Annotated in this window: 107 protein-coding genes, 1 tRNA gene and 8 pseudogenes (2 of these 116 running past the window's edge); 77 read left to right on the forward strand and 39 right to left on the reverse strand. The window is 68.8% G+C overall.

Going from position 1 to position 112,732, the window contains the following annotated elements; translation table 11 throughout:
- The 4 genes from L2X99_RS14835 to L2X99_RS14850 form a co-directional block, all read left to right on the forward strand.
- Positions 1–431: the 3' end of a glycoside hydrolase family 13 protein gene (locus L2X99_RS14835; RefSeq protein WP_236126073.1), read on the forward strand. The gene continues 1,243 nt to the left of window position 1, outside the view; only the last 431 of its 1,674 coding nucleotides appear in the window; its start codon lies beyond the left edge, outside the window; it ends in the stop codon at positions 429–431.
- A 178-nt stretch (positions 432–609) separates the two neighbouring features.
- Positions 610–1,587: a metal ABC transporter solute-binding protein, Zn/Mn family gene (locus L2X99_RS14840; RefSeq protein WP_236126072.1), complete on the forward strand. Its 978-nt coding sequence runs from the start codon at positions 610–612 to the stop codon at positions 1,585–1,587.
- Positions 1,584–2,483: a metal ABC transporter ATP-binding protein gene (locus tag L2X99_RS14845; RefSeq protein ID WP_442923453.1), complete on the forward strand. Its 900-nt coding sequence runs from the start codon at positions 1,584–1,586 to the stop codon at positions 2,481–2,483. Before L2X99_RS14840 ends, L2X99_RS14845 begins: the two co-directional genes overlap by 4 nt.
- A gap of 127 nt (positions 2,484–2,610) precedes the next feature.
- Positions 2,611–3,471: a metal ABC transporter permease gene (locus L2X99_RS14850; RefSeq protein WP_236126071.1), complete on the forward strand. Its 861-nt coding sequence runs from the start codon at positions 2,611–2,613 to the stop codon at positions 3,469–3,471.
- Between the two features lie 4 nt (positions 3,472–3,475).
- Here L2X99_RS14850 and L2X99_RS14855 read toward each other — a convergent pair whose 3' ends face one another.
- Complete coding sequence (locus L2X99_RS14855; protein ID WP_268928578.1) at positions 3,476–4,195, reverse strand: DUF899 family protein; 720 nt, start codon at positions 4,193–4,195, stop codon at positions 3,476–3,478.
- On the opposite strand from L2X99_RS14855, the gene L2X99_RS14860 reads away from it, so the two are divergent.
- The 4 genes from L2X99_RS14860 (at position 4,196) to L2X99_RS14875 (ending at position 8,699) form a co-directional block, all read left to right on the forward strand.
- Entirely contained in the window at positions 4,196–4,837 is a 642-nt protein-coding gene (locus L2X99_RS14860) for a TetR/AcrR family transcriptional regulator (protein ID WP_236126069.1), read from the forward strand.
- Between the two features lie 148 nt (positions 4,838–4,985).
- Entirely contained in the window at positions 4,986–5,390 is a 405-nt protein-coding gene (locus tag L2X99_RS14865; protein WP_236126068.1) for a Fur family transcriptional regulator, read from the forward strand.
- 34 nt (positions 5,391–5,424) lie between these two features.
- On the forward strand, positions 5,425–8,028 hold the full coding sequence (locus tag L2X99_RS14870; protein WP_236126067.1) for an Ig-like domain-containing protein: 2,604 nt from the start codon (positions 5,425–5,427) through the stop codon (positions 8,026–8,028).
- Complete coding sequence (locus L2X99_RS14875; RefSeq protein WP_236126811.1) at positions 8,025–8,699, forward strand: DNA-3-methyladenine glycosylase; 675 nt, start codon at positions 8,025–8,027, stop codon at positions 8,697–8,699. The genes L2X99_RS14870 and L2X99_RS14875 overlap by 4 nt, the downstream gene beginning before the upstream one ends.
- Positions 8,700–8,837: 138 nt before the next feature.
- Here L2X99_RS14875 and L2X99_RS14880 read toward each other — a convergent pair whose 3' ends face one another.
- Both L2X99_RS14880 and L2X99_RS14885 read right to left on the reverse strand, forming a co-directional pair.
- Positions 8,838–9,839: a LacI family DNA-binding transcriptional regulator gene (locus L2X99_RS14880; protein WP_236126066.1), complete on the reverse strand. Its 1,002-nt coding sequence runs from the start codon at positions 9,837–9,839 to the stop codon at positions 8,838–8,840.
- On the reverse strand, positions 9,829–11,040 hold the full coding sequence (locus L2X99_RS14885; protein ID WP_236135329.1) for a Gfo/Idh/MocA family protein: 1,212 nt from the start codon (positions 11,038–11,040) through the stop codon (positions 9,829–9,831). Before L2X99_RS14885 ends, L2X99_RS14880 begins: the two co-directional genes overlap by 11 nt.
- A 145-nt stretch (positions 11,041–11,185) precedes the next feature.
- On the opposite strand from L2X99_RS14885, the gene L2X99_RS14890 reads away from it, so the two are divergent.
- The 10 genes and pseudogenes from L2X99_RS14890 to L2X99_RS14935 all read left to right on the forward strand — a co-directional run bounded on the left by L2X99_RS14890 (position 11,186) and on the right by L2X99_RS14935 (position 19,053).
- Positions 11,186–12,445 carry an ABC transporter substrate-binding protein gene (locus L2X99_RS14890; protein WP_236126065.1) on the forward strand — a complete coding sequence of 420 codons (1,260 nt, stop codon included), beginning with the start codon at positions 11,186–11,188 and terminating at the stop codon, positions 12,443–12,445.
- Positions 12,445–13,374, forward strand: coding sequence for a carbohydrate ABC transporter permease (locus tag L2X99_RS14895; protein ID WP_236135330.1), 930 nt, complete (start codon positions 12,445–12,447; stop codon positions 13,372–13,374). Before L2X99_RS14890 ends, L2X99_RS14895 begins: the two co-directional genes overlap by 1 nt.
- Before the next feature lie 8 nt (positions 13,375–13,382).
- Positions 13,383–14,222 (forward strand): carbohydrate ABC transporter permease, encoded by an 840-nt coding sequence (locus L2X99_RS14900; protein ID WP_236135331.1) that lies wholly within the window; start codon positions 13,383–13,385, stop codon positions 14,220–14,222.
- A 131-nt stretch (positions 14,223–14,353) separates the two neighbouring features.
- Positions 14,354–14,590, forward strand: coding sequence for a 50S ribosomal protein L28 (gene rpmB / locus L2X99_RS14905; protein ID WP_116243601.1), 237 nt, complete (start codon positions 14,354–14,356; stop codon positions 14,588–14,590).
- Positions 14,590–14,760, forward strand: coding sequence for a 50S ribosomal protein L33 (rpmG, locus tag L2X99_RS14910; RefSeq protein ID WP_046014935.1), 171 nt, complete (start codon positions 14,590–14,592; stop codon positions 14,758–14,760). Before rpmB ends, rpmG begins: the two co-directional genes overlap by 1 nt.
- A gap of 3 nt (positions 14,761–14,763) precedes the next feature.
- A pseudogene (locus L2X99_RS14915) lies at positions 14,764–14,928 on the forward strand (30S ribosomal protein S14); the annotation flags it as partial.
- Positions 14,907–15,068, forward strand: a pseudogene (locus tag L2X99_RS18680) (30S ribosomal protein S14); the annotation flags it as partial. The pseudogenes L2X99_RS14915 and L2X99_RS18680, both read left to right, overlap by 22 nt.
- 632 nt (positions 15,069–15,700) lie before the next feature.
- Positions 15,701–16,366, forward strand: a complete 666-nt coding sequence (locus L2X99_RS14925) for an endonuclease domain-containing protein (protein ID WP_236126062.1) — start codon at positions 15,701–15,703, stop codon at positions 16,364–16,366.
- A 313-nt stretch (positions 16,367–16,679) separates the two neighbouring features.
- Positions 16,680–16,967: an HU family DNA-binding protein gene (locus tag L2X99_RS14930; RefSeq protein ID WP_236126061.1), complete on the forward strand. Its 288-nt coding sequence runs from the start codon at positions 16,680–16,682 to the stop codon at positions 16,965–16,967.
- Positions 16,968–17,076: 109 nt separating this feature from the next.
- Complete coding sequence (locus tag L2X99_RS14935; protein WP_236126060.1) at positions 17,077–19,053, forward strand: cytochrome c oxidase assembly protein; 1,977 nt, start codon at positions 17,077–17,079, stop codon at positions 19,051–19,053.
- Between the two features lie 28 nt (positions 19,054–19,081).
- On the opposite strand, the gene L2X99_RS14940 is transcribed toward L2X99_RS14935, so the two are convergent.
- Positions 19,082–19,444 carry a hypothetical protein gene (locus L2X99_RS14940; protein ID WP_236126059.1) on the reverse strand — a complete coding sequence of 121 codons (363 nt, stop codon included), beginning with the start codon at positions 19,442–19,444 and terminating at the stop codon, positions 19,082–19,084.
- A gap of 101 nt (positions 19,445–19,545) precedes the next feature.
- Here L2X99_RS14940 and L2X99_RS14945 point away from each other — a divergent pair, with 101 nt between their 5' ends.
- The 5 genes and pseudogenes from L2X99_RS14945 (at position 19,546) to L2X99_RS14965 (ending at position 23,907) form a co-directional block, all read left to right on the forward strand.
- Entirely contained in the window at positions 19,546–19,806 is a 261-nt protein-coding gene (locus tag L2X99_RS14945) for a hypothetical protein (protein WP_236126058.1), read from the forward strand.
- Between the two features lie 11 nt (positions 19,807–19,817).
- Entirely contained in the window at positions 19,818–20,216 is a 399-nt protein-coding gene (locus L2X99_RS14950; RefSeq protein ID WP_236126057.1) for a hypothetical protein, read from the forward strand.
- 17 nt (positions 20,217–20,233) lie between these two features.
- Positions 20,234–21,677, forward strand: a pseudogene (locus L2X99_RS14955) (ATP-dependent DNA helicase).
- Between the two features lie 31 nt (positions 21,678–21,708).
- The gene (locus L2X99_RS14960; protein WP_236126056.1) at positions 21,709–23,025 is read left to right on the forward strand and encodes a serine hydrolase domain-containing protein; all 1,317 of its coding nucleotides are present in this window, start codon (positions 21,709–21,711) and stop codon (positions 23,023–23,025) included.
- 9 nt (positions 23,026–23,034) lie between these two features.
- A complete protein-coding gene (locus L2X99_RS14965) occupies positions 23,035–23,907 on the forward strand; it encodes an EamA family transporter (RefSeq protein WP_236126055.1) in 873 nt (290 codons plus the stop codon).
- Positions 23,908–23,916: 9 nt separating this feature from the next.
- On the opposite strand, the gene L2X99_RS14970 is transcribed toward L2X99_RS14965, so the two are convergent.
- Entirely contained in the window at positions 23,917–24,978 is a 1,062-nt protein-coding gene (locus tag L2X99_RS14970) for a YeiH family protein (RefSeq protein ID WP_236126054.1), read from the reverse strand.
- 83 nt (positions 24,979–25,061) lie between these two features.
- On the opposite strand from L2X99_RS14970, the gene L2X99_RS14975 reads away from it, so the two are divergent.
- The 13 genes and pseudogenes from L2X99_RS14975 (at position 25,062) to L2X99_RS15035 (ending at position 38,477) form a co-directional block, all read left to right on the forward strand.
- Positions 25,062–25,982 (forward strand): LysR family transcriptional regulator, encoded by a 921-nt coding sequence (locus tag L2X99_RS14975; RefSeq protein WP_236135332.1) that lies wholly within the window; start codon positions 25,062–25,064, stop codon positions 25,980–25,982.
- A gap of 190 nt (positions 25,983–26,172) precedes the next feature.
- Positions 26,173–26,853, forward strand: a complete 681-nt coding sequence (locus L2X99_RS14980) for a sirohydrochlorin chelatase (RefSeq protein WP_236126052.1) — start codon at positions 26,173–26,175, stop codon at positions 26,851–26,853.
- Positions 26,854–27,009: 156 nt separating this feature from the next.
- On the forward strand, positions 27,010–28,728 hold the full coding sequence (locus L2X99_RS14985) for a nitrite/sulfite reductase (RefSeq protein ID WP_236135333.1): 1,719 nt from the start codon (positions 27,010–27,012) through the stop codon (positions 28,726–28,728).
- Entirely contained in the window at positions 28,725–29,468 is a 744-nt protein-coding gene (locus tag L2X99_RS14990; RefSeq protein ID WP_236135334.1) for a phosphoadenylyl-sulfate reductase, read from the forward strand. Before L2X99_RS14985 ends, L2X99_RS14990 begins: the two co-directional genes overlap by 4 nt.
- Positions 29,469–29,580: 112 nt before the next feature.
- A pseudogene (cysD, locus tag L2X99_RS14995) lies at positions 29,581–30,480 on the forward strand (sulfate adenylyltransferase subunit CysD); the annotation flags it as partial.
- A 69-nt stretch (positions 30,481–30,549) separates the two neighbouring features.
- Complete coding sequence (locus L2X99_RS15000; protein WP_236126809.1) at positions 30,550–31,884, forward strand: sulfate adenylyltransferase subunit 1; 1,335 nt, start codon at positions 30,550–30,552, stop codon at positions 31,882–31,884.
- 64 nt (positions 31,885–31,948) lie between these two features.
- Positions 31,949–33,016 carry an ABC transporter substrate-binding protein gene (locus L2X99_RS15005; protein WP_442923454.1) on the forward strand — a complete coding sequence of 356 codons (1,068 nt, stop codon included), beginning with the start codon at positions 31,949–31,951 and terminating at the stop codon, positions 33,014–33,016.
- 116 nt (positions 33,017–33,132) lie between these two features.
- Complete coding sequence (locus L2X99_RS15010; protein WP_442923455.1) at positions 33,133–33,936, forward strand: ABC transporter ATP-binding protein; 804 nt, start codon at positions 33,133–33,135, stop codon at positions 33,934–33,936.
- Entirely contained in the window at positions 33,926–34,852 is a 927-nt protein-coding gene (locus tag L2X99_RS15015; protein WP_236126051.1) for an ABC transporter permease, read from the forward strand. The genes L2X99_RS15010 and L2X99_RS15015 overlap by 11 nt, the downstream gene beginning before the upstream one ends.
- A complete protein-coding gene (gene cobA / locus L2X99_RS15020; RefSeq protein ID WP_442923456.1) occupies positions 34,849–35,634 on the forward strand; it encodes a uroporphyrinogen-III C-methyltransferase in 786 nt (261 codons plus the stop codon). The genes L2X99_RS15015 and cobA overlap by 4 nt, the downstream gene beginning before the upstream one ends.
- A gap of 74 nt (positions 35,635–35,708) precedes the next feature.
- Positions 35,709–37,196, forward strand: coding sequence for an FAD-dependent oxidoreductase (locus L2X99_RS15025; protein WP_236126050.1), 1,488 nt, complete (start codon positions 35,709–35,711; stop codon positions 37,194–37,196).
- Positions 37,193–37,558, forward strand: a complete 366-nt coding sequence (fdxA, locus tag L2X99_RS15030) for a ferredoxin (RefSeq protein WP_236126049.1) — start codon at positions 37,193–37,195, stop codon at positions 37,556–37,558. Before L2X99_RS15025 ends, fdxA begins: the two co-directional genes overlap by 4 nt.
- Positions 37,551–38,477, forward strand: a complete 927-nt coding sequence (locus L2X99_RS15035) for an NAD(P)/FAD-dependent oxidoreductase (protein WP_236126048.1) — start codon at positions 37,551–37,553, stop codon at positions 38,475–38,477. Before fdxA ends, L2X99_RS15035 begins: the two co-directional genes overlap by 8 nt.
- A gap of 41 nt (positions 38,478–38,518) precedes the next feature.
- Here L2X99_RS15035 and L2X99_RS15040 read toward each other — a convergent pair whose 3' ends face one another.
- Positions 38,519–39,142 (reverse strand): TetR/AcrR family transcriptional regulator, encoded by a 624-nt coding sequence (locus tag L2X99_RS15040; RefSeq protein WP_236126047.1) that lies wholly within the window; start codon positions 39,140–39,142, stop codon positions 38,519–38,521.
- A 102-nt stretch (positions 39,143–39,244) separates the two neighbouring features.
- Here L2X99_RS15040 and L2X99_RS15045 point away from each other — a divergent pair, with 102 nt between their 5' ends.
- Complete coding sequence (locus L2X99_RS15045; RefSeq protein ID WP_236126046.1) at positions 39,245–39,787, forward strand: dihydrofolate reductase family protein; 543 nt, start codon at positions 39,245–39,247, stop codon at positions 39,785–39,787.
- A 102-nt stretch (positions 39,788–39,889) separates the two neighbouring features.
- Positions 39,890–40,285: a VOC family protein gene (locus L2X99_RS15050; protein ID WP_236126045.1), complete on the forward strand. Its 396-nt coding sequence runs from the start codon at positions 39,890–39,892 to the stop codon at positions 40,283–40,285.
- 15 nt (positions 40,286–40,300) lie between these two features.
- On the opposite strand, the gene L2X99_RS15055 is transcribed toward L2X99_RS15050, so the two are convergent.
- The 6 genes from L2X99_RS15055 to L2X99_RS15080 all read right to left on the reverse strand — a co-directional run bounded on the left by L2X99_RS15055 (position 40,301) and on the right by L2X99_RS15080 (position 46,234).
- Complete coding sequence (locus L2X99_RS15055) at positions 40,301–40,681, reverse strand: hypothetical protein (RefSeq protein ID WP_236135335.1); 381 nt, start codon at positions 40,679–40,681, stop codon at positions 40,301–40,303.
- 247 nt (positions 40,682–40,928) lie between these two features.
- On the reverse strand, positions 40,929–43,313 hold the full coding sequence (gene ppsA / locus L2X99_RS15060; RefSeq protein ID WP_236135336.1) for a phosphoenolpyruvate synthase: 2,385 nt from the start codon (positions 43,311–43,313) through the stop codon (positions 40,929–40,931).
- A 26-nt stretch (positions 43,314–43,339) separates the two neighbouring features.
- Complete coding sequence (locus L2X99_RS15065; protein WP_236135337.1) at positions 43,340–44,182, reverse strand: pyruvate, water dikinase regulatory protein; 843 nt, start codon at positions 44,180–44,182, stop codon at positions 43,340–43,342.
- A gap of 126 nt (positions 44,183–44,308) precedes the next feature.
- Positions 44,309–45,169 (reverse strand): SDR family oxidoreductase, encoded by an 861-nt coding sequence (locus tag L2X99_RS15070; RefSeq protein ID WP_236126043.1) that lies wholly within the window; start codon positions 45,167–45,169, stop codon positions 44,309–44,311.
- On the reverse strand, positions 45,166–45,597 hold the full coding sequence (locus tag L2X99_RS15075; protein ID WP_236126042.1) for a MarR family winged helix-turn-helix transcriptional regulator: 432 nt from the start codon (positions 45,595–45,597) through the stop codon (positions 45,166–45,168). Before L2X99_RS15075 ends, L2X99_RS15070 begins: the two co-directional genes overlap by 4 nt.
- 1 nt (position 45,598) lies before the next feature.
- A complete protein-coding gene (locus L2X99_RS15080) occupies positions 45,599–46,234 on the reverse strand; it encodes an NAD(P)-dependent oxidoreductase (protein ID WP_236135338.1) in 636 nt (211 codons plus the stop codon).
- A 139-nt stretch (positions 46,235–46,373) separates the two neighbouring features.
- On the opposite strand from L2X99_RS15080, the gene L2X99_RS15085 reads away from it, so the two are divergent.
- The gene (locus tag L2X99_RS15085; protein WP_236135339.1) at positions 46,374–47,315 is read left to right on the forward strand and encodes a diacylglycerol/lipid kinase family protein; all 942 of its coding nucleotides are present in this window, start codon (positions 46,374–46,376) and stop codon (positions 47,313–47,315) included.
- A gap of 42 nt (positions 47,316–47,357) precedes the next feature.
- Here L2X99_RS15085 and L2X99_RS15090 read toward each other — a convergent pair whose 3' ends face one another.
- The 5 genes from L2X99_RS15090 to L2X99_RS15110 all read right to left on the reverse strand — a co-directional run bounded on the left by L2X99_RS15090 (position 47,358) and on the right by L2X99_RS15110 (position 50,013).
- On the reverse strand, positions 47,358–47,948 hold the full coding sequence (locus L2X99_RS15090) for a copper resistance CopC family protein (protein WP_236126038.1): 591 nt from the start codon (positions 47,946–47,948) through the stop codon (positions 47,358–47,360).
- Complete coding sequence (locus L2X99_RS15095) at positions 47,945–48,667, reverse strand: YcnI family copper-binding membrane protein (protein ID WP_236126037.1); 723 nt, start codon at positions 48,665–48,667, stop codon at positions 47,945–47,947. Before L2X99_RS15095 ends, L2X99_RS15090 begins: the two co-directional genes overlap by 4 nt.
- A 67-nt stretch (positions 48,668–48,734) precedes the next feature.
- Complete coding sequence (locus L2X99_RS15100; protein WP_236126036.1) at positions 48,735–49,316, reverse strand: hypothetical protein; 582 nt, start codon at positions 49,314–49,316, stop codon at positions 48,735–48,737.
- Between the two features lie 188 nt (positions 49,317–49,504).
- The gene (locus L2X99_RS15105; protein WP_236126035.1) at positions 49,505–49,723 is read right to left on the reverse strand and encodes a hypothetical protein; all 219 of its coding nucleotides are present in this window, start codon (positions 49,721–49,723) and stop codon (positions 49,505–49,507) included.
- A gap of 216 nt (positions 49,724–49,939) precedes the next feature.
- A tRNA-Gly gene (locus L2X99_RS15110) sits at positions 49,940–50,013 on the reverse strand.
- 278 nt (positions 50,014–50,291) lie between these two features.
- Between L2X99_RS15110 and L2X99_RS15115 the strand changes: the two genes are divergently transcribed.
- The 5 genes from L2X99_RS15115 to dcd all read left to right on the forward strand — a co-directional run bounded on the left by L2X99_RS15115 (position 50,292) and on the right by dcd (position 54,944).
- Positions 50,292–51,203, forward strand: coding sequence for an ABC transporter ATP-binding protein (locus tag L2X99_RS15115; RefSeq protein ID WP_236126034.1), 912 nt, complete (start codon positions 50,292–50,294; stop codon positions 51,201–51,203).
- Positions 51,200–52,015, forward strand: a complete 816-nt coding sequence (locus tag L2X99_RS15120) for an ABC transporter permease subunit (RefSeq protein WP_236126033.1) — start codon at positions 51,200–51,202, stop codon at positions 52,013–52,015. Before L2X99_RS15115 ends, L2X99_RS15120 begins: the two co-directional genes overlap by 4 nt.
- A gap of 40 nt (positions 52,016–52,055) precedes the next feature.
- Positions 52,056–53,393 carry a sensor histidine kinase gene (locus tag L2X99_RS15125; protein WP_236126032.1) on the forward strand — a complete coding sequence of 446 codons (1,338 nt, stop codon included), beginning with the start codon at positions 52,056–52,058 and terminating at the stop codon, positions 53,391–53,393.
- A complete protein-coding gene (locus tag L2X99_RS15130) occupies positions 53,390–54,043 on the forward strand; it encodes a response regulator transcription factor (RefSeq protein WP_236126031.1) in 654 nt (217 codons plus the stop codon). The genes L2X99_RS15125 and L2X99_RS15130 overlap by 4 nt, the downstream gene beginning before the upstream one ends.
- 295 nt (positions 54,044–54,338) lie before the next feature.
- A complete protein-coding gene (gene dcd / locus L2X99_RS15135; RefSeq protein WP_236126030.1) occupies positions 54,339–54,944 on the forward strand; it encodes a dCTP deaminase in 606 nt (201 codons plus the stop codon).
- A gap of 276 nt (positions 54,945–55,220) precedes the next feature.
- On the opposite strand, the gene L2X99_RS15140 is transcribed toward dcd, so the two are convergent.
- Positions 55,221–55,832 (reverse strand): MarR family winged helix-turn-helix transcriptional regulator, encoded by a 612-nt coding sequence (locus L2X99_RS15140; protein ID WP_236126029.1) that lies wholly within the window; start codon positions 55,830–55,832, stop codon positions 55,221–55,223.
- An 87-nt stretch (positions 55,833–55,919) separates the two neighbouring features.
- On the opposite strand from L2X99_RS15140, the gene L2X99_RS15145 reads away from it, so the two are divergent.
- Together L2X99_RS15145 and L2X99_RS15150 are read left to right on the forward strand one after the other, a co-directional pair.
- Positions 55,920–56,462: a MarR family winged helix-turn-helix transcriptional regulator gene (locus L2X99_RS15145; RefSeq protein WP_236126028.1), complete on the forward strand. Its 543-nt coding sequence runs from the start codon at positions 55,920–55,922 to the stop codon at positions 56,460–56,462.
- 136 nt (positions 56,463–56,598) lie between these two features.
- Positions 56,599–57,822, forward strand: coding sequence for an MFS transporter (locus L2X99_RS15150; RefSeq protein ID WP_236135340.1), 1,224 nt, complete (start codon positions 56,599–56,601; stop codon positions 57,820–57,822).
- Positions 57,823–57,865: 43 nt separating this feature from the next.
- On the opposite strand, the gene L2X99_RS15155 is transcribed toward L2X99_RS15150, so the two are convergent.
- The gene (locus L2X99_RS15155) at positions 57,866–58,771 is read right to left on the reverse strand and encodes an AraC family transcriptional regulator (protein ID WP_236126026.1); all 906 of its coding nucleotides are present in this window, start codon (positions 58,769–58,771) and stop codon (positions 57,866–57,868) included.
- Between the two features lie 132 nt (positions 58,772–58,903).
- Here L2X99_RS15155 and L2X99_RS15160 point away from each other — a divergent pair, with 132 nt between their 5' ends.
- Positions 58,904–60,031 carry an acyltransferase family protein gene (locus tag L2X99_RS15160; RefSeq protein ID WP_236135341.1) on the forward strand — a complete coding sequence of 376 codons (1,128 nt, stop codon included), beginning with the start codon at positions 58,904–58,906 and terminating at the stop codon, positions 60,029–60,031.
- Between the two features lie 27 nt (positions 60,032–60,058).
- Here the strand turns inward: L2X99_RS15160 and L2X99_RS15165 are convergent, their stop codons facing one another.
- Positions 60,059–61,426, reverse strand: coding sequence for a bifunctional cytidylyltransferase/SDR family oxidoreductase (locus L2X99_RS15165; protein WP_236135342.1), 1,368 nt, complete (start codon positions 61,424–61,426; stop codon positions 60,059–60,061).
- A gap of 121 nt (positions 61,427–61,547) precedes the next feature.
- Here L2X99_RS15165 and L2X99_RS15170 point away from each other — a divergent pair, with 121 nt between their 5' ends.
- Positions 61,548–63,284: a glycosyltransferase family A protein gene (locus tag L2X99_RS15170; RefSeq protein WP_236135343.1), complete on the forward strand. Its 1,737-nt coding sequence runs from the start codon at positions 61,548–61,550 to the stop codon at positions 63,282–63,284.
- Positions 63,285–63,360: 76 nt separating this feature from the next.
- Here the strand turns inward: L2X99_RS15170 and L2X99_RS15175 are convergent, their stop codons facing one another.
- The 4 genes from L2X99_RS15175 to L2X99_RS18425 are packed head-to-tail and all read right to left on the reverse strand — an operon-like array spanning position 63,361 to position 69,872.
- Complete coding sequence (locus L2X99_RS15175) at positions 63,361–65,991, reverse strand: bifunctional glycosyltransferase/CDP-glycerol:glycerophosphate glycerophosphotransferase (RefSeq protein WP_236135344.1); 2,631 nt, start codon at positions 65,989–65,991, stop codon at positions 63,361–63,363.
- 5 nt (positions 65,992–65,996) lie between these two features.
- Positions 65,997–67,181 (reverse strand): CDP-glycerol glycerophosphotransferase family protein, encoded by a 1,185-nt coding sequence (locus L2X99_RS15180; RefSeq protein ID WP_236135345.1) that lies wholly within the window; start codon positions 67,179–67,181, stop codon positions 65,997–65,999.
- Entirely contained in the window at positions 67,178–68,350 is a 1,173-nt protein-coding gene (locus L2X99_RS15185) for a CDP-glycerol glycerophosphotransferase family protein (protein WP_236135346.1), read from the reverse strand. Before L2X99_RS15185 ends, L2X99_RS15180 begins: the two co-directional genes overlap by 4 nt.
- 19 nt (positions 68,351–68,369) lie before the next feature.
- A complete protein-coding gene (locus tag L2X99_RS18425) occupies positions 68,370–69,872 on the reverse strand; it encodes an MFS transporter (protein ID WP_442923457.1) in 1,503 nt (500 codons plus the stop codon).
- 148 nt (positions 69,873–70,020) lie between these two features.
- Between L2X99_RS18425 and L2X99_RS15195 the strand changes: the two genes are divergently transcribed.
- Positions 70,021–70,488, forward strand: a complete 468-nt coding sequence (locus L2X99_RS15195; RefSeq protein ID WP_236126021.1) for a DUF3817 domain-containing protein — start codon at positions 70,021–70,023, stop codon at positions 70,486–70,488.
- A gap of 87 nt (positions 70,489–70,575) precedes the next feature.
- On the opposite strand, the gene L2X99_RS18000 is transcribed toward L2X99_RS15195, so the two are convergent.
- The gene (locus L2X99_RS18000; RefSeq protein WP_268928580.1) at positions 70,576–70,968 is read right to left on the reverse strand and encodes a methyltransferase domain-containing protein; all 393 of its coding nucleotides are present in this window, start codon (positions 70,966–70,968) and stop codon (positions 70,576–70,578) included.
- On the reverse strand, positions 70,965–71,195 hold the full coding sequence (locus L2X99_RS18005; RefSeq protein ID WP_268928526.1) for a class I SAM-dependent methyltransferase: 231 nt from the start codon (positions 71,193–71,195) through the stop codon (positions 70,965–70,967). The genes L2X99_RS18000 and L2X99_RS18005 overlap by 4 nt, the downstream gene beginning before the upstream one ends.
- A gap of 219 nt (positions 71,196–71,414) precedes the next feature.
- On the opposite strand from L2X99_RS18005, the gene L2X99_RS15205 reads away from it, so the two are divergent.
- Both L2X99_RS15205 and L2X99_RS15210 read left to right on the forward strand, forming a co-directional pair.
- The gene (locus L2X99_RS15205; protein WP_236135347.1) at positions 71,415–72,167 is read left to right on the forward strand and encodes a hypothetical protein; all 753 of its coding nucleotides are present in this window, start codon (positions 71,415–71,417) and stop codon (positions 72,165–72,167) included.
- A complete protein-coding gene (locus L2X99_RS15210; protein WP_236135348.1) occupies positions 72,110–72,859 on the forward strand; it encodes an HNH endonuclease signature motif containing protein in 750 nt (249 codons plus the stop codon). The genes L2X99_RS15205 and L2X99_RS15210 overlap by 58 nt, the downstream gene beginning before the upstream one ends.
- Positions 72,860–72,870: 11 nt before the next feature.
- Here L2X99_RS15210 and L2X99_RS15215 read toward each other — a convergent pair whose 3' ends face one another.
- Positions 72,871–73,377, reverse strand: a complete 507-nt coding sequence (locus tag L2X99_RS15215; RefSeq protein ID WP_236126019.1) for a hypothetical protein — start codon at positions 73,375–73,377, stop codon at positions 72,871–72,873.
- Positions 73,378–73,587: 210 nt separating this feature from the next.
- Here L2X99_RS15215 and dnaK point away from each other — a divergent pair.
- The 4 genes and pseudogenes from dnaK (at position 73,588) to L2X99_RS15235 (ending at position 77,580) form a co-directional block, all read left to right on the forward strand.
- A pseudogene (dnaK, locus tag L2X99_RS15220) lies at positions 73,588–75,448 on the forward strand (molecular chaperone DnaK).
- 2 nt (positions 75,449–75,450) lie between these two features.
- Positions 75,451–76,041, forward strand: a complete 591-nt coding sequence (locus tag L2X99_RS15225; protein WP_236126017.1) for a nucleotide exchange factor GrpE — start codon at positions 75,451–75,453, stop codon at positions 76,039–76,041.
- A gap of 12 nt (positions 76,042–76,053) precedes the next feature.
- Positions 76,054–77,034 (forward strand): DnaJ C-terminal domain-containing protein, encoded by a 981-nt coding sequence (locus tag L2X99_RS15230; RefSeq protein ID WP_236135350.1) that lies wholly within the window; start codon positions 76,054–76,056, stop codon positions 77,032–77,034.
- A gap of 105 nt (positions 77,035–77,139) precedes the next feature.
- Entirely contained in the window at positions 77,140–77,580 is a 441-nt protein-coding gene (locus L2X99_RS15235; RefSeq protein WP_236126016.1) for a heat shock protein transcriptional repressor HspR, read from the forward strand.
- Between the two features lie 4 nt (positions 77,581–77,584).
- Here L2X99_RS15235 and mgtE read toward each other — a convergent pair whose 3' ends face one another.
- Positions 77,585–78,682: a magnesium transporter gene (mgtE, locus tag L2X99_RS15240; RefSeq protein ID WP_236126015.1), complete on the reverse strand. Its 1,098-nt coding sequence runs from the start codon at positions 78,680–78,682 to the stop codon at positions 77,585–77,587.
- On the reverse strand, positions 78,679–78,942 hold the full coding sequence (locus tag L2X99_RS15245; protein ID WP_236126014.1) for a hypothetical protein: 264 nt from the start codon (positions 78,940–78,942) through the stop codon (positions 78,679–78,681). Before L2X99_RS15245 ends, mgtE begins: the two co-directional genes overlap by 4 nt.
- A gap of 115 nt (positions 78,943–79,057) precedes the next feature.
- Here L2X99_RS15245 and L2X99_RS15250 point away from each other — a divergent pair, with 115 nt between their 5' ends.
- The 7 genes from L2X99_RS15250 (at position 79,058) to L2X99_RS15270 (ending at position 83,987) form a co-directional block, all read left to right on the forward strand.
- Positions 79,058–79,825 (forward strand): GntR family transcriptional regulator, encoded by a 768-nt coding sequence (locus L2X99_RS15250; protein WP_236126013.1) that lies wholly within the window; start codon positions 79,058–79,060, stop codon positions 79,823–79,825.
- Positions 79,826–79,929: 104 nt separating this feature from the next.
- Complete coding sequence (locus tag L2X99_RS18010; protein ID WP_268928527.1) at positions 79,930–80,064, forward strand: hypothetical protein; 135 nt, start codon at positions 79,930–79,932, stop codon at positions 80,062–80,064.
- Between the two features lie 86 nt (positions 80,065–80,150).
- The gene (locus tag L2X99_RS18685; protein ID WP_236126012.1) at positions 80,151–80,597 is read left to right on the forward strand and encodes a tripartite tricarboxylate transporter substrate-binding protein; all 447 of its coding nucleotides are present in this window, start codon (positions 80,151–80,153) and stop codon (positions 80,595–80,597) included.
- Positions 80,492–80,893 (forward strand): tripartite tricarboxylate transporter substrate-binding protein, encoded by a 402-nt coding sequence (locus L2X99_RS18690; RefSeq protein WP_236126011.1) that lies wholly within the window; start codon positions 80,492–80,494, stop codon positions 80,891–80,893. Before L2X99_RS18685 ends, L2X99_RS18690 begins: the two co-directional genes overlap by 106 nt.
- Before the next feature lie 54 nt (positions 80,894–80,947).
- Positions 80,948–81,475, forward strand: coding sequence for a tripartite tricarboxylate transporter TctB family protein (locus L2X99_RS15260; RefSeq protein WP_236135351.1), 528 nt, complete (start codon positions 80,948–80,950; stop codon positions 81,473–81,475).
- Positions 81,472–83,121 (forward strand): tripartite tricarboxylate transporter permease, encoded by a 1,650-nt coding sequence (locus tag L2X99_RS15265; RefSeq protein ID WP_236126009.1) that lies wholly within the window; start codon positions 81,472–81,474, stop codon positions 83,119–83,121. The genes L2X99_RS15260 and L2X99_RS15265 overlap by 4 nt, the downstream gene beginning before the upstream one ends.
- On the forward strand, positions 83,118–83,987 hold the full coding sequence (locus L2X99_RS15270) for a dihydrodipicolinate synthase family protein (protein WP_236135352.1): 870 nt from the start codon (positions 83,118–83,120) through the stop codon (positions 83,985–83,987). Before L2X99_RS15265 ends, L2X99_RS15270 begins: the two co-directional genes overlap by 4 nt.
- A 108-nt stretch (positions 83,988–84,095) precedes the next feature.
- Here L2X99_RS15270 and L2X99_RS15275 read toward each other — a convergent pair whose 3' ends face one another.
- Positions 84,096–84,902 (reverse strand): hypothetical protein, encoded by an 807-nt coding sequence (locus tag L2X99_RS15275; RefSeq protein WP_236126007.1) that lies wholly within the window; start codon positions 84,900–84,902, stop codon positions 84,096–84,098.
- Positions 84,903–85,290: 388 nt separating this feature from the next.
- On the opposite strand from L2X99_RS15275, the gene L2X99_RS15280 reads away from it, so the two are divergent.
- The 5 genes and pseudogenes from L2X99_RS15280 to L2X99_RS15300 all read left to right on the forward strand — a co-directional run bounded on the left by L2X99_RS15280 (position 85,291) and on the right by L2X99_RS15300 (position 90,532).
- Entirely contained in the window at positions 85,291–86,664 is a 1,374-nt protein-coding gene (locus L2X99_RS15280; RefSeq protein WP_236126006.1) for an ABC transporter substrate-binding protein, read from the forward strand.
- 73 nt (positions 86,665–86,737) lie between these two features.
- Positions 86,738–87,664, forward strand: a complete 927-nt coding sequence (locus tag L2X99_RS15285) for a carbohydrate ABC transporter permease (protein ID WP_236126005.1) — start codon at positions 86,738–86,740, stop codon at positions 87,662–87,664.
- Positions 87,664–88,560: a carbohydrate ABC transporter permease gene (locus tag L2X99_RS15290; protein WP_236126004.1), complete on the forward strand. Its 897-nt coding sequence runs from the start codon at positions 87,664–87,666 to the stop codon at positions 88,558–88,560. The genes L2X99_RS15285 and L2X99_RS15290 overlap by 1 nt, the downstream gene beginning before the upstream one ends.
- Positions 88,561–88,631: 71 nt before the next feature.
- Positions 88,632–89,907, forward strand: a pseudogene (locus L2X99_RS15295) (extracellular solute-binding protein).
- 13 nt (positions 89,908–89,920) lie between these two features.
- Positions 89,921–90,532: an AAA family ATPase gene (locus tag L2X99_RS15300; protein WP_236126002.1), complete on the forward strand. Its 612-nt coding sequence runs from the start codon at positions 89,921–89,923 to the stop codon at positions 90,530–90,532.
- Here the strand turns inward: L2X99_RS15300 and L2X99_RS15305 are convergent.
- Positions 90,529–92,568 (reverse strand): HelD family protein, encoded by a 2,040-nt coding sequence (locus tag L2X99_RS15305; RefSeq protein ID WP_236135353.1) that lies wholly within the window; start codon positions 92,566–92,568, stop codon positions 90,529–90,531. The two genes, L2X99_RS15300 and L2X99_RS15305, sit on opposite strands and share 4 nt — an antisense overlap.
- A gap of 188 nt (positions 92,569–92,756) precedes the next feature.
- On the opposite strand from L2X99_RS15305, the gene L2X99_RS15310 reads away from it, so the two are divergent.
- A complete protein-coding gene (locus L2X99_RS15310) occupies positions 92,757–93,275 on the forward strand; it encodes an AAA family ATPase (protein ID WP_236126000.1) in 519 nt (172 codons plus the stop codon).
- A 253-nt stretch (positions 93,276–93,528) separates the two neighbouring features.
- Positions 93,529–94,977: an HNH endonuclease signature motif containing protein gene (locus tag L2X99_RS15315; protein WP_236125999.1), complete on the forward strand. Its 1,449-nt coding sequence runs from the start codon at positions 93,529–93,531 to the stop codon at positions 94,975–94,977.
- 411 nt (positions 94,978–95,388) lie between these two features.
- On the opposite strand, the gene L2X99_RS15320 is transcribed toward L2X99_RS15315, so the two are convergent.
- Genes L2X99_RS15320 through L2X99_RS15340 form a run of 5 tightly spaced genes read right to left on the reverse strand, consistent with a single transcriptional unit; the run spans position 95,389 to position 101,522 of the window.
- Positions 95,389–96,924, reverse strand: coding sequence for a DUF4185 domain-containing protein (locus tag L2X99_RS15320; RefSeq protein ID WP_236125998.1), 1,536 nt, complete (start codon positions 96,922–96,924; stop codon positions 95,389–95,391).
- A gap of 34 nt (positions 96,925–96,958) precedes the next feature.
- A complete protein-coding gene (locus L2X99_RS15325) occupies positions 96,959–98,539 on the reverse strand; it encodes a DUF4185 domain-containing protein (protein ID WP_236135354.1) in 1,581 nt (526 codons plus the stop codon).
- Positions 98,532–99,659 carry a DUF4185 domain-containing protein gene (locus tag L2X99_RS15330; protein ID WP_236125996.1) on the reverse strand — a complete coding sequence of 376 codons (1,128 nt, stop codon included), beginning with the start codon at positions 99,657–99,659 and terminating at the stop codon, positions 98,532–98,534. The genes L2X99_RS15325 and L2X99_RS15330 overlap by 8 nt, the downstream gene beginning before the upstream one ends.
- 1 nt (position 99,660) lies before the next feature.
- Positions 99,661–100,404, reverse strand: a complete 744-nt coding sequence (locus L2X99_RS15335; protein ID WP_236125995.1) for an SDR family oxidoreductase — start codon at positions 100,402–100,404, stop codon at positions 99,661–99,663.
- On the reverse strand, positions 100,401–101,522 hold the full coding sequence (locus L2X99_RS15340; protein WP_236135355.1) for a glycoside hydrolase family 172 protein: 1,122 nt from the start codon (positions 101,520–101,522) through the stop codon (positions 100,401–100,403). The genes L2X99_RS15335 and L2X99_RS15340 overlap by 4 nt, the downstream gene beginning before the upstream one ends.
- 83 nt (positions 101,523–101,605) lie before the next feature.
- Here L2X99_RS15340 and L2X99_RS15345 point away from each other — a divergent pair.
- Positions 101,606–101,686, forward strand: a pseudogene (locus tag L2X99_RS15345) (hypothetical protein); the annotation flags it as partial.
- A 55-nt stretch (positions 101,687–101,741) separates the two neighbouring features.
- Positions 101,742–102,611, forward strand: coding sequence for a LacI family DNA-binding transcriptional regulator (locus tag L2X99_RS15350; protein ID WP_236135356.1), 870 nt, complete (start codon positions 101,742–101,744; stop codon positions 102,609–102,611).
- Positions 102,612–102,617: 6 nt separating this feature from the next.
- Here L2X99_RS15350 and L2X99_RS15355 read toward each other — a convergent pair whose 3' ends face one another.
- Complete coding sequence (locus L2X99_RS15355) at positions 102,618–102,890, reverse strand: DUF2730 domain-containing protein (protein WP_236125992.1); 273 nt, start codon at positions 102,888–102,890, stop codon at positions 102,618–102,620.
- A 185-nt stretch (positions 102,891–103,075) separates the two neighbouring features.
- On the opposite strand from L2X99_RS15355, the pseudogene L2X99_RS18020 reads away from it, so the two are divergent.
- From L2X99_RS18020 to L2X99_RS15375, 4 genes and pseudogenes are all read left to right on the forward strand, one after another.
- Positions 103,076–103,420, forward strand: a pseudogene (locus L2X99_RS18020) (FGGY family carbohydrate kinase); the annotation flags it as partial.
- Between the two features lie 110 nt (positions 103,421–103,530).
- Positions 103,531–104,580: an FGGY-family carbohydrate kinase gene (locus tag L2X99_RS15365; RefSeq protein WP_268928528.1), complete on the forward strand. Its 1,050-nt coding sequence runs from the start codon at positions 103,531–103,533 to the stop codon at positions 104,578–104,580.
- Positions 104,577–107,159 (forward strand): GH116 family glycosyl-hydrolase, encoded by a 2,583-nt coding sequence (locus L2X99_RS15370; protein ID WP_236135357.1) that lies wholly within the window; start codon positions 104,577–104,579, stop codon positions 107,157–107,159. Before L2X99_RS15365 ends, L2X99_RS15370 begins: the two co-directional genes overlap by 4 nt.
- Positions 107,160–107,182: 23 nt before the next feature.
- Entirely contained in the window at positions 107,183–108,814 is a 1,632-nt protein-coding gene (locus L2X99_RS15375; RefSeq protein ID WP_236125989.1) for a fucose isomerase, read from the forward strand.
- Positions 108,815–108,841: 27 nt separating this feature from the next.
- Here L2X99_RS15375 and L2X99_RS15380 read toward each other — a convergent pair whose 3' ends face one another.
- Complete coding sequence (locus L2X99_RS15380) at positions 108,842–110,188, reverse strand: DUF2252 domain-containing protein (protein ID WP_236125988.1); 1,347 nt, start codon at positions 110,186–110,188, stop codon at positions 108,842–108,844.
- A gap of 150 nt (positions 110,189–110,338) precedes the next feature.
- Between L2X99_RS15380 and L2X99_RS15385 the strand changes: the two genes are divergently transcribed.
- The gene (locus L2X99_RS15385) at positions 110,339–111,427 is read left to right on the forward strand and encodes a DUF998 domain-containing protein (RefSeq protein WP_236135358.1); all 1,089 of its coding nucleotides are present in this window, start codon (positions 110,339–110,341) and stop codon (positions 111,425–111,427) included.
- Positions 111,424–112,476: an AI-2E family transporter gene (locus L2X99_RS15390; protein ID WP_236135359.1), complete on the forward strand. Its 1,053-nt coding sequence runs from the start codon at positions 111,424–111,426 to the stop codon at positions 112,474–112,476. The genes L2X99_RS15385 and L2X99_RS15390 overlap by 4 nt, the downstream gene beginning before the upstream one ends.
- Positions 112,477–112,564: 88 nt before the next feature.
- Here the strand turns inward: L2X99_RS15390 and L2X99_RS15395 are convergent, their stop codons facing one another.
- Positions 112,565–112,732: the 3' portion of a TetR/AcrR family transcriptional regulator gene (locus L2X99_RS15395; RefSeq protein ID WP_236125985.1), read on the reverse strand. 402 nt of this gene lie beyond the right edge of the window; only the last 168 of its 570 coding nucleotides appear in the window; its start codon lies beyond the right edge, outside the window; its stop codon occupies positions 112,565–112,567.

Genomic DNA, 112,732 nt, shown 5'->3' on the forward strand with positions numbered 1-112,732 from the left:
AGGATCCGGCGTTCTTCCGCGGCGGCGAGTTCGACGGACTCGGGCGGGACGGATGTCGCGTGCCGCTGCCGTGGACGGCATCCGGATCCTCGTTCGGGTTCGGATCCGCCGGCGCGCACCTCCCGCAGCCGGACTGGTTCTCGGCGTACGCCGTGGATGCCGAGGCGGCCGACCCCGCGTCGACGCTGAACCTGTACCGCGAGGCGCTGCGGCTGAGGCACGAGCTGCAGACCAGGGAGAGCCTGGAGTGGATCGAGACAGGCCGCACCGACGTGCTGCACTTCGTCCGGCCGAACGGCTGGCAGGTGCTGACGAACTTCGGAACCGAGCCGTACCCGCTCGACGGCGAGGTCGTACTGGCCAGCGGACCCGTCACGCCCGGCATCCTGCCGGCGGAGACCACGGTCTGGCTCGCTCCCACCGGTCGTTGAGCGAGCGGTGGTCGTTGAGCGAGCGGAGCGAGACGAAACGCAGACGAAACGCAGAGACGAAACGTCGTGAACTGCACGGCGGACCTCACCGCGTTTCGTCTCGCTCGTTCCTCGCTCGCTCAACGACCCCGCAGGGTCGCTTTTGAGAATGATTCTCATATCCGTTAGTGTCGTACTCATGAAGAAGACGGCATGGGTTCTGGCGGCGGCGACGACGATCGGCGCGCTCGCGCTCAGCGGATGCTCCGCATCACCCGCATCCGACGACGACCGCGTGCAGGTCGTCGCATCGACCAACGTCTATGGCGACATCGCCGCCAGCATCGGCGGCGACCGGGTCGACGTCACGAGCATCATCGACGACGCCGCGAAGGACCCGCACTCCTACGAGGCATCCGCGCGCGACATGCTGCAGGTCAGCCACGCCGACCTGGTCATCGAGAACGGCGGGGGCTACGACGCCTTCATGGAGGCGCTGCGCGCCGACTCGGATGCCGAGGTGATCACGGCCGTCGAGTTCTCGCATGACTTCCCCGGTGCCGACGAGGCGGAGCACGACCATGAGCACGAGGGCGAAGACGCGCACGAGCACGCGGATGAGGACGGGCACGAGGGCCACGACCACATCGAGGGGTTCAACGAGCACGTCTGGTTCGATGTGCACACCATGATCCACGTGGCCGAGCAGATCTCCGACGACCTCACCGAGCTCGATCCCGACGGCAGCGCCGAGTACGAGGCCGGGGCGAAGAAGCTCATCGCTGAGCTCGAGGGCTTCGAGAAGCAGCTCGGTGTCCTGCACGAGAAGAACGAGGGGCGGCCGATCTTCATGACCGAGCCGCTGCCCGGCTACCTCGCGGCAGCAGTCGGGCTGGACGACGTCACGCCCGACGGGTTCGCCGAGGCCGTCGAGGAGGGCAATGACGTCGCGCCCGCGACACTGCTCGCCGCGGTGAAGGCGATCCGGGCCGGCGACGTCGACGCGGTGCTCACCACCGTGCAGACCGGGGGAGGCGAGACCGCCGAGGTCACGCGGGTGGCCGAGGAGAACGGAGTGCCGGTCGTGCCCTTCAGTGAACTCCTGGTCAAGGATCAGTCGTACGCTGAATGGATGCACGACGCGATCCAGAGCCTCTCCGAAGCCCTCGAGCGGTGAGCGGCGCTCCGCAGGGGGCCCAGGGCCGCGCTCGGCGGCGGGTGCCGGGAACCAGCACCGGTCTCCCGCCGATACTCGAGATCCGCGGTGCCGCGCTGCGTCGTGAGGATCGCGAGCTGTGGTCGGGACTCGATCTCGACGTGCACCCCGGTGAGCTCATCGCGGTGCTCGGTCCGTCGGGGTCGGGCAAGACCACGCTGCTCCGGGCGATCCTCGGGCTGCAGCCGCTCTCGGCGGGCGACATCCGCTTCGAGGGCGAGGCGATCCGCACCGGCAACAAGCGCGTCGGCTACATCCCGCAGCAGCATCCGTTCCCGGCCGACACGTCCATGCGCGCCCGCGACCTCGTCGCACTGGGCGTGCACGGCACGCGCTTCGGCCTGCCGGTCCCGCGCCGCGGCGACCGCGAGCGAGTCGACGAACTCCTCGACTCCGTGGGGGCGACATCGTTCGCCGAGCGTCCGGTAGGACTGCTCTCCGGAGGGGAGCAGCAGCGGCTGCGCGTCGGGCAGGCGCTCGCCGACGATCCGGCGCTGCTGCTCTGCGACGAGCCGCTGTCGAACCTCGACCTGGCCAACCAGCGCGCGGTGATCGACATCATCGATCACCAGCGCCGCGAGAAGGATGCCGCCGTGCTGCTGGTCACGCACGACATCAACCCGCTGCTGGGCAGAGTCGACCGCATCCTCTACATCGCCTCCGGACGGTTCGTGCTGGGGCGCGCGCAGGAGGTGCTGCGCAGCGACGTGCTCACCGACCTGTACGGCACTGCCGTCTTCGTGCTGCGCGCCGGCGACCGTCTGGTGGTCGTGGGTGCACCGGACGCCGAGACGCGGCATGAGCACGAGCACGATCACGAGCACGAGGTCGGCGACGTGCCGGGAGGTTTCGCATGATCCGTGCGTCGATCAGCGTGCGCGTCGCGCGGACTTGTGCGCTTCGCGCGGACGCATCCGCGAGTCGGATCCGAACGAAGCGCACAAGTCCGCGGTGGGCGCTGGGCGCGCGACGAGAGGATGCCGCATGATCCCCCTCGCGCTCGACTGGAGCGACATCTTCTCGTTCCAGGACTACGGCGAACTGGTCGCCCTGCTGTCGAACTCGATCATCGCCGGGGCCGTGCTCGGCCTGGTCGGCGGCCTCATCGGCGTGTTCGTCATGCAGCGCGATCTCGCGTTCGCGGTGCACGGCATCAGCGAGCTGTCCTTCGCCGGTGCCGCCGCGGCGCTGCTGTTCGGCGGCAGCGTGGTGGTGGGGTCGATCGGCGGAGCGCTGCTCGCCGCGATCGTGATCGGCGTGCTCGGCAGTCGTGCGCGCGAGCGCAACTCCCTCGTGGGCGTCCTGATGCCGTTCGGCCTCGGCCTCGGCATCCTGTTCCTGTCGCTCTACGACGGCCGCAGCGCCAACCGGTTCTCGCTGCTGACCGGGCAGATCGTCGCGGTGTCGAACCCCGACCTCGGTTGGCTCGTCGGCATCAGCGTCGTGGTGCTGGCGGGGCTCCTGCTGATGTGGTGGCCGCTGCGCTTCGATTCGCTCGACCCCGTGTCGGCTGCCGCGCGCGGCGTTCCGACTCGTGCCGTGAGCCTGCTGTTCATGGTGCTGCTCGGACTGATCGTGGCGGTGAGCGTGCACATCATCGGCGCGCTTCTGGTGATGGCGCTGCTGGTGACTCCCGCTGCCGCGGCGATGCGCGTCAGCGCGGGTCCGGTCGCGGTGCCGCTGCTGGCCGCGCTGTTCGGGTTCGTGGCCGCCGTCGGCGGCATCCTGCTGGCCCTCGCCGGCACCCTGCCGGTGAGTCCCTACATCACGACGATCTCGTTCCTCATCTACCTCGGATGCTGGGCCGCGCAGCGCATCCGCAGACGGGTGCGTCGTACGGTCTGATCCGTCAGGCGGCGGGGTCGCCGTAGCGCTCCGCGATCTCCTTCGAGGTCGGCCAGCCCTCGTAGGTCGGGTGCTGGGGCCATCCCTCGGGGACGTCCTGCCACTCCTCCTGCCGGCCGTACGGCAGGACGTCGGCGATGGCGAAGGTGAGCAGGAACTGCTCGGCACCGCGGCCGGTGGTGTGCCAGGTGCGGTAGACGTCGTCGCCGTCACGGAGGAACACGTTGTAGGCGAATCCCTCGCCGGGGCCGGCGTCCACATCGGCGCCGAAGGAGCTGCCGGCCGACGAGTACCAGGTCATCTGATTGCCGACGCGCTTCTTGTACGCGAGGATCTCGTCCATCGGACCGTTGGTCACGATGACGAATCGCACGTCCAGCGGCTCCACGATGTCGGGCCGGCCGAACTGCGCGGTGCCCCCGGTGCATCCGGAGCACTGCCAGGTGGCGCCGTCGGTCCACATGTGGTTGTACACGACGAGCTGGCTGTGCCCGTCGAAGACGTCGGCGAGGGTGACGGTGGAGCCGTCCTCTGCGGTCAGGTGGTACTCCGGCATCTTGACGGCGGGCAGTCGTCGGCGTGCGGCGGCGATCGCGTCGAGCTCGCGGGTGACTGCCTTCTCGCGCACGCGCAGTTCGGCCAGCGCCTCGCGCCAGGTCTGCTCATCGACGACGGGGGAAGGGCGGTCATGATCACTCCTCTGTTCACAGCGTTCACTTCTGATATGTTCACACCGTATACATCGACCTGGCGGGAGGGCAAGGGCGTGGCCTATCATCACGGCGACCTCGCAGCAGCGCTGGTCGAGGCCGGCCTCGACGTCACCCGGGAGGGCGGCTTCGACGCGCTCTCGATCCGAGAGGTCACCCGCCGCATCGGCGTCTCGCCGAACGCCGCCTACCGGCACTACCCGAGCCTCGCCGCGCTGCGCGAGGCCGTCGCGGCAGCGATCCTCGAGCAGGTGGCTGCGTCGATGTCGGCCGGCACGGCATCCGATCCGGCAGCGCGCCTGCGCACGATCGGCCTCGCCTACATCGACTTCGCCCTGCGGGAGCCCGGCTGGTTCTCGGTCGCCTTCTTCGGCGGTCGCACCCTCGGTCCGGCGGACATCGCGACGACGCCCGCGTTCCGCGCGCTCGAGTCGGCGCTCGGGGGCATGATCGCACGGGGGTCGCTGACGGCGGATGCCGCACCCGCTGCGGCCTGGTCATGCTGGGCGACCGTGCACGGCTTCGCCGAACTCTGCCTGCACGGGCCGCTCGCCGCGATGCCCTCATCCGAGCAGCGGAGCCTCGCGGCATCCGCCGTGGATGCGATCGTCGCAGGCATCCGCCCCGCCGAACACGCGCCGGATGCCGCCGGCTGAGCCACCCGCCTGCGACTGAACCACGCGCGGACGTCGATACGAGGTGCACTCGTCGGCAGGTGGTGCACTCGGCGATTCGCAGCCGGGCCGCAGCGGGTGCGGTCGGCCATCCCAGCCGCCGCACACCGGCGCGGCATAGACTCTGAGCATGGCTCAGCGGAACACCTGGCAGCGCGAACGCGTGCGCGACGCGCTCGGCGACACGCAGGGTTTCGTGAGCGCGCAGACTCTGCACGCCGCGCTGCGCGATGCCAACACCGGCATCGGACTCGCGACCGTGTACCGGGCGCTCGCGGGTCTCGCGGCATCCGGCGAGGCCGACTCGCTGCAGAGCCCTGAGGGTGAGGCGCTCTACCGGGCCTGCACCACGCAGGGGCACCACCACCATCTGATCTGCCGTTCCTGCGGACTCACCGTCGAGATCGAGGCCAAGGACGTCGAGCAGTGGGCACAGCGCACTGCTGCGCAGAACGGCTTCCGCGACGCCGAGCACGTCGTCGACATCTTCGGACTGTGCGCCGACTGCACCGCCCGTCAGGACGCGGGCGAGTGACGGCCCGGATGACGGCAGGCACGGAGACCGTCGCGTGAGTGGCGACGGCGGCGCGCCCCTGACCCGTGCGCAGTTGCGCGCGCAGCGTGAGGCTGCGGATCGTGAAGCCGCAGAGCGCGCGGGAGCGGAGCGTGAAGCTGCGGAACGCGCCGCGGCGGAGCGTCTGGCCGTGGAGCGCGAGGCGGCCGAGCGGGAAGCGGTACGACGTGAAGCCGCGGAGCGTCAGGCGGCTGAACAGGAAGCGGCGGAGCGAGAGGCGACGGAGCGCGATGCCGCGCAGCGCGAGGCCGCGCACACTGCGGCCTCTGCTCCGGCGTCCGGCCCGGTGCAGAAACCTCGTCCGGTCCCTGCGCCGGATGCCGGTGCACCGGCGCCCGTCCGCCGCGGACCCATCCGTCCCGAGATCATGGGGCGTCCGGCGCAACGCGACGAACCGGAGTGGCCGGAGTTCGACCTGCCGGCTCCATCGTCCGACCGCTCGCCGGCGCGCACCTTCGGCCTGCCCGCCCGCCGCGGGTCTGCGCTGCGCCCCGGGACGGCGGGCCGCGAACCCATCCGTCCCGAGATCATGGGGCCGGAGCCGGAGGCATCCGAGACGGAGGTATCCGAGAACGAGGTCATCGCGTCCGAAACGGCCGAGCACGACTCCGTCCCACCTGAGGCCGCCGAACTCGAGGTGGCCGAGGAGGCCGAGGCGCCCGAGGATGCTGCGTCTGCAGCCGAGTCCGCCGCGAAGCCGCGTTGGTGGCGTGGCTCGAAGTCGCAGGCTGCGGCGGAGGCCGAGTCCGGGGCAGCCGTGACCGAGAGCTTCGCGTCCGACGCTGTCGAGGCGCCCCTGGAGGCCGCGTCGACGGCTGAGCCCGCACGGGGCGCGCGATGGTGGCGGAGCTCCAGGTTGCAGGCTCCGACAGAGGCGGCGTCCGATCCCGCTCCGGGTCCGCGTCGTTCGCCGAACCCGGCCCCCGACCCGCAGGCCGAGGCGCGGTCCGATGCATCGCCTCCCGGTCCGCGCCGGTCTCCGACGCCCGATCCCGCTCCGCTTCGTTCGCCGAGTCCGGCCGCCGACTCGACGTCTGCCGCGCGGTCCGAGGCATCCGTCTCCGGCCGCCGCCGATCCTCGACTCCCGACTCCGTGCCGGGGCCCCGCCGGTCGCAGAATCCGGATCCGTCCGCCGACGACACGGTTCCGCCCGTCCCCACTCCGACGACTCCGGTCTCCCGGCTCGAGCCGATCCCGTGGGAGCCGGCCGCTCCGCCGGCATCCGACGGGTCCGCGTACCGGCGCCGCCGCCGGCTCATCATCGTGCTGGCCGCGATCGTCGCGGTGCTGGTCATCGCCGGCGCCGTCTTCGCGTTCGTGTTCTCGCAGTCGCTGCGCGTGATGGGCGTGGACGTCGATCCGGCCCGCGCCATCGAGGCCTCCGGGACGACCCTCACCTTCGACACCAACCACGACCTCGCCGCCGTCGAGGCGTCGCAGGTCGCGGTCGAGCCCGCCGTGCCGTTCACCGTACATGTCGACGGCAGCAGCCTCGGCATCCGATTCACCGACGCGCTCGACGACAAGACCGAGTACAGCGTCACCGTGCAGGATGCCGCGGCCAAGGGCGGAAGCCCGACGGCAGACCTCTCCACCACCTTCACCACGCCCGAGTCGCAGATCTTCCTGCTGCAGCGCAGCGACAAGAACGACAAGATCTTCCGGTCCGACCTGTCCGGCGAGAACGGCGTGCCGGTCTTCACCAGCTCGAAGATCGTCGACTTCCGGGCCACTCCCGATGCTCTGGCCGTCGTCGTCGAGGACGACGACGGTTCACGACTGATCGTCATGGACCGCAAGGGCGAGAAGCAGCGCGACCTGAAGCTGCCCGGCGACGGATTCATCACCAGCCTGCAGGTCTCCGACCGCGGTGGACTCGTCGGATACACCTACTCCGACGCCGACGTGACCGAGACGAGCGGCCGGGCGAGCGTGCTGGTCACGCAGCCGCTCGACGGCTCGAGCGGGCCGTCGGTCGTGCAGGTGGACGGCGAGGACGCCGGCGTCTCGGACTGGGAGTTCGTGCCGGACTCCTCGAAGGTGCTGTTCGTCGACTTCTCCAACGCGCTCACCCTCGACGACCGGCGGGGGGATGCCGGTTCGAAGGACTTCGGGCTCGTGGCCGAGCTGCTCGGGACGACGCGCGACACGGCGATCATCGAGCGCACCGAGGGGACGTTCGTCGAGCTCTCGCTCGAGGACGGCACCGAGGCGCCGCTGCCGGCCACGGACCCCGACTACGGCCTGCCCTCCGAGATCGTGCCGTTCAACGGCGGCACCCTGCAGCACATCGTGCAGCGGAACGACTCCGGTGCCCCCACCGGTCAGGCGGTCATCCGTGTCGACCGCGAAGGTGCGGCGACGCCCGTGCTCGAGGTCGGCGACGACTCCGCGATCATGCAGATGTGCGCATCGCCGAGCGGGCAGTACGCCGCCGTCACGGTCGCCCCCGACATCGCCGACAATCCCTACGACGATCTGCTGCTGCCGCTGCCGACGACGCTGCACACGACGCTTCTCGACCTGCGCACGGGCGATCAGCTGGTGACCCTGTCGGGCTTCGATGTGTCGTGGTGCGGAAGCGCCCCGCAGCCATGACGTCGCTGCGTCCCGCGACCCGTGCCGACCTCATCGGACTCCCGGCCGACGTGGCGCCGCTCCTGCTCGGCGCCGAGCTGATCACCGCCGTGGACGGCGACGAGAAGGTGCGGCTGCGGATCACCGAGGTCGAGGCCTACCACGGCAAGGGCACGGGTCCGGTGCCCGACCCCGGGTCGCACGCCCGGATGGGCCCGACCGCGCGCAACGCCACGATGTGGGGCGAGCCGGGGCACCTGTACGTGTATCTCAGCCACGGCATCCACTCCTGCGTCAATGTGGTGTGCGGGCCGGAGGGTGAGGCGGGCGGTGTGCTGCTGCGCGCCGGCGAGATCGTCGGCGGAGCGGATGCCGCAGCCGCACGATCCGGTCGCACCGGACGCGACCTCGCCCGCGGACCCGGCCGCCTCGGTCAGGCGATCGGCCTGCGGCATGCTCTGCATGACGGGATCGACGCGATCACCGGCATCCCGCAGAACGGCGCGACCGCCGTGCTGCTGCTGGGCGAGCCGCTCGAGGAGATCGCCGCCGGTCCGCGCGTCGGCGTCGCGGGGCTGGCGGGAACGGATGCCTACCCGTGGCGCTTCTGGGTTCCCGGCGACCGCACGGTGTCGCCGTTCCGCTGGGGCCGTGGCGCCGCAGAGGCCGCCGCAGCACGCGCAGGCCGTTGAGCGAGGGAGCTTGCGACCGAGACGAAACGCTTCCACGTCCGCTCGGCGCGTTTCGTCTCTGCGTTTCGACTCGCCTCCGGCTCGCTCAATGACCGCCTCCGTCGCTCGCTCAACGATCGGGGGAGGGGCGAGCAGCAGCTACTCGCAGCCGCAGGAGCGGCGCACGACCAGCGTGGTCGGGAACGCACGGTACCCGGGTGCCGCGTCGCCGGCCTGCAGCAGGCGGATCGCCTCCTGCGCCATCTCGGCCATCGGCTGCGCTGTCGTGGTCAACGGCGGCCAGGCGTACTCGGCTGCGGCGGTGCCGTCGAAGCTGGCGACCGCGACATCCTCCGGCACGCGGAGTCCGCGTGCGTGCAGTGCGGCCATGAGGCCGACGGCAACCTGGTCGGATGCCGCGAAAGCGGCGCGTGGCCGTTCCGCGGCATCCGCCAGTTCGATCCCCGCCTGATAACCGCCCTCGTATGAGAACGGCGCGTGGATCCGGGCCCCCAGCGGAAGACCAGCGGCCGTGAGCGCGTCTCCCCAGCCGCGCTCACGGTCGTCGAAGATGCTCGCGCTCCCGATGAACGCGATGCTGTGGTAGCCGTGCCCCACGAGATGCTCCACGGCCTGCCGTGCCCCGTCGCGGAAGTCCGCGCCGAGGGCGGGCACCCCGACGGCGCCCGCATACTGGTTGATCAGCACCACCGGGATGCCGAGGTTCTCGACCAGCGCCTGTTCGGCGGCGGTCAGCAGGTCGGCGATGATCAGTCCGCCGATCTGGCGTGCGGTGAGATCCTGGATCTGGTCGGCCGCCGTGGTGTGCTCGCGATCGGTGTTCACGATCAGCAGCGAACGCCCCTGCAGGGCGGCCGCCTCACCGAGTGCGTGGCACAGCTGCGCGAAGAACGGGTTGCGGCTGTCGACCACGAGCATGCCGAACATGTCGGACGAGCCCTTCGACAGCGCACGCGCGGCCGCGTTCGGCCGGTAGCCGAGCACCTTCACGGCGTCGAGCACGCGTTCCCTGGTGAGCGGCGCGACCGACTTCGGACCGTCGTTGAGCACGTAGCTCACCACGGCGGTGCTGACACCGGCGTAGCGGGCGACGTCCGCGCGCGTCACCGTCCGCGCGCGGCTGGTGTGCTCATCCGACATCGGAGGCTCCCGGGGCGTCACCCAGGTCGGGGATCGTCAGGCGCTCGCCGCCGCGTCGGGCCGACTCGTGCGCGATGACGCCGGGCAGCGTGAACCGCGCGGCCTGCCAGGCGTTCACCGGCGGCAGCGTGCCGTCGACGACCGCACGGACGAAGTCGTCCACCAGGAAGTGGTGGCTGCCCTCATGCCCGTTGTGCAGTGAGCGGATCTCGGCCGGGATGCGTTCCCGGTCGTGCACGGCGGCATAGCCCGAGACGAACGCGTCGCGCAGCGCGGGTGCGACGTGCGCGAGCGACGGGTCGTCGGGGGAGAGGGATGCGTGGGTGTCGATCTGTGCGGAGATGTCCTCCACACCCTCCCTGGTCTGCCACACCGTGGTCAGCGCGAGCTGCTCGAAGGAGCCCTCGGTGCCGAACCAGCGGAATCGCGATTCGCGCAGATGCGACGGGTACCCCACCCGGCGGAACTCGTTGATGCGCATCGACCCCCCGGCGGCGAGCTCGAACAGCGCCGTCGCGTTGGAGAAGTCGTTGTCGAACCGGCTGACGTCGCGGTCGAACACCCCGTCGCCGCGATCGTCCCGCACGCCGACGGCCGAGACCGCGGTGGCGTGCGTGGGCCAGGCGCCGAGGACACCGCCGATCGAGTGCGTGGGATACAGCAGCGGCGGATAGCTGGCGGTGGTCTTCCAGTCCTCGCCACCGGAGTACTGGTACGCCTCGTAGAACCCGAGGTCCATGTCGTGCACGTAGTCGCCCTCGCCGTAGAACAGCCGGCCGAAGGCGCCGTCGGCGAGCTTCTTGCGGGCGAACACCGTCGCCGGGTTGTAGTAGCTGGTCTCGCCCATCATGTAGGTGAGCCCGGTCTCGCGGACCGTGTCGATGATCGCGGCGATCTCCTCGGCGGAGATCGCCATGGGCACGGCGGAGTAGACGTGCTTTCCTGCACGCAGCGCCTTGACGACGAGCGGGCCGTGCGTCCAGCGCTGCGTGAAGATCGCGACCGCGTCGACGGGCGAGGCCAGCATCTCGTCGAAGTCGGTGAAGGTGCCGGCGAATCCTGCGGTGCGCACGAGCTCTTCTGCGCGCGCGGGGATCAGATCGGTGACGTAGACGGCCGAGACATCGGGGTGGTGATGGAAGAGCGTGGCGAACTGGCCCGAGAACTGGCCAGCACCGACGATGCCCAGGGAGAACGACATGGATCGAATTCTGACACCGCATATCTACGCGTGTCAACCGAGTCTGTTGCCCGGAATCCTGCGGAATGCAGGAGAAGCACTGCCTCTTGCGCTTTCGCTGTCTACGCGGGTAACCTCACCAGCATCCGAACAGTGAGGAAGAACGATGAAGTCCACCCTTGCGGGCGTCGCGGCTCTCGCCGCCATCGCCCTTGTTCTGACCGGATGCTCCGGTGACGGCGGATCGGGAGACTCCGGCGACTCCGGGGGTTCCGCCAAGCTCGAGATGCAGACCAACTTCGGCGCGACCGACCCGTCGCTCAAGGTGCTCACCGAGATCACCGAGAAGTTCGAGGCCGATCATCCGGACGTGAAGATCGAGCTGGTGCCGTCCACCGACACCTACGAGGCCGACATGAAGGTGCGCCTCGCCTCCGGCGACGTCCCCGACATCTGGGCCACGCACGGATGGTCGCTGCTGCGGTACAGCCAGTTCCTCGAGCCGCTCGACACGCAGCCCTGGGCGAAGAACTTCAATGAGGCCCTCGCGCCGGCGATGCAGAACGACAAGGGGCAGTTCTTCGCGCTGCCGATCGACACCGACGTCGCGGGCATCATGTACAACCGCGACGTGCTGAAGGCGAACGGCATCGACCCGGCGTCGTTGAAGAGCTGGGATGACTTCGACGGCGCGCTCAAGACGCTGAAGGATGCCGGGATCGTCCCGATCTCGTCGTCGGGCAAGGACAGCTGGTTCGCCGGCAACATCACCGACTTCATCGGCTCGGGCGACTTCACCGAGAAGCAGTTCGACGGCTTCAAGGACGGCACCTTCGACGATGCGGGGTACACCGACATCCTCGACAGCGTCGCCGGCTGGCAGAAGGCGGGCTACTTCAACCCCGACTACTCGGCCGCCACGACCGACGACCTCGGCCGCGCTCTCGCCGAGGGCAAGACCGGCTTCGTCTTCGTGCAGAACTACCTCGCCGCCACCGCGCTCGGGTTCAACCCGAAGGCGAACATCGGCTACATGCCGATCCCGTCGAAGGCGGGCGAGCCGTTCCTGGTCGGCGGTGAGGGTCGCGCCTACGGCGTCGCCAAGGACGGGGCGCACAAGCAGCAGGCGCTGGACTACCTCGCCTTCCTCGCCGAGCCCGAGAACGAGTCCAAGCTCGCCAGTTCGATCGGCGGCATCCCGGGTCTGACCGACGCGACCAGCGACCTCGGCATTCTCACCGAGAGCTACGAGACCTTCGTGAAGCCCGGTGACTACCCGCTGATGCCCTACTTCGACCGGGTGTACCTGCCGAACGGCATCTGGGACACCATGGTCACCACGACGGACGGCGTGATCACCGGCCAGATGACGCCGGAGGACGCCACCAAGCAGATGAAGTCGACGTACGACTCGCTGCAGAAGTGATGACTGCCACCGCCTCTGTGACGGTGCGTAGACGCAAGCGGGGAGCCGGGGGGACTCCCCGCTTCGCGGGGCGCGGGCTCAACCTGCTGTACCTGCCCGCCGTCGCGGTGCTCGGCGTGTTCATGCTGTGGCCGTTGGTGAACGGCGTCATCCTGTCGCTCACGAACTGGGACGGATACAGTCCGGAGCGCTCGTTCGTGGGCGTGGCGAACTACCTGCGTCTGCTCCAGGACGAGAACTTCCGCACCGCGCTGTGGAACACGGTGATCTACGGCGTCGGGTCGACCGTGCTGCAGCAGATCATCGGTCTCGGCCTGGCGCTCGCGCTGGACCGGGCGATCCGCGGTCGCAACATCGCGAGGGCCATCATCTATCTGCCCGTCCTGGTCTCGCCGGTGGTCATGGGCACGATGTACTACCTGTTCTTCTCGTACAACTCGGGAGGGTTGAACGACCTCGTCATAGCGCTGGGAGGGGAGCGCACGGCCTGGCTGGCCGATCCCGGCCGGGCCGTGCTGCTCATCGTCATCGTCAACTCGCTGCAGTTCGTCGGCATCTCGATGGTGATCTACCTGGCAGGGCTGCAGTCCATCCCGACGATGTACTTCGAGGCGGCCACCCTCGACGGGGCATCCGCCTGGCAGTCGTTCCGGCACGTCACCGCGCCGATGCTGCAGCCCGCGTTCGCGACCAGCATCGTGCTGAACCTCATCGGCGGCCTGAAGCTCTTCGACGTCATCCAGGTGCTCACCGGTGGCGGCCCCGGGTACTCGACCAACTCGGTGTCGACGCTGATCGCGAAGATGTACTTCGACAACCAGAGCGCCGGGTACGCGTCGGCGATGGGGGTCGCCCTGTTCCTGCTCATCGCGGTGTTCACCCTGGTGCTGAACACGGTGCTCAACCGCAAGCGGCTGGAGCAGTTGTGAACGGGCGGATGTCGTGGGGAGCGCGGCTGGCGATCGGCATCGGGTTGCTGCTGGCCGTGCTGCTGCAGCTGCTGCCGTTCTACATCACCGTCACCTCGTCGTTGAAGGCGAAGAGCGACCTGTCGTCGCAGTGGGTGTTCCCGATCGGCGACTGGTACCTGCAGAACTTCCAGGTCGCCGTGCAGCAGGGGCACATCCTGCGCGCGATCGGCAACAGCGCCCTGGTCACCGTGGTGTCGACGGTGCTGGTGTGCGTCATCGGTGCGCTCGCCGCATATCCGCTCGCACGCCGAGCGACGGTCGGCAACCGCCTCGTGCTGGCCGGCATCGTCGGGCTGATCATGGTGCCGCCGCTGTCGATCCTGGTGCCGCTGTACTCGATGCTCGTCCAGATGAAGGGCGTCAACACCTACTGGGGCACGATCCTGGTGATGACCGCCCTGCAGCTGCCGCTGGCGATCTTCCTGTACACGGCGTTCATGCGCGGACTGCCCGTCTCGATCGAGGAGGCCGCGTCGGTCGACGGGGCGAACGCCGTGCAGGTGCTGTTCCGCATCGTGTTCCCGATGCTGAAGCCCGTGACGGCGACGGTGGTCATCCTGACCAGCGTGGCGGTCTGGAACGAGTACGCCCTGAGCGTGTTCCTGATGCGCAGTCCGGAGATGCGCACGATCGCGCCATCGATCGGCTCGTTCTTCGCGACGTCGTCGAGCGACCTGGGCGCCGACGGCGGCGGCATCCCTCATCTCGGTGCTGCCCGTGCTGGTGGTCTACCTGGTGCTGCAGCGCTACTTCATCAAGGGCATGGTGGCCGGTTCCGAGAAGTGATCCGCCGCATGCTAGACTGACTCTTTGTCTGCGCGCTCTCCTGGTGCGCGGTTCGTGTGCTGTGGGTCCCTGAGCTCGTCGAAGGGCCGGCATGCAGACAAGGGATCTTGGGTGAGACCGTCCGGTCTCACGGTATAGAAGGAGTCACAACATGGCAGCAGTGTGCCAGGTGACCGGTGCTGTTCCCGGCTTCGGTCACAACGTCTCGCACTCGCACCGCCGGACGAAGCGCCGCTTCGACCCGAACGTGCAGAAGAAGACCTACTTTGTTCCGTCGCTCGGCCGTAAGGTCACGCTGAACGTGTCCGCCAAGGGCATCAAGGTGATCGACGCCCGCGGCATCGACAAGGTCGTCGCGGACCTCCAGGCGAAGGGTGTGAAGCTCTAATGGCCAAGAAGGCACAGGACGTACGTCCGATCATCAAGCTCCGCTCGACGGCGGGCACCGGTTACACCTACGTGACCAAGAAGAACCGTCGCAACACCCCCGACCGCCTCGTGCTGAAGAAGTACGACCCGGTGGTCCGCAAGCACGTCGAATTCCGAGAGGAGCGTTGATCCATGGCTAAGAAGAGCAAGATCGCTCGCAACGAGCAGCGCAAGGTGATCGTCGATCGCTACGCCGAGCGTCGTGCCGAGCTGAAGAAGGCGCTCGTCTCGCCGAACTCCACCGATGAGCAGCGCGAGGCCGCCCGTGTCGGCCTGCAGAAGCTGCCGCGCAACGCCTCGCCGGTGCGCGTGCGCTCGCGCGACGTCATCGACGGCCGCCCCGCGGTGTCCTCACGAAGTTCGGCATCTCGCGTGTCCGCTTCCGTGACATGGCGCACCGTGGCGAGTTGCCCGGCGTGACCAAGTCGAGCTGGTAAGCACGGTCCCTGAGCTTGTCGAAGGGCTGAAGGGGCGAGGGTCTTCGGATCCTCGCCCCTTTCGCGTCTCCGGTTGCCTTTGGCTGGTGGATGCGCCCTCACCGCTATGCGCACGCCCGGGAGGATTTCGCGCAACAGGGAGGGCGCGGATGCCGCATTGCACCCTCCCTGGCAGGCGAAGTCCTCCCCGATGTGCGGTGGGGGTGAACGCGCCAGTCAGCCTGCTCGATGCTGTGCGGTCGATGCCCCGCACGCCCGGGAGGAGAACGCACACCGCGGAGGGTCGGATGCCGCAGCGCTTCCTCCCTGGCGTGTGAAGTCCTCCTGCGTGCGCGCGCGTTGCGGAGGAGCGGACGGCGCCAAGCTCTCGCAGCGGGGAACTCGTCCTACACAGCCGGAGTTCCACGCGAGTTCTCCACCTGCCGTGGAATTCCGGTGAAGCGGCTGCCCCAGGGTGGGACATCGTCGAACGCATGGATGTTGAGACCGAACTGAGATCGCGTGACGGTATCGCCTCGCTGACCGCGCTCCGCGAGACCGGCCTGAGTGACTATCAGCTTCGTCGCGCGAAGGAGGCCGGGCTGATCAAGACCGTTCGCCCCGGGTGGGTCTCGTCCACGGGGGCAGATCGCATGAAGGTCAAGGCCGTTCGCGCCGGCGTCGTGTTGAGCTGCGTGACGGTCCTCGCTCGGGAGGGCCTCTGGGTGCGCGATGCCTCGACGGTGCACGTGGCGGCCCCGCCGCATTCCGGGCACGTGCGGGCGGGCAACGCCGTCGTGCACTGGAACCGCCCGATCGTGCCGCGCGATCCGGACGCGTGCGAGGACAACCTGGTGAATGCGCTGGTCATCGCGGCATCCTGCCTGACGCCGGAGGACGCGGTGGCGGTGTGGGAATCGGCGATGAACAAACAGCGCGTGACGGCATCCGAGTTGTCGAGACTGCCACTGCCCGCGGCGGCGCGTGCCGTGCTTGAAGAGGCACGGCCGTTCGCCGATTCCGGGCTTGAGACGTTCCTGCCGAGGCGGCTGCGCTGGATGAACCTGCCGATGGTGCAGCAGGCGTGGATCCTCGGAAAGCCGGTCGATCTGCTGATCGGCGACCGGCTGATCATTCAGATCGATGGCGGCCATCATGTCGGCGAGCAGCGCACCAAGGACATCGAGTTCGACGCACTGCTGAAGCTGAACGGCTATCACGTGATCCGGGTGGGCTACGACCAGGTCATCAATCGCTGGCCGGAGGTTCAGGCGATGATCATGGCCGCCGTTGCGCAAGGGCTGCATCTCGCCGCATGAGGTGCGTTCTCCGCCCCGCCGTGCGCACGCTGGGGAGGAGAACACGCGCCGCGGAGGAACGGATGCTGCAGCCCTTCCTCCTGCGTGTGCGAAGTCCTCCCAGGTGCGCGGGGCTGGCGTCCCCGGACCGCGAAACCTGTGACGGATGTGACTGATGAGGTGCGACACGCCACCAAAATGGCCCGAAACCCGCGAAATGACGCGGAAAACACCACTCTGGTTGGTACTGTCGTCACGGTCGTACCGACCAACCGGGGGGCAGCCGCCTTCCGCACCACAACGAATGCGACGGATGTCGTCGCTGGAGGATGACATGGCTGACAAGTCCATCACCAAGACCGAGCTCGTCGCGAGCATCGCTTCCGCCACCGGTCAGAGCCAGGCCACCGTCTCGGGCGTTCTCGACGCGCTGTTCGGCTCGGTCTCCGAGGCCGTCGCCAAGGGCAGCAAGGTCTCGATCCCGGGCTGGATCTCGTTCGAGCAGGTCGACACCGCCGCTCGCACCGGCCGCAACCCGCAGACCGGCGCCGAGATCAAGATCCCGGCCGGCAAGCGCGTGAAGGTCACCGCCGGCTCGAAGCTCAAGGCCGCCGTCAAGTAAGCGCGTCTTCCGAAGGCCGCCGTCCCGAGTCGGGACGGCGGCCTTCGTGCGTCCGCAGACAGTCTTGGAGGCGACATCCGGGATGCGGCCGACAACTTAGGCTGGAAGGGTGAACTCCTACCGCCTCGCGGGCATCGCGACCCTCGTCCTCGCCGCGGCGGCGGCGCTGGTGGTCGCCCTCGTGTACGGCGGCGGCGCGGCAGAACTGGTCTTCGCCGACCCGGGTGCACTCGTCCGCTGGGCGCTGCCGGCCACGAAGATGCTCGGCAACCTCGCCGCGGCGGCCATGCTGGGCCCCCTGGTGCTCGCCCTGTTCGCCCTGAAGGCGGGCATGAAGAACTTCGAGCTCGCCGTGGACACGGCATCCATCGGAGCCGCGATCTTCACCGTCGCATCCGCCGCCGGTGCGTTCTTCACGTTCCTCGCCGCGTTCAACGCCAAGCTCAGCCTCGGTCCGCAGTTCGGCGAGCAGCTGGGCAGGTTCCTCATCGAGCTGCCGCTCGGTCAGGCCTGGCTCGTCACGGTGCTGATGGGCGCGGCCGTGACCGTGATCGCGTTCGCCTGGCGCGGCTGGACGGCCACGTTCTTCACCGCACTGCTGGCGGCGGCATCCTTCCTGCCCAACGCCACGCAGGGTCATTCCGGCGACCTGGCCGGGCACACGCTCGCGGTCAACGCGATCCTGCTGCACACGGTCGGCGCCGCGGCCTGGATCGGCGGACTGCTGCTGCTCGTCGTGCTGCGGGGCCGGGTCTCCGACCTGCCCACACTGGTGCGGCGCTACTCGTCGATCGCGCTCGCGGCCTACATCGTGGTCGCCGTCTCGGGGATCGGACGCGCGGCCGTCGCGATCGGCGACTGGAACGAGCTGTTCAGCCCGTACGGCTGGATCGTGATCGCGAAGGCCGTGCTGCTCGGCGCGATCGGCCTGCTTGCCGCCTGGTACCGAACCCGCCTCATCCCGCATCTCGAGGGCGAGCACCCGCGGCGCACGTTCTGGATGCTGCTGCTGGGCGAGCTCGCGCTGATGGGCCTGGCCTCCGGCGCCGCGGCCGCGCTGGCGCGCACACCTCCGCCCGTGGGCGAGGAGGCGGCCGTCGATCGCACGCCGGCGGAGCGGCTGACGGACACGCCGCTGCCTCCCGAGCTGACTCCGATCCGCTGGATCACATCGTGGGACATCGACATCCTGTGGCTGGTCGTCGCCGGATTCGGGCTGGTGCTCTACCTGATCGGCGTGCGGCGGCTGCGGGCGCGCGGTGACCGCTGGCCGATCCACCGCACGATCTTCTGGGTGCTCGGCATGCTCATGCTGGTCTGGGTGACCAGCGGCGCGGTCAACGCCTACCAGGACTACCTCTTCAGCGTGCACATGCTCGGGCACATGCTGCTGAGCATGGCGATCCCGCTGCTGCTCGTCGCCGGCGCCCCGATCACGCTCGCGCTGCGCGCGATCCGCAGACGCGATGACGGCACCCGCGGCGGTCGCGAGTGGATCATGTGGGCGGTGCACTCCCCGTATGCGCGTGTGCTCACGCATCCGTTCGTCGCCGCGGGCCTGTTCGTGCTCTCGCTGTGGGCGTTCTACTTCACCGATCTGGTGCGCTGGGCGATGTACGACCACCTCGGACACGAGTGGATGGTCATCCACTTCCTGCTCACCGGATACCTCTTCGTGATGTCGCTGATCGGCATCGACCCGGTGCCGTACCGACTGCCCTACGCGGGCCGGCTGATCACGCTGATCGCGGTGATGGCCACGCACGCGTTCTTCGGCATCGCCATCATGATGCAGACGGGGCTGATCGTCGCGGAGTGGTTCGGCGCGATGGGCCGAACCTGGGGTGCGCCTCCGCTGGAGGACCAGTACATCGGCGGCGGCATCGCCTGGTCGATCGGCGAGATCCCGACCCTGATCGTCGCGATCACGGTCGCGATCCAGTGGTCGCGGTCGGACGAGCGGATGCAGCGGCGCCAGGACCGCCATGCGGATCGCACCGGCGATGCGGAGCTCGAGGAGTACAACGCGAAGCTCGCGGCGCTCGCGGAGCGCGACCGCCGTGAGGCCGAGCGCGAGCGCCGCTGACCTCTTCCCAGACGGTCTGGTCGCGGGATCAGTCGGGGTCGGGGCCGGCGGCGGACGACGGCGAACCCACCCGGATCGACGCGGATCCGTCCGACAGGATCGTGATGGTCCCGTCCACCGAGAACGGCACGTCCTCCGAGACGTGCTCGATCGAGCCGTCGAACAGCGACTGGATGTCGACCTCGATGTGCGCGACCGCGTCCGACGGCTCGATCCGCCAGTTCGCACCGTCGGGGATGACGCTGACCTTCGGCTGCGTGGTGATCGACCAGGTCGGCAGCGAATCGGGTGCGAGCCGGTTGCGCACCTCGAGCCCGAACGGGCAGGCGGTGGGCTGCAGCACCTTCTGGGACGTGCACGTGGTGAGGAACTGCTCGACGCGCTGCTGCACGACCTCGCGGAACTCCTTCGTCGGCTGCGCCTGCAGGTCGACGGGCGTGGGCGTGAGGGGCGTCGGCCAGCACGCTGACGCCGGGGGAGGAGGAGATCGGGGTGGAGACCGTGACCGAGTACACGCCGGGGGTGAACACCAGCAGGTTCACGGGGTCGAGGGGCGCCGCCTCGGCGCCGGCGATCGCGACCTGGCGCCGGTCCAGCTCGAAGCCGTTCACGGCGAAGACGTCGGCACCGCGGACGACCAGCTCGATCTCGGCGAGCGGACTCTTCGCGAACCGCCAGTTGGGAGTCACCCCGACCCATCCATCCTGCACGATGTCGAACGTGGTGGTGCCGTCGTGGCCGGCGGCGCGGTAGTCGGCGGTCACGTGGTAGACACCGCCCTCGCCCGGCTCGGTCTTCAGCTGCACGTCGCCGAGCGGCGCGAGCGCCGCCCGGCGCAGCAGGGCCTCGGAGGCGTTCCCGTCGATGCCCGCGGCTTCGAGCACGGTGCGGTCGACGGCGACGCCGGACACCCGCAGCGCATCGGCCGCGCGGCCGGAGGACAGCAGATCGAGGTACCGCGAGACGAAGGCCGCAGGGCTGTAGAACTGCTGGTAGAGGGTGACGCCGCCCGCTCCGAGAGCAGCGAGCAGGAGAACGCCGACAAGGGTCAGGATCGTCAGATCCACGCCGAGGCGCGAGCGCCGCGGCGCCTTCGTCTCCGGCTGCACCATGGCGTCAGTCTAGGAGCGGGCTGCTGGGATGAAGCCGAGCGCGGCGCCTGAGCGCTTAACATGGTTGCGTGTCTCTGCCGCCGCTCTCCGAGGAACAGCTCGAGCTGTTCCGGCTGATCGAGGACACCTCGGACCACGTCTTCATCACGGGCCGTGCGGGTACCGGCAAGTCCACGCTGCTGCAGCACTTCGCCTGGAACACGAAGAAGCAGATCGCGATCTGCGCACCGACCGGAGTCGCCGCGCTGAACGTCGAGGGCCAGACGATCCACTCCCTGTTCCGGCTGCCGATCGGCCTCATCGCCGACGGCGAGATCGACCAGAACGACGGCACCCGTCGCATCCTGAACGCGATCGAGACCCTCGTCATCGACGAGGTCTCGATGGTGAACGCCGATCTGATGGACGCGATCGACCGGTCGCTGCGTCAGGCGCGCGGCCGACGCGGCGAGCCGTTCGGAGGCGTGCAGGTGGTGATGTTCGGCGACCCGTACCAGCTCGCGCCGGTGCCGCCCGGGGCGACGAACTGCGCTACATCCAGGACCACTACCGTTCGTTCTGGTTCTTCGACGCGAAGGTGTGGACCGGCGGGACCCATTCGACAGGCTCAGGGACCCAGAGCTCAGCGGCGATGCTGGACATCGGCGCGCACGGCGCGCAGCTGCACGTGAGGAACTCGTGCACATCCACCGGCAGTCCGACGACGGGTTCAAGCAGATGCTGAACGCGGTGCGCTACGGCCGGGTGACGGCCGAGATAGCCGGCATCCTGAACGGTCAGGGTGCGCGCCCCGCACCCGAACCGGAACCCGGCGAGGTGCCCATCATCACGCTCGCGACCCGCAACGACATCGTGACGCGCATCAACACCCGGCACCTGCAGGCGCTCTCCGGACGCGAGCAGACCGCCGCCGCCGAGGTGAACGGCGACTTCGGACGCGGTGAGGGGAACTACCCGGCCGAACTCGAGCTCAAGCTCAAGGTGGGAGCCCAGGTGATGTTCCTGCGCAACGACACGGCGATGCAGGGCGAGCCGCCGCGCTGGGTCAACGGCTCGATCGGCACCGTCACCCGCATCCTGGGCGGCGCGGTGCGCGTCGAGCTGGACGGCGAGGAGGTCGACGTCGAGCCGGCCGTCTGGGAGAGGTTCCGCTACGCGTACAACCCCGGCACCAAGACGCTCAGCCGCGAGGTGGTCGCGGAGTTCACGCAGTTCCCGCTGCGCCTCGCCTGGGCGGTGACGATCCACAAATCGCAGGGGAAGACCTACGACCGGGCGGTCATCGACCTCGGGTCGGGGGCGTTCGCGCCCGGGCAGACCTATGTGGCGCTCAGCCGCCTCACCTCACTGGACGGCCTGTACCTGAGCAGGCCGCTTCGGCCCGGCGACATCCGCGTCGATCCGGATGTCACCCGGTTCATGCGCGAGGCCTGGGAGGCCAGGCAGGCCGAACAGCCCGCCGGTCGGGCGCTGACGGGGAGGCAAGGCTCGCTCCCAGCATCGTCACCCTAGAATCGGGGCATAAGTCACGGGAGAGGCATCCATGCAGCATCGTTCGTCGCGCCGCGTGCGCGCCGTCGTCGGCGCAGCCGCGGCACTCGCTCTGATTCTCACGGGATGCTCGGCGGGTGAGGCGACGTTCAGCTACACGCCTCCGAAGCAGGTCGACGGCCACCTGCCCGACGAGACCGTCGACCAGTTGCAGGTCGCGGTGCAGGAGGCGATGAAGTCCGCCGGAGCATCGGGTGCGATCGTCGGGGTGTGGGTGCCGTGGAGCGGCACCTGGGTGGACGCCATCGGCACGCAGGGTGCCGGCAGCGATGCCAAGGTGACCACCGACATGTCGTTCCGCGTCGCCGACGTCACCCGGCTGATGACCTGCGACGTGCTCTACGGCATGGCCGACGCCGGCGACATCGATCTGGATGCGCCCGTGCCGAAGTACGTCTCCGGCGTCGCCGATCTCAAGGACGTCACGCTGCTCGACCTGTGCAACGGCACGGCGGGGATCGGGTCGTCCGAGGGGGCCGCCAAGGGCTTCTGGCTGAACACTCCCGAGCGGCAGTGGCAGCCGCTGCAGCTGGCGAGCTACGGGCTGGGTCAGGCCCGCACCGAGCCGCACACGACGTTCCGAGACTCGGATGCCGCATATCTGCTGCTCGGACTCGCGCTGGAGCGTGCGTCCGGCCTGGACGCCTCCGCGCTGATCAAGCAGTACGTGACCGACCCGCTCGAGCTGGCGAACACCCGTCTGCCCTCGTCCACCGCGGCGGAGCCCGCACCGTCGCCGGCGCTGACCGGCAGCGTGCTTCCCGCGGTCAAGGGCGGATACGACTGCACTGCACCGATCGACATCACGAAGATGTCGTCGAGCACCGGGTTCACCGATTCCGGTGTGACGTCGACCATCTCCGATCTCGGCCGGTATGCGCAGGCCGAGGCCCGTCAGGCTCTGCGCGGCGAGAAGGCCGACAAGAAGCGCTTCGACGCTCCGCTCAAGGTGAGCGCGGACGGTGCGTCCTGGTTCCAGGCCACAGGCGGCGGATACATCGTCGGGTCGATGGTCGGCCAGCACGGCTGGACGCCCGGCTACGCCACCGCGGCGTACTCCGATCCGGCGACCGGGTTCACGGTGGCCGTGACGCTGAACAACTCGACGTCGGGCAGTCAGATCGCCAGGGATCTGGCGTGGGAACTGGCGGCGATCGGCTCGAAGGCCCCGCGGCGAAGGGGCAGACGGCGCCCGAGTTCGGGCTGCCGTTCACCGCGGAGCAGTACAAGACCGAGATCGCAGGGTCGGCCCTGGTCTGCGTCGCGCCGTCGAAGGAGTGACGCTCCCTCTGCGGCGTCCCTCGTGTGAGGGGACGAGTTGAGGGGCGGCCGCGGCTTCGCGGTCGGCCTGGTCGGCATCGGGCTGATCTGCCAGGAGGTCGGCGCGTCGATCGCCGTGCTGCTGTTTCCGCAGGTGGGACCGCTCGGCATGGTGATGCTGCGCCTGGTCTTCTCCGCCCTGATCCTGCTGCTGGTCGCCCGGCCGCGGCTGCGCGGCCACCCGGCATCCGCCTGGCGATCCGCGCTGCTGCTGGGCGGAGCGCTGGCGATCATGAACGGGCTGTTCTACCTCGCTCTGCGCGTGCTGCCGCTGGGCATCACCGTGACCATCGAGGTGCTCGGCCCGCTCGCGCTCTCGGTGGTGACGGCGAAGGCGCGGTCGGCGTGGACGTGGGCGGCGTTGGCGCTGGCCGGTGTGCTGGCGCTCGGCGGCGGTGGCTGGGACCGGCTGACCGTGACCGGGGTGCTGTTCGCGCTGGGCGCGGCGGCGAGCTGGGCCGGCTACATCCTTGCCTCGGCGCGGGTGGGACGGGAGTTCGAACGGTTCGACGGGCTGGCGCTGGCGATGGCGTTCGGTGCGCTGCTGTCTCTGCCGTTCGGGATCGCAGACGCCGGCGACGCGCTGCTGCGACCTGAGCTGATCGCCCTCGGCGCCGCTGTGGCGGTGCTGTCGTCGACGATTCCGTACGCCTTCGAGTTGGTCGCGCTGCGACGGCTGGCGCCCGCCGTGTTCGGGGTGCTGATGAGCCTGGGGCCGGCGATCGCGTGCACCGCCGGATTCGTGCTGCTGGGACAGCGGCTGTCGCCCCTGGAGATCGGCGGCGTGGCCCTGGTCATCGCAGCCAGCGCGGGGGCGGTGTGGGCCGGTCGTGGACGCCCGCCGATCCCGCTCGACGAACCGGTCGCGTAGTGGGCGCCGTCACCACCCCAGGGACCCTGTCACCGCGATGGTCGCGAGCGATGTCAGGGTCACCAGCACCCAGAGGATCGCGCCGAGGGCCAGCGGACGCCAGCCGGCGCTGCGCAGGGCGGGGATGTCGGTCGACAGACCGATGCCTGCGAGGGCCATCGCGATGAGGAACACGCTCGCCTGCACGAGCACGTCCCGCGGGCCGGCCGGGATGACACCCGTCGAGTTCACCACCGCCACGACGACGAAGCCGATCAGGAACCATGGCACGAGGGTCACGATGCGGCGTGCGGTCAGGCGCGCGCCGCCGGCATCCTTCCGCGCCTCCATGACCGACAGGCCGATGCTGATCGGGATGATCATCAGGGTGCGCACGAGCTTGACGACGACGGCGAAGCCGAGCGCCGCCGTGCTGAACACACTCGCCGCGGCGACCACCGAGCTGGTGTCGTTGATCGCGGTGCCGGCCAGCAGCCCGAAGGTGTGCGGGTCGAGGTTCAGCGCGTGCCCGAGCAGCGGGAACAGGATCACGGCGAGGATGTTGAACAGGAAGATCGTCGAGACGGCGTAGGCGATCTCGGCGCTGGCTGCGCCGATCACGGGCGAGACCGCGGCGATGGCGGATGCTCCGCAGATGCCGGTGCCCACGCCGATGAGGGTGCGCAGCCGGCTCTCCACCCGCATCGCCCTGCCGATCCACCAGGCACCGAGCAGGCACACACCCAGGGTCGTGAGCATGATGGGCAGGGACTCGAGACCGACCTGCAGGATGCTGCCGATCGAGAGCTGCACGCCCAGCAGCACGACGGCCAGCTGCAGCAGGAACTTGCTGGAGTACGCGATGCCGGGGCGGATGCGGGCATCCACCCCGCCTGGCAGCGCGCGGCCCCGCAGCAGCGAGAGCAGCACCCCGACGACGATCGCCGGGACGGCGGAGCCGAGCACCGGGACGAGGGCGCCGATACCCGTCGCGACGAGGGCGATGGCGGCGGTGACGAGGACCCCGGGGAGCACCTCGACGCCGCGCCGGGTGAGGCGTTGCGGGAGGGTCTGCGGCGGCGAGAACAGCATGATTCCAGCGTTCTCCTCGGCCGCGATGCGCGGTAGACGGCGCATTCCGATAGGGATACAGGCTGCAGTTGTACCATGGCCGGATGCAGGACGTTCCCGATCTCGATGCGCTCGAGCTGCTGGACTCCGCGGTGCGCCACGGATCGATCTCGGCGGCCGCCAGGGAGTGCGGGGTGTCGCAGCAGTCGGCGTCGGCGCGGCTGCGGGGCATCGAGCGGATGCTCGGCATGGAGCTGTTCCTGCGCACACCGCAGGGCGTCGTCCCCACGGCGGAGGGCGAGACCGTCGCCTCGTGGGCGGCGGACGTGCTCGCCGCGGCGGAGCGGTTCCGTGCCGGGGCTGAGACACTGCGCGACGAACGCCGCCGTGAGCTCACTGTCGCCGCCAGCCAGACCGTCGCCGCGCACATGGTGCCGCAGTGGCTCGTCGCGCTGCGCGATCGGCAGGTCCGGTCGGGCCGGGTGCCGACGGCCGTGCGCCTGCTCACCGCGAACAGCGTCGAGGTGGAGCAGCTGGTGCGATCGGGACGGGCCGAGCTGGGGGTCATCGAATCCTCGGCGATCCCGCAGGGGCTGTCGCACACCACGCTCGGGATCGACGAACTCGTGCTGGTCGTGGCACCGGGGCATCCCTGGGCGACGCGACGGGTGCTGCTCGATGACGTCGCGGCGACCCCGCTCGTCGCACGCGAGTCCGGCAGCGGCACGAGGCAGGCGTGGGAGTACGAGGTCCGCACGCGGCTGTACCGCGATCCGGTGGAGCCGATCGCGGTGCTGTCCACGACGGCTGCCGTGCGCTCGGCTGTGGCCGAGGGCCTCGCGCCGGCGGTGCTGTCGCGGCGTGCGGTGGCCGACGACATCGGCCTCGGCCGGCTGGTCGAGGTCGCCGTGGCGGATGCGCCGCTGACACGGCCGATCACGGCGCTGTGGCGCGGCGGCGCCCGGGATCTGTCGCCGACCAGCCGCGACCTGATCGAGGTTGCGGTGGGTCGGGGAGAGGCGTGAGACTCCGAGTCGCCCGGCGCGGCCGCCAGGGGAGGCCGCCGCTGGGGAGGAGTTCGCGCGCTGGGGAGGAGTTCGCGCGCTGGGGAGGAGTTCGCGCGCTGGGGAGGAGGATCACGGGGGAGTCTTCCTCCTGTGCGTGAGAGTTCCGCCCGGACGCGTGAGGCGTCGACGATCGCACTAATCTGTGGACATGCGCACACCCGCACTGCTCGCCGTCTCGCACGGCACCTCTGACGCGCAGGGAGCCGCAGACGTGCGCGCGCTGGTCGCCGCGGTGCGCGCCGCCGCCCCCGGCCTCGACGTGCACGAGGCATTCGTCGACGTGCAGGATCCGGATGCCGCGGCCGCGCTCGCCGCGATCGACGGTCCGGTGGTCGTCGTGCCGCTGCTGCTGTCGAGCGGCTTCCACGTGTTCCACGACCTGCACGGGATCGTCGCCGGCAGAGCGGATGCCGTGGTCGCCGATCCACTCGGTCCGGATCCGCGTCTCGCCGAGGTGCTGGCCCGTCGTCTGCCGTCGGGCGACGAGGTCGTGATCGCGGTGGCCGGCTCACGCGACGACCGCTCCGCCGTCGATGCGGAGGGCATGGCGGATCAGCTCGCAGCGAGGCTCGGGCGCCCGGTGCGGATCGGCTACCTCGCGGCGCGCGAGCCCGAACTGGGAGCGCTGCTCGCCGACCATCCCCATGCGGTGGTGTCGACCTACCTGCTCGCGCACGGATACTTCAACGACCTCACCCGGAAGCGCTCGGAGGGACATCCGGTGTCGAAGCCGCTGCTGGACGGTCCCGGGGTGCCGACCGAGCTCGTCGAGCTGGTGCTGGAGCGCTTCAGTGCGGCCGCCGCACAGCTTGTCCGCGCGCACGAATAGCACGCGGCGGCTCCTGAATCGCTTTTCCTACGAAGGATGACGGGGCGTGACAGACGCCTACGCCATAAGTCATCCGGCAGTTCCCCTGCGCCCGTCGCCTGTCTAGCGTGTCCTCTCGTGGCGATGCCTCGCCGCATCCGGTACGAGAGCGAGATCATGACTGTCGAGCAGCAAGCACCCGTTCGCGGGGCGAGGACGCGCACCTCGCGCACGCCGTCCAAGCCGCACGGACAGTGGGCCGTCGACGGCACCGAACCACTGAACGCCAATGAGGAGTTCAAGCTCGCCGACGGCGGACTGAACGTCCGCGAGCGCATCGAGCAGGTCTACGCGAAGGGCGGCTTCGCCTCGATCGACCCCACCGACCTGCACGGCAGGTTCCGCTGGTGGGGCCTGTACACCCAGCGCAAGCCGGGCATCGACGGCGGCCGCACCGCGCAGCTCGAGCCGCACGAGCTCGAGGACGAGTACTTCATGATGCGGGTCCGCATCGACGGCGGACAGCTCAGCACCGAGCAGCTCCGCGTGATCGGCGGCATCTCCACCGAGTTCGGCCGCGACATCGCCGACATCACCGACCGGCAGAACGTGCAGCTGCACTGGGTGCGCATCGAGGACGTCCCTGAGATCTGGCGCCGGCTGGAGTCGGTGGGGCTGCAGACCACGGAGGCCTGCGGTGACGTACCGCGCACCTTCCTGGGCTCGGCGGTCGCCGGCATCGCCGAGGACGAGCTGATCGATCCGACCCCGCAGCTGCGCGAGATCGTCGATCGCTACATCGGCGACCCGTCGTACGCGAACCTGCCGCGCAAGTACAAGACCGCGATCACGGGGCACCCCAGCCTCGACGTGGTGCACGAGATCAACGACTGCTCCTTCGTCGCGGTGGAGCACCCCGAGCTCGGCATCGGCTACGACCTGTGGGTGGGCGGCGCGCTCGCCGCCGTGCCGCGACTGGGTGAGCGCCTGGGCGCCTTCGTCGCCCCGGACCGCGTCGCCGAGGTGTGGGAGGGCGTGACCGGCATCTTCCGCGACTACGGCTACCGCCGGCTGCGCAACAAGGCGCGCATGAAGTTCCTGCTCGCCGACTGGGGCGTGGAGCGGATGCGAGAGGTGCTCGAGACCGAGTACCTGTCATCGCCACTGCCCGACGGTCCGGCGCCCGCCGAGCCGGTCGGGTCGCCCGACCACGTCGGGGTGCACCGCCAGAAGGACGGCCGGTTCTACATCGGCGCCTCCACGACCGTGGGCCGTCTCTCCGGCACGACGCTCTCCCGGCTGGCCGGCCTCGCCGAGGTGAACGGCTCGCGCCGGGTGCGCCCCACCGTGTTCCAGAAGATCCTGGTCCTGGACGTGCCCGAGCAGAACGTGCGCTCCGTGCAGGCCGGACTCGACGAGCTCGGCCTGCCGTCGCGGCCCAGCCTGTTCCGCCGCGGCACCATGGCCTGCACCGGCATCGAGTTCTGCAAGCTGGCGATCGTCGAGACCAAGGTGAACGCCGCGCAGGCGATCGAGCAGCTCGAGGAGCGTCTCGGGGCACTCGAGCCCGAGATCGGCCGGCCGATCACGCTGCACGTGAACGGATGCCCCAACTCCTGCGCCCGGATCCAGACCGCCGACATCGGGCTGAAGGGCCAGCTGGTCACGATCGACGGCGAGCAGGTGCCGGGCTACCAGGTCCACCTCGGCGGAGGCCTCGCCACCGAGGGCCGGCCGGAGGCCGGCCTGGGGCGCACCGTGCGCGGGCTGAAGGTCGCGGCCGACGGCATCGCCGACTACGCCGAGCGGGTCATCCGCCGCTATCTCGCCGATCGCGAAGCGGGAGAGACGTTCGCCGGCTGGGCGCACCGGGCCGATGAGGAGGCGCTGCAATGAGCGTCAGCCTCGCTCCTCGCATCGGCAGCAAGCGCAGCCATGACGAGCTCGCCGCGCTCGCCGAGCGGGGCAACGCCGAGCTCGGCAGCCTGACCGATCACGAGGCATCCGCCGCCGAGGTCGTCGCCTGGGTGGCGCGCAACTTCGGCGCCGAGGCCGCAGCCGTGGCCTGCTCTATGGCGGATGCCGCCCTGCCGCACCTCGTCGCCGAGCAGTTGCCCGGTGTGGACGTGCTGTTCCTCGACACCGGCTACCACTTCACCGAGACCTACGCCACGCGTGACGAGGTCGCGCGTGCTCTCGACGTGCGCATCGTCGATGTCACGCCCGAGCAGACCGTCGCCGAGCAGGATGCAGAGTACGGCGCGAAGCTGTTCGAGCGCGACGCCGCGCTGTGCTGTGCGCGCCGCAAGGTCGCCCCGCTGCAGGATGCCCTCGGCGGGTACGAGCTGTGGTTCACCGGGGTGCGCCGCGACGAGGCGCCCACGCGCACGAACACCCCGCTGGTCACCTTCGACGAGCGCAACGGCCTGGTCAAGGTGAACCCGGTCGCCGCGTGGAGCTTCGACGACGTGCTCGCGTACGCCGCGGAGCACGGGGCACCGGTCAATCTGCTGGTCGATTTCGGATACCCGTCGATCGGATGCCAGCCGTGCACGAGGCCGGTCGCCGCCGGCGAAGACCCCCGTTCCGGCCGCTGGGCCGGACAGGCGAAGACAGAATGCGGGCTTCACGTATGAGCACTGACACCTTCCCCCGGTCGCCTCTCTCCCGGTCGTTGAGCGAGGAGCGCAGCGACGAGACGAAACGCCTTCAGTCGCAGGGCAGCGCGTTTCGTCTCGCTTCGCTCGCTCAACGACCGGACTCAGCGCCCTCGACCTGCTCGAGGCCGAGGCGATCCACATCATCCGCGAGGTCGTCGCCGAGTTCGAGCGCCCCGTGCTGCTGTTCTCCGGCGGCAAGGACTCGGTGCTCGTGCTGCATCTGGCAACCAAGGCGTTCGCGCCGGGCCGGGTGCCGTTCCCGGTGCTGCACGTCGACACCGGGCACAACTTCCCCGAGGTGATCGCCTTCCGCGACGAGACCGTGCAGCGCCTCGGACTCACCCTCGAGGTCGCCCGGGTGCAGGACTACATCGATGACGGGCGCCTCGCCGAGAGGCCGGACGGGACCCGCAATCCGCTGCAGACCCAGCCGCTGCTCGACGCGATCTTCCTCGGGCGGCACGATGCGGTCTTCGGCGGGGCGCGCCGAGATGAGGACAAGGCCCGTGCCAAGGAGCGCATCATCTCGCTGCGCGACGAGTTCGGTCAGTGGGATCCGCGCAACCAGCGCCCCGAGCTGTGGAGCCTGTACAACGGCCGCCACCTGCCCGGCCAGCACGTGCGGGCCTTCCCGATCTCGAACTGGACCGAGCTCGACGTGTGGAGCTACATCGAGCGCGAGGGCATCCCGCTGCCGCCGCTGTACTTCGCGCACGAGCGCGAGGTGTTCCGCCGCGACGGCATGTGGCGCGCAGTGGGCGAGGTCTCGCAGCCGCGCGTCGACGAGCGGGTCGAGCGCCGCGTCGTGCGGTACCGCACGGTCGGCGACATGAGCTGCACGGGCGCCGTGGAATCGGATGCCGCGGACGCGGCATCCGTCGTCACGGAGGTCGCCCGCTCGACCATCACCGAGCGCGGTGCGACGAGGGCGGACGACCGCATCAGCGAGGCCGCCATGGAGGACCGCAAGAAGGACGGGTACTTCTGATGACCACTGTCGACAACGTGACTCCGGCGGTCGCCCCGCGAGCGAAGCGAGACGAAACGCTCCACGGACCTGAAGGCGTTTCGTCTCGGTCGCTGGCGCTCGCTCGCAGGGCGACCGGGGGAGACGACCCTGTTCCGATTCGCGACCGCGGGCTCGGTGGACGACGGCAAGTCGACCCTGGTCGGCCGGCTGCTGCACGACGCGAAGGCGATCCTCGCCGACCAGCTCGAGCAGGTGCAGGCCACCAGCCGGCAGCGCGGCTTCGCGCACGGCGACTTCGACTTCGCGCTGCTCACCGACGGGCTGCGCGCCGAGCGCGAGCAGGGCATCACCATCGATGTCGCCTACCGGTACTTCGCGACCGACCGGCGCAGCTTCATCCTCGCCGACTGCCCCGGGCACGTGCAGTACACCCGCAACATGGTCACCGGGTCCGCCACCGCGGACGCCGTCGTCGTGCTCGTCGACGCGCGCAAGGGCATCGTGGAGCAGACGCGCCGGCACCTGGCCGTCGTCTCGCTGCTGCGGGTGCCGCACGTCATCGTCGCGGTGAACAAGATCGATCTGATCGGCTTCGACGAGGACCGGTTCCTCGAGATCGAGCTCGAGGCGGAGCGCGTCGCCGAGCAGCTCGGGCTGCGCGGCATCCACGTGCTGCCGGTCTCGGCGCTCGAGGGCGACAACATCGTGGAGCGCTCCGAGCGCACGCCCTGGTACAACGGCGACACACTGATCCAGCTGCTCGAGACGCTGCCCAGCGCGGACGAGGCCGATGCTGTGGCGTCCGATCTCCGCCTTCCGGTGCAGCTCGTGCTGCGCCCGCAGGGCGGGCTGTCGCCCGAGGTGCGCGACCCCGAGCGCTACCGCGACTTCCGCGGCTTCGCCGGGCGCATCTCGTCCGGCGAGGTAGCGGTCGGCGACCGCGTCGAGGTGTTCCCGGGCGGGCACGCGACGACGGTCACCGGCATCTTCGTGGCGGGCGAGAAGGCGGATGCCGCAGTCGCGCCGCAGTCGGTCGCTCTCACGCTCGCCCACGAGGTGGACGCCGCGCGCGGCGCCGTGATCACCGCTGCGGGAACCGCCCCGGAGGCGCGCCGCGAGGCCGTCGTCGAACTGTTCCAGCTGGACCAGCGAGAGGCCATCGCCGGCGCGAAAGTGCTCGCCAAGCACGGCACCGCGACCGTGCAGGCGCTGATCGTCGAGGTGATCGATCGCCGAGATCTGGAGACGCTGGCCCATCAGCCGGCATCCGTGCTCGCGGTGAACGAGATCGGCCGGGTGCGCCTGCGCTTCTCCGCCGACCTGCCGCTCGAGCCGTACACGACCGATCGCTCCAGCGGCTCGCTCGTGCTGATCCATCCCGGCGACGGGGCGACCCTGGCCGCGGCGACCGTCGTCGGCTGAATCTGAACCACGCCCTGCACCTGAACCACGACCTGCACCACCGAATGCCGAGGAGGCGAATACCGTGAAGAATGCTCGCAAGACCACCGCTCTGACCGCCCTGGGACTGGCCGCCATGATGCTCGCGGGCTGCGCCTCGGCATCCGCCGATCAGAGCACCGGCACGCACGATCTCGACGAGGTGCGCTTGGGGTACTTCGCCAACGTCACCCACGCGCCCGCTCTGGTGGGTGTCTCGGAGGGCCTGTTCCAGGACGCGCTCGGCGACGACGTGAAGCTGAAGACCGAGGTGTTCAACGCCGGGCCGGCCGCCATCGAGGCGCTCTCGGCCGGAGCGATCGATGCGACCTACATCGGGCCGAACCCGTCGATCAACACGTTCATCCAGTCCGGCGGGCAGTCGGCGAACGTCATCGCCGGTGCGACGTCAGGTGGCGCGGCACTGGTCGTGAACGACGAGATCTCGAGCGTCGCAGACCTGAAGGGCAAGACCATCGCGACGCCGCAGCTCGGCAATACACAGGACGTCGCGCTGCGCAGCTGGCTGGCCGATGAGGGATTCGAGACGTCGGTCTCGGGCGGCGGCGACGTGAACATCACCCCGACCGAGAACGCGCAGACGCTGACGCTGTTCCAGGACGGCGAGGTCGACGGCGCCTGGCTGCCCGAGCCGTGGGTGTCGCGGCTCGTGGTCGACGCCGGCGCGAAGGTGCTCGTCGACGAGAGCGACCTCTGGAAGGACGGGGCCTTCCCGACGACGGTGCTGCTGGTGCGCAAGGACTTCGCGAAAGAGCATCCGGATGCCGTCGACGAGCTGCTCGAGGGGCACCTCGCCTCGGTGCGGTGGCTCGAGGACAACGCCGGCGAGGCGCCGGCGGTGATCAACGGCGCGCTGGCGGATGCCACGGGCAAGGGGCTCTCCGAAGACGTGCTGGTTCGTGCGCTGCAGAACGTGACCTTCACGGTCGACCCGCACGCGGAGACCTTCGAGAGGCTCGTCGAGAACGGCCTGGCCGCGGGCACGCAGAAGAAGGGCTCGATCGAGGGCCTGTTCGATCTGCGGGCGCTCAACGCACTGCTCAAGAAGGACGGCCGGCAGCCGGTCTCGGCCGCGGGACTGGGCCGGGACTGATGGGGCGTTCACCAGCTGGGTCCCTGAGCCTGTCGAAGGGCCCCGACGACGCTTCGACGAGCTCAGCGACCCAGGCGGGTGGGTCCCTGAGCTTGTCGGGCGGTGGGTCCCTGAGCTTGTCGAAGGGCCGGCTGACGCCGAGCTTCGACGACGCCGCGCCGGTGCCGTCGCCGGCGCCCGCCGTCGCCCGCGCGGTGCGCCTCTCCCACGTGACCAAGCGGTACGGCACCGGTCCGGTGGTGCTCGACGACGTCTCGCTGGACATCGCGCCGGGGGAGTTCGTCTGCCTGCTCGGAGCATCCGGATGCGGCAAGTCGACGCTGCTGAACCTTGTCGCCGGGCTCGAGCCCGCCACGGTCGGCGACATCGAGACGCCGGCTGGCGGCGCTGCGGTGATGTTCCAGGAGTCCGCTCTGATGCCGTGGCTCACCGCGCGCAGGAACGTCGAGCTGGCCCTGCGCCTGCGGGGCGTGCCGCGCCGTGAGCGTCGCGAGCAGGCTGAGCGGCTGCTCGGCACGGTGAACCTCACCGAGGCGGCCGACAAGCGTCCGCATGAGCTCTCCGGCGGGATGCGGCAGCGCGTGGCACTCGCCCGCGCGCTCGCTCAGGACCGCTCGGTGCTGCTGATGGACGAGCCGTTCGCCGCGCTCGACGCGATCACGCGCGACCTGCTGCACGAGGAGCTGGAGCGGGTGTGGAGGGCGACCGGTCGCACGATCGTGTTCGTCACCCACAACGTGCGCGAGGCGGCCCGGCTGGGTCAGCGGGTCATCCTGCTCTCCAGCCGACCCGGCCGGATCGCGGGGGAGTGGCGCGTCCGCAACACCACCGGGCGGCGCATCGAGTCGCCCGAGGTGGCGGCGCTGGCCACCGAGATCACCGCCGAGCTGCGGAAGGAGATCGCCCGCAATGCCTCCTGAAGCCGCTGGGTCCGTGCCCGTCGACAGGCTCAGGGGCCCGTCGAAGGGCGCATCAGACGAGCTCGACACGCTCTCCGCAGGTCTCGACCGCCTGCAGTCCGACGACCTCTCACGCCGATCGCCCATCCGCGAGACCCTCTCGAAGGCACTGCCTCCGATCGTCCTGCTGTTCGTGCTGCTCGCGGTCTGGCAGCTGTACATCGTGATCGCGAACCCGCGGCCCGACAAGGCGCCCAGCCCGGCGCAGGTCGTCGCCGCCCTCGGCGACGCGTGGGCGTCCGGCCGGCTGCAGGAGGCCGTGGCGACCAGCCTCGAGCGCGGCGTGATCGGATTCCTCATCGCGATCGTCGTCGGCACCCCGCTGGGACTGCTGCTGGCCGAGGTGAGACCGATTCGGCGCGCCGCCGGCCCGCTCATCTCGGGTCTGCAGGTGCTGCCGTCGGTCGCCTGGGTTCCGGCCGCGATCATCTGGTTCGGCCTCTCCGACGCCACCGTCTACTTCGTGATCCTGATGGGAGCCATCCCCTCGATCGTGAACGGCCTGCTCTCCGGCGTCGACCAGGTGTCGCCGCAGCTGCGCCGAGTCGGCACGGTGCTCGGCGCCAGCCGCTGGCAGCTGGCCACCGAGGTCGTGCTGCCGGCATCCCTGCCCGGGTACGTCGCCGGCCTCAAGCAGGGCTGGGCGTTCTCGTGGCGGTCGCTGATGGCCGCCGAGATCATCGCCACCGGCGGGTCGATCGGCTTCGGGCTCGGCTCGATGCTCGACCAGTCCCGTGAGCTCGCCGATCTCGCGGCCGTGCTCGGCACGATCATCCTGATCCTCGCGATCGGGATCCTCATCGAACTCGTGATCTTCGGCCCCCTCGAACGGCGGATGCTGCGCAGCCGGGGCCTCATCCTGGGAGGTGCAAAGTGACCGGACGCGTCACCCTCGTCGGAGCAGGACCGGGCGATGCCGGACTGCTCACCCTGCGCGGACTCCGCGCCCTGCAGCAGGCCGACGTCATCGTCGCCGACCGGCTCGGCGCCCGCGCCGTGCTGGAGCAGCTCGCCGCGGAGGGCATCGAGCTCACCGCCGACGTGGTCGACGTCGGCAAGCTGCCCGGGCACCACCGGGTGCCGCAGGACGGCATCAACGCCCTGCTCGTGCAGGAGGCGCGGGCCGGCCGGAACGTCGTGCGCCTCAAGGGCGGCGATCCGTTCGTGCTCGGCCGCGGCCGCGAGGAGCAGCTGCACTGCGAGGCCGCCGGCATCCCCGTCGACGTCGTCGCCGGGGTCACCAGCGCGATCTCGGTGCCGGCCGCCGCCGGCATCCCGGTCACGCACCGCGGCGTCGCGGCATCCTTCACCGTCGTCAGCGCGCACGACCAGATCCAGCCGGGTGGGCCCCTGAGCCTGTCGAAGGGCGACCACACCGTGATCCTGCTGATGGGCGTGAACACCCTTGGTCACTCCGCGCACGTACTGGCCGCCGGCGAACGGGGCGCGGACTGCCCCGTCGCGATCGTCGAGGACGGCTACGGCGAGGGACAGCGCGTGACGATCGGCACGCTCGGCACGATCGCGCATCTCGCCGCCGCTCGGCAGGTGCGCTCGCCCGCGGTCGTCATCGTCGGCGACGTCGTGCGGCTGAGCCCGGATGCCACCGCCCTCATTGCCCTCTCGAAACTGCAAGCCCCCGCCGAGGCGTGGGTCTAGCGCCACAGTCTCGGCGCGGGCTTGCAGTCTCGTGAAGCTGATCCTCTCCTCACTCTGAGCACGAAAGAACCACCATGACCTCTCCTCTGAATCTGCGCGTCGCGATCGTCGGATCGGGCCCTGCCGGCATCTACGCCGGCAACCTGCTGGCGAACGCCGTCGCCGCCCTTCGACAAGCTCAGGGGCCCATCTCCGGTGTCGAGATCGACCTGTTCGAGTCGCTGCCCGCGCCCTACGGCCTGATCCGGTACGGCGTCGCCCCCGACCATCCGCGCATCAAGGGCATCGTCACGTCGCTGCACGACATGCTGGATGCCACCGCCGAGGGCGCGGAGCGCCGCACCATCCGCTTCATCGGCAACGTCGAGGTGGGCAAGGACATCGGACTCGACGAGCTGCGCGAGCGGTACCACGCCGTCATCCTCGCGACCGGAGCGATCCGCGACGCCGCGCTGGACGTGCCCGGTGTCGATCTGCCCGGCTCGTACGGCGCCGCGGATTTCGTCGCCTGGTTCGACGGGCATCCGGATGTCGCGCGCACCTGGCCGCTGGATGCCAGGTCGGCGGCGGTGATCGGCAACGGCAACGTCGCGCTCGACGTGGCGCGTGTGCTCGCCAAGCACGGCGAGGACCAGCGCAGCACCGAGGTGCCCGACAACGTGCTCGCCGGACTCGAGTCCTCGGCGATCACCGACGTGCACGTGTTCGGTCGCCGCGGTCCCGCCGACATCAAGTTCACGCCGATCGAGCTGCGCGAGCTCGGCGAGGTGCGCGATCTGGACATCGTGCTGCACGACGAGGACTTCGAGGGTGTGGATGCGGCATCCGCGTCGACCAACCAGCTGAAGGTCATGCTGCGCACACTGAACGGATGGCGCGACCGCGAGGTCGGGCAGGCGAGCAGGCGGCTGCACCTGCACTTCTGGCACTCACCGGTGGAGATCACCGGAGACGGCCGCGTGGAGGGCATCCGCTTCGAGCGCACCCGGCTCGGCGGGGACGGTGCGATCGAGGGCACCGGAGAGTTCCGCGACTACGAGGTGCAGGCGGTCTATCGGGCGGTCGGCTACTACGGCACCCGGGTCGAGGGCGCGCCCTTCGACGAGCGCCGCGGCGTGGTGCCGAACGACGCCGGACGCGTCGACGGCGAGCCGGGGCTGTACGCGACCGGCTGGATCAAGCGCGGCCCGGTGGGCTTGATCGGGCACACCAAGTCGGATGCCCTGGAGACGATCACGAACCTGATCGAAGATGCAGTCTCCGGGTCCCTGAGCTTGTCCTCCGGGTCCCTGCCCTCCGCGCGGTCCCTGAGCCTGTCGAACGGCAGGGACCCGTCGAAGGGTGCCGACGGCGCTTCGACAGGCTCAGCGACCCAGGAGTCCGACATCCTCGACCTGCTCGACGAGCGCGACACGGAGTACACGACGTGGGACGGCTGGCTCGCGCTGGATGCGCACGAGCGGCACCTCGGCGAGACGCATGAGCACACCCGTGAACGGGTCAAGGTCGTGCCGCGCGAGGAGCAGGTGGCGGTGTCCCGCGACGGGGCCCTCGTCCGATGACCTACGTGATCGCGCTGCCGTGCGTGGACGTCAAGGACCGCGCATGCATCGACGAGTGCCCGGTGGACTGCATCTACGAGGGCGAGCGGTCGCTCTACATCCATCCGGACGAGTGCGTCGACTGCGGCGCCTGCGAGCCTGTCTGCCCGGTCGAGGCGATCTACTACGAGGACGACCTGCCCGACGAGTGGCAGGACTACTACACCGCGAACGTGGCCTTCTTCGACGAGATCGGGTCGCCCGGCGGCGCGGCGAAGGTCGGTCCGTACCCGTTCGACCACCCGCTGGTGGCCGCGCTGCCGGTCCCTGCCCTTCGACAGGCTCAGGAACCGCACGAAGGGCAGGGAGACGGCCATGACTGACACCGAGTACGACGTGCTGATCGTCGGCGGCGGACCCGCCGGTCTGTCGGCCGCGCTCAACCTCGGCCGGGCGCTGATGCGGGTGCTGCTGGTCGACGCCGACCGCCCGCGCAACGCGGCGACGCTGGTCTCGCACGGCTTCCTCACGCGCGACGGGGTGCCCCCGCACGAGCTTCGTCGGCTCGCCAGGGAGGAACTCGCCGGCTATCCGGACGTCGAGGTGCGCACCCGGCAGCGGGTGTTCGGCATCTCGCAGACGGATGCCGGATTCCGGGCATCCGTGGGCCGGCGCACGCCGGACGAGGTCGTGAGCGCCCGATCGGTGCTGCTCGCGACCGGGCTGCGCGAGCACCTGCCGGATGTCCCGAACCTGCGCGGCTTCTACGGGGTGAGCCTGTTCAGCTGCGTGGCCTGCGACGCCTGGGATCTGCGCGACCGCCCGCTGGCGCTGATCGGCGAGACCGCCGACCTCGCCGCCCGTGCCCGCCTGATCTCACGGTGGACATCGCAGCTCACCGTCTTCACGCACGGTTCGGAGGCGATCGGGCCCGACGAGGAGGCCGAGCTGCTCGCGCAGGGGATCGCCGTGGAGCGCGCCCCGATCGCCGAGCTGCGCGGAGAGAAGGGCGTGATCACCGGCATCCGTCTCGAGGACGGCGTCGAGCACTCGATCGACGGAGGTTTCGTGCAGCCGCAATGGGATGCCGAGCTCGGCTACCTGCAGGACCTCGCCCCGAATACGGATGAGCAGGGGCATCTGATCGTGGATCGTTCCGGCCGCACCAGCCGACCCGGTGTCTACGCCGCCGGCGACATCGCCTCACCCGGCCCGCAGCAGCTCATGGTCGCCGCGGGCGCCGGCGCACGCGTGGCGGCTGTGATCGTGCACGACGCGGTCGGCATCACCACCACGCACTGATCCGGGTCAGTACCGGGCACTCGCAGACTGCCTGCCGCACGTCAGGAGGCGGCGTAGCGGGCTGCGATGGTCCGAGCGGCTTCCTCTATGGCCCTCTCCTGCTCGGCGTCGGTCATCGACCAGGTGCCGTGGATGAGGCGGGGCCAGAAGACGGATGACGCGATCATCCCGAGGAACTGGGCGGATGCGGTGTCGGGGTCGTCGATCTCCGCGATTCCTGCCGCGTGCGCACCGCGAAGGAAGCGCGCCAGGGCGATGAGCACAGGCAGCGTCCCGAAGTCGAAGGTGCGCTTTCGCAGCTCAGGGAACCGAGGCGACTCGGCGATCACCGTCCGCATCAGCGCGATCATCTCGGGCCGGAGCAGAAGCTCGCCATAGGCCCGCCCGAGCGCCACGAGACCGGCGCGGAAGTCGTCCGCGGGAACGTCGATGGGGACCAGTTCGGGCGCCCCGCCTGCTGCGAGCACGGTCGCCTCGAACAGTTCCGCCTTGGTCGGGAACTGTTTGAAGAGCGTCGCCTTCGAGACGCCCGCCTCCTGAGCGATGCGCGCGAGCGACGTGCGGTCGTAGCCGTTCTCGAGGAACAGGCGGGCGCCGGCGGCGAGCACCGACGCGCGGTTCGCCTCGGCCATCGCGCGATGGTAAGCGGAGTCGCCGCGGGTCATGTGACCAGTATCACATAGAGGTGGGTGCATTGACTTACCTCTTGATCGACGGTTACGGTCTAGACGTGAGTCAAGTGACTCATATCAGACGAAGGAGCAGCAATGGCCACCGTGATCGTCCATGCCACCATCACCCTCGACGGATACCTCGCCGATCCGGACGGCGGAGTCGACTGGATGTTCGGCAGGCCTTCGGCTCCCGAGGACGATGCGGTCGTGGAGCGAGTCATGAACCGCATCGGAGCAGTCGTCGGGGGTGCGAACAAGACCCGGACCATCGAGGACGGCGAACTCCCGTACGGCGGCATGCTGAAGGTGCCGGTCTACCTGATGACCCACAGCGAGCACGAGCCGATCCACCATGACGGAACCGCCTACACCTTCGTCGTCGATGACATCGGGGAGGCAGTGGCGCAGGCCTCACTGGCCGCCGGCGACGGCTGGGTCAGCCTGCTCGGCGGCAGCATCTCGCGCCAGTGTCTGCGACTCGGGCTCGTCGATGAGCTCCACCTGGATGTCGCCCCGGTGCTGCTCGGCGGCGGCATCTCCCTGTTCGAGGGTCTGGGGCAGCGGATCGAGCTCGAGCGTCTCGAGACCTCCGCGTACGCGAGCGAGACCCACCTTCGCTATCGGGTGCTCCGGTAGAGCCTCGTCGTGGTCGGACCTGGCGTGGCGGGGCGCCGTGCCGGTAGCGTCGGCCGGGTGCCTTCGCGCCGTCCGGTCGGAGGTCTTCGACAGAGGAGTTCCATGGTCTCGCGCATCGACGCCATCAACATCACCGCCCGCGACCACGAGTCGCTCGGCGCCTTCTGGCAGCAGCTGCTGGCACTGCAGGAGAACCCGGACAATCCGAACAGCCCCGGCGACCCCGTCACCGTCTTCCTCACCGAGCCAGTCGCGGTCAATTTCGTGTTCCAGCCGGTCGCTGAGGGCGAGGAGTTCGAGCCGCGCATCCACTTCGACCTGAACCCGGTCGGCAGCACCCGCGACGAAGAGGTCGAGCGGCTGCAGGAGCTCGGCGCGACGGTCGTCGCGGACCGGCGGCGCGAAAACGGCAGCGGTTACGTGACGATGAGCGATGTCGACGGCAACGAGTTCTGCATCCAGCGCAGTCCCGAAGAGGTCGCCGCAGCCGGGTACTGACGGCATGGACGCGCGCTACCACTTCGTCAGCACGTATCGGGTCTCGGGGGATCCGGCGCGGGTGTGGGGCGTGCTCAGCGACGTCCGCGGGTGGACGGTCTGGTGGCCGGGTCTCGAGAGCGTCGAGGGGCCTCCCGGGCCCGCCCGGTCCGGCGCCGTATACCGGCAGGCGGTGCGCGCGCCGCTGGGATACCGGCTCACGTACGACCTCGCGATCACGGAGGTCGAGCCGATGAAGACGGTGGATGCCGCGGTGACCGGCGACCTCGCCGGGCGCGGCCGTGCTGCCGTCGCGGCATCCGGCGGCGATGAAGCGACCGTCTGGTTCGCCTGGCTCGTCGAGACGACCAAGCCGTGGATGCAGCGGCTCTCGCCGATCGCTCGTCCGGCGTTCACCTGGGCGCATCGCCGTCTGATGGTCGGCTTCGGATACGGTTTCGCCGTCGGCATCCGGCGCCCGGCTGCTGTCAATGCAGCACTCCGAGGTGCGGCCCGCGGATGCCGGATTCTGGATGTTGCCGGGCGTTTAGTGCGCATCGTCGCGTGTATTCACGCGGGGATGTGCGCTTCGCGCGGGAGGATTCCCGGCATTCGCCCGCGCGAAGCGCACAAGTCCGCGCGAGTGCACGCCGACCGGCGGACGTCAGACCGCTACCGGCTCCCTCTTCGCCAGGCGCAGCCAAGTCTCCACGACCGTGTCGGGGTTGAGCGAGACCGACTCGATGCCCTGGCCGACCAGCCACTCCGCGAGCTCCGGATGGTCGCTGGGACCCTGGCCGCAGATACCGACGTACTTGTCGTGCCGGCGGCACGCCTCGATGGCCATCGACAGCAGCTTGAGCACGGCGGGGTCGCGCTCGTCGAAGGTGTCGGCGACGAGCGCGCTGTCGCGGTCGAGCCCGAGCGTCAGCTGGGTCATGTCGTTCGAGCCGATCGAGAAGCCGTCGAAGTGCTCGAGGTACTCGTCGGCGAGCAGCGCGTTGGTGGGCACCTCGCACATCATCACGACCTTCAGGTCGTTCTCGCCGCGGCGCAGCCCGTTCTCGGCGAGCAGCTCGACGACGGCCTGCCCCTCGGCGACGGTGCGCACGAACGGCACCATCACCTGTACGTTCGTGAACCCCATCTCGTCGCGCACGAACTTCAGCGCCTCGCACTCCATCTCGAAGCACTCGCGGAAGTCCGGCGACACGTAGCGGGATGCCCAGCGGTACCCGATCATCGGGTTCTCCTCGTGCGGCTCGTAGCGCTCGCCGCCGAGCAGATTGGCGTACTCGTTCGACTTGAAGTCGCTCATCCGCACGATCACCGGCTCCGGGGCGAAGGCGGCGGCGAGCATCGAGACGCCCTCGACGACGCGCTGCACGAAGTAGTCCCGCGGTGAGGGGTAGGCGGCGATGCGGGCATCCACCTCGCGGCGCAGATCCTCGGGCAGCGTGTCGTGCTCGAGGAGCGCCCGGGGGTGGATGCCGATCTGGCGGTTGATGATGAACTCGAGCCGGGCGAGGCCGACACCGCGGTTCGGCAGCCGCGAGAACGAGAACGCCTGGTCGGGGGTGCCGACGTTCATCATGATCTTGACCGGCGACTCCGGCATCCGGTCCAGTGCGGTCTCCTCCTCGACGAAGGCGAGGATGCCCTCGTAGACGAACCCGGTGTCGCCCTCGGCGCACGAGACCGTGACCGGCTGGCCGTCGCGCAGGGCGCGCGTCGCGTCGCCGGTGCCGACGACGGCGGGGATGCCGAGTTCGCGGGCGATGATTGCGGCGTGGCAGGTGCGTCCGCCGCGGTTGGTGACGATGGCGGATGCCCGCTTCATGATCGGCTCCCAGTCGGGGTCGGTCATATCGGCGACGAGCACGTCGCCGGTCTGGAACTCGCTCATCTGCGTCGCATCTCGCAGGATGCGCACGGGGCCGGCGCCGATGCGCTGGCCGATCGCGCGTCCCTCGGTCGCGATCGGCCCCTTCTCCTGCAGCCGGAACCGGTGGATGACGTTGGCGGATGCCCGGGACACGACGGTCTCGGGCCGGGCCTGCAGGATGTAGAGCTTCCCGTCGACGCCGTCCTTGCCCCACTCGATGTCCATCGGGCGGCCGTAGTGCTCCTCGATGACGAGCGCGTGCTGCGCGAGCTCGGTGAGCTCGGCATCCGTGATCGAGAACAGCGCGCGCTGCTCTGCGGGCACGTCGACGAAGGCGGTGCTCGCACCGGCCTGCTTGCTGTCGGTGTACCGCATGGCGATGGCCTTCTCGCCGACCGCCCGCTTCAGGATCGCGGGGCGTCCGGCGCGCAGCGCCGGCTTGGAGACGTAGAACTCGTCGGGGTTCACGGCGCCCTGTACGACGGCCTCGCCGAGCCCGTACGAGCTGGTCACGAACACGGCCTGGTCGAAGCCCGACTCGGTGTCGATCGTGAACATCACACCGGAGGCGCCGACGTCGGAGCGCACCATGCGCTGCACTCCGGCCGAGAGGGCGACCTCGTCGTGGGCGAAGTCCTGGTGCACGCGGTACGCGATCGCGCGGTCGTTGTAGAGCGAGGCGTAGACGCTGCGGATCGCGGCGATGATGTTGTCGATGCCGCCGACGTTGAGGAAGGTCTCCTGCTGCCCGGCGAACGAGGCATCCGGAAGGTCCTCCGCCGTCGCGGACGAGCGCACCGCCCAGGTGACGGTGTCGGGCTCGGCATCCGTCTGCACGAGCCGGTCGTAGGCGGTGCGGATGTTGGACTCGAGGTCTTCCGGCAGTGGATGTTCGGCGATCCAGGCGCGGATCTCGGTGCCGACCAGCGCGAGCCGGGTGACGTCCTCGACGTCGAGCCCGGCGATCGCGTCGCGGATGCGGCCACGCAGGTCGTTGTGCGCGAGGAAGCGGCGGTAGGCGTCGGCGGTGGTGGCGAAGCCGCCGGGAACACGGACGCCGAGATCGGAGAGGTTCGAGATCATCTCGCCGAGGGAGGCGTTCTTGCCGCCGACCTGGGGAAGATCGGTCATGCCGATCTCATCGAACCAGAGGATGTTGGTCATGAGGTGCTCTTTCGTCTGAAGGGTGATCAGCGGCGGAGGCCGAGGGTCTGCAGGATGACGGCCGACATCTCCTCGACGCTCTTCGTCGAGGAGTTCAGGAACGGGATGCGGTTGCGGGCGTAGAGCTTCTCGGCGCGACGCAACTCTGTGGTGCACTGAGCCAGGCTGGAGTAGAGCGAGTCGGGCCGGCGCTCATGCCGCACCTGGCTGAGGCGTAGGGGAGTGGTGGTGAGGCCGAAGCAGCGGGCCGAGTACTTCGCAATCAGTGGCGGCAGGCCGTCGGTCGGGAAGTCGTCGTCGGTGAGCGGATAGTTGGCGACGAGCAGCCCGTACTGCAGGGCGAGGTACATCGTGGTCGGCGTCTTGCCGCAGCGGCTCGGGGCGACGATGATCACGTCGGCCAGATCGAGGGCGCGAGCGCTCTGCCCGTCGTCATGCTCGATGGCGTACTCGACCGCCCGCATGCGGGCGAAGTACTCGGTGGTGTCGCCGAGCATGTGGAACTGGCCGAGCTGCTCGGATGCGGTGGTGCCGAGTGCGGACTCGAGCTCGCCGAGGTGGCCGCTGAGCAGGTCGATGTGGGTGGCGGGCACGGCGCTCACCACTGTGCGGATGGCGGGGTTCTTCGCGGTGGTGAAGACGAGCGGCTCGAGGCCCGCCGACTCGTCGGCCATGATCTGGCTGGCGACGTTGGCCGCGGCGTCCACCGTGTCGACGAACGGGATCGTGTGCTTGCGGAACACGAACCCGGGGAAGTTCGCGAGCAGGGCGTTGCCGAGGGTCTCGGCGGTGATCCCCGTGCTGTCGGAGACGAAGTACGCCGCACGCACCGGATGCGTCGGCGCGTCTGCGGCGGGAGTGGCGGCCATGCCACGACTCTAAGCGGCAGACAAGGCGAACTTTCGCCAGATCGCTGAGTCAAGAAGTCGGAAATTTGCGCTCAGGATAAGGGTGGTGAGTCCTGCGACCGGAACCGCCTCGCGGCACGGTGACGGTCAGCTCGGGCCGCGCCAGACCTGCTGCTCGCGTTCCGCGAATGCCCGGAATGTCGTCGCGGGCCGGCCGGTGAGCCTGCGGACCATGCGGTTGGGCAGGGCGGAGATGTTCATGCGCACGACCCGGTAGATCATCTTCTGCACGGCGATGTAGTCCTCGGGCCACCCCTCCTCCTCCAGTCGTGCGAGATACTCGCGTTCGCTGGGCCGGGCGTAGCGGATGGTGCGTCCGAGCACATCGCTGAGGATGCGGGCGACACCGCGGTACGAGAGCGACTGCTCCCCGCTGAGCGTGTATGCCCGGCGCAGGTGGCCGGGTTCCGTGAACACGGCTGCCGCGACCGCGCCGATGTCTCGTGCGTCGATGAATGCGGTGAAGGCCCGCCCTGCGGGGAGGAAGATCTCGTCGTGGTCCCGGATCCCGTCACGGTAGGTGGTGGACAGGTTCTGCATGAAGAAGTTCGGACGCAGGAACGTGTACGGCGCATCCCGCTGCTGCAAGTAGGCCTCGACCGCGTGGTGCGGCGTGCTCTTGTTGTGCTGCACACCCTGCAGCGACAGGAAGACGATCTGCCGGATGCCGCGGTCGAGCGCCTCGTCGATGAGCGGGAACAGGTACCGCTGCACGTCCTCGACCGGCGGCGGCCGCATGAGGAACAGGCGGTCGCATCCCTCCAGCGCGGCCCCCAGTGCAGGGCGATCCCATCCGAACTCGAACTCACGGATCTCCACGTCGGCAGGGAACCGTGCAGCAGAAGGGTCCCGGACGGCGGCGACGACCTGCTCGCCGCGTTCGAGCAGAGTCTCGACGACGGCGGATCCGACGATGCCGGTGGCGCCGGTGACGAACACAGCGCTCATGTGCGCATCCTCCCCTTGGCCAGCAGGCCGGCGAGCCGGCGCAGCTCGGCGGCATCGAGCCCGTCGAAGCGAGACGACAGACGCGCGACTTGGTCGCGTTCGAACGCACCCACCTGGGCCTGAGCCGTCGCCGTGAGCCGGATGATCCGCACCCGACCATCCTCTTCCGTGGTCACGGATTCGACCAGCTCGAGGTCGCGCAGCGGACCGAGCAACTGGGTCACCGCCCCCGGCGTCACGCCCAGGGCGTCAGCGAGATGCCCGGCGGTGACGGCGGCGTCCGAGTGGGCGAGGATGAACATCGCATCGAGCTGGCGTCGCGACAGCCGATGCTCGCCGAACGGCCGTGCACCGACGGTGGCGAGCTCACGGCCTATCCCCGCGACCTCGAGCAGGACGGCGGCGATGAGGTCGGAACGGGCGCTCACGTCAGTCGCTCACGAACGGCAGCTGCCGGATGAAGGTGCGATCCTCGACCTGGGTGAGGATGAAGTCGGCCAGGTCGTCGCGGCTGATCGCGGTGCTCGCGTTCACTCCCACCCAGCCGACTCGGTAGGCACCCTTGCCGGGGTTCTCGGTCAGCCGACGGACCCGGACCACGGTCCAGTCCAGCCCCGACTCCTCCAGGACGCGCAGGTGCTGCTCCGCGTCTGCCAGGACATGCCCTGACAGCGTCTTCAGCAGAAACCGGATCACCCGGTCCGCAGTCTTCGGTCGGTCGTGACCGGCGGCGCGCAGGCCGCCGCCGGAGAGCGTGACGATGCGCCGCACCCCCTGCGCCTTCATGGCATCGACGATCAACCGCGTCCCGTCGGCCTGCAGAGTGGGCGAAGAGCCCTTCACCTGACCGAAGAGCGACAGCACCGCATCCGACCCCGCCACTGTCTGTTCCACCGCTGCCGGGTCCAGCACATCGCCGGTCACGACGGTGAGGCGGTCCGAGGACACCTCCAGCTTGCCGGGGTCGCGGACCAGCGCCCGCACCGAGAAGCCGGCTTCCAGTGCGCGAACGAGGACACGGCGGCCGGTCTTGCCGGTCGCTCCGAACAGGGCGATGGTCGTCATGCCAATAGTTTAGTAGCTAAACGAGTGTGGGCGATACCGGTCGTTGCCATCCGCCGGACAGTCGAGAACGAGCGCGCTACACTCGCTGACGGAATCTTGAGGATATCGGGGCGGACAACTCGAGAAAGGGGCTGGCACAGTGAGCGATGCGCATGCGGGGATCGTCTGGAATCCCTCCAAGACCACCGAGAGCGAGCTCCGGGCGGCGCTCGAGGCCACCCACGCCGGAGAGGTCAGCTGGTTCGAGACCAGCGAGGACGACCCGGGACGGGATGCCACGCAGAGGGCGCTCGACGCGGGCGTCGACCTGATCCTCGCCGCCGGCGGCGACGGGACGATCCGAGCGGTCGCCGAGCATCTCGCCGAGACGCAGGCGGAGACAGACCTGGGCATCATCCCGCTCGGCACCGGGAACCTCCTCGCCCGCAATCTCGGAGTCCCCCTGAACGACCTGACGGCGGCGTTCACCCGAGCGTTCGAGGGAACAGCCCAGCCGGTCGACATCGGCTGGGCCGAGATCTTGCTTCCCGCCGGGGTGCAGCGGCGCGCCTTCGCGGTGATGGCCGGATTCGGCATCGATGCGCACATGATCTCCGAGACGGACGACGATCTCGAAGACAGGGCCGGCTGGCTCGCCTACGTCGAATCCCTCGGCCGGGCGGTGTCGGCCAGCGAGGTCATCGACATCCGTCTCGGCGCCGACGGTGGTCCAGCGGAGCGCGAGAAGGCCCACACGCTCATCGTCGGCAACTGCGGCACGCTGCAGGGCGGCATCACTCTGCTGCCAGACGCGGATCCGCAGGACGGACAGCTCGACCTTCTCGTGCTGCACGCGGACGGCATCGCCGGATGGATCGACACCATGCGGAACCTGGCGTGGGACAACGGGCTGAAACGGCTCCTGAAGCCGGGCGGCGAGCAGGGTCAGGCCGAGGGTAGCGACAGCACCACGCATCGCCGCCTCACGTCATTGACGATCGAGCTCGATGAGCCGCGCGTGTTCGAAGTCGACGGCGACAACCTGGGGGACACCACGCGGGTCGAGATCAGCATCCAGCCCGGCGCCGTCCGCATCCGCTAGCGGGGCCTGGGGCCGCCACCGCAGCGGTGACGGCCCGAGCATTCATTCGCCGTGATCGGTGCGGCGCGGCCTCCGCGCGAAGAGCACAGCGGCACCCGCCGTGGCGACGAGCACGACGGCGCCGATCCCCAACCCGATCCACAGCCCCGTCGGTGCTGACGACGAGCCGGCTGCGTCGGACGAGTCGGCGGACGCCGGCGCCTTCGGGCCGCACTGCGGATCGGCCGAACCCTTCGCAGCCGCAACATTCCCGTCAGGGGCGAACGTGAAGGTGAAGGTGCCGGCCACGGGATGGCCGTCGGAGGACACCACCCGCCAGAGCACTTCGTAGTCGCCCTCAGGGCCCGCCTGCACCGGCGTGGACACGACGGAGCCGTTCAGGGCGGGGCATCCGGTCTCGTAGTACCTGCCGTCCGGTCCCTTGACCTGGATGACGTCGGCGCCCTCGCCACCGATCGGGTCGGCGCTGAAGGTCAGATCGACCTTCGTCAGGGTCGTGACAGTCGAACCCGTGGCGGGGTCGGAGTCGACGAGCGAGTCGTGCGCGGACGCGGCCGTCGCACCGACCGGGACGGCGATGAGTCCGAGCAGGATCCCGACGACGGCCCAGGCGGTGCGTCGGCGGGCGGTCACCGCTTCGCCTTCCGCGTGCGACCGACCGCGAACGCGCCCAGCAGCACGCCGGCCACGGCGAGCACCAGTGCGGAGATGCTCAGGCCGAGAGGCAGTCCGTCGCCGGTGGCGGGGGAGGCGGCATCGGCCGGCGTCACCGTCGCATCATCCGTGGCGTGATGATCGCTCGAGGGAGGTGCGTCGTTGATCCAGAGGACGGGCGCGGGTTCGAGCGTGTCGTCCTTCTCCATCTCCTCGGGCGTCGCCTTCCACTCCACGACCTTGCCGTCGCTGTAGGTCTGCGTCGCGGGCATGACCACGTGCCCCGTGTCGGGCACCGGGCCCAGTGCGACGACGAAGGCCTGGAACTGGCCGGGGGCGATACCGTCGCCGGTGGCGGTGAAGGTGATGGTGGTCGGCGCCTCGGTGATGGTGTTCCCCGAGACCTCCACCGGCTCGGGGAGCTTCTCCTCGGTGACCTGACCGGTCCAGCCCGGGGTGGGCTGGTAGCTGACCGACGTGAACGGGGTGTCGGTGGGAAGGTGCACGACGACCTTGGTCGTGCTGGCCGTGTCGGATTCGGTCGGTACGCGGAAGGTGGCGTAGGTCCACCCTCCGGCCTCGGCCTGGTCGGGGTTGACGGTGACGTGCGCGGATGCCGCGAACGGAACGCCGAGCGCGAGAACGGCGCCGGCGGCGATGCCCGCGAAGGCGCGGGTGAGCAGGGTGGTCTTGGGCATGAGTCAGCTTTCTGTGCGCGCGCAGAAACGCTCTGCGCGCAGAGGGTGTGAGAGAAGTGGTGGGATGTCACGCCGTGACCGGCGGACCCCTTCTCGACACTGCACAGGTCAGGTGCACAGAAGATGCGACGAACACCCGCCCGAGGACGACACGGAGACGGACAGCGATCCGCGGAGCGCTCCACGACAGCAGACGAGTCACGAGCGACCAGCCGGTCAGCTCGAGCAGCATCCGGATCGCGCGCTCACCGTGCCCGATCGCGAGGATCGTGACGATGGCGGCGAACACGTGCGCCAGCCACATCGCCGGGTCGGAGTGCGTCGTCTGCGCCGTCTGCGTCGTCTGCGCGGCCGCGGCGGAAGTGGTGAGCACGGTGATCTGCCCGTGCGCGTGTCCACCCGCGCCGCTCACGAACGCCGCGCCGCCGGAGCTCTCTCCGACGCCGATCATCAGCATTCCGTGCAGCACGAACTGGCTGAGACCCACTGCCACCGACAACCGGAACCAGGACAGGGCCTTGCCGGCCAGCAGCACGCAGAGCGGCATCGCGAATGCGAGCGCCAGCACGACGCCGAGCAGCGGCGCGGGTTGTCCGTGCGCGACGGAGTGCGGCACCGCGGCGGCGAAGATCGCCACAGACGCGGCCACGCATCCGCGTACGCCGCGGGCAGCCCTCGATTCGAGCACCGTCCGAATCTACCAACGAATCGTCCGGAGGGACCTGGACGTACCGCGCTATCTGCGTCTTGCGGACATGGTGACGACGATGAATCCGATCAGCATCGCGCCGGCGTCCACCTCGGCCGGCTGGTCTGCCCGCTCTGGACTCGTCATGGTCACCTCCCGAGCTTCTTGGCCTGCTTCATGGCTGAGCGGGCGGCCTCGTCTGCGCGTTTGAGTGCCTTCTTGCGCGCCTTCTTCACCTTGGGGTCGTTCCACACGGCGTCGATGCTCGCCCTGATCTCGCGGTATCGGCTGCGACCGGCCTTCGCGCCGTAGAAGTACGCCACCATCGCGATCACGGCGACGCTGAACCAGAAGAAGTACTTTCGCATTTCGCTCTCTTTCCTCGAGAAGGAGGTCCTTGCCATCGATCCCGCACGGAACCCGCGGGGATGAAGGTGATGCCTGAACGATCATGCTGTGCCCAGATTCTGACGCCAGGTCATTGACAAATGCAGGGGGCTGTCAGTACGCGTTCCGGAACACGCAGGCGGTCTCAGGGCCTTCGACGGAGGGATGAGCGTCTCATCTGGATTGAGAACTCACAGTGGAGGGGCTGACGGGAATCGAACCCGCGCTGTCTGCTTGGGAAGCAGAAGTTCTGCCATTGAACTACAGCCCCGAGATGGTGCCTGGCCAGCATAACAAACCGCGGGGGTGGGGCGTTTCGTCTCGCTGGCGCTCGCTCAACGATCCGGGAGGGCTGGCGCTCGCTCAACGATCCGGGAGGGCTGGCGCTCGCTCAACGACCCGGGATGACTGGCGCTCGCTCAACGACCTGGGATGACTGGCGCTCGCTCAACGACCGGGTGGGAGTGGCACCCCGGTACCACTCCCACCCCGCAGGATCATCCAGCAGACGGACGCGCCGGCCACAGCATCCCCCGTAGCGTCGGAGGCATGATCACAGCAGAAGGCCTCGGCAAGAGGTTCGGAGACAAGAAGGCCGTCGACGACGTGTCGTTCACCGTGCGGCCCGGGATGGTCACCGGGTTCCTCGGGCCGAACGGCGCCGGCAAGTCGACCACGATGCGCATGATCGTCGGTCTCGACCGTCCGACCGAGGGCCGGGTCACCGTCGCCGGGCAGGAGTACCGCCGGCTGCCCGCGCCGCTCACCGAGGTGGGCGTGCTGCTCGACGCCAAGGCCGTGCACACCGGCCGCACCGCGCGCAACCACCTGCGCGCGATGGCTGCGACCCACGGCATCCCGTCGTCCCGGGTCGACGAGGTCATCGACCTCGCCGGCATCGGATCGGTCGCGAACAAGCGCGCCGGCAAGTTCTCGCTCGGCATGGGCCAGCGCCTCGGCATCGCCGCCGCGCTGCTCGGCGACCCGCACACCCTCATCCTCGACGAGCCGGTCAACGGCCTCGACCCCGAGGGCGTGCGCTGGGTGCGGCAGTTCGTACGGCACGCGGCATCCGAGGGACGCACCGTGCTGCTCTCCAGCCACCTCATGAGCGAGATGGCGCAGACCGCCGACCACGTCATCGTGCTCGGCCGCGGCAAGGTGCTGGCGGATGCTCCGCTCGATGACCTCGTGCGCGCCTGGACGAGCACGACGGTGCGCGTGCGCACCCCGCGCGCCGCCGACCTCGCCGCCCTGCTGGGCGGCCCCGACACCGAGATCGTCAGCACCGGACCCGAGACCTTCGACGTTGTCGGCGTCCCCGCGTCCCGCATCGGCGACCTCGCCGCCGAGCGCGGCATCCCGCTGCACGAACTCACCCCGACCTCGGGATCGCTCGAAGAGGCCTACATGGCCCTCACCGGCGACGCGGTCGAGTACAAGAGCAAGGAGATCGCATGAGCGTCCAGACCGCGCCGGCACGGCGCACGCACACCGAGTCGCCGTACCGGCTCTCGTTCGGTCGCGCCCTGCGCAGCGAGTGGATCAAGCTCGCCACGGTCCGCTCCACCTGGTGGTCGATCGCGATCACTGCGGCGCTGACCATCGGCATCGCCGTGCTGATCGCCGCCTCGGTTCCCGAGGACAGCGGCTTCCCGGGCATCCAGGCCGTCGTCTCGCCGATCCAGTTCACGATGCTGCTCGCCGGCATCCTCGGTGCGATCGCCGTGACCGGTGAGTACTCCACGGGCATGATCCGCTCGACGCTCACCGCGAACCCGGTGCGCGGCAGTGTTCTCGCCGCGAAGGCGACCGTGCTGGCCGTGTTCATGTTCGTCGCCTCGCTGGTGATCTTCGCGGTCTCGGCGGCGGTCGTGTCGCCGATCCTCGCGGGCAAGGACCTCGCGATCGACTGGTCCGACGTCGAGGGCTCGATCCTCCCCGTGCTCGTCGCCTCGGTGACCATGGCCGTGTTCGCCCTCATCGGCGTCGCCTTCGGATTCATCATCCGCAACGGCGCCGGCGCGATCGCCGCGACCGTCGGCCTGCTGTTCGTGCTGCCGGTCGTGACGAGCATGTTCGGCATGGCGGGCGAGGCCTGGCGCTGGATTCAGGACGCCGCGTACTATCTGCCCGCCTCCGCCGCGCAGAACGTGATCCTGCCGCAGGACGACTGGGGCCTCACCTGGCAGGTCGCGTCACTGACGCTGGCCGCGTGGGTCGTCGCCGGCATGCTGGGCGCCTGGGCGGTGCTGCGCAACCGCGACGCCTGATCCCTGCGAAGAGCCTGATGCACCGAGCAGAATGGGCAGCGTGACCTCCGACAGCCGCAGTTCGTCCGCCCGTGAGGGCGATGAGCTGCGGCTGCCGCGTCCGCCCGGTGTGATCCGGAGGTTCTGGGCGCGGCATCCGCTGTTCGCCGACATCCTCATCGCGCTGAGCTGCCTGCTGCTCGGGCTCGTTCCGGGCGCCAGTCTGGACGCATCCGTCGGCGCTGCGGTGCGGATCGGCACGCTGGCGATGCCCTTCACCGTGATCGTCGCCTGTCTGCTGCTGCTTCGGCGGCGGCAGTGGCCGGTGGTCGCGTTCGTGGCATCCATGGTCGCGGCGGTCTCGTACCTGTTCGCCGCAAATCCCGCCGGCGGGCCGCTGCTGCTCGTCACCAGCTACACCCTCGCCGTGTACCGGTCGGTCCGCGCCTGTTGGACGGCTCTCGGCATCGGGATCGGCGGCCTCGCCGTCATCGGCGTCTCGCTGTCGCTCACCGGCACGATCACCTGGAGCGCGTCGATCAACGCCATCCTCGGCGAGCTGGTCCTCGGGCTGATCGGCGCTCTCATCGGAGTGAACGTCGGCAACCGCAAGCGCTACATGGAGGCGGTGCTCGCCCGGTCGCGCCAGCTGCTGGTCGAGCGCGATCAGCACGCGCAGCTCGCCGCCGCAGCGGAGCGGGAGCGCATCGCCCGCGAGATGCACGACATCGTGTCGCACTCGCTGACGGTCGTGGTCGCGCTGTCGGAGGGGGCGGCGGCGACCGGCGACCCGGATCGGGCGCGGGATGCCTCGCTCGCGGCCGCCGACACGGCCCGCAGCGCCCTGTCCGAGATGCGCTCTATGCTCGGCGTGCTGCGCGCCGGCGATGCTCCGCTCGAACCGGCTGCTCCGATCGATCCGGCGGAGCCCGTCGCCGCCGCCCGGCGCGCGGGCTTCACGGTGTCGCTCATCACCACGGGCGCGCCCGAACTGCCGCCGACGGTGTCCTTCGCGGTCGGCCGCATCGTGCAGGAGGGACTCACCAACGCCATGCGGCACGCGCCGAAGGCGACGGCGATCGATGTGCGCATCGACTACGCCGATCCGCTCGTGGTCGAGATCGTCAACGACGGCGCCACGACGGCGACGGATGATCCGGGCTTCGGCCTGCGCGGACTCGCCGAGCGCGCCGCGCACCTGGGCGGTTCGTTCCGCTCCGGCGCCGTCGGCGGGGGACGATGGATGCTGCGCGCCGAACTGCCGCACCCTTCGACAGGCTCAGACCGTTCGACGGGCTCAGGGGCCCAGGCGGGCTCTGACCCTTCGACAGGCTCAGGGGCCCGAGAACCTGGGTCGCTGAGCCTGTCGAAGCGCCCCCACGACCCGGAGACCACATGACCGAACCCATCCGCGTGCTGCTCGTCGACGACCAGCAGCTCATCCGCGTCGGCTTCCGCATGGTGCTCGAGGCGGAGGGCGACATCCAGGTCGTCGGCGAAGCCGGCGACGGCGCCGCGGCGGTGCGCCAGGCCGGCCTGCTCGCGCCCGACGTCGTCCTGATGGACGTGCGGATGCCGGGCATGGACGGCATCGCCGCCACGGAGAGCATCGTGCAGGAGCATCCCGGCATCCGGGTACTGGTGCTGACCACCTTCGATCTGGACGAGTACGCGTTCGGCGCGATCCGCGCCGGTGCGAGCGGCTTCCTGCTCAAGGACGCTCAGCGGCACGAGCTCGTCGCCGCCGTGCGCGCGGTGCACCGCGGCGATGCCGTGCTGGCGCCTCGGGCGACGCGCGCCTTCCTGAACCAGCTGTCCGCCCAGCCGGCCGTGGCGGCATCCGGCCCCGACCCGACCGCTGAGCTGACCGAGCGCGAGCGGGAGGTGTTCCTCGCGATCGCGGAGGGGCTGACCAACAGCGAGATCGCGGAGCGGTTCTTCCTCAGCGAATCGACCGTGAAGACGCACGTGGGCCGGGTGCTCGCGAAGCTCGATGCGCGTGACCGCATCCAGGCCGTGATCATCGCGCACCGGCTGGGGCTCGTCTGAACCTCACCGGCGGGCCGGGCGCGTTTCGCCTCAGTCGCAGGCTCCCTCGCTCAACGACCCGGGAAGAGTGACCCCCTCGGTCGTTGAGCGAGCGGAGCGAGACGAAACGCGCCCCCTCGGTCGTTGAGCGAGCGGAGCGAGACGAAACGCGCCCCCTCGGTCGTTGAGCGAGCGGAGCGAGACGAAACGCGTCGGCTGACCTGGGGGCGTTTCGTCACTTCGACTCGCTCCGCTCGCTCAGTACGGCGCTCGCTCCTTCGTCGCTCGCTCAACGACCGCCCGGTACGCTGAACTCGTGCTTCTCAGCGATCGCGACATCAGGGCAGAACTGGCATCCGGCCGCGTCGGACTCGATCCGCTGGATCTCGGGATGGTGCAGCCGTCGAGCGTTGACGTGCGGCTGGATCGCTACTTCCGGCTGTTCGACAACCACAAGTACCCGTTCATCGATCCGGCCGAGGACCAGCCCGAGCTGACCCGCCTGATCGAGGTCGACCCGGATGAGCCGTTCGTGCTGCATCCGGGTGAGTTCGCGCTCGGCGCGACGTTCGAGCAGGTCACACTGCCCGACGACATCGCCGCGCGACTGGAGGGCAAGTCGTCGCTCGGCCGGCTCGGCCTCATCACGCATTCGACGGCGGGATTCATCGATCCCGGATTCACCGGGCATGTGACGCTCGAGCTGGCGAACGTGGCCACGCTGCCGATCAAGCTGTGGCCGGGCATGAAGATCGGCCAGCTGTGCTTCTTCCGGCTGAGCTCGGCGGCCGAGAACCCGTACGGATCCGGTGCGTACGGCAACCACTACCAGGGGCAGCGCGGGCCGACGGCATCCCGCTCGTTCCAGAACTTCCACCGCACGGATGTCGGCGTGACCGATGCGGGCGCGACCGGCAACTGACGCGCGGGCGGCTGAGCCGGTGGGCGCGCCGGCGTTGTCGCGGTTCGGGGTGTGTCGGGGATGGGTTTCGTTGGTGCGTGACCAGGGTGGCCGTGAAAGGCATCCCTGAGGCGTCGGCCCCCAGCGTCGCCGGGGGCGCAGTGTCGGTCGGGGATGGGTTTCGGCGGTTCGCGGCCCAGGAGCCCGTGAAAGCCATCCCTGAGGCGCGGAATGCAGACGCGAAGAGGGCCTCGATCACACGGTGATCGAGGCCCTCTCGTCTGAGCTCGTCACAGCTCAGTGGGTGTGGATGTGGATGTGCTGCGCCTGCGGGGCGTGCCCGTGGCGGCGGCCGTGACCGCGGCACTCGTCCTGCATCCGGTCGGCCTGCGGGAAGCCGGGGCCCCAGTGGCCGTGTCCGCGGTGGCCACCCTCGGCGGCGCGGCGCTCGAAGTGACCGTGGCCGCGACCGTGCGGGCCGAAGCGGTGCTCACCGCGACCGCGACCGCGGTGGCGACGGGGGAGCGGCTTGCCCTCCTCGTAGCCGAAGGCGCGGGCGACGTTCCCGAGAGACGCCGTCATGACGGCGTAGTCCTCGGGGGTCACGACCTCGGCGACCTGCGCGCGGATGCCGTCGACGACGGCGCCCAGGCGCTCCTTGGCGACGCGGCCGGAGTCGGTGAGCTGCCAGGAGCCCTCGGTGCGGGTGACCCAGCCGCGCTCGGCGAGCCGGCAGATCTTCGGGGTGTGCTGGTCGCCGCCGTCGGCGACGACGTTCAGCAGTCGCCAGTCGCGACGCGTGATGCCCTCGTTCTCGAAGGCCGTGGCGAACCGGTCTGCCATCAGGCGGTCGATCGCGGTGATCCAGAAGCCGAAGGGGTGGGAGCTGTTGTTCTCAGAGCTGTTCATGGGAAGTCCTTTACTTGTCATGTTGCATGTATATGCAGTATGACATGCAATATCGATCCATGTCAAGCCACATGTAAAATCGGATGCATGACCAGCCCGCAGCGGGATCCCGCAGACCTCATCGCCGACGCCCTCTCGAGGCTGCGTGGTCGGGGGCCGTCGCGGGCGCACGATGGCCACGGCCGCGAGGGGCACGGTGGTCCGCACGGTCATGGCGGCGGTATGCACGGGCATCCGGGTCCGCACGGAGGCGGCCCGTGGGGCCGGCACGGCGGTTGGGGCGGCCCGGGGATGCGCGACTTCCCGGCGCGGCTGCGGATGCTGGAGGCGCTCGCCGCGGCATCCGCCCCGCTCGGCGTGAGCGACCTGGCGGAGGCGATCGGCGTCGACCAGCCTCGCGCTTCGCGGCTGGTGCAGCAGGGTGTCGAGAACGGGTGGGTGCGGCGCGAGGCCGACCCGGACGACGCGCGTCGCACCCGGATCGTGCTGACGGATGACGGCAGGCGCATGCTCGGCGGCGTGCGCGGGCAGCGCCGCGACCGGCTCGACAGGGCGCTCACCGCACTGAGCGAGGACGAGCGCACCGAGCTCGCGCGTCTGCTGGGGAAGCTCGCCGACAACTGGGAGTGAGGGTTCGGCTCGCGGACGTGCGCTCTCGACCGCGCGAACAGTCTCGTCGTCGGCCGAGGTGACCTCCCGGACGATCGGTCGGATGCTCCGGACACACGGTCGGGCGCGCCCGCGCACCGGGCGGGATGCTGGATCAATGACCACGACCGCACCTCTTCCCGTGACGACCGCCCCCGCTCCGCCGCGCCTGCGCTACGGCGCGCTGCTGACGATGACCGCGATGAGCTTCCTGCTCGTCACGGCCGAGTTCCTCCCGGGCGGCGTGCTCACCGAGATCGCGCGCGATGTCGGTGTGACCACCGGGCAGGCCGGCCTGATGGTCGCCGTCACGGCACTGGCGGGGCTCGTCGTCGCCCCGACGGTCGGCCTGATGTTCCCCCGGCTCGACCGCCGCTCGCTGCTGGTGTGGATGGCGATCGCCGCCACAGTGTCGAACGCGATCGTCGCCATTGCGCCGAACCTGCCGCTGCTGCTGGCCGGACGCGTGCTGCTCGGCGGGGCGCTCTCGGCCTTCTGGGCGATGTCGATCACCGTGGCCTCGAAGATCGGCGGCCCTGACCGGCTGGGAAAGGCGGTGATGTTCACCACCGCTGGAGGGTCGCTCGCGACCGTCGCCGGCGTGCCGGTCGGCGTGATGCTCAGCGAAGTCGTCGGCTGGCAGGGAGTCTTCGGCCTCGCTGCGGTGGCCACCGCGCTGCTCGCGGTCGCACTGCGGGTGCTGCTGCCGCAGGTGCCGTCCGAGGGCTCGGCGTCGCTCCGACCCCTGGTCGGCACGCTGCGCCTCCCGGGCATCGGGCTCGGTTTCGTCGGGCACATGCTCGTCGTGCTGGGTCACTTCCTCGCATACACCTACATCCGCGTCGCGCTGGAGAGGGTGCAGGATGGCGGGCATCCGATCGATGCCGGACTGATCATCGCCCTCCTGGCGGCCTTCGGCATCGGCGGCCTGGCGGGCAACTTCCTGATCGGGCTGATCGTGGACCGGGCGTACGCGGTGCTGGCGGTGGTCACCCCGGTCGTGGTCGCCGCGAGTGCGATCGTGCTGATCGCGGCATCCGGTTCGCCGGTGCTCGTCGGCGTCGCGTCGTTCGTGTGGGGCTTCTTCTTCGCGTCCTGGCTGCTGATCGTGAACACCTGGGTCGGCAAGCGGATGCCGGATCGGCTGGAGGCCGGCGGCAGCATCTCGGTGGTCGGGTTCCAGGCCGCCATCATGATCGCCGCGGCGATCGGCGGGATGCTCGTGGACGGGCTGGGGATCGTGCCGGTGTACGTCGTGGGGGCGGCGAGCCTGGTGGTCGGCGCCGTGCTGTTCGGGCTGTCGGACCGGGCGGCGGCGCGGGCGGTGATCAGGGTTTGCTGACAGGTGAGGGCTCATCCGGATGATTCCGGAGGAGCCCTCTGCGTCAGGCCGTCACGAGCTGATGCTGCGCGCGCCAGGCGGAGGGCGTCGTTCCGACGTGGCGGCGGAATGCGCGGCTGAATCCCTCGTCCGAGGCGTAGCCGAGCTCACGCGACACAGCGCTCACGCCGAGGCCGCGTGCGAGCAGGTCCTGGGCGGAGCGCATCCGCACCGTGGTGACGTATCCGGCGGGGGAGACGCCGTAGACGAGGCGGAACCGCTCCGCGAAGACCGACCGTGACATCGCGCCGACGGCGGCCAGCGCCTCGACGGTCCAGTCCCGGCCGGGTTCGGCGTTGATCGCGTCGACGACGCGGCCGAGGAAGGGATCGGATGCCGCGGCCGGCCACCCCTCCGGGGCGCAGCCGCCGGCGGCCCAGGCGCGGATCACCGACGCGAGCACGGTCTTGGCCATCATCCGGCAGATCACTCCGTCGCCGGCGCGCTTGGTGCAGTCGTCGGGGGAGCCGGCGTCGAGGCCCATCACCTGCGCGAGCGCGGCTGCCGCCGGTTCGATGGTCGCGAAATCGGTGATCCAGGCGAGGTCGGGCAGCAGGGCGGAGATGTACGCGGCCTCGTCTGCGAGTGCGAGCTCCGAGAGCAGCACGGATGCCGCGCCCTGGGCGACCAGGGCGGTGGACGGGCGTCCGCTCACGAGCAGCACGTCGCCGGCGGTGAGGCGCCGGACGGACTGTCCTGCGCTGCGGATCTGCAGGTTGCCCGAGAGCACGTACGCGAACGAGAGCGCAGCCGGGTCGACGACCAGGGTCGCATCGTCGATGAGCCGGTGGCGGCGCTGGTTGCGGATGCTCACGTCGACGGCGTCGAGCAGAGTCGCGAGCGCGTCGCCTCGGTCATGGTCGGCCGAGTCGTCGTGCGGGCGCGGCGGCGTCATCGCGATCAGGCTCATGAAGGGACGAACCGCGGGGGTGGGGTGGGTATTCCGGGGAGGTCACGCTCGGTCTCAACCGGTAGGATGTCGCGGTGCGCCTACAGGGGTCGGCACGACGGAGAGGACTCGATGGTCAGTGCAGTAACCCCCATGAAGCCGCGTCTCGCGTATCTGGATGCGCTCCGGCTGGTGGCAGCGCTAATGGTCGTCTTCTACCATTACATTGGTCGCAACCACTCCCACTGGGGTGCTGATGTCGAAGTGCTGTTCCCCTTCGTCTCGAAGTTCACCTCGTGGGGCGCGCTCGGAGTTCAACTCTTCTTCCTGATCAGCGGGTTCGTAATTCTCATGTCGGCAGAAGGACGGACCCTCGGTGCTTTTGTGGCGTCGCGCGTGTCACGACTGTATCCGGCGTATTGGTTTGCCGTGTTGTCGACCGCGGCGATGATGACTTGGATCGCACGCCCCGGAGAGTTCCGGGACGTTTCGATTCAAGAAGTGCTGATCAACTTGACGATGATGCAGAGCGGCTTCGGAGTCAGGTCGATTGACGGCGTCTATTGGACTCTGTGGGTCGAACTCCTCTTCTACATCATGATCGGGTGTCTGGTCCTGATCGGGATCACAGAGCGCCGGGTGCTCGCCATCGCGTTGCTGTGGCCGCTGATCGGCGCCATCGCGCAGAACTCCGACGCAACCTTTCTGACCGCAATACTGTCGCCGCAGTACGCGCCTTTCTTCTCCGCCGGAATGGTGCTGTACCTCATCTACAGCCGCGGACACAACGTGCTCCGATGGCTGGTTTTTACATACGCGTCCCTCGTCGCGGTGTTTCAAGCATCGACCTACTGGGTTGCAGGAGCGATGAGTCGTGACACCGAACGAAACCTGTCACCAGCCTTCGGCGCGGTCGTCGTGGTACTCATGATCGGTGTCGTGATTCTCGTGACGCTAACGCCGTTGTCGCATCGTGGTCCTAGATGGCTGGTGACAGCTGGTGCATTGACGTATCCGCTCTACCTGATCCACGAGAACTGGGGTTGGTGGATGATCGGCTGGCTTGATCCGCTGTTCGGTAAGTGGGCAACGGTCGCGGTCGTGGTCTTGACGATGCTTGTTGCGGCGTTCGTCATCGAACGGCTCATCGAACGGCCATTGCGCAAGGTGCTTTCAAGTGGGATCAAGTCGTCGTTCGAACAGATGCTGACTGGCCGTGCGAGTACCGGGTTAGGCCGGCAACCGGAGGTGTCAGTCGGGCCCTCAGGAGCTTCATCGTGACGCAGTAGCGGCGTTGGCAGGCCGAGGCTACTGCGTCCCGGCTGAGGCTTCCTCGACCCGCACGGCGACGATCTGCCCGGTTAGGTCGCTGTCCAGTACCTTCAGGCTCACTTCGGCGACCTGCCGGGGGTCCAACAGGCTGCTTATAGGCTCTTCACCAAACGCATTCGTTCGCATCGGGGTGCGGGTGCGCTGCGGATTGATGCAGTTGATACGCACGCCGTCCTCCGCCCATTCCTCGGCGAGCGACTGAGTCAGATTGACCACCGCTGCCTTGCTGGCGGAGTAGATGCCGTAGTTCGCGCGGCCTCGAGTATGCGAACTCGAGGTGAACAGCAGAACTTGGCCGCCGGTCTCCTTGAGGTACTTGTGAGCGGCGCGAGACACAATCACGGGCGCGAGAAAGTTGGTCTCGATACTGGACTCGATGTGTTTGACTTTCGTCTCAGTCAATGGGCCCATCCGCAGCACCCCAGCTGTCATCACCACCGCATCAATTCGCCCGAACGTGTCGTGTACTTCTTTGAGTGCCTTCTTCACCTGTGTGCGGGACCGCACGTTTGTCCCAGTCGTTGTTCGACTGAATTCGCGCACCTCCGCGCCCGCCTCCGCTGCCAGGTCAGCGATGCTCTGGCCGATCCCGTAGCTGCCGCCGAACACGACCACGACCTTACCGACGAGGTCGGGCAAGGCGGCATCTGCGGTAAGACTCGCGGTCTGCAACTGGAACAACTTGTCAGCGATGTGTACGTCGATCGGCTCGGTGACCTTCATGTTCTCGGCCGTGCCCTCCACGACATAGATAGGTGTCTCAGGCAGATACGTGAACACGACGCCGCAGTCGTCCGTCGCATGGAAGGTCTTGTCTTGGTTGGCGATTGCGTATGCCCGACGGATCGTGCCTAGACGGAAGGCCTGGGGGGTCTGCCCGCGGCGCAGCGCAGCTCGGTTCGGAATCCCCGTGATGTGCGATGCCGCGTCAACTTGGATGATCGTGTCGGCAGAGGGGATGGCGGTGTCGACGGCTTCATAGTGGTCGAGCGCCTCGACGCATTCCTCAAGGATGCGATCGTTGACAAACGGCCGCACTGCATCGTGGAAAAGCACCTTCGTTTCCGGATCATCCCCCAGCACCGCCAGCGCAACCTGCGTAGAGTCGTTGCGCGTCTCTCCTCCGGGAATGATGCGGGTGAGCTTTGGGAAGCGCTCCGGGTCCTTCAACGACTCCAGCTGTTCGATCGCCCCCGCGTTCATCACGATGATGATCTCGTCGATCGCCTGACTGCCGTTCATCACGTCGAGCGTGTGTTCGACGATCGCCTTACCTGCGATCTTGATGAGTTGCTTCGGGATACCGAGTCCGACGCGCACGCCTATGCCACCCGCCAGGATCACGGCAACGACTCGGGGCCGGGGGCTCATCGCGGACTACCCTGGGAGAATCGGCGCATCCCTCAATCGTAGTTGTCCATCCCGGAGGCTGCCGAAGCTAGGAGGACCGGTGGGGAATCCCGGAATGTCATTGGTGATCCCGATCTTCAACATGAAGACCTATCTGCCGGCTCTGCTCGAGTCACTCACTTCGCAGGCGACGGTGCCTTGTGCTGTTGAGATCATCTTCGTAGACGACGGAAGTACAGACGGCGGTGATGTGCTCGTGTCGAAGTGGATGGATGACGCCCGCTTCTCCTGCCGGCTTATACGCCAGAGCAACGGCGGCGTGAGCAGAGCGCGAAACGTCGGTCTTGCCGCTGCAGTTGGCGAATGGGTAACGTTTCCGGACTCTGACGATGTGCTGGACGGTCACTATCTTGAGCGTTCGTGGAGATTCCTGCAGTCGAAGTCTGGGCGGTGCTCCACAATCGTGGCGTCACGAGTTCTGCGTCTCAACGACCCGAACGGCAGCGTCACCGACGATCATCCGCTTCGGTTTCGATTTGAGAATGGCGGAAGGGTTCTGGACATGCTACGGTGCCCGGACTACTTTCAACTCCACGCGGCGTCGACCTTCTTCCGCAGACAGGATCTGCTCCTCACAGGTGCTCGGTTCCCAGAAGGCATATCGGCGTCCGAAGACGCGATGTTCATCGTAGAGCATCTGCTGGCGTCTCCGAATGCGCGCTTGGGCGTCAATCCTGGCGCCGTCTACCTCTACCGTCGGCGCGCGGGTGATTCTACGATCACGCGTTACATCGAGAAGCCCGCTATGGCCTACCAAGAACGGTTTGAGCAGTATGCGCGCATCCTTGAGCAAGCGTCGAGCGGGGGAGCGGTGCCTGCGTGGCTGCAATCGATCCTGCTCTATGAATTGCACTGGGCGCTCGCTCCGTGGCAGCGCGTCGGCGCTCGTCGCTCCGTCGTCAGCCCTCAACTTGGTCAGCGTATTCTCGATTCGATCGCCGCTTGCGCTCGATTCTTGGAGCCCGATGTGGTGATGGCCTACGACGCAACAGCACTCTCCATGGAGATTCGGCTGGTTCTCCTCGCACTCGGTGGGGCACCGCCACCGAGTTGGGTTCCTGATCATCTCGACTGCGTGGACGTGGAGGCGGGACGAAGCCGGTGGCGGAGATGGCGTCTGGCGACGGGAAACGCAACGGCGCTCCCCAACGGAGGACCACAAATCGATTGGGTGCGGCCGATCACCTACTTTGCCGAGACGCCGTTGATTGAGGTCTACGAGTGGCGTGCGGAACTGCGACACGGGCGAATCGGGGATCGTGCGGTATGGGCGGACAAAGCACGGCGCGCGCACATTGGTCAACGGGCCTTCGCGCTACCGTCCCGAACCGCTGATATGAGGGTCAGGCGGGTTCGATGGACTGGAGCCCGACTGCCTGTCCGTGCTCTGTGGTCTTTCGCAATAGAGGTTCTTCGCCGTAGCGCCATTGGCAGGAATCAATCGCGTGCCCTGCTTGCCCGAATAAAGGTGGCGGGAACGCAGAGGAAGAACGGAGGCACTGTGACGATTGTGGGTGGTGATCAGGCTGCCTCAACGATGACGCAGGTGAGTCCGAGGAACATGGATGATTTGTCCATCCGAGCAAGGCTTCTTCGGGCAGAGCAACTCGTTTCGAACGATCCTGTCGCGTCGATGGCCGTGCTGAGACGCACGTTGCCTCGGGTCGACCAGTGGAACCTCATCATCCTCGTTGATCGAGTTCTGGTGCACGATGATTGTCTCGCCCTCGCGGAGACGAGCGCACGTCAGGTCAGCCTTGCGGGGAGTCCGCCTAACGCGGTGTCAGGATGATGCCGATGTATGAACAGGGGACGGGGCAAGCACCGGTATCGCCGCAGGTAAGGACGCGATTCGGTGACGAGGAGGTTCACGTCGCGTCGATTGACATCATGGACGTGAACACGCGCTCGCAGGCGCCCTGATCGCGGAACGCGAAGAAGCGCTTGGCGCGTGCCCGGTACTCCTCCCATTCCGATCCGCGCTGGGTGATCGCCGCCGCGACGGAGTCGACTGTCGCTGACACGTCCGTTGTCACCGGTCCGAAGCCGTCGGTGCCGTACGAGAAGTACCCGGGGCGGTGGGGATGATCAGCGAAAAACGCTTCCCGGTCGAATTGGAAGTAGACGGCGGGCGTGCCGATGAAGGCGCTATCGAACGCGATCGACGAGTAGTCCGTGACCAGCAGGGAGCCGTTGGCGATCAGGCTCTGAATGTTGGTGGTTGCATATGTCTTCACCGTGACGTGGTCGGGCAGTTGCAGTCGGCCGATGTGCGGTTCCAGGTTCGGATGGGAAACGAAGATGATCTGCTTCCCGGCCTCAGCTGCGGCGAGGCGCAGCGCCTCCGACTGAAGCAGCGTGGTCCAGGCGCGGACGTACTCGGATTCTTCGAAGCCGGGAGCGAGTTCCCGCGAGTTTCCCTTGCCAGTTGCAGGACCCAGCAAGTACTCGCGCCACGTTGGGATGACGAGGATGTAGGGCCGCTCCGCAGGTGCCATGCTGGCGAGCCGCAGGAGTGCATCGTGCCGGGGAAACCCCGTGAGGGCGGACTCTCGCTCGGTGAATACATAAGGGGAACCATTCCCGACGAATGCCTCCTGCTCGTCGGGGCCGACGGAGATGATTCGCCGGATCGGCTTCGGATTCAGCCAACGGGAGATGTCGTCCTTGGTGACTCCGTGCTGCAAGAAGGTGTAGTTCCAGCTCCGCCCGGGGAACCGCTTCGGATGCAGAGGCTGGACAACGTATTTGTCGATGTGCGAGGAAGCGAGATGCTTCGCGCGAAGGAGGAGAAGCGTGTGCTGCCATGAGCCGAAAGCAACGACGCGGAACCCTTCCTTTCTGAGTCGAGACCAATCCGACGACTTCTTCGAAATCACGAACCAGGAGTTGATCTCAGGCTTGTGCTCCGAGACCCACCGGTACAGATGCTCGGCATTGTCCTGAGCTTGGGTGTCTCGATCCATGAACACCCAGGCATCTGCGTAGCGATTCGTGCGGGTGGCGATGAGACGTGTGAGCCGATCCCAGACACGAAAGAAGCGAGGACTGTTGCCCTGCAGAATGCGGCGAGCCTGTGTCTGTCGACGCCTGAAACTTGCGACGAGTCGTGCGCGTCGGCTGCTCTGACTATTGAGTTGCAGCGCACGCTGCGAGTAGCTGCCTCGGAAGCCGACACGGCGGGCCAATGCAGGCGAAAGCGTCCATGAGGCGGCTGCGTCTGTCGCCAGCTGAAAGCGTCGTGCCACGCCGTCTACGGACACGGTCATTCCCTCGTGGAAGGGAATCCAGACGATCCGCTCATGAACGAGGTTGCTCCGGAAGTACCTGATGCCGCGGTACTTGCTCCAGACTGGCTCAACTGGCGTGCCCTGAGATACGAACTGCTCATCAGCAGAATCAGACCGGGTGGTGTAGTACTTGACCTGCGCGAGCCCCCGGGTCTCGTCGATGCGCCAAAGAGTAACGGGAAACTGCGAAAGATCCGCCCCTCGGAGTGCGAGGAGGCCGACGCGAACTTCGGTGGAAAGATACGAGATCACGTATTCGGAGATCGCTTCATCGTCGATGTAGACGAGTACCCGCTTGACGGAGTCGAGGAACGCGCCACAAACCTCGTCTGTCAGGCCTTTCGTAGGTGTGTGGATTCGGGCATCCGCGCTGAAATACCACGACATGTCATACAGGAGGACATTTTGCACGAATCGTGGCAGACTGCCGCGTTTCGCGGCGATGTCCTCAGCGAGCCGCAACCATCCGCGAGTCGGAACTGTGAGGTACTTCTCGGGCTTCGACCAGCTCGAGCTCACCAGCGAACTCGCATCCGAACGCGTGCGGTAGTAGTAATAGGCCGAAGGCAACGTCTGTACGACGGGATCATCAAACACGGCAAGATAGCGTGTGACCAGATCAGCATCTTCAAAGTTCGGCCGAAGCTCGGTGTCGAAGTTCAGATCCTGAGCGCGCAGGACGGCGTGTCGGAGGAAGCTTGTCGCGCCGGATATCTTGAGCGCCGCAGGGCTGTCCAGTAAATGAAGGCGTCGAGGTCCTCCATTGAACATTCCGCGCAGGGGATGGCTGTTGCGATACGTCCCGTCGGACTCATTGAACATGATCAGCGGAGTCGCCACGAGACTGAGCGAGTCATCGGCGCCCTGCAATGCGCTGCGCACCTGGCTGAGGTAATCAGATGCCAGGATGTCATCCGGATCTGGAAACGACAGCCATTCTCCTGTAGCAATCGCGAGTCCCGCATTGCGGGCGCTACTGGCTCCGCCATTCTCCTGGCGAACGAGGTGACCGGAACGCATAGTGCCGGCCTTCGACTCCAGCCATCTCGTGATGAGGGCGTGCGACGCGTCGGGTGATCCGTCGTCGATGAACACAATCTCGACGTCGGAGAGGTCCTGACCATCGAGGCTGGACAAGAAGTCCGATAGGTACTCCTCGACACCGTAGACGGCAACAATGAGACTGATCAGAGGCGTTGTTGATGGCATTTCGGTCATTCTCGAGGGTGATCTGAGTGGGAAGCATGGTGAGGCAGGCAGACCTGCGCCAGCCGATCCGCCGCCGCCGTCACCCCGCCACTGTCGTCGACGGCGACGAACTCGTGCAGCAGCCGCTCCATCGTCCCGGCATCCGCCGCCCCTTCCTCGACCTGCTGCACCAGCTGGTCCAGAGTCTCCGCGAGCGGCAGCCCCAGGTCATCCGGGAACGAGATGTAGAAGTCGCGGCGCTGGGTGTACTCGTCGCGGTCGGGGGCGATGAGGTATGACGGCACACCGGCGACGGCGGCCTCGAACACGGCCGAGGAGTAGTCGGTGATGAACACGTCTGCGACCAGCAGCATCTCCTGCGTCGACAGGCCGGGTGCGGTGCGCAGCCCGGCGCCCGTGGGCGCCGGGACCAGCGGATGCAGCTTGGTGATCGTCGCGTATCCGGCATCCGCCATCGCACGCGTCAGGTCGAGCGGATCGACGGTGGGGTCGAGGCCCTCGGTGCGGAACGTCGGCGCGTACAGCGCGACCTTCCTGCCCACCAGATCGGGGTACAGGTATTCGAAGCGCTTGCGCACCTTCGCCGCGACAGCCGGATCCCGCAGCCGGTCCACCCGCGGCAGCGGCGCGACGACCACCTTCGACACGTCGACGCCGAACGCGTCGGCGAACGGCGCGCGGCAGCGCTCGGCGCTGGCGATCACGATGTCGTAGCCGTCGTGCATGCGCATCGCCTTGGCCAGCTTCGGGTCGCGCCCGCCGCGGCGACCCAGGATACTGACGCCGAACTTCTTCAGTGCACCCAGCGCATGCCACAGCTGCACGACCGTCAGCCCGTCGGAGCGGGGCGTCGCCGACGCGATGATCGAGTAGCCGTCGACGACCAGCACCCGCGACGTGGACACGTGATACATCTCCACCAGCAGGTGTGCGGCGTATCCGAACTTGCGGATCACCCCGGGCGGCACCATCTTTGCGATCATCTGCACCTCGACGCCGGGATCGGCGCGCAGGATCGCCTGCTTCAGCAGTGCGAAGTCCGACGGCGGCCGATCGCTCTGCCGGGTCAGCAGCGTCACCTTGTCACGACGCGGCAGCACCCGCATCGCAAGGCTCACGAGTGTCAGCGCGAGCCGCGCCGCGTAAGCGGCGACGATGTCGAGTCGCAGTCGCTGCATCATCGTCGTCATGAGACGGGCTCCTTCGGGCCATCCGAAGCGACCACGGCGACGCCCAGCAGCTCCCGCGCGATGCGCTCGCTGGACCGCCCGTCCAGTGCGCTGCAGAACTCCTCGCGGAACGACACGAGCCGCGCCGGGTCGACCGCGGCCCCGCGGATCGCGTCGGCCAGCTCGTCATCGGACGACACCACGGGCCCGACCGAGTAGTGGTCGAACGGCCGGTAGAACGACCGCGCGGCGGTGTACTCCTGCAGGTCGGGCACGAAGAACAGGATCGGCCGCTCCAGCAGCGCGAACTCGAAGATCGCCGAGGAGTAGTCGGTGATCAGCACGTCGGTCGCCATCAGCAGGTCGTTCATGTCGCCGACGACGGATGCGTCGATCGTGCCGTCCGGCACGCCCTCCGCCGCGACGAACGGATGCTGCCGCACGCCGATGCGCCAGCCGTCACCCAGGGCCGCGGCGATTCCGGGCCAATCGGCGGCGGGCGCCTGCTCGGCGCTGCGCTGCCCGTTGCCGCGGAACGTCGGCGCGTACACGACGAACCGCTCGGCCTCGCCGACCCCCAGCTCGCGCCGCACCCTGGCGCGGGTCGCCGCGACGGTCTCCGCATCGAAGAACACGTCGGTGCGCGGCATCCCCCACGCGTGCACCCGATCGAGCGCGATGCCGAATGCCTCCGCGTAGTCGGGACGGATCTCCTCCGAGCTGACGATCGCGTCGGTGTAGTTGCGGTGGATCTCGCTGCCCGGCGTCGGCCCCCCGGGCAGGCCGGCACGACTGTGTCCGACGCGCTTGAACGCCCCGGCCGCATGCCAGAGCTGAACGAGTCGCGAACCGCGCCGGATGCGGAAGCGGTAGATCAGCGGGTAGAAGTCGTCCAGCACGATCACCGGGCTGGTGGCGATCAGGTACGGCAGGCGCAGCACGTCGCGCAGCGAGCGGCGGGAAGCCAGACGGGGCTTGAAGACACCGATGATCTCGGCGCCCGAGTCGACTGTCAGCAGCGCGTCGCGCAGGTACGCCATGTTGCCGGCGAAGTCGCGGTGCGAGTCCGAGAGGAACAGGACGCGGTTCGCCTTGACCGGTGCGACGAGTCGCCAGAATCCGTGGGGGATGCTGTACGGCAGGAATCGGACCGCGCGCAGCAGTCGACTCCTCCTGAGCCACTGTCGCATGGAGTCGTTTACCAGTCGTTCATCTCTCGGGGGTTGTCATGAGTATACGAAACCGTCCTGACAAGAACCGGTTCGGGCCGCACGGGCGCATCAGACCCGGACGTCCTTGGGGAAGCGCACGAACAGCAGCAGCACCAGCCCGATCAGCAGGATCAGGCCGATGCCGAGGACGCCGTAGATGATCGCCCCGAACCCGGCGAGGAACAGCGACCACGCCAGGGGCGACAGGAACGAGGCCACACGGCCGGTCGTGGCGTACAGACCGAAGATCTCGCCCTGCTGGTCGGGCGGGGTGAGCCGCGTGAGCAGGCTGCGGCTGGCGGCCTGCGCCGGCCCGACGAACGCGCACAGCAGCAGACCGCAGACCCAGAACACGATCGCGCCCAGGTCGCGCAGCGCGAACACCACGAACGCCATCGCGACGAGCCCGGTGAGCGTGATCACGATCAGGCGCCGACGGGCCGATCGCGTCGTCCAGACGGCCGGCGAGGAGTGTCGAGACGCCGGCGACGAGGTTCGCGGCGAGACCGAACACGATCACCTCGAGGAACGAGAAGCCGAAGCCCTGCGCCGCCAGCACCGCGCCGAAGGCGAAGACTCCGGCCAGTCCGTCGCGGTAGACCGCGGCGGCGAGCATGAACCAGAACGTCGGCCGATTGGTGCGGAACAGGTTCGCGATGTTGTGCCCCAGCACGACGTAGGAGCGGAAGAAGCCCACCTTCGGCGAGGTGTCGTATGCCGGGGACTCCGGCACGTTCCGGAACATCGGGATCGAGAAGACCAGCGTCCACACCGCGCAGATCACGGCGACGAGCTTGAACGAGAGCGGGTCGTCCTGGCCGATCAGGAAGAGCACCGGGATGCAGACGATCAGCGCCACGACGCCGCCGACATACCCCAGGCCCCAGCCGAGACCCGAGATGCGCCCGACGTTCTTCGGTGTCGACACCTCGGACAGCATGGCGTAATAGCTGACGTTCCCGATCTCGCTGACGATCGCGGCGATCGCGACGGCGAGAGCGCCGAACCAGAAGAACTTCGGGTCGGCCTCGACGAAGAACAGCGAGAACTGCACCAGCGCGATCGCGATCGTCGCGCCGATCACCCACTTCTTCTTGCTGCCGCGGGCGTCGGCCTGCTGACCGAGCACCGGGGCGAGCAGCAGGATCAGGATGCCGGCGGCGAAGTTCGCCCAGCCCCACCACTCGGAGAGATCCGTGAGTCCCTGGCAGTACGCGGAGCCGATGTAGGCGGAGTCGTTGCAGCTCATGTACGAGCCGTCTGCGAGCAGGCCGGACTCGCGCACGTCCGGCTCGAGGAACATCCGGCTCGTCAGGTACAGCGCGATCCAGACGAACGTCAGGATGACGGTGTTGAACGGCTGCATCGCCCAGTCCCACATCGCCCACGAGAGCACCCGCTTGCGCGGGACCGGCGTCTCGTCACCCCTCGCAGTGGACGTCGCGCCGAACGCCGCGAGGGCCCCGGTGCTGGCGGTGGGCGGCGGAACGTCGGCGGTCATGGCGTCACGCTACCGGATGCCGGTTACCCGTGTGCTACCGGATGCCGGTCACGCACGTGCGGCCGAATCGATCGAAGGATGGATGCCGGCGCGGGGCGGCGCACAGTCGCAGTTCGTAGGCTGGAGTATCCCGACCTCGAGGAGATCCGTGTTCACCACTCCCGCGCGCCTGTTCCGCGTGCTCGCGATCGCCGAGGCGATCACCTGGACCCTGCTGATCGGCGCGCTCATCGCGCGAGCCGTGGGCGCACCGCCGGTGCTCGTGACCGCAGCGGGCGGCATCCATGGATTCGTGTTCCTCTCCTACGGGGCGACCGCCGTGCTGCTGGCGTTCCACCAGCGCTGGCACGTCGGCGTCGCGATCACGGCGATCGCCAGCGCGATCGTGCCCTACGCCACCATCCCCGCCGAGATCTGGCTGCACCGCACCGGACGGCTGGCCGGCCAGTGGCGGATGGACGAGACCGAGGACCCGCGCGACCGCACCTGGTACGACCGCACCATGCGCTGGTTCCTGCATCGCCCGTGGGTGCTCGCGCTGCTGATCCTCGTGCTGGTGGTGGCGATCTTCGCCGTGCTGCTGATGGTGGGGCCCCCGCAGCTGCCCGGCAAGTGAGGGCAGCGCGGCTGCGCGTCAGAGTGCCAGCTTCTGCCAGCCCGGCGGCGGGTCTCCTGTTCTGGGTGACGGCGCGGTCGCCGGGACTCAGCCCCCGGCGCGAGCGCGGAGCGCGACGAAGATCGGTGCGGCGGTCCATCGCTCGTAGCTCTCGGCATCGACAGCCCGCAGCGCCTCGACCGGTTGAGGTTCGACCAGCCGCTCGAGCACGAACCCGGCGTCCGCGACCTCGTTGACCAGCGTGCTCATCGTCATGAGCTGGTACTCCATCGTCGCCTCGCCGAACGTGCGGGTCACCCAGCGCTCATCGAAGTACGAGCCGCCGAAGTAGCGCCAGTCCGCCATCGGATGCGTGGACGAGAGCACGAGCCAGCCGCCGGGCTTCAGGATGCGACGGACCTCGGCCAGGAAGCGCGGACGATCGCTGAGGTGATGGATCACCAGTGCGCAGACCACGCCGTCCTGCGAGTCGTGCGTCAGGAAGTCGAGAGGGTGTCGAGATCGTGGTGCACGATCGTGGCGGCCGGCGCCGCTTCCCGGGCGATCCCGGCGAGCACCTCGCTGCCCTCGACTCCGGTGACTCCTGCGCCCGCGGCACTGAGGATCGCGGCCAGGTGTCCTGCGCCGCAGCCGAGGTCGGCGACATCCTGTCCGCTGATGTCACCGATCAGTGAGACGACGGCCGGGCGCTCGTGCAGAGAGTTCAACGTGAGGACACAAAGCACGATGGCTCTTGACGAGTCTGCCCTCCTCGGGCTGCTCGGGGGAACTGAATCTCACCGATGTCTCTGACCCGTGGTCGTTGAGCGAGCGGAGCGAGACGAAACGGCGTCCGTGGCTCGAGTGGAAAAGTCGGTTCAATCTGGGGTTTAAGGTATGAGGCGAAACTGTGTTCGAATGTCGGTGGTGGTCGGTTGAATGGAGGTATGAACAGCGACGTGGTGGACCGGTTGGCGGCTCTGGAGGCAGAGCTGTCCCGGGTGCTCGCCGACGCGTTCGAAGGAGAGGTGCTTCCGGATCTGCCCGATGCTGACCTGATGCGGCTGTTGGATGTCGCCGGGCGGGTCCAGCGGCGTGTGGACGGTGTGCTGGTGGAGGCGGCGGTGCAGGTGCGGGACCGGTCGGAGGGGCTGCGGGATGAGCGGCTGACGACCCGGCACGGATGCCAGAAGCCGCTCGACCTGCTCTCGATGGCGTGCCGGATCGACAAGGGCCATGCGGCACGGCTGGTGCGTGCTGCCGGATACGCGGCCCGGGATCGGGGGATCACGGATGGGGTGTTCCTGCCCGCGAAGTACGACCGGCTGCGGGCCGCGCTGCTGGCCGGGGATGTCGGGCTGGGCGGGTTGCTGGCCGGGGCGGATCCGATCGAGCACTCCCGGGCCCGGATCAGCGAGGAGCAGCGGGTGGCGGCGGACCGGCTGGTCGCCGCCTATGCGACCGGCACCGTGCTGCACCCGCAGACCGGTGCGGAGATCGGGCGCGTCCCGGTCCCTCCGCCGGGGGAGGTGGCCGACTTCTCCCGGTCGGTCGTGGCAGCCCTGGACCCGGACGGGGCGGAGCCGGATGACGAGGTCGCCTCCCGCAACCGCGGATCCGGTTCGGCAGGCTCCGCGACGGGGTGTACCCGGTCTCCGGCGCCCTGCTGCCCGAGGTGTACGCACAGTGGCAGCGGCTGAATGATGCGCTGCTCAGTCCGCGGGCCGGCGCTGGGGTGTGCTTCGAAGACACCCCCGAACCGGAGAGCCCGAACGGTGGGGCCGATCATGGGGATGATCGCACTCGTGCGCAGAAGCTGCACGACGCGCTCGCGACGATCCTGACCGTCGCCGCCCGCGGCGGGGAACTGCCCGACCTGGGCGGCGCCGCCCCCACCCTGCTGGTCACCGTCACCGCCGCGGACTATGCCGCAGGTACCGGGTTCGCGCATGTGGACGGCGCCGATGACGGGCCGGTCCCGGTGCGGGTGGCGGCGCAGACCGGGTGTGCGGGTGGCATCCAGCGGGTGCTGTTCGACGAGCGTGGCCGCATCGTGGGGCTGGGCACGTCCGCGCGGATCTTCAACGCGTTGCAGCGGAGGGCGATCATCGCCCGCGACGGCGGGTGCATCGTGCCGGGGTGCACGATCCCGGCGACCTGGTGCGAGATCCACCACGTGAACGAGCACGCCGCCGGCGGGGCCACGCACACCGACAACGGTGTCGCACTGTGCTGGCATCACCACCGCACCCTGCACCTGTCGCACTGGCAGATCCGGATGAGACACGGGGTCCCGGAGATCCGCGGTCCCGCCTGGTGGGACGACCACCGCGACTGGCACCCCACCAGCGCCGCGAGACGCCGCATGCTCGCGAATCGAGCCAGCCCCTGAGGCGCGCCCGGTCACCGACTCTCGAAGTTCACCGCCGAGTTGGACAGCACTTCCTTGATCGTGCTGGTCAGCGCGGCTGCATCGCAGACGACCACGACGTCGACGGCGATGCCGGGCTCCGTGAACGCGCGCGCCGCGGTGAAGAAGCCCGTGCCGTCGGCTGTGAAGGTGAACTGGCGGTGCTCGACCGTGACCCACGTCGGCGCATCGGCCAGAAAGATCCCATCCGCCATGAAGTCGCCTATGCCTTCTCCCGGGCCCGGCAGCCTCTGAGGCGGGATCGCCTCGGATGCTGCTCGTTCATCCATCCCGCTCGACTCGTCGATCGCCGTGAGGCCGAACTGCGCCGTGCAGTTGCCCTCGGTGCTGGCGAACATCCAGTGTCCGGGCTTGCTCCGGGCATCATCCGGTTTCCAGCGATCACGATTCAGGCCGATTCCCCATGAGATCACGGTGTCCGATTCCAGCGAGTCGCCGTCCGCGAAAGTCAGCGACTTCGATGCGGGCGGATCGCTCACGTCCGAGGATGCGTCCGCAGCCGCGGCTGCAGTCCCTGTCGGCGTGGGTGCAGCTGTGGCTTCCGTCGTGGCGATTCGGGCGGTGAACTTGAGCACCCTTCTATCAACTTTGAATTGACAGCATCCGTGCCTCGGCGTATCCTTGAGTCATCGCGACTCAGGTTTCTGGGCCGCAGCAGACTTCCAGACAACAACCACAAGGAGAATCACATGGCACGTGCTGTCGGTATCGACCTCGGAACCACCAACTCCGTCGTCAGCGTCCTCGAGGGTGGCGAGCCCAAGGTCATCGCCAACGCAGAGGGCTTCCGCACCACCCCCTCGGTGGTCGCATTCACCAAGGACGGGGAGGTGCTCGTCGGTGAGACCGCGAAGCGCCAGGCCGTCACCAACGTCGACCGGACGATCTCGTCGGTCAAGCGCCACATGGGCACCGACTGGTCCTTCGACGTCGACGGCAAGAAGTGGACGCCGCAGGAGATCTCGGCCCGCATCCTGCAGAAGCTGAAGCGCGACGCCGAGTCGTACCTGGGCGACACCGTGACCGACGCGGTCATCACCGTCCCCGCCTACTTCAACGACGCGGAGCGTCAGGCCACCAAGGAGGCCGGCGAGATCTCGGGCCTCAACGTGCTGCGCATCATCAACGAGCCCACCGCGGCCGCCCTGGCCTACGGCCTCGACAAGGGCAAGGAGGACGAGCTCATCCTCGTCTTCGACCTCGGTGGCGGAACCTTCGATGTCTCCCTGCTCGAGGTGGGCAAGGACGACGACTTCTCCACCATCCAGGTGCGCGCCACCGCCGGTGACAACCGCCTCGGCGGCGACGACTGGGACCAGCGTCTCGTCGACTACCTGATCAAGCAGTTCAAGGAGACCACCGGCGTCGACGTCTCGGGCGACAAGATCGCGCTGCAGCGACTCAAGGAGGCCGCTGAGCAGGCCAAGAAGGAGCTCTCCTCCTCGACCAGCACCAGCGTCAACCTGCCGTACCTGTCGCTGACCGACAGTGGCCCCGTCTCGCTGAGCGAGACCGTCACGCGCGCCAAGTTCGAGGACCTCACCAAGGACCTGCTCGACCGCACCAAGAAGCCGTTCGAGGACGTCATCCGCGAGGCGAACATCAAGGTCGCCGACATCGACCACATCGTGCTCGTCGGCGGTTCGACCCGCATGCCGGCCGTGGCCGACCTGGTGAAGGCCGAGACCGGCAAGGACGCCAACAAGGGCGTCAACCCGGATGAGGTCGTCGCCGTCGGCGCCGCGCTGCAGGCCGGCGTGCTGAAGGGCGAGCGCAAGGACGTCCTGCTCATCGACGTCACCCCGCTGAGCCTCGGCATCGAGACCAAGGGCGGCATGATGACCAAGCTCATCGACCGCAACACCGCGATCCCGACCAAGCGCAGCGAGACCTTCACCACCGCAGACGACAACCAGCCGTCCGTGGCGATCCAGGTCTTCCAGGGTGAGCGCGAGTTCACCCGCGACAACAAGCCGCTGGGCACCTTCGAGCTGACCGGCATCGCGCCGGCTCCGCGCGGCATCCCGCAGATCGAGGTCACCTTCGACATCGACGCCAACGGCATCGTGCACGTGTCCGCCAAGGACAAGGGCACCGGCACCGAGAAGTCGATCGTCATCTCGGGCGGCTCGTCGCTGTCGAAGGACGACATCGAGCGCATGGTGCGCGAGGCCGAGGAGCACGCCGCTGAGGACAAGAAGCGTCGTGAGTCCGCCGAGACCCGCAACCAGGCCGAGACCCTGTCCTACTCGATCGAGAAGCTGATCAAGGAGAACGAGGACAAGCTGCCCGAAGACGTGAAGACCGAGGTTCAGGCCGACGTCGACGCACTGAAGACGGCCCTGGCCGGCGAGGACGACGACGCCGTGAAGACGGCGTTCGACAAGCTGAACCAGTCGCAGTCCAAGCTCGGCGAGGCGATCTACGCGCAGGGCCAGGCGGATGCCGACGGCCGGCGCAGCGCCCGAGGGTGACGCGCCCGCCGGTGACGACTCCTCCGACGAGGACGTCATCGACGCCGAGGTCGTGGACGACGACGAGAGCAAGTGATGATGACCGACAAGAACTTCGATGAAGTTCCTGAGGACGAGGGGTCGGATGCTGCGGCATCCGGCCCCGCGCCGCAGGAGAACGACGCGACCGACGCCGAAGACCTGACGATCGACGACATCCTGAACGCCGAGCAGACCGCCGAGGCGGCTGCCGAGGACCACGCCCTCGAGGATGCCGAGAACGCGCTGCTCGTCGACCTCAAGCGCCTGCAGGCGGAGTACGCGAACTACCGTCGCCGCACCGAGGAGCAGCGCCACATCGAGATCCAGCGCGCGAAGGGCGAGGCCGCCAAGGGTCTGCTGCCCGTGCTGGACGACCTGGCGCGCGCCGAGCAGCATGGCGATCTCACCGAGGGCTCGGCCTTCGCGGTGATCGCCGAGAAGCTCCGCTCCGTGGTCGACCGCCTCGGCGTCACGCCGTACGGCGAAGCCGGTGAGGAGTTCGATCCCCAGCAGCACGAGGCGATCTTCCAGCAGCCCACTCCGGGCGCCACCACCTCGACGATCCTCGAGGTCGTCGAGGTCGGCTACCGGCTGGGCGAAGTCGAACTGCGGCCGGCGAAGGTCGTCGTCGCGGTGCCTGCTGAGTAAGCGGGGTGATCGATGGCTAGTCAGGACTGGTTCGACAAGGACTTCTACAAGACGCTCGGCGTCAAGAAGGATGTCTCGGACGCGGATCTGAAGAAGACGTACCGCAAGCTGGCGCGCAAGTACCACCCGGATTCCAACCCGGGTGATGCCAAGGCCGAGGCGACGTTCAAGGAGATCAGCGAGGCGTACTCGGTGCTCAGCGATGCCGATCAGCGCAAGGAGTACGACGAGATCCGCGCCATGGGCTCGGGTGCGCGCTTCACCGCACCCGGTGCCGGCGGAGCGGGCGGCTTCGAGGACGTGTTCAGCCGGTTCGGGCAGGGCCGCAGCCAGCAGGCCGACTTCGACGACATCTTCGCGATGTTCAACCAGGGCGGCGGCTCGTTCGGCTCGGGCCGATTCGGGCAGCCGTCCGGCGGATACCGCGGTTTCGGCGGTCCGCAGCGCGGCGCCGACGTGACCGCGCGCACCACGATCGACTTCGTCACCGCGGCCAAGGGCGAGACCATCTCGCTGCAGTCCGAGGACGGCAAGCCGTTCAAGGTGAAGATCCCCGCCGGCGTCGCCGACGGGCAGAAGATCCGGCTCCGCGGCCGCGGTCGTCCCTCGCCGGACGCCGGCGAGAGCGGCGACATCGTGGTGCAGATCACGGTGCGTCCGCATCCGGTGTTCTCCCGCGAGGGGCTGAACCTGCGTCTGACCGTGCCGGTGACGTTCACCGAGGCCACGCTCGGCGCGACGATCGAGGTGCCGACGCTCGACGGCGAGACCGTCAGGCTGCGGGTAGCCCCCGGCACGCCGTCGGGGCGGGTGCTGCGGGTCAAGGGCCGGGGCATCACCACCAAGAAGGGCACCGGCGACCTGCTCGCCGAGCTGCAGGTGGCGGTTCCCTCGCACCTCGACGAGGCGGCGAGGGCGGCCCTGGAGGCGTTCCAGGCCGCAGAGCCGAAGGAGAACCCGCGTGCCGAGATGATGGCGAAGGCGCGGGCCTAGCCGCCGGTCGCCCCGCGAGCGATGGTCGTTGAGCGAGCGATGGTCGTTGAGCGAGCGAAGCGAGACGAAACGCAGAGACGAAACGCAGAGGTCTGGGAAGGAGGCATGAGGATGGCTGAGATCGAGGAGGATGCTCCGGTCTACGCGATCGCGGTCGCGGCCGAGCTCTCCGGCATGCACCCCCAGACCCTGCGTCAGTACGATCGCATCGGCCTGGTCGTGCCCGGCCGCACCCGCGGTGGCTCGCGGCGCTATTCGCCCCGCGACATCATGCAGCTCCGCGAGGTCGCCCGGCTCTCCGCCGACGGCATGAGCCTGCCGGCGATCGCGCGCCTGCTCGACCTGGAGGATGAGGTGCGCGCACTGCGCCATCGCGTGCGCGAACTCGAGCAGACGCTGGATGCCGAGCGGCGCAGCCGCCCCGGCGTCCGGGTGTTCGCCGCGGCGACCAGCGGGCAGGTGATCACGGTCCCCTCGGGCCGTCGCCTGCGCCGCTCCACCGAAGTCATGCTGTGGAGCCCGCGACGTTCCGGCGACGACGACTGACGGCTCAGATGCCGAGCACGGCCTTCGCGATGAGGAAGTAGATCACCAGCCCGGTGGCGTCGACGAACGTCGTGATGAACGGGTTCGAGAACACCGCGGGATCGACCCGGATCGCGCGCGCGGCCAGCGGCATCATGCCGCCGACGGATGCCGCGACCGTGCAGACCGCCACGAGGGTGAGGCCGATCACCAGGCCGACGTGCCACTCGTAGACGAGTCCGGCGATCGCGAACCCGAGCAGCCCGAGCAGCAGGCCCAGGCAGAACCCGGTGCGCACCTCGCGCGAGAGCACCCTCAGCACGTCGCGCGGTGCGACCTCGCCGAGGGCGAGCGATCGGGTGACCGTGGTCGCCGCCTGGTTGCCGGTGTTGCCGCCGGTGCCGATCAGCAGCGGTACGAACAGTGCCAGCACCGTCATCTGCGCGAGCGTCGCCTCGAAGCTGTCGAGGACCTGCACGGTGAGCGTCGCGCCGACGGCGAGCACCAGCAGCCACACCACGCGCGAGCGCACCAGCCGGCGGATCGGCGTCGACAGGTACGAACGGCGCAGCGGCTCCACGCCGCCCTGCCGAGCGGCGTCCTCGCTCTCCTCCTGCTTGAGGATGCGGGCGGCGTCGTCGATCGTGAGGATGCCGACCAGCCGATCCTCGCCGTCCACGACCGGCAGCGCGAGCAGGCCATAGTCGGTGGTGCGGCGGGCGGCGGTCTCGGCGTCCTCCGAGACGACCGCGATGTGCGCGTCGTTCATGAGGTCGCCGATCAGCGTGTCGTCGGGCGCGCCCATCAGGTCGCGCAGGCTGACGACGCCGACCACCCGCCGGCCGTGGTCGGTGACCGGCAGCGTGTAGATGGTCTCGGCCGACTCGAGTGCGCCGCGGACGCGCGCCATGGTCGCGGCGACGGTGAGCTGCGGATGCGTGGTGACGAACTCCGGGCTCATCCGGCGCCCGATCGAGTCCTGCGGGTAGCCGAGCATGCCCGAGGTGAGGTCGCGCTCCTGCCTGGTGAGGCCGCGGAGCAGTCGCGGGGCGACGGATGCCGGCAGCTCGTCGAGCAGCCACACCCGGTCATCCGGATCCATCTCGGCGAACAGGGTCGTCACCTCGGCGTTGCGCAGCGCCTGAACCAGGTCGCCCTGCGTGCCGGGGAGAGCGCCTCGAACACCTCGAGCGCCCTGCCCTTCGCCAGCAGGCGGTACACGATCGCTGCATCCTCGATGCCGAGCCGGTCGACGAGTTCGACGATCTCAGGGACGGACAGCGGGGTCAGCACGGCGGATGCGCCGGCGAGGTCGTTCTGGGCGAGGAGCTGGCCGATCGTGTCGGCGGCGTCTGCCACGTTCTGAAGCTGCGTGGGGGTCATGGATGTGCCTTCGCAGAGGAGGCCGCCCCACCGCAGCGGTCAGTGCGAGCTGATCTGCGGTGCGGAGCGGAAGCGGATGGGTGAAACGCGTCTGCGACTGTGACTGTCACTGGACATGGGGCACCACCTCGCTTCCTGGATCCTCGGAGGGCGCAGAACCTCGTACAGCCTACGCCTTCTCGCAGAATGTACTCTGTCAACAGTAAACGGGAGGGCATGTGGCTCAGACGGTGCAGCGGGGCGAAGCGCTCGGCGTTCAGGTGGCGGATGTCATTCGACAGCGGATCGTCCGGGGGATCTGGCGCCCGGCGAGCGGATCACCGAGGAGGCGCTCGCCGAGGAGTTCGCGGTCAGCCGGGGTCCGGTGCGGGACGCGCTGACGCAACTGAGCTTCGAGAAACTGGTGCGCATCCAGCGTCCTCGCGGCGTGTTCGTCGTCGGCCTCACGAACGACGACGTCGACCAGCTGTACAGCCTGCGCGGCGCGCTCGAGCAGCTCGCGCTCTCCCGCGCGGTGCGCGTCGAGGACGATGCGCGCTGGCGTGCGATGGCCGCGGCGGTGCAGCGGATGGCGGATGCGGCGGATGCCGGCGATCACGCCGCGTTCGTCGCCGCGGACCTCGACTTCCACTCGCAGATCTACGTGCTCGCGGATCATCCGCGGCTGGAAGGGGCGTGGAATCAATACCTGCCCACCTTCACAGCACTGCTCGACGTCACGATCAACCACGACGCCGACCTGCACGACTCGGCCGGCGATCACGTGCTGCTGATGGATGTCATGCGCTCGGGGGACCCGGACGAGGCCGCGGCGGTGCTGACCGCGCACCTCGACGGCGCCCGGGATCGGATGCTGAGCGAACTCGACGCGCGTCGCGGCTGAGCCGGCGCGAGACGCGGGCGCCGCGCCGGATGTTGACTGTTAACAGTCGACACTGATACGCTCGCGACGTCGACAACCCGGTCGACCACCACTGAGGAGCAAAGATGCCCCGCACGCGCACCATCCGAGCGGCTGCCGCGATCGCCGCCGTCGCCGCGACCGCTCTCGTTCTGGCCGGCTGCACCAAGGTCGAGGAGGGGAAGCCGAGTCGAGCTTCCCCGAGAAGGACATCCGCCTGATCATCCAGGCGAACCCGGGCGGCGGCTCCGACCTGTCCTCGCGCGCCCTGGCTTCCGAGCTCGAGAACATCCTCGACGTCAGCGTCGTGCCCGAGAACATGCCGGGCGCCGCCGGTGCGCTCGCCATGGAGTACGTGGGCGCCCAGAAGGCCGACGGGTACGTCATCGGCTTCGCGCCGGTCGAGATCGCCATGCTCAACACCACCCAGGGCGCCGATGTGCAGCCCGAGAACTACGATCTGCTCGGGCAGATCATGCTCGCCCCCGGCGTGATCAGCGTCGGGGCGAACAGCGGCCTCGACTCGCTGGAGTCCCTCGTCGCGAAGGCGAAGGCCGGCAAGGTCACCGTCGCGAACTCCGGCGCCGGCTCGATCTGGGAGGCCGCGACGATCGGCCTCGCCAAGGCGACCGATGTCGAACTCACCCCGTGCCCTACGACGGCGGCGCGACCGCGGTCGGTGCAGCGGCGTCCGGCGAGACCGTCGCCGCGGTCTCGGGTCTGGGCGAGGCGCTCGCGCAGGGCGACGCCGTGAAGATCCTCGCGGTCATGCACGGTGAGCGGCACCCGGACGCCGAGGATGTGCCGACGGTGAAGGAGGCCATCGGCGAGGACGTACAGTTCGGCGGCTGGGGCGGCATCTACGCACCCAAGGGACTGCCGGACGACGTGCACAAGACACTCGAGGATGCGGTGAAGAAGGCCGTCGAGTCGGACTCGTATCAGAAGTTCCAGAAGGAGGCCGGGAACCTCGTGATCTACCGCGACTCGGCCGAGTGGACGACCTTCGTCGGCGAGCAGTTCGACCTGTTCAAGGACCTGCTGGGCTGATCGGCTTCGGGGCCGGGTCGGAGACCCGGCCCCGATCTTCTCGAGAGGGAAGACATGACCGACATCGAGGTCGTCGAGGGCGACGACTATCAGGCCGCGAAGCCGTCGCGTCCGCTGGAGATCACCTTCGCCGTGGTCGCGCTCGCCGTGTCGGCGGGATACCTGGCGCTGGGCACGCAGATCCCCCTCCGCCGCGAGGCCGCCGCAGGCCAGATCGACGCGAGGTTCTGGCCGATGCTGCTCGGCGTCTCGGCGATCGTCGTCGCCGTGCTGCTGCTGGTGGTCGCGCTCACCCGGCCTGCGCCGACCCGCGAGGACGTCGAGCGCATCCAGCCCGGCGGCATCCTGCGGATCGTCGCCACGCTCGTGATCGTGATCGCCTTCGTGGGGCTCTGGTCGCTCGGGTCGATCATCCTGTTCGGGTACCGGATCGAGCTGTTCCCGATCGCGGCCGGACTGCTCATGATCGCGCTGATGCTGCTGTACGGACATCGGCGCTGGCTCAGCCTCGTCATCTACTCCGTCTCGGTCACAGCGTTCGTCTACGTCGTGTTCGGCATGCTCCTGAGGATCCCGCTGTGAACCCCTTCATCGAGGGCATCGATTCCCTCCTGGACGTCTCGATCCTGCTCAACATGGGCGTCGGCCTGGTGCTCGGCTTCATGGTGGGTGCGTTCCCCGGCATCACCGCGACGATGGCGGTCGCACTCGCCGCGGGCTTCACACTGACCCTCGAACCCGTGCAGGGCCTCGCCGTCATGCTCACCATCTACGCCGCGGCGAACTTCGGCGACCGGGTGCCGTCGATCCTCATCAACACCCCCGGCACTCCGGCCTCGATCGCGACAACCCTCGACGGCTATCCCATGGCGAAGCAGGGCAGGGCCGGGCTCGCGCTCACTATCTCGGCGATCGTGTCGGCCATCGGCATCCTGGCGTCCCTCGTGCTCTTCTCGGTCGCGGCGGTGCCGATCGCGAGCTTCGCACGCGACTACTTCAAGTCGCCCGAGCTGTTCGCCCTGGTCGTGTTCGGCATCGCGATCATGATCGGCATCTCGTCGAAGTCGATGCTGAAGGGCATCCTGGCGGGGCTCTTCGGACTCATGCTCGGCACGGTCGGCACTTACGCGGCCACGGCCGATCAGCGCTTCACCTTCGGGTCCCTCGAACTGGTGGAGGGCGTGAACTTCATCGCCGTGATCATCGGGCTGTTCGGCATCGCCGAGCTCTTCGACCAGCTGCTGACCCACCGCTCGACCAAGGTGCGGCCGATCTCCAGCCTCGGACGCTGGTGGCCGAACTGGGGCGAGATGAAGCAGACAGGGCGGGCGACCGCGGTCTCGGGTGCGGTCGGACTGGGCGTGGGCCTCATTCCGGCGGCCGGCGGCGACATCGCCGGGCTCATCGGCTGGGAGCAGGCGCGCCGGGTGTCGAAGCATCCGGAGCGGTTCGGCAAGGGCACGATCGAGGGCGTGGCCGCGTCGGACACCGCGTCCAGTGCCACGCTCGGAGGGTCGCTGACCACGACGATGGCGCTCGGCATCCCGGGCGACTCGGTGATGGCGGTGATGATCGGCTCGATGATCATCTGGGGCATCACCCCCGGCCCGACGCTGTTCACCGAGCGACCCGACCTGGTCGTCTCGATCGCGGTGATCATGCTCGTCGCCACGCTGCTTTCTCTCGGACTCAGCCTGGTGCGCATGAAGGGCATGGTGAAGCTCCTCGACGTGCCGCAGCCGTACCTGTGGAGCGGCATCCTGATGTTCTGCATCATCGGCACCTACGCCACGTCCAACAGCCTCTCGACCGTGATCACGATGCTCGTGTTCGGCGTCATCGGCGTCCTGCTCAAGCGGATGCAGGTACCGGCGGGCCCGGTCGTCCTGGGCCTCCTGCTCGGCCCGCTCGCCGAGGAGAACCTGGCGCGCACTCTGGCGATCCTGCCGACGCGGCCGTTCTTCGAGGTCGTCAGCCCGATCGCCATCATCCTGCTCGTGCTCGCCGTGCTCTCGATCGCCATGCCGGCTATCCGCGCCGCTCGCAGACCGCGCGCCGAGCGCGCGTCGCTCGAGGACTCGGTGCTCGACACCGAGAGTGTCGCCCAGATCCAGCACGCGCGGGAAGAGCTCGCCGCAGACCCCGACCTGCTCACCTCCACGGTGCGCAGCGTCGATGCCGAGAAGACCCGCCGCAACCGGCGGAACGAGAAGGAGAACGAGAAGTGACCCGCTATGACATCCTGACCGCGATCCCCACCGCGTTCCACCGCGACGGGTCGCTCGATCTGGACGGGTCGCGCGCGATCTTCCGCTACGTCGGGCAGTCCGGCAACGAGGGCGCGTTCGTGCTCGGCACGACCGGGGAGTTCCCCGCCGTCGACGTCGCAGAGTTCACCGCCCTGGTCTCGGCCGCGCTCGAGGAGCTCGCAGACCGCATGCGCGTGATCGTGCATGTCGGTCAGCCGAGTGCCTACGAGGCGGTGCGACTAGTCGGCATCGCGCGGGAGCTCGGCGCCACCGAGTTCGCGGCGCTGACGCCGTACTACCTGAGGGCGTCGGATGATGCCGTCCTCGACTACTTCCGCGCGGTGTCAGAGGCCGTCGGCGACGGGCGCCTCTACGTGTACGTCTATCCGGCCCGCAGCGGCAATCCGGTTTCGCCGGGGCTGCTGGCGCGGCTGGCGGAGCTGCCGAACATCGTGGGAGCGAAGGTCAGTGAACTCACACTCGACGACATCGCCGCGTACCGGGCGGTCGTCCCGGCCGACTTCGAGATCTACACCGGTGCCGACCGCGATCTGGTCGCCGCGGCCGGCGTCGGGGCGCAGGGCGTCGTCTCGGGAGTGTCGTCGGTGACTCCCAAGCCGTTCCGGTCGCTGGCGGATGCTGCACGCACCGGCGATGCGGAGGCGATCGCCGCGGCGCAGATCGCGGTCGACGAGGTCGTCTCCACGATCGGCGGCGACATGGCCCGGATGAAGGAGGGCTACCGCGTGCTCGGCGTCGCCGACGCCTACTGCCGGATGGCCCTGGACGAGCCGGACGCGGCCGCGCGCACCGAGGTCGCACGCGTGGTGGCTGCCCACGCCTGACGCCTTCGCGCGCGCAGAGACCGCGCTGCTCCCGCACGAGAAGCCGCTTCCTGCACGAAACACCCGCAGGAGGCGGCTTTCTCATGCGGGAACGGGTGTCTCGTCGGATCAGTCCAGCGGCTCGACCGCGAAGCGGAACGCCGCGCCCTGGCGGAACGGCTCCACGATCTCGAAGTTCTCGTAGGCGGGACCGCCGGGGATCTCGGAGGCGCTCGCCCAGTACGACCAGCGGGCGTTGACCTGCGCGCGCAGATCGGGATGCGGATCGTCGACCCGCCAGGTCTGCCTGGCTCTGCGGCCGATGAAGCGCCAGTGCTCGGCGGTGTCGTCGGCGTAGGTCGCGGACCACGGGTCCGTCTCGTCGCCGACGGCACTGACCTCTGCGGCGGTGCCGTCGCGGCGAAGCTCGGCGAGACCGAACACGTCGTGGGCGGTGAAGCCGGTGCCCGAGAAGCCGGGCCACAGCTCCCGCGGCTCGACCATCCGATCGGCCAACTCGAGGCGTCGCAGTCGCGCCCAGTTGCCCATCGTCGCCGACAGGATCAGACGATCGAGGGGAGCGGATCCCTCGTTCGAGAATCCGGCCACCTCGACCTCGTGGGGGCGATCGGCCCGGAAGCGCACCCGCACCCGCACGTCGGCGCCGTCGTCGAAGCGCTCCACGCCGATCCAGACCGTCAGGTGCTCGACGCCGTCGATCTGCTCGACGACGCCCTGCGCCGGCTCGGCGGGGTCGCGGGGCTCGGCCGTGTCGGGACCGTCGCACGACCAGAACCTCTTGCCCTTCTGGCCGGGGTCGAGGGTGCTCGGTTCGAGTTCCGAGTAGCCTCTGGTCTCGGACCCCGCCACCACGGGTTCGACCGCGATGAAGTTCACCAGCCGCTCCCGTGGATGGTCGAGATACGGGGTGAACACACGCAGCAGCCCGCGCGGTCCGGGGATCGGATGCAGGCCGATCTGAAGGCCGTCGGAATGCCCCCAGCGCGGTTCCGACGGGGACGTCTGCGGCGGGGCGCAGCCAGGTGGTCACGAGGGGCTCCCTTTCTCGGAGAAGGCGATCACGGACACCGTAGTCGAATGAAATCGATTTCTCTAGAGAACGTCCCGAAGCACGTGCGGGGTGATGCCCGCCTCCGGCATCCGCCCGCTCGCCGGGCAGGTTTCGGTCGGGTGGTCCCTTGTGGATGAAATCGATTTCGTCTAACGTGGCGTCTACCCGGTCGACGGCGCCCGTCGGCCGAGCCTCGGCACCTGCCGATCACAGCAACGATTCGAGGACGAGTCGAGTTCCTGAGGAGGAACCATGGCAATCAACACTCCCCGGACGCGGAGGGCGGCCCTCTCGGCCCTCGGCGTTCTCACGGCCGTCGGACTGCTCGCCGGCTGCGGCTCCGGCACCCCCGGCGAATCCGCCGGCGGTGGCGGTGGCGGCGGCGAGGGCGTCACCACGATCCAGTTCTGGCACCGGACGTTCACGCCGGTCGAGAACGACTGGTACAAGGACATCGTCAAGAAGTTCAACGCCTCGCAGAAGGACATCAAGGTCGTCGACACCGAGGTGCCGGCGGATGCCTGGGACCAGAAGATGAAGGCCGCGCAGGCCGCGGGCAAGGCGCCCGACATCTACACCCACTCCGGCAGCATCCAGGACGCGGTGAACGCCGGTCAGCTGTACGAGCTGAACAAGGTCGTCGACCAGTCGAAGCTCGACGAGATCATCGACCCGGCGCAGCCGGTCTCGCAGATCGGCGGCAAGTACTACGCCTACCCGCTGCTGCTCGAACCGCAGACCGTGCTGTTCTGGAACAAGGACATGCTCGACAAGGCGGGCGTCGACTCCGAGAACGGTCCTGAGACCTGGGACGACCTGCTCGCCGCGTGCGCCAAGATCCAGCCCACTCTCGCGAAGGGCACGTACTGCATCTCCCCGGCATCCGACGCCGCCACCTTCGCCTGGTCGACCGTCGGCCAGCAGTACAACTTCGCCGGACACACCGCTCTCACCGACGACTGGACCAAGCCCGACATCAACAACGACGGCTACAAGGATCTGATGTCGAAGTACAAGACCCTCTGGGACAAGGGCTACATGCCCAAGCAGGCGCTCGCGGCCTACGTCGAGGGCAAGGACTTCGGTCAGCAGAAGGTCGCCTTCAAGGTCTCCGGCTCGTGGATGATGTCCGAGATCGGCTCGGACTACAAGGACATGCTGACCAACACCGGCGTCGGCGCGTTCCCGAACTCCGCGGATGCCGACGGCCGCACCGCCACGACGCTCGGCAACTTCAAGTGGGTCATCGACGCGAAGAGCAAGAACCCCGAGGCGGCCGGGAAGTTCCTGGAGTGGTCGCTGGCCGGCGACCCGCAGAACCTCGTGCCGTTCTTCGTGAACACCCAGTTCACCAAGGTGCCCGTCCGCCAGTCGGTGCAGGACGCCGTCGCCGCGGATGAGAAGGCCGCGGATGCCCCGTGGTCGAAGGTCGTCATCGACGACATCGCCCCCACCGCCATCCCCGAGCCGACCTACCCGTGGGACGTCTCGCTGGCTGTCGGCACCGCGATGGAGACCGTGATGAAGGGCGCGGCGTCGCCCGACAAGGCGATCGCCACCGCCGAGGCGGCCATCCAGAAGGTCATCGACCGGGACAAGCTGCCCGAGAAGGCGCCGAAGAACTGATCGGGACCGGTGCTGGGGACGGACCCGACCGTCCCCAGCACCGGCATGCACCCCACACGAGACGGGATCGACGATGACGACCGCTGTGAGAGAAGAGCGCAGGCAGCAGCGCCTGCGCCATGACCGCTACCGCTACCGCGACACGAAGCTCGCGTTCCTGATGCTGGCGCCCGTGCTGATCCTGCTGGGGATCTTCGTGGTCTGGCCGGCGATCTACGCCGGATACCTGTCCTTCCAGGACTGGAGCTTCTACAAGGATCCGGTGTTCGTCGGCTGGAAGAACTTCGCCGATGTGCTCAGCGATCCGCTCTTCATCGCGACGATCGGCCGCGGATTCGTGTTCGTGCTGATGACCGTGCCGGCGATGCTCGTGCTCGCCTATCTCTTCTCGAGCCTGGTCGTGAGCGTGTCGAAGCGGTTCGCCAGCATCCTCAAGGTCAGCATCTACATCCCCACGATCATCTCCTCGGTGATCGCGTCGATCATCTTCGTGCTGATCTACGACTACTCGGGCGGCCTGCTCAACGCGTTCCTCGGAGTGTTCGGGATCGAGCCGATCGCCTGGCTGGGCGACCCGGCGTGGGCGCTGTTCGCGATCGCGATCCCCGCGATCTGGCTGGGCATGGGCCTCACCTCGCTCATCATGGTCGCGGCCATGGTCGACATCCCGGCCGAGTACTACGAGGCCGCCGCGATGGAGGGCGCCGGCTGGTGGCAGAAGACGCGGTACATCACCATCCCGCAGATGAAGAACGTGTTCCTCTACCTGCTGGTGACCGGATTCGTCGCCGCGATCCAGCAGTTCGAGCTGCCGCTGGTCATGACCAACGGCGGGCCGCTGGACTCGACCACCCTGCCGAACCTGTTCATCTTCAACCACTTCCGCAACGACATCAACGTGGGCTACTCGATCGCCGCGGCGCTGCTGCTGTTCGTCGTGCTCGGCTCGGTGTCGGCGCTCGTGTTCAAGTTCGTCAACTCCGAGAGGCTGGTCGACTGATGGCCGTCATGCAGGGTGAGACCACCCGGATCGTCCTCGCCGGCAAGGAGCCGCGCCGCAGCAGGATGCCGAAGACCTCGGGCGGCTGGGTGACCCTGGTCTTCAAGGCGCTCGCCGGAGCCGTCTTCGTGCTCGCCGCGCTGTTCCCGCTGGCCTGGATGGTGATCGCCGGCTTCAAGTCGAAGACCGAGGTCATCCAGACGCCGTTCCAGTTCTTCCCCGAGGTGTGGAAGTGGCAGAACTATGCGCAGATCATCTCGGATCCGACGTTCGCCACCACGATGGGCTGGACCTTCCTCGGCGCCGTGCTGTTCACCGTGCTGAGCCTGACCGTGAACTCGTTCGCCGCCTACGCGTTCGCCCGCCTGGACTTCCGGTTCAAGCGCACGATGTGGGTCATCGTGATCACCACGATGTTCATCCCCGGCATGACGATCCTGCTGACCAGCTTCATCGTGGTGACCCGGCTGTCGATGCTGGACACCCTCGCAGTGCTGGTGATCCCGGGCGCCGCGAGCGCCGCATCCGTGTTCTTCATCCGGCAGTTCTACCTGAACATCCCCGCCAGCCTCGAAGAAGCGGCCATGCTCGACGGCTGCGGCCGGTTCGGCATCTTCTGGCGCATCTTCCTGCCGCTCTCGAAGCCGCCCTTCGTCGTGATGGGCATCACCGCGTTCCTGGCGTACTGGAACTCGTACGTGTGGCCGATCATGACGATCACCACGCCGGAGCGGTTCGTCGTGCAGCAGTACCTGGCGACGTTCCGATCCGAGCGCAGCACCGAGCTGGGCCTGCTCATGGCGGGATCCGTGCTGGCAGCCGCTCCCGTGGTGATCCTGTTCCTCATCTTCCAGCGTCAGATCATCGGCAACATCAAGATGGCGGGGCTCAAGTAGCCCCGCACCGAGAGAGGGAAACCATGCGTGCAGCGACGAGGCTCACGATCGTGGTCGGCATCGTGGGCGCGATGACGGCGATCACTGCGTGCGGCAGCTCGACCCCGGATGCCGGAGAAGGGGACGGCACCACCGTCACCTTCTGGCAGAACAAGTTCTCGAACGAGGACAACGCCTGGTTCAAGAAGGCGGTCGACGACTACAACAAGTCGCAGGACGAGATCACGGTGAAGCTGACCGTGGTTCCCGGCGACGCCTGGGACCAGAAGCTGAAGGCCGCGCAGGCGGCGGGCACGGCCCCCGACATGTACACCATGAACTACTCGGCGGTGCCGATGAACGCCCGCAACAGCAAGCTGGCGCCCATCACCGAGTACATCGACCAGTCGGCCTGGGACGACCTGGACCCGACGGTTCCTCGACGCGGTGACGGTGGAAGGGAAGCAGTACGCCTATCCGCTGTACTACGAGCCCAGCGCCCTGCTGTACTACCGCACCGACCTGTTCGAGAAGGCCGGTCTCGATCCGGAGAACCCGCCGAAGACCTGGGACGACCTGATCGCTGCGGGCAAGAAGCTCAAGGCGGCCGACAGCAAGATCGTGCCGTTCGAGATCGCGCAGAATGCGGTGGAGCTGTCCTGGTCGACGTGGGGCGCGCAGTACGGGACGGCCGGGCACATGCCGATCACCGACGACTGGGCGGAGCCCGCCGTGACCGACGACTACACGCCGCTGTTCGAGTTCTACCAGGACCTCTACGGGCAGGGGATCATCCCCAAGCAGGCGCTCGCGCCCTACAGCGACGTGACTCCGCTGGGCCAGGGCAAGCTCGGCATGATGGCCGGCGGCTCGTGGGCGATCGGTCCGCTGCTCACCGACTACGCGAAGACCGCCAAGAACATCCAGGTCGCGGCGATGCCGACCGTCGACGGGGATCCGGAACGGACGACCTCGACCCTCGGCGGCTGGACCATCGGGGTCGACGCGAGGTCGAAGCACGTGAAGGAGGCGGCGGCCGCGATCAGCTGGATGCTGGCGGAGGATGCGTCGGTGCCGAGGGCGTACTTCACCGGGACGAAGTTCACCAAGCTCTCACCGCGCATGTCGATCGCCGAGGATCTCGCGCAGGACCCCGGCCGCTCGGCGAACCCGTTCTACGACGTGATGACCGAGGCCACCAAGACAGCGATCCTCGAGCCGACCTATGACTGGCAGGTGAGCCTGGCGATGGGCACCGCGCTGGAGAAGGCGATGCGCGGCGGCGACATCGACGCGGCCATGAAGGAGGCCAACCAGAAGATCGAGAAGACGATCGGCGATCTGGGTCTGGCCGACCAGAAGCACTGAGGGAGGGCGGCGGATGCTGCTCTCGGTCACAGGAGCCAGCGGCACGGGCAAGTCGACGGCGCTGGAGTCCCTCAGCCGGGTCGATCTCGGCCGGCCGGTGACGTGCGTCGAGTTCGATTCGATCGGTGTTCCCGAAGGAGCGGACACGTCCTGGCGGCACGGAGCGATCGAGCATTGGGTGCGCTTCGCCATCGATGCACAGGACCGCGGAGAGCACGTCCTGCTGTTCGGACAAGTTCCGCCGGGTGAGTTGCTCGCGGCGCCATCCGCCGACCGCCTCGACGGCATCGCGATCTGCGTGCTGCACTGCTCTCCGGAAGTCCAGGAGCGCCGTCTGATCGATCGCGGGGAGCCTGCCGACTCGCTCGTCCATCACCTCCGTTTCGGAGAGTGGATCCGTCACCATGCGGTGGACTCTTCGCACGAGCCTGAGGTCATCCGCACCGAGAGCGACGTGCCGATGCAATGGTCGCGGTGGGAGCGGCTGTCGGGAGACGACCCTCGCTGGCCGGTGAGTCTCATCGATGTGGATGCGCTCTCCCGCGTGGCTGTCACTGAACGGATCGAGAGGTGGGCCAGAGATGTGCTGGTCGGCGGCGTGAGCGCCGGTGTGCGGAAGCCCTAGCCGGTCACGAGGGTGAAGAGCCGCTTCGTCGCCCTGGTCTGCGCGACGTAGAGATCGCGGATGCCGGCTTCGCCGGCCGATTCGATCTCCTCGGGTTCGAGCAGGATCACGGTGTCGAACTCCAGTCCCCGCGCGTCGGACGCCGGCACAATCGACGCGTCGTGGATGCCGGCATCCAGCTCGGCCGCACGGTGCGCGGCGGCGATCACGCCGATCTGTTCTGCCGGATGCGAGTCGCGCAGCTCGGCGACGAGATCGTCGAGTGCCGCGGTGAGCTCGCCGGCATCGACGACGATGCGGGTCGGACGGTCGCCATGCCGGATCGAGCGGGAGAGCCGCTGGGCGGGAGCGATGCGGGCGAGTGCGGGCTCGCTCGCCTGCAGGATCTCCGCGGTGGTGCGGTAGTTCACGGTGAGCGTGTGGTGCGCGAACCGGTCCGCGCCGAACGGGCGCAGTGCCTCGTACCAGCTGCGGACGGTCGTGGCGGGGCCGGCCTGCGCGAGGTCGCCCACCACCGTCATCGATCGGCTCGGGCAGCGACGCAGCAGCATCCGCCACTGCATCTCCGAGAGCAGCTGCGCCTCGTCGACGACGATGTGCCCCCACACCGCGTCGGGAGGTCCATCGACGAGCGCACGCGCCTCATCCAGCAGCACCAGATCGGCGTCCGACCATCCGGTCGACGGGGCCGCGGCCAGGGCGGCGACGTCCTCCGCGGGCAGCATCCGTTCCAGGGCGGCGTGGTCGGAGAGCAGGCCGCGGACGACCTGCTCCGGACGGAGACGCGGCCAGACGCCCTCGACGATCCGGTCGACGCCGGGATCGACGAGCAGTTCGTCGCGGATGCGATCCCAGTCGATCTCCAGCTCGCCGTCGGACTCGCCGTCGCCGTCCTCGGCGAACATGCCGTCCAGGTCGATGCCGAGGACATCCCTGATCTCCTCCTCGAACTCCGTGACCTCCCGTGCGGTCTGCTGCTCGAGCTCGTCGACCAGGTCTTCGACGACATACTCGAGGAACAGCTCTCTGGCACGGTTGTGCGCGGCATCCCCCTGCAGCGCGCCGCGCCGCGCGGCGTCGACGCGAGTGGCGTCGAGCACGACGGTGCCATGCGCGGTCTGCAGCGTCAGCGACCGGCCCTGCGGCTGCCGGTCCTGCACCCAGCGCGCGAGCGCGTCGGCGAAGGCGGCGCCGCCCTTCAGCCGGGCGACCCGCTCCAGGTCCTGTGCGGTCGCGTCCGCCCCGATCAGATCGGATGCCGTCGCCAGCTGCACGTCGTTCTCGCCGAGCGACGGCAGCACCTCGGAGATGTACGTCAGGAAGCGTCGGTTGGGACCGAACACCAGCACGCCGCGCTCGGCGATGGCCGGAAAGGCGTACAGCACGTACGCCGCGCGGTGCAGAGCCACGATCGTCTTGCCGGTGCCAGGGCCGCCGTCGACCACCATGATCCCGCGGTGCGGCGACCTGACGATCTCGTCCTGCTCGGCCTGCAGAGTCGACGCGGCCTCCCGCATCCGACCCGTCCGCGCGCCGCTCAGTGCGGAGAGCAGGGGGCCGTCGCCGACGAGATCGTCGGCGGTCGGCGTCGTGCCGTCGAGGATCTCATCGGTGACATCGCTCACCCGGCGGCCGTCGAGGCGCAGATGCCTGCGCCGCCGCAGGCCGAGTGGGGACGTCATCGTCGCGGCGTAGAACGGGCGGGCGGCTTCGGCCCGCCAGTCCACGAGCAGCGCCTCGCCGTCCGGTGACGTCAGCCCGATCCGGCCGATGTGCAGCGATGCCCCGTTCGCGTCGTCGATGCGCCCGAAGCAGAGCGCGTGCTCTGCGCCGCGCAGCCGCCGCACGCCGTCGCTCAGTCGGGCGAGCTCGGCATCTCTGGCGAACAGGTCCGCCGGGCCTTCGACCTCTGCCGCCATCACCCGCGCCTGCGCGGCGAGTCCGCTGCTCACCCCCTCGTCGAGCAGTCGGTACATCTCATCGATCGTGTTCTGCTCGTGCTCCACCTGTCGCGCCGTGCCGACGCCCGCATCCACCCGCATCCTGCTCCCTCGTCCGGAGTCCACCCTGAGGGGTCGAGCCGCGGAACACAACGTTGACTTCGGAAGGAAGGCATGGCCTTGCGGGGCGCGTATGCGGCGCAGTGGGCATCTGCCGTGCGCCCGAGCGCGTCATTCGGGTGGCGTCGCTGCAGTCGCGGCCTCCCCACGACAGACTGACCATCATGCATCTCACCTTGCTATGCGACTTGTCCTTCGCCGGCAAGAGCACCCTGGCCGAACGGCTCGCGATCGAGCTGGATGCGCTCCTAGTCAGCCTCGATGCGATCAACCTGGAACGTGGCCTGCGAGGAGGGCAGGGGATTCCGATCGAGGAGTGGGCCAGAACGAACGAGATCGCGCACGAGCGCGCCTCCCGCCGTTTGACGGCAGGGAGGAGAGCCGTCGTGGACGACACCGGTTCTCCGCGCTTCATTCGAGAGGTTTGGAGGGCTGTCGCCGACGATGCCGGCGCCGGCTTCTCGCTGGTCTGGGTCCAGATCGACACGGAGCTTCAAAGGGAACGCGTGCTGATGAACAGAGACGATCCGATGAGGCCGGACGTGATCGATCGGGTCCTCGACAAGCATCGGGAGCAATTCGAGCAACCGACGGCGGACGAGGACGCGATCGTCGTGGACGCGCGCCACACCGCGAACCCGGAGATCGTCAGGCCGGTGGCGGACGCGATCCTGAACGCGTAACGGTCACTTGCGAGTCCCCTTGCTGGTGCACCGCTCGTCAAGGCCGGATCGGAGCGTGTCCGTGACGCGCGACTCGTACCGCCCATCCGCGCCAGCCGACGTCGTTCCCGCCCTCCTCCTCGCGGGCATTCGGGAGCACAGTGTCGCGGTCCACTGTTCCTCCACAGCGGCCTCTCCGACGGATCTTTCCACACCACGCATCGAGTGTCTGACCGGGGATTCCGATGTCGGTGGCCCCTTGTTGAATGGACGTATGACATCGACGGTGAACGCCTCACTCGAGCAGCTGGACGCGCTGCTCGAAGAGGTGTGTTCGTCGGCCGAGGTCGAGCGTCAGTTCGACGCGGCGCCGGCGTCAGAACTGATCGACACCCTGGTGCTCGCCGGGCGGGTGCAGCGGCGGGTCGAGGCGGTGATCGTCGAGGCGACGGCGCAGGTGCTCGACCGTGACCTGCGCGAGCGGGATGCCCGAGTGTCAACCCGTGCCGGATGTCGCGATGCGGCAGAGCTGCTGCGCCGCACGCTGCGCGTCGACGGGCAGACCGCGCGTAAGTACGTGTCGGCGGCTGGCGGAGTGCATCGCGATGTGGAACTGACCTCGGGTGCGCGGCTGCCGGCGAAGTACGAGCAGTTGCACGCCGCACTGCTCGACGGTGAGCTCTCGCTGAGCGGATTCCTCGCCTGCACCGCGCCGATCGATGCCGCGCATCCGCGGCTGAGCCGCGACGAGATCGCCCGGGCCGATGCCGTGCTCGCGGGGGCTGCCCGCGGGCACGATCTCGAGACGGGGGAAGCGGGCGGACCGCCGCCCACGACCGACGAGCTTGCCGCGTTCGCGCATCGCATCGTCGCGAATCTGGATCCCGACGGCGAGGACCCCGACGGCACACAGGCCGATCGGCGCCGTGGTCTCACCCTGGGTCGGCTCCGCGACGGCGTCGTGCCGGTGCGCGGCTCACTGCTGCCCGAGGTCGCCGGTCAGCTGCAGCGCATCTGGGACAGCATCCTGAATCCGAAGGCCGACGCCGCTTCCGCGACCGGGGTCGCGTTCCGGCCGGCAGGCGAGTCTGACGACGACGAACCGGTCGATGAGCGCACGCCCGCTCAGAAGAGGCACGACGCGCTGGCCACCGCGCTGAACATCGCGGCCGCCTCCGGACAGCTCCCCACGTTGGGCGGCGCAGCGCCGACCCTGGTGGTCTCGGTGTCGGCATCCGACTACGCCGCAGGCACGGGGCGGGCGACCATCGAGGGCACCGGCTGGGACGTTCCGCTCCGCACGGCCGCGCACGCCGGCTGTGCCGGCGGCATCCAGCGGGTGCTGTTCGACGAACACGGCGCGATCGTCGGTATCGGCACCTCGGCCCGCATCTTCAACGCCCTGCAGCGCCGCGCGATCGTGCTGCGCGATCGCGAGTGCCTCATTCCCGGATGCCACGTCCCCGCCGCCTGGTGCGAGGTGCACCACGTACGCGAGCATGCCGACGGCGGCCCGACACACACTGACAACGGCGTCGCCCTCTGCTGGCACCACCATCGCACCCTCGACGTCAGCGGCTGGCAGATCCGCATGCGCGCCGGAGTGCCCGAGATCCGCGGCCCCGGCTGGTGGGATCCGAGCGGCCGATGGCGACGCCCCCGTACGCGAGCGGGGTCCGACGGCGGCCTCGCCGCAGCGCTCGCCCGGGAACGAGTGTCGTAGACGCTGATCGGGACTCCGGCCGGCGGAGTCATCGCCACGCCGGTTGGCGGGATTGCGGCGCTTCGGCGCGGGGTGTGTGTCGATGAGGCCGAGCTGGTTGCCGGCGGGGGGCACCGCGTTCCGACGCGACCGAGTGTTGTGGAACCGGCCAGCGAGGTAGCCGCCGCGCTCCGGCGCGCGCGAGTGTCGTGGCCGCCGTGCGATCACCGCGACGTCGGCGACGCGCTCGGCGACTTCTCGTGGCGTCGGATCATCCACGTCGATTACGTGGCCGCCGCGCGCCGTATCGACGAGCGAGCGCGAGAGTCCCTCGTACCCGGCGAGGAACCTGTCTGTCGTGCCGTGGGACGTCGCGATCGCGGGGAACCAGCATCCGCCGGGATCGTGTCCCGACCCCGGCGGACGCCCTCCTCAGGGCACCTTCGTGAGCGAGACGTCGTCCAGCTGCATCCAGATGTCGCCGCTGTTCGTCCACACGCCGCCGAACACCTGCACGGCGTCGTGATCGCCGCTGTCGAACTCGACGGCGAACCGGGTCCACGCCCCGACCGAGTGGAAGTTCACCTCGCCGATCGGTGTGCCGTCCAGCGTCCGCGCGCCGAAGAACCCGTTGTCGCTGTTCACCGACGTCCGCAGGAACCCGGTCACCCGGTAGTGCGTGTTCCGCTCCACGGCGACGTCCTGCCAGATGTCGCGCCAGCCGCTGTTGTACCGCACGAACGCCCGGCGATCGCCTGTGAAGCCGGCGGCCGGCGACGTGTCGATGCCCGAGTTCGGCTTCGCACCCCAGGTGCCGCCGCTGCCGTCGCCGAGCACATCGGACCGCTCGAAACTCGCATCGGCGACGAGGTTCGGGTCGACGATGTTGCCCTGGCGATCGATGCGCAGATGCATCAGATACGCGTTGTACGGGTTCCACTGCGACATCGTGAAGTAGATCTCGCCGTCCTTGTTCCAGGGGTGGAAGTAGCCGCCGTACAGCGCGGGATAGTCGGTCGAACTGGCGACCGTCTGCGCCGGCGACCACGGACCCTCCGGCTTCTTCGCCGTGCGCATGACGATGTCCTCTCCCACGAGCGACATCATCAGGTAGCGCTTGCTGTAGGTGTCGTACCGCACCGACATCTCGCTCATCGGGGCATCCATCACGGCCACCGCCGCCGACTCGTCCTTGCTCCACCGCTTGCCGTCCCAGTACCGGTACGCCTTCTCGTCGAGCAGCTTCTTCGCCGGGACCTTCGCCACGGATGCCGGGCCGTTGCGACCGTTCTGGGTGCCGAACACGTAGATCGTGCCGCCCTTCTGCACCCACGCCTGCATCTGGAACGGGTCATCGCCGTCGGGGTTCTCCCACCGGGTGTCCGAGACCTTCCAGGTGCTGCCGCCATCGTCGGAGTAGGCGATGCCGGCGTGATTGGTGTCCCACATTCCGGGCGGACCCCACTTCCGCACCGACATGAACCCGAGGTACTGGCGCTTACCGACCGAGATCCCGGTGGTCGGGATCGTGGTGATCTCGTCGCCGTCGATCTTCTTCGACGGGATGATCTGCCGTGCGTACCCGTCGGGACCCTGAGCGGCCCAGTCGAACAGCATCCCGTCGGCGAGCTCGGCGTCCGACGACCGCACCAGCACGTTGCTGCGCCAATTGCCGTTCGGCGGTGCTCCGCCGCCCGGACCGACCCACGCGTTGCCGAACGTGTCGCCGAACGCGGTCAGCACATGGCCCCTCCCGTCATCCCACATGATGCCGAGGTCGGTCGATTTGATGTCCCACCGACCCCAGGTGTTGTTCGGGGCATCCGGGCCGGTGAGCTTCTCGACAACGGTGGCCGGCGTGCGCGCCGTGGTCGCCTCGGCCGGTGGCGGTGCGGATGCCGCCGCGAGGGCGACGACGGTGAGGGATGCCGCTGCGGCACCCGCCAGGACCTTCTTCAGGGGCGTCATTGCCTTTCCTTTCTCGAGTCGCCGAGCGGCGACGTCAGGCCCAGACCTCCAGTTCGGAGATCGAGGTGAAACGCATCGGCCCGCCCGGCTCGCCGGTCAGGCGGATGCCGTCGGCCACGACGGGCGGGAAGTCGAAGACGTACTCGTCGAACTCGAGGGCGGTGAAGTCGGTCGGGTACGGCGGCGACACCGTGGCATCCACCGCCGCCCACGTGCCGTCGATCCGCACCTCCACGCGCGGGGGCGCAGCGAACCAGCCGCCCAGGGAGTCCTGCGGTCCCGGCACGTACACGAGGCGGGACATCCGTCGCGGCGCGGCCCACTCGTAGCCCCAGACGTCCTCGCCGGTGCCGGGGCCGAAGGCGGAGTCCTCGGCGATCGTGCGATCGCCGTCGTTCAGCACGACCTCCTGCCCCTCGCGCACGCGGGCCACCAGGGGCGAGGCGCCACTGAGGGCGAGATTGCCCGACGCCTCGACCGCGGCATCCGTTCCCGGGTCGAACCGCACCCGGCGCAGCCCGAAGCAGTACGCCCGCCCGCCGCGCGACGACGCCGGCACGAACCAGTTGCTCTGCAGCCACATCTCGGTGCCGTCTTCGGAGATGTACTTCGAAGGGATCGTCGGCGCGTAGCCGCCGTGCTTCGCCAGCGGCGACCGGGGGCCGTGCCACGGGAAGTGCCCGAAGTCGTGGCTGTGCAGCAGCCGCCACGGGCCCCACGGTGCCGGAGCCTCGAAGAACTCGAAGGTGTACTCGCTCCAGGTCGAGTAGAGGTAGCGGCCGAGACCCGGGTTCCACACCACCGATCCCTGTGCGATGCAGGTGAAGTCGTGCGCTGCCATGCCGAAGGCGGGCGTCGGGTAGAACCCCCGTTCATCCACGAGCACCGGGCGCTTCTTCGCGATGTCCGCGGTCCATTCCGCAGGGCCCGCGTAGAACTCCCAGGCATCGATGTCCTGCACGCGGTCCGCAGACACTCGCGCGAGGAAGAGCTCGGTCGGGTCGGGCACCCGCTTCGAGAATGAGGTGCGCCAGTTGCCGTCGATTCCGTAGGCGTACACCCACTCCGAACCGCCGTTCGCCTGCCCCAGGTCGAGGAACATCACGGTCGTGAAGGCGTGGTCGTGGAACATCGGCCCGTCGGGCCAGGTCCAGGTGCGGCCGAGGTCGTCGCTGCGGACGATCGTCGCGGCGTGCGCCTCATTGAAGGTGTCGGGGGAGTCGCCGCAGCGCAGGTCCTGCACGGCGAGGAACAGCACGTCGCGCCCGTCGAGTCGCACGCAGACCATGCCGGTCGGCTTGCGGTTGAAGCGCTCCGCATCCCAGATCGGCGCGACGGCGTCGCCGTCGGCGAGGCGCTCGCCGGTCAGGCCGGCCTGCGGCATCCCGTCGATCCGGTTCACCAGGATGTCGCTCCAGCCGTGCCGTGCGAACCCGGTGCCGTCGCCGGCGGCGGCGTAGAGCGCGTCGTCGGACGCCCAGGCCGAGGGCCACAGGTCGCCGTCGCTCGCGGTCAGCACCGTGTTCGCCTGATCGACGTGGGCGATCCGCAGCCGCAGCGGAGCGGATGCCGGGTTCACCGGCACCCCGTCCACGATCGGGTGTCCGTCAGCCACCGAGCGTCATCTCCCTCAGCCCGAACCAGTACGAACTCACGCCGGCCGGGGCGCACGGGCAGACGTTCGACTGCACCCACATCGTCTTCTCGTCGTCGGTGACGAACTTCGACGGCACGGTCGTGCCGTAGCCGCCGATGCGGTCCTCCTGCCACGGGTACTCGCCGAAGTCCTCGGAGTGGAAGAGCGTCCACGGGCCCCACGGTTTCGGCGCCTCGTAGAACTCGAAGGTGTACTCGGTCCACGAGGTGTACAGGTATCGATCGTGCTTCGGCAGGTAGGTCACCCCACCCTGCGAGAGCACGCTCAGGTCGTGCACGCGGCGATCGTCGACGAGCACCGGCTGCTTCTTCGCGATGTCGGTGGTCCAGTCCGGCTGGGTCCCTGAGCCTGTCGACGAAGGGCCGGCGTAGAACTCCCACGTCGCGGCATCCTGTACCGACTTCACCGGAACTCTGGCGAGGAACAGCTCGGTCGGGTCGGGCACGATGTCGGTGAACGAGTCGCGCCAGTTGCCGTCCAGGCCGTAGGCGTAGACGTACTTCTTGTCGGGCCGCCGCTCGGCGTCCTTGCCGTAGTCGGCGAACCAGATCGTCGTGAACACTCCGTCGGCGAACATCGGCGCAGACGTGTCCCACGACCAGGTCCGCCCGTGGTCGTCGCTGCGCGCGATGGTCGCGTTCGGTGCGGCGTTGAAGTCCGGCGCGAGATCCTGCACGGCCAGATACAGCGAGCCGTCGACGCACAGCATGCCGGTCGGCTTGCGCGTGTACCCCTCCTCGGCGGTCCACACCTGCCCGAGATCGTCACCGGTGGCGAGTCCCTCGCCGGTCAGATCAGATGCTCCGCTGTTCTCGGATGCCGGTGACCCGTCGATCCGGTTCATCACGATGTCGCTCGTGACGCTGCCGAAGCCCGCGCCGTCGCCGTTCGCGGCGTACATCGCATCGTCGTCTGACCAGCAGTTCGGCCACAGGTCGCCGTCGGAGACTCCGATGGCGGTGGGAGCGTCGGTCACCGAGGCCGAGTCGATCGGCTCGGATGAGGACGCGCACCCGGCGAGCACGAGCACGAGCAGCACGACGGTCGAAGCCGCGGTCACCGCCCGTCTCGCGCTCATCTCACCAGACCGTGTAGCCGCCGTCGGCGATGACGTCCGATCCCGTCATGAAGCTCGACTCGTCGGATGCCAGGAACAGGATGACGGACGCGATCTCGTCGGGCGTCCCTAGCCGGCCCATCGGGGTGCGCTCGCGCCAGGTCTCGCCGAGCGCCGGGTCGTCGGCCAGCACCTGCGCGGTGAGGTCGGTCGCGATGTATCCGGGCGACACCGAGTTCACCCGCACACCGCGGTCGGCCCACTCGCCGGCCAGGGTCTTCGTGAGGTGCACGACGCCGGCCTTCGCCGCGTTGTAGCTCGACTGCTTCTGCGGGAAGTTGCTGATGCTGCCGCTCATCGACGCGATGTTCACGATCGAGCCGCGGCCGGCGTCGAGCATGAGCCGCCCGAACGCCTGGCAGACGAAGAACGTGCCGTTCAGATCGATGTCGACCACCCGGCGCCAGTCGTCGACCGGCATGTCCTCAGCGCTCGCCGAGCGCACGATGCCGGCCGCGTTCAGCACCACGTCGGGGGCGCCGTGCCGGGCGGCGATGTCGGCGGCGACGGACGCCACGGCTGAGGCATCCGTCACATCGACCTGCACGAACTCGGCGTCGACATCGTCGGTCATCGCGAGGTCGAGTACGACCACCCGGCATCCCTGCTCGAGGAAGCGCCGCACGGTCTCCAGGCCGATGCCGCGCCCGCCGCCGGTGACGACGACCAGCCGCCCGGCCAGCGAGGGATAGGTCGTGTGCGTCATGACTGCGGCTCCCGCGGAGGCGTCGCACCGATGTCGGGAACCGGGGCGGTTCCTAGGTGCACCTCCAGATCGTCGGCGCTGGGGCTCTTCGGGCGCCGTGCCGTCGGACGGTCGAGGTAGAACATCGCCGTCGACGCGATGTCGTCGCGCAGCGGCAGGTAGCGCCAGCCGCTGCGCCAGCCGAGTGCCTGGATATCGACCTTCGGGATGCCGGTGGCGAAGTGGATCGGGTCCTGCAGATGCCAGCGGTACATGCCGAAGCGCTGCTGACTGACGTACAGCCCGTCGGGACGGATCACCTGCGGCATGCCCAGATACGGAGTCGAGAACGCGGTGTACCCCTGGCCGGGGATGTCGAAGTTCCAGGCGCCGCCGAAGTAGTCCTCGGTGCCGGTGCCGCAGATCGTGGGGTACTCGTCATCGTCGTCGAGGTAGAACTTGATCTCGCCCTCGCCCCACCAGCCGTTGGAGTTCACGCCCCAGGCGATGTAGGTGCCCACGTACTGGCCCTGGCCCTCGATGCCCTCCAGGATCACGTGCGGCGTGAGCTCTTCCAGGGGGTTGGACCGGCGCCACTGGGCGTGGAAGTAGCCGTCGTTCGAGTAGTCGCCCCCGGTCTCGTAGGTCACCTGGTAGTACACCCGCACGTCGACGGTCGAGGTGTTCTCGATGGTCAGGCGCGCCCCGTCGCGGAACGGCATCGGCCAGTAGGAGTTGAAACCGCCGTGCGGGTTCGCGGCGATCGCCTGGGAGTTCACCTGCGCGAACACGCCCCAGCCGTTGCAGAAGAAGTCGCCGTAGGGCACCTCGACGGCAGGCTCCTCGGCGCCGTCCCAGTAGGCGCGCAGCAGGAGGGTGCGCCAGTTGTCGGTGTGCGTGGTGATCCAGATGTGGGTGATCTTGCCGGCGCCGGTGATGGAGGCCAGTTCGAAGGTCTCGCCGGCCTTGATGTCGACGCTGGGGGAGATCTTCCAACCCGGGCCGAGGTCGCGCGCGCAGTCGGCACCGGTGCCCTCGGTGGCCCTGGCGCCCCCTCCGACGGTGCCGTCGAAGTTCTCCGGCGAGATCGAACGGGTCTGCACCTGACGAAGGGCAGAGATCGAGTTCAGGTCGGGCATGCGTGCACATCCTCGTGTCGGCGGTGGGTGTTCCGTCACAGTACCGATTCGCGCGCTCTGTTGCAATCGATTTCAACACGATAATGTGGCCTGACGGTACAAGTCATGGGGGAGCCGTGTCCACGATCTACGACGTCGCGCAACTCGCCGGGGTGTCCCCGGCGACGGTGTCGCGCGTGTTCAACGGCGCGGGGGTGTCGGACGCCAAGGTCACCGTCGGTGCGGAATGCTGCCAAGCAGCTGAACTTCACGCCGAACCGTGCGGCCCGCACGCTGCGCAGGCAGAGCTCCGAGGTCATCGCCCTCGTGATCCCCGACATCGAGAACCCCTACTTCACCGAGATGGCGCGCGGTGTGGAGGATGTCGCGAGCGAGGCCGGCTACTCGGTCGTGCTGTGCAACTCCGACGCCCAGATCGACAAGGAGTCGACTTATCTGCGCATCGCGATGGCGGAGAACATGTCGGGCGTGATCCTCGCCGCGGCATCCGACCACACCAGCCTCGACGCGATCCTCGCCACCGGACGCCCGATCGTCGCGGTCGACCGCAGCACCGGGTACGACATCGACGGCGTCGTGATGGCCAACCGTGACGCGGGCCGGCAGGCGACCGCGCACATGCTCCGCACGCACCGCAGGGTCGCGTACATCGGCGGGCCCGAGCACATCGAGACCTCGGCGGATCGCGCCGAGGGCTGGCGGCTCGCCCACCGCGACGCGGGCATCGCCGCGCCCGAGGACCTGCTGCGTTTCTCGTCCTTCCGCGTCGACGGCGGCCGCGCCGTGATGGAGGAGCTGCTCGCCCTGCCCGAGCCGCCGGATGCGGTCGTCGCGGGCAACAACCTCATCGGCGTCGGGGCGATCCAGGTGCTCACCGAGCACGACCTCACACCGCCGCGGATCGGCGTCGCCGTGGTGGGCTCGCTGCCGTTCACCACGCTCTCACCGAGTGCTGTCACGGTCGTGCGGCTGCCCGCCCGGCACATGGGCGTCACGGCCGCGCGGATGCTGCTGGAGCGCATCCGCGGCGATGAGCAGCCGGCCCGTACCGTGGTGCTGCGCAACGACCTGCAGGCCGCGACGCGCTGACGCGCGTCAGTGCGAACCTGAGCCCCAGAGCCGGGTGGCGAGGTTCGCCACCTCTTTGTCGAGTGCGGTGAACTTCGCGTCCTGCGCCTCGAAGCGCGCGTTCATCTCGCTGCGCAGGGCGTCGATCTTCGCGTCGACGCTGTCGAACCGTGCAGTGACGCCGCCGATCTCTGCGCGGATGACGCGACTGAACGTCGTCGTCATCAGTGTCATGCCGCCGAGCATCACGGCCGCGAACACGCCGATGAGCGTCCACACCTGCGGGTCGTTCATCTCCATGCCTCCATTCTCATCGATTTCGGCCAGCGTGTCACTGGCCGTGGTCGTCCGGCGGCCCGAAGGTGCTCGGCCGCTGACTCTGTGGAGAACCACGCATGCTCGGGTGGCGGTGGAGGGCAGCTCGCCGGTTGCACCATGAAATCGATTTCGCGTACTCTGAACGAGAGATCGGTCAAGGAGGACACATGCGCTGCACCCTGGGTGTGGACGTCGGCACATCGAGCACCAAGGGTGTGCTGACCGGCCCCGACGGCGTCATCCTCGCGACCGCGACGCGCACGCACGACGTCGACCGCCCGCGCACCGGGTGGGTCGAGATGGACGCGCGCATCTGGTGGGACGAGTTCATCTCGATCGCGCGTGAGATGCTCGGCCCTTCGACAGGCTCAGGGACCCAGGGCGACATCGAGATCGTGGGCGTCGGGGTCAGCGGCATGGGCCCCTGCGTGCTGCTCGCCGACGAGCACGATGAGCCGGTGCGGCCCGCCATCCTCTATGGCGTCGACACCCGCGCCACCGCGCAGATCGCCCGGATGACCGCGGAACTCGGCGAGGACGAGATCACGCGCGTCGGCGGTTCGACCCTCACCTCGCAGGCCGCAGGGCGAAGATCGCCTGGATCGCGGACGAGGAGCCCGAGGTGTTCGCCCGGGCGAAACGCCTGTTCATGCCGGCGTCCTGGCTGGCCAGGAGGCTCACCGGCGCCTATGCGCTCGACCACCAGTCGGCCAGTCAGACCTCGCCCCTCTACGACATCGAGGGCGAGCGCTGGCACGAGCCGTGGTGGCGGCGGTACGCCGCCGGCATCGAGCAGCCGCCGCTGGCGTGGGCCGGCGACATCGCCGGCACCGTCACCGAGCAGGCGGCCGCGCTCACCGGCATCCCCGCCGGCACCCCCGTGATCACCGGGACCATCGACGCGTGGACCGAGGCGGTCAGCGTCGGAGCGCATGAGATCGGCGACCTCATGCTCATGTACGGCACGACGATGTTCCTCATCGCGACCGGGGAGCAGACCCTGCGCACCCCGTCGATGTGGACCACGGCCGGTGCTTTCGACGGCACCCGCAATCTCGCCGGCGGTCTGTCCACCTCCGGCGCTCTCACCGGCTGGCTGAAGGACCTCACCACCGCCGACTATCCGCAGCTGCTCGCCGAGGCCGAGGCATCCGGCCCCGGTGCCCGCGGCCTGCTGATGCTGCCGTACTTCGCCGGCGAGCGCACGCCGATCCAGGATCCGGATGCCCGGGGCGTGATCGCCGGGATCACCCTCGAGCACGGCCGCGGCGACCTGTACCGCGCGGCGCTCGAAGCCACGGCGCTCGGCGTGCGGCACAACGTCGAGACCATGCGTGCGGCCGGTGCCGACATCCGGCGCATCGTCGCCGTCGGCGGCGGCACGCAGGGCCGGCTCTGGCTGCAGATCGTCTCCGACATCACCGGGCTCGTGCAGGAGGTGCCCGAGACCACGATCGGCGCGAGCTACGGCGCCGCCTTCCTCGCCGCGGTCGCCACCGCCACCGGCGAGGCCCCCCGGATCGAGGACTGGAACCCGGTGACCGACCGCATCGAGCCGGACCCGTCGGTGCGTGCGCCCTACGACGCCCTGTTCGACCGCTACCTGCGCCTGTATGCCGGCACGAGCGACGTCGTGCACGAGCTGGCGGCCGAGCAGCGGAGTTCATCATGACCCGTCGTGCCCGTCCGATCCCGCACACCGCCGAGCGGGCCGCGTTCCTGCTGGGCGGCATCGGCACCGGCAACGTCTCACTCGGAGCCCGCGGCGAACTGCGCGACTGGGAGTTCGAGAACCTGCCCGACAAGGGCCGCCGCAACCCGCGGTCGTTCTTCGCGATCCACGCCGCTCCGGAGGGCGGCGACGCGGTCACCCGGGTGCTCGAGGCGCGCGACACGGGGCGTCGGGATTACGACGCCGGCTACTCCTTCGACGATCTCGCCGGTCTCCCGCGACTCGCCGGCGCGACCATGTACGGCGAATACCCGGTGGTCGACATCGACTTCACGGATGACGTGCTGCCCGTCGAGGTCTCGCTGCGCGCGTTCACCCCGCTGGTGCCGCTCGACGCCGACGCATCCGGCATCCCGGCCGCGGTGCTGCGCTACCGGGTGACCAACCCCGGGTCCGTGCCCGTGACGGTCACTGTGGCCGGCAGCGTCACGCACACCGCGGGTCGTGGAGCACCTGGACCGGACGCGCCCTGGGGCATCCGGGGAATGCAGACGGTGCGCCGCCGCGACGAGGACGGCGTGCACGGCCTCGACTTCGGCATCGACCTGCCGGCGGACGATGCCGGCTACGGCACGCTGAGCCTCACGACGACCGACGACTCCGTGACGGTCAAGCCGCAGTGGGTGACCAGCTACTGGCCCGACGGCGCGCGGATGTTCTGGAGCGACTTCGCCGGCGACGGCCTGCTCGAGCCCGAGCCGCGGCTCACCCTCGAAGACAAGCCGCGCGGCCTGTTCGCCGAGCGCGACGCCGACCCGGATGCCCCTCCGCTCACCGAGGAGGAGATGCTCGCCAGGCTTCCGCGACTGCGCACCGGCTCGCTCGGCATCGTGCACACGCTCGGGCCGGGGGAGTCCCGCGACTTCGAGTTCGTGCTGGCGTGGAGCTTCCCGAATCGCATCCGCGGATGGCGCGGGCACATCATCATGGACGACCCGCACGCCGACGAGATCGTGCACAACCACTACGCGACGCTCTGGCCGGATGCCTGGTCGGCGGCCGCCCACCTGCACGTAGAGCTTCCGTCACTCGAGGCCGCGACGGACGCCTTCGTCGAGACGCTCTACGGCGGAACCCTCGACCCGGTGCTCGCCGACGCGGCAGGGGCGAACATCGCCGCGCTGCGCTCCACGACCTGCTTCGTGGTCGAGTCGCCCACCCCCGAGCTCGGCGAGGGGCCGGTGTTCGCCGCCTGGGAGGGGTCCTTCGACCACGGCGGATCCTGCGAGGGAACCTGCACGCACGTGTGGTCGTATGCGCAGACGGCCGCGTGGCTGTTCCCGTCGCTCGAGCGCAGTGCGCGGCGCGCGGAGTTCCTGCTCGAGACGGACGCCGACGGCGCGCAGAGGTTCCGCGGCAACCGCATCTTCGGCTCGCCGTCCTGGTTCATGGGTCCGGCGGTCGACGGTCAGCTCGGCACCTTCCTGCGCCTGCACCGCGAGTGGCGGTTCTCCGGCGACGACGACTTCCTGCGCGAGCTCTGGCCTGCCGCGGTGCGCTCGCTCGAGTACGCCACCAGGGAGTGGGACCGCGACGGCGACGGCCTGCTCGACGGCGAACTGCACAACACCTACGACATCGAGTTCCACGGCATCGACCCGCTGGCGAACGGGATGTACCTGGCCGCGCTGCGCGCCGGCGCGCGCATGGCCGCCCACCTCGGAGAGACGAAACGCGCCGAGGAGTGGCGCGCCAGGTCCGTCCAGGTCGCCGCAGCGATGGACAGCACGCTCTGGAACGGCGAGTACTACCGGCAGGTGATCGAGGATGCCGACGCGCACCGCTACCAGTACGGCGACGGAGTGCTCTCCGACCAGCTGCTCGGCCAGTTCCACGCCTACCTGAACGGCCTCGGACCGCTGCTGCCCGAGGAGCACGTGCAGTCGGCGCTCGGCGCGATCGTGCGGCACAACCACCGTGACGACCTCACCGCGCACGAGAGCACCCAGCGGGTGTACGCGCTGAACGATGAGGGCGGGCTGCTGCTGGCGTCCTGGCCGAACGGCGGCCGCCCGGCCATCCCGTTCGTGTACTCGGACGAGGTGTGGACCGGCATCGAGCATCAGGTGGCGGCATCCCTTCTCTTCGCCGGACGAGCGGATGACGCGCTGCGGATCGAGCGTGCGCTGCGCGCACGCTACGACGGCGTGCACCGCAACCCCTGGAACGAGATCGAGTGCGGCAATCACTACGCCCGCTCGCTGGCCTCGTGGGCGCTGCTGATCGCCGCGAGCGGCGCACAGTGGGATGCCCCGACCCGCACCCTCTCGTTCGACCCGGTCGGCCCTTCGACAGGTTCAGGGACCCAGACGCCCTGGGTTGCTGAGCCTGTCGAAGCATCCTTCCTGTTCACCACAGGCACCGGCTGGGGGCGGGCGCGGATCGACGGCGACACGATCACCCTGCACCTGATCGGCGGCGAGCTCGCGCTCGACGAGCTCCTGCTGCGCGGACGCAGCGCCGGCACCGGCATCCGACTCGACGCGGGCGGAACGCACACCGCCCGCGCGACCCACTGACCACTCACCATCGGAGAATCCTCATGAGCTACACCCTCCCCGCCCCGGCATCCCGCCCGGCATCCGCGCCGAAGACGGCGTACATCATCACCTCGGGCGACCTGCGCGAGTCGGCGAACGTCGCCGGCTGGCCGGTGCAGGCGGCCACCGAGGCGGCCGTCACGAAAGCCTTCGAAGAGCTCGGCTGGAGCGTCATCCGCCCCTTCGGCGTCGACCCCGAGACCGGGCACGGCTACATCTCGAGTCAGCGCATGGGCATGGAGGTGTTCAAGAGCATCCCGGTGGACGCGCCGCTGATCGTCGCGATCGCCAACTGGCAGTACTCGCACCACGTGCTCGCAGGCCTTCGCACCCACCAGGGTCCGATCCTCACCACGGCGAACTTCGCTCCGGACTGGCCCGGCCTGGTCGGCCTGCTCGGGCTGAACGCCGGCCTCACCAAGATGGGCAAGGACTACGCCACGATCTGGTCGGTCGACTTCACCGACGACTGGTTCCGCGCCGGCATCCGGGAATGGATCGAGACCGGCCGCATCACGCACGACGCCTCCCACGTGCGCGAGCTGCCCGCCCTGCCGGACAGCCCCGAGAAGCAGCTCGGCGAGGCGCTCGCCGCGCAACTGCGCGACGAGAAGGCCATCATCGGCGTCTTCGACGAGGGCTGCATGGGCATGTACAACGCGATCTTCGACGACGAGCTGCTCAACGGCACCGGCATCTACAAGGAGCGGCTGTCGCAGTCGGCGCTGTACGCCGAGATGCTGCGCGTCACCGAGGACGAGGCGGATGCCGCCTACGACTGGCTCATCGAGCACGGCATGACCTTCACCTACGGCGAGGACGCGGCGACCGAGCTCACCCGCGACCAGGTGCAGTGGCAGCTGAAGATGTACATCGCCGCACTGCGCATCGCCGACGACTTCGGACTCGACGCGGTCGGCATCCAGTACCAGCAGGGTCTGAAGGACCTGGTGCCGGCATCCGACCTCGCCGAAGGCATCCTGAACTCCACCGAGCGTCCTCCGGTGACCAGCCGCGATGGCTCCCGCGTGCTGCACGAGGGCCGGGCGTTCCCGCACTTCAACGAGGCCGACGAGGGCGTCGCCGTCGACGCGCTCGTGACCGACCGGGTGTGGCGCGCGATGGGCCTGGTGCCCGACAACACCCTGCACGACGTGCGCTGGGGCGAGGAGTTCGACGGCGAGTTCGTCTGGGTCTACGAGATCTCCGGCTCGGTGCCCGCCTCGCACCTGGGCGGATGGCAGAACGCCGAGGGCTGGCGCCAGGGGCACGTGTTCTTCCCGGCCGGCGGCGCCACGATAAACGGCGTCTCCAAGCCCGGTGAGGTCGTGATCTCGCGCGTCTACATCGCCGACGGAGTGCTCAACGCCGACGTGTTCCGCGGCACGATCGTCGAGCTGCCCGCCGACGAGACCCAGCGCCGCAAGGACGCCACGAACCCGGAGTGGCCGATCGCGAACGTCGTGCTGCACGGCCAGAGCCGCGACCAGTTCATGGCCCGTCACAAGGCCAACCACGCCCAGGTCGTCTACGCGCCCGATGCCGAGACCGCCGACAGGGCCCTCGTCGCGAAGGCGGCGATGTTCGCGGGCATGGGCATGCGGGTGCACCTGGTCGGCGACGTCGCGGTCTGAGTGCCGGCCGCGCGGCGGCGCCCGTCGTCAGGGCGCCGCCGCGCGGAACGCCTCGTAGTCGGCGAGAGAGACCTCGGCGTAGTCGTACGACCAGGTCAGCAGCGACTCGGCTACGCGCCCGCCGTCGCCGATGTACCCGATCGCACGGGTCGCTGCCACGGACTGGCTGTGCGCCCTGGCGAGCGTCGCCGCGCACGCCTGCGCGTAGGCGGCGAACGGGGCGTCGTCGAGCTCCTCGGTCTCGATGCCGCCCTTCATGTCGTGGAACTGCCGCACGTAGTAGTCGGTCCCCTCGCTGCGCAGGTGTCCGAGGAACGGATCCGACAGCCCCTGCAGGATCTTCTGCATCGTCACCACGCGAGACCCCTCGCCGAACGTCTCGACCCGTTCGCGCAGCGCGTCGGGCTGTGGGATGCTGCCGTACTCGGCGAGCACGCTCCGGCCGGCCTCCTTCGACTGCATGAGCAGGGAGTTGCCGTCACCGTCCTGCAGCAGCACGAGGTAGCAGCGCGTGCCGACGCTGCCCACGCCCACCACGCGTCGCACGATGTCGGCCACCCGGTAGTGCTCGAACAGCTGAGTGACATCCGGAGACGTCGTCCGCCGGAAGTCGTGCACCAGGCCGTCGACGAGCCGGCGGGTGTCATCGGCGACCGGGCTCATCGCCGGAGGGTCGGGCACGAACCGCAGCCGTCCGCCGGAATCCGCGGTCGTCAGCCGCCGCACCGCGCGCTCGCCGGTCCGCCGCTCGGCCTGCTTCACCGAGCGGCGCACGGCCTTGCGCGACGCATCGTCGAGCACCGCCATCGATGCCGAAACCGTGAAGTGCGCGAAGTACCGGTCGGTCGGGCTGAGCTTCGTCGCACGGCGCAGACCGCGCACGTAGGCGGTGATCGCGGCGCGCGCCGCCTCCTCGGTGGCCGCCTCCGATCGTCTGGCTGCGCGCCCGCCGATCACGATGCTGGTCACCAGGCGCTTGACGTCCCACTCCCAGGGCGCCCCCGCCGCCTCGTCGAAGTCGTTCAGGTCGAACACCAGGGAGCGCTCCGGCGAGGCGTAGAACCCGAAGTTCGACACGTGCGCGTCACCGCAGGACGCGACGAGGATGCCGCTGTGCGGAGCATCCGCGAGATCTGCGGCCATCAGCGCCGCCGTGCCGCGGAAGAACGCGAACGGGCTCGCGGCCATGCGCTCGCGGCGCAGCGGCACCAGGTCGGGCACCCGGGTGGCGTTCTGCGCTTCGAGGATCCCGAGCGGATCGCGCCCGCCGCCGGCCTGCCTGGCCAGCTCCGACCGAGGCCGTTCTCGGCGCACCCGTCGTCCCTGCTCGAGCTGCTCTGCGCGCGAGGACGGTGCCGCCCAGTCGTCTGTCATGCGCTCATCATCCCGCTCGGGGCGCGGGCGGCGCCAGGTGCCGGCCCTTCGACAGGCTCGAAGACCCGTCTTCGTGGGGAGCGAAGCGGGCTCGACCGGGGTGGGTGAGGCGGAGGTCGATCCGCCACCGCGTGACGATATCCTCTGCGCATGGCAACTTCCCCCGCAGCGCTGCACACCGATCCGTCCAGCCGCAGCGCCACCGCGCTGGAGTCGCTGTCCATCGGCGTCGGAGCGGTCGCGTTCGTCATGGCCGCGCTGGTGGCGCTGCCGGTGTTCGGATTCCAGGACGCGCCGATCGCCGGCCCGGGCTCGATCGGCCAGTACGCGGCGCTCGCGTCGGCCGTCGTCGCCGCCCTCGCCTTCATCGCCGGGCGCTACGTCGTGCGCGAGCGCGGCGAGCGGGTCACGTTCCTCGAGGTCACGGATGTCGCGGCACTGGCCTTCGCGCACGCCGTCATCGCGCTGCTGGGCTGGACGCTGCTCGCCGACATCCTGGAGAGGGGTTTCATCGGTGCGACGGTGTTCGCCTTCCCGCTGCTGATCCTCTCCGGGGCGGCCGCGGCGGTCACCGCCTATGTCGTTTTCTTCTCGGCCACGCACATGGACCTCTCGCTGCTGGCGACCGTGCTGGCGGTGTTCCTCGTCTTCGGCGTGATGGCGAGCATGCTCACCGCGAGCGACCCGAAGTGGTGGGAGGAGAACCTCAGCGCCCTCGGCATGACCGACGACCTCTCCGCGATGGCGTTCAACCTCACGCTCATCGTCGCCGGCTTCATCGTCACGATTTTGGTGCGGTACGCCACCAAGAGCTCGTCGATCCGCAGCGCCCCCGGCATCGTGTGGGTGCGGACGCTGCTCGTGATCGTCGGCGTCTTCCTCGGCTGCGTGGGCGTGTTCCCCGTCGACGAGTTCTTCCTGGTGCACAACAGCGTCGCCACCGGCATGGCCGTGGCCTTCACCGCGATCGTGATCGGCCTGCGCTGGTGGGTGCCGCGGATGCCGCGCGGCTTCCTGCTGATGGGATATGTCTTCGTCGCCGTCGTGGTGCTCGTGGGCATCTTCTTCGCCACCGGCTACTACACGCTGACCGCGGTCGAGCTGGTCGCCGGCATCCTGGTGTTCTCCTGGATCATCCTGTTCATCCGCGCCGCCGCCGCCATCGAGGAGGACGCGGGGACGGATGCCGCGGCGCAGGAGGCCGCCCTCGATCGGGCCGCGGCCGCGGCGGGCGCATGAGTGCCCCGGCCCCGGCACCCGCCGGACTCTCGCCGAGCCTGCGCACTCTCATCGGCCTGGCCGCCGCCGTCGTCGTGCTCGCGGGGATGCGCGCGGCTGGCCAGCTGATCGGACCGCTCGCGCTCGGCGCCGTGCTGGTCATCATCTGTCACCCGCTGCGGCATCCGCTCGAGCGCGCCGGATGGCCGCGCTGGGCGGCGACGACCGCGGTCATCGTGCTCGGCTTCATCGTGCTGATCGTGATGGCGCTGCTGCTCGGCTTCGCCGGCGCGCGATTCGCCGGCATGGTGGCCGACTACGCGGACGAGCTGGTGAAGACGGTCGAGAACCTCGGCGGCCTGCTGGGCGGTCTCGGGCTGGATCAGGCGTCGCTCGGCTCGGTGCTCACCCCGGGCGCGATCGCCGGGTATGCGGCATCCCTCGTCGGCAGCACGGTGAACGTGCTGACCGCGCTGTTCTTCGTGTTCGCGTACATCGTGTTCATGTCGGCGGATGCCTCGCGCTACTCCCGCGCGGAGAAGCTGTTCGGCCCGGAGTCGGTGCCGCAGCTCACCCGGTTCCGGGACTACTCCCGCAACGTGCGGCGCTACTACGTGATCAACGCCGCCTTCGGCGCAGTCGTGGCGATCATCGACGGGCTGGCGCTGTGGGCGGTGGGTGTGCCCGCGCCGATCGTGTGGGCCATCCTCGCGTTCGTGACCAACTTCATCCCGAACATCGGCTTCGTGATCGGCCTGATCCCGCCGGCGATCCTGGCTCTGGTCGTGGGCGGCTGGCCGCTGATGCTCGCCGTCATCGCGATCTACATCGTCGTGAACGTCACGCTGCAGGTGTTCATCCAGCCGAAGTTCGTCAGCGACGCGGTCAGCCTCAGCCTCACGCTGAGCTTCGTGTCGGTGGCGTTCTGGACGTTCATCATCGGCCCGCTCGGCGCGATCCTCTGCATTCCGCTCACCCTGCTGGTGCGCGCCCTCGTGCTCGAGGGCGACCCGCAGCAGCGCTGGCTGCGCTGGCTGTCCGGCGACGGCACGGTCGGCCGCGGCTTCTGATTCCCTGGCATCCGCATGCCAGGGATGCCTTTCGGCGTTCAGAGGGTCGTGAAGCGCCGAAATCCATCTCCCCGTGCGGCGCGATCGACTACTCGGGGAGAAGCCCGTCCACCAGCGCGTCGACGACCTCGTCGGTCGAGGTGTCCGGATCGATCGGCGAGGTCAGGCGGTCCAGCAGTAGCCCGTCGATCGCGTAGTGGAACAGGGCGATCTCGCGACGGCCGCCGGGCAGTCCGGCGGCCTGGTTGAACGCCAC

It is taken from the genome of Microbacterium sp. KUDC0406 (assembly GCF_021582875.1).
In the GTDB taxonomy this organism is placed as follows: domain Bacteria; phylum Actinomycetota; class Actinomycetes; order Actinomycetales; family Microbacteriaceae; genus Microbacterium.

Coding starts and splice junctions, on each gene's coding strand:
- L2X99_RS14840 (WP_236126072.1), top strand. CDS start 610: ATGAAGAAGACGGCATGGGTTCTGGCGGCGGCGACGACGATCGGCGCG.
- L2X99_RS14850 (WP_236126071.1), top strand. CDS start 2,611: ATGATCCCCCTCGCGCTCGACTGGAGCGACATCTTCTCGTTCCAGGAC.
- L2X99_RS14860 (WP_236126069.1), top strand. CDS start 4,196: ATGTTCACACCGTATACATCGACCTGGCGGGAGGGCAAGGGCGTGGCC.
- L2X99_RS14865 (WP_236126068.1), top strand. CDS start 4,986: ATGGCTCAGCGGAACACCTGGCAGCGCGAACGCGTGCGCGACGCGCTC.
- L2X99_RS14875 (WP_236126811.1), top strand. CDS start 8,025: ATGACGTCGCTGCGTCCCGCGACCCGTGCCGACCTCATCGGACTCCCG.
- L2X99_RS14880 (WP_236126066.1), bottom strand. CDS start 9,839: ATGTCGGATGAGCACACCAGCCGCGCGCGGACGGTGACGCGCGCGGAC.
- L2X99_RS14885 (WP_236135329.1), bottom strand. CDS start 11,040: ATGTCGTTCTCCCTGGGCATCGTCGGTGCTGGCCAGTTCTCGGGCCAG.
- L2X99_RS14890 (WP_236126065.1), top strand. CDS start 11,186: ATGAAGTCCACCCTTGCGGGCGTCGCGGCTCTCGCCGCCATCGCCCTT.
- L2X99_RS14895 (WP_236135330.1), top strand. CDS start 12,445: ATGACTGCCACCGCCTCTGTGACGGTGCGTAGACGCAAGCGGGGAGCC.
- L2X99_RS14900 (WP_236135331.1), top strand. CDS start 13,383: ATGTCGTGGGGAGCGCGGCTGGCGATCGGCATCGGGTTGCTGCTGGCC.
- rpmB (WP_116243601.1), top strand. CDS start 14,354: ATGGCAGCAGTGTGCCAGGTGACCGGTGCTGTTCCCGGCTTCGGTCAC.
- rpmG (WP_046014935.1), top strand. CDS start 14,590: ATGGCCAAGAAGGCACAGGACGTACGTCCGATCATCAAGCTCCGCTCG.
- L2X99_RS14925 (WP_236126062.1), top strand. CDS start 15,701: ATGAAGGTCAAGGCCGTTCGCGCCGGCGTCGTGTTGAGCTGCGTGACG.
- L2X99_RS14930 (WP_236126061.1), top strand. CDS start 16,680: ATGGCTGACAAGTCCATCACCAAGACCGAGCTCGTCGCGAGCATCGCT.
- L2X99_RS14960 (WP_236126056.1), top strand. CDS start 21,709: ATGCAGCATCGTTCGTCGCGCCGCGTGCGCGCCGTCGTCGGCGCAGCC.
- L2X99_RS14970 (WP_236126054.1), bottom strand. CDS start 24,978: ATGCTGTTCTCGCCGCCGCAGACCCTCCCGCAACGCCTCACCCGGCGC.
- L2X99_RS14975 (WP_236135332.1), top strand. CDS start 25,062: ATGCAGGACGTTCCCGATCTCGATGCGCTCGAGCTGCTGGACTCCGCG.
- L2X99_RS14980 (WP_236126052.1), top strand. CDS start 26,173: ATGCGCACACCCGCACTGCTCGCCGTCTCGCACGGCACCTCTGACGCG.
- L2X99_RS14985 (WP_236135333.1), top strand. CDS start 27,010: ATGACTGTCGAGCAGCAAGCACCCGTTCGCGGGGCGAGGACGCGCACC.
- L2X99_RS14990 (WP_236135334.1), top strand. CDS start 28,725: ATGAGCGTCAGCCTCGCTCCTCGCATCGGCAGCAAGCGCAGCCATGAC.
- L2X99_RS15015 (WP_236126051.1), top strand. CDS start 33,926: ATGCCTCCTGAAGCCGCTGGGTCCGTGCCCGTCGACAGGCTCAGGGGC.
- L2X99_RS15025 (WP_236126050.1), top strand. CDS start 35,709: ATGACCTCTCCTCTGAATCTGCGCGTCGCGATCGTCGGATCGGGCCCT.
- fdxA (WP_236126049.1), top strand. CDS start 37,193: ATGACCTACGTGATCGCGCTGCCGTGCGTGGACGTCAAGGACCGCGCA.
- L2X99_RS15035 (WP_236126048.1), top strand. CDS start 37,551: ATGACTGACACCGAGTACGACGTGCTGATCGTCGGCGGCGGACCCGCC.
- L2X99_RS15040 (WP_236126047.1), bottom strand. CDS start 39,142: ATGACCCGCGGCGACTCCGCTTACCATCGCGCGATGGCCGAGGCGAAC.
- L2X99_RS15045 (WP_236126046.1), top strand. CDS start 39,245: ATGGCCACCGTGATCGTCCATGCCACCATCACCCTCGACGGATACCTC.
- L2X99_RS15050 (WP_236126045.1), top strand. CDS start 39,890: ATGGTCTCGCGCATCGACGCCATCAACATCACCGCCCGCGACCACGAG.
- ppsA (WP_236135336.1), bottom strand. CDS start 43,313: ATGACCAACATCCTCTGGTTCGATGAGATCGGCATGACCGATCTTCCC.
- L2X99_RS15065 (WP_236135337.1), bottom strand. CDS start 44,182: ATGGCCGCCACTCCCGCCGCAGACGCGCCGACGCATCCGGTGCGTGCG.
- L2X99_RS15070 (WP_236126043.1), bottom strand. CDS start 45,169: ATGAGCGCTGTGTTCGTCACCGGCGCCACCGGCATCGTCGGATCCGCC.
- L2X99_RS15080 (WP_236135338.1), bottom strand. CDS start 46,234: ATGACGACCATCGCCCTGTTCGGAGCGACCGGCAAGACCGGCCGCCGT.
- L2X99_RS15095 (WP_236126037.1), bottom strand. CDS start 48,667: ATGCCCAAGACCACCCTGCTCACCCGCGCCTTCGCGGGCATCGCCGCC.
- L2X99_RS15105 (WP_236126035.1), bottom strand. CDS start 49,723: ATGCGAAAGTACTTCTTCTGGTTCAGCGTCGCCGTGATCGCGATGGTG.
- L2X99_RS15115 (WP_236126034.1), top strand. CDS start 50,292: ATGATCACAGCAGAAGGCCTCGGCAAGAGGTTCGGAGACAAGAAGGCC.
- L2X99_RS15120 (WP_236126033.1), top strand. CDS start 51,200: ATGAGCGTCCAGACCGCGCCGGCACGGCGCACGCACACCGAGTCGCCG.
- L2X99_RS15130 (WP_236126031.1), top strand. CDS start 53,390: ATGACCGAACCCATCCGCGTGCTGCTCGTCGACGACCAGCAGCTCATC.
- L2X99_RS15140 (WP_236126029.1), bottom strand. CDS start 55,832: ATGAACAGCTCTGAGAACAACAGCTCCCACCCCTTCGGCTTCTGGATC.
- L2X99_RS15145 (WP_236126028.1), top strand. CDS start 55,920: ATGACCAGCCCGCAGCGGGATCCCGCAGACCTCATCGCCGACGCCCTC.
- L2X99_RS15150 (WP_236135340.1), top strand. CDS start 56,599: ATGACCACGACCGCACCTCTTCCCGTGACGACCGCCCCCGCTCCGCCG.
- L2X99_RS15155 (WP_236126026.1), bottom strand. CDS start 58,771: ATGAGCCTGATCGCGATGACGCCGCCGCGCCCGCACGACGACTCGGCC.
- L2X99_RS15160 (WP_236135341.1), top strand. CDS start 58,904: ATGAAGCCGCGTCTCGCGTATCTGGATGCGCTCCGGCTGGTGGCAGCG.
- L2X99_RS15170 (WP_236135343.1), top strand. CDS start 61,548: ATGTCATTGGTGATCCCGATCTTCAACATGAAGACCTATCTGCCGGCT.
- L2X99_RS15175 (WP_236135344.1), bottom strand. CDS start 65,991: ATGCCATCAACAACGCCTCTGATCAGTCTCATTGTTGCCGTCTACGGT.
- L2X99_RS15180 (WP_236135345.1), bottom strand. CDS start 67,181: ATGACGACGATGATGCAGCGACTGCGACTCGACATCGTCGCCGCTTAC.
- L2X99_RS15185 (WP_236135346.1), bottom strand. CDS start 68,350: ATGCGACAGTGGCTCAGGAGGAGTCGACTGCTGCGCGCGGTCCGATTC.
- L2X99_RS18425 (WP_442923457.1), bottom strand. CDS start 69,872: ATGACCGCCGACGTTCCGCCGCCCACCGCCAGCACCGGGGCCCTCGCG.
- L2X99_RS15205 (WP_236135347.1), top strand. CDS start 71,415: ATGAACAGCGACGTGGTGGACCGGTTGGCGGCTCTGGAGGCAGAGCTG.
- L2X99_RS15225 (WP_236126017.1), top strand. CDS start 75,451: ATGACCGACAAGAACTTCGATGAAGTTCCTGAGGACGAGGGGTCGGAT.
- L2X99_RS15230 (WP_236135350.1), top strand. CDS start 76,054: ATGGCTAGTCAGGACTGGTTCGACAAGGACTTCTACAAGACGCTCGGC.
- L2X99_RS15235 (WP_236126016.1), top strand. CDS start 77,140: ATGAGGATGGCTGAGATCGAGGAGGATGCTCCGGTCTACGCGATCGCG.
- L2X99_RS15245 (WP_236126014.1), bottom strand. CDS start 78,942: ATGACCCCCACGCAGCTTCAGAACGTGGCAGACGCCGCCGACACGATC.
- L2X99_RS15250 (WP_236126013.1), top strand. CDS start 79,058: ATGGGGCACCACCTCGCTTCCTGGATCCTCGGAGGGCGCAGAACCTCG.
- L2X99_RS18010 (WP_268928527.1), top strand. CDS start 79,930: ATGCCCCGCACGCGCACCATCCGAGCGGCTGCCGCGATCGCCGCCGTC.
- L2X99_RS15260 (WP_236135351.1), top strand. CDS start 80,948: ATGACCGACATCGAGGTCGTCGAGGGCGACGACTATCAGGCCGCGAAG.
- L2X99_RS15280 (WP_236126006.1), top strand. CDS start 85,291: ATGGCAATCAACACTCCCCGGACGCGGAGGGCGGCCCTCTCGGCCCTC.
- L2X99_RS15285 (WP_236126005.1), top strand. CDS start 86,738: ATGACGACCGCTGTGAGAGAAGAGCGCAGGCAGCAGCGCCTGCGCCAT.
- L2X99_RS15290 (WP_236126004.1), top strand. CDS start 87,664: ATGGCCGTCATGCAGGGTGAGACCACCCGGATCGTCCTCGCCGGCAAG.
- L2X99_RS15300 (WP_236126002.1), top strand. CDS start 89,921: ATGCTGCTCTCGGTCACAGGAGCCAGCGGCACGGGCAAGTCGACGGCG.
- L2X99_RS15310 (WP_236126000.1), top strand. CDS start 92,757: ATGCATCTCACCTTGCTATGCGACTTGTCCTTCGCCGGCAAGAGCACC.
- L2X99_RS15315 (WP_236125999.1), top strand. CDS start 93,529: ATGACATCGACGGTGAACGCCTCACTCGAGCAGCTGGACGCGCTGCTC.
- L2X99_RS15320 (WP_236125998.1), bottom strand. CDS start 96,924: ATGACGCCCCTGAAGAAGGTCCTGGCGGGTGCCGCAGCGGCATCCCTC.
- L2X99_RS15330 (WP_236125996.1), bottom strand. CDS start 99,659: ATGAGCGCGAGACGGGCGGTGACCGCGGCTTCGACCGTCGTGCTGCTC.
- L2X99_RS15335 (WP_236125995.1), bottom strand. CDS start 100,404: ATGACGCACACGACCTATCCCTCGCTGGCCGGGCGGCTGGTCGTCGTC.
- L2X99_RS15340 (WP_236135355.1), bottom strand. CDS start 101,522: ATGCCCGACCTGAACTCGATCTCTGCCCTTCGTCAGGTGCAGACCCGT.
- L2X99_RS15355 (WP_236125992.1), bottom strand. CDS start 102,890: ATGGAGATGAACGACCCGCAGGTGTGGACGCTCATCGGCGTGTTCGCG.
- L2X99_RS15370 (WP_236135357.1), top strand. CDS start 104,577: ATGACCCGTCGTGCCCGTCCGATCCCGCACACCGCCGAGCGGGCCGCG.
- L2X99_RS15375 (WP_236125989.1), top strand. CDS start 107,183: ATGAGCTACACCCTCCCCGCCCCGGCATCCCGCCCGGCATCCGCGCCG.
- L2X99_RS15380 (WP_236125988.1), bottom strand. CDS start 110,188: ATGACAGACGACTGGGCGGCACCGTCCTCGCGCGCAGAGCAGCTCGAG.
- L2X99_RS15385 (WP_236135358.1), top strand. CDS start 110,339: ATGGCAACTTCCCCCGCAGCGCTGCACACCGATCCGTCCAGCCGCAGC.
- L2X99_RS15390 (WP_236135359.1), top strand. CDS start 111,424: ATGAGTGCCCCGGCCCCGGCACCCGCCGGACTCTCGCCGAGCCTGCGC.